Here is a 115,343-nt window from a genome sequence, read left to right on the forward strand (position 1 = left end):
GTGAGCGAAGGGGAGAGCGGCTCGGGAACCGGGGAGACCGCGGGCGCCCCCGCCCCCTCCAGCACCCGCACCCGTTCCGCCGACGGGCGCCGGGAAGGGGAGGCCGGGGAGGCCGGTGACGTGGGAGGTCGGGGTGTGGGGGGAGTGACGTACGGGGCAGGGGTGGGTGTCAGTGGATGATGCCGGTGCGCAGGGCCACCGCGACCATGCCGGCGCGGTCGCCCGTGCCGAGCTTGCGCGCGATGCGGGCCAGGTGGCTCTTCACGGTGAGGGCGGACAGGCCCATGGAGACGCCGATCGCCTTGTTCGACTGGCCCTCCGCGACGAGGCGCAGGACCTCGACCTCGCGGCCGGACAGCTCTCGGTAGCCACCCGGGTGGCTCGGGGCACCCGGGGGGCGGCGGTGCATACGGGCGGCGGCGGAACCGATGGGGGCGGCGCCCGGTCGGGTGGGGAGCCCGATGTTGGTGCGGGTGCCGGTGACGACGTAGCCCTTGACCCCACCGGCCAGGGCGTTGCGGACGGCGCCGATGTCGTCGGCGGCGGACAGGGCCAGCCCGTTGGGCCAGCCGGCGGCGCGGGTCTCGGACAGCAGGGTCAGTCCGGATCCGTCGGGCAGGTGGACGTCGGCGACACAGATGTCGCGGGGGTTGCCGATGCGGGGACGAGCCTCCGCGATGGACGAGGCTTCGATGACATCGCGTACACCGAGGGCCCACAGATGGCGGGTGACGGTGGAACGCACGCGTGGATCGGCCACGACCACCATGGCGGTCGGCTTGTTCGGGCGGTAGGCGACCAGGCTTGCGGGCTGCTCGAGGAGAACGGACACCAGGCCTCCTGGGTGGGGGACGGGGCCGGCTGGTGGGGAGATAGCCGGGACGAACCGTGCTTTCAAGGTCACAGTCGTCTTCGGCAGTAAACCCGTCCGCCTTTAGAGAATGATCACGATCTAGTGAGTGCCAATCCGTGCAATTCGGACACGTGGTCGATCATCCGAAGAGCGAATCGGTTCGGGGTGGTGCCATTCGAGTGCGGAAAGTGGCCGTATCGACAAAGAGATGGGCGGAGAAGTGATCACAAAGCAGCGCCCCGTCGTGTCGGCGGGGCGCTGATCGGATCGTGTGTTCGGTGGGCGGTGCCCGGGGCGTCAGCGGGACTGCGGTCCCCGGCGCTGCGGCAGGGTCACCACCGAGGCGTCGCCCGGTCCAGCCGGGGGCAGCCCGCCGACCTGGGCCAGCAGATCGCACCACGCGGCCAGGTGCGCGGCGGTGTCCGGCACCCCGCCCAGGCCCTCGCGCGGCGTCCAGGAAGCGCGGATCTCGATCTGCGAGGCGGCCGGTCGCTCGGCGAGGCCGCCGAAGTAGTGCGAACTCGCGCGGGTCACGGTGCCGCTCGGCTCGCCGTAGGTGAGTCCGCGGGCCTGGAGCGCGCCGGTCAGCCACGACCAGCACACCTCCGGCAGCAGCGGATCGGCCGCCATCTCGGCCTCCAGCTCCGCGCGCACCAGGGTCACCAGGCGGAACGTGCCGTGCCAGGCGTCGTGCCCGGCCGGGTCGTGCAGCAGCACGAGCCGGCCGTCCGCCAGCTCCTGTTCGCCGTCGGCCACCACCGCCTCCAGCGCGTGCGCGAACGGCGCGAGCCGCTGGGGCGCGGGAGTCGGCTCCACCTCCACCTGCGGCCGCAGCCGCGCGCCGCGCAGCGCGTCGACCGCGCTCCGGAACGCCTGCGGTACCGCGCTGCCCCCCGGGTCCTCCATCCGATCGGTGTCCTTCGCGTCGTCCTGTGCGCCGCCGCCGTCCGACGGTCGTCCCTGAGCCGCAGCCATGCGGGGAAGAGTAAGGGGAACGAGACCTTTCCGCAGGGCAAGACACCCATACAGGTCCTGGGACACTTCCCTCGTCCGGGCCGTGCGAGACTTGCGGGGTGAGTGCCAACGCGATCCCCGCCGGCGGGCAGCCCGCAGCGACGTACGACAGTGCCTTCCTCAGGGCGTGCCGGCGTGAGGCCGTTCCGCACACCCCCGTCTGGTTCATGCGGCAGGCGGGGCGCTCCCTGCCGGAGTACCGCAAGGTCCGCGAGGGCATTCCCATGCTCGACTCCTGCATGCGGCCCGATCTGGTCACCGAGATCACCCTCCAGCCGGTGCGCCGGCACGACGTGGACGCGGCGATCTTCTTCAGCGACATCGTCGTCCCGCTCAAGGCCATCGGCGTCGACCTCGACATCAAGCCCGGCGTCGGCCCGGTCGTCGCCGAGCCCGTGCGCACCCGCGCCGACCTCGCCCGGCTGCGCGACCTCACCCCCGACGACGTGCCCTACGTCACCGAGGCCATCGGCATGCTCACCGCCGAGCTGGGCCGCACCCCGCTGATCGGCTTCGCGGGCGCCCCCTTCACCCTCGCGAGCTACCTGGTCGAGGGCGGCCCCTCGCGCACGTACGAGAACGCCAAGGCGATGATGTACGGCGACCCCGAGCTGTGGGCCGACCTGCTCGACCGCCTCGCGGAGATCACCTCCGCCTTCCTCGAGGTCCAGATCGAGGCCGGCGCCTCGGCGGTCCAGCTCTTCGACTCCTGGGCGGGCGCGCTCGCCCCCGCCGACTACCGCGCCTCGGTGCTGCCCGCCTCCGCGAAGGTCTTCGAGGCCGTCGCGGGCTACGGCGTCCCGCGCATCCATTTCGGCGTCGGCACCGGTGAGCTGCTCAAGCTCATGGGCGAGGCGGGCGCCGACGTGGTCGGCGTGGACTGGCGCGTCCCGCTGGACGAGGCCGTGCGCCGCGTCGGCCCCGGCAAGGCGCTCCAGGGCAACCTCGACCCGACCGTCCTGTTCGCCGGGCGCAAGGTCGTCGAGACCAAGGCGCAGGAGGTGCTCGACGCCGCCGCCGGTCTGGAGGGCCACGTCTTCAACCTCGGCCACGGCGTCATGCCCAGCACCGACCCCGACGCGCTGACCCACCTCGTGGACTACGTCCACACCCACAGCGCCCGCTGACGAAACCGCCGCGCTCACCACACCTGACGGGGCCGCGCCCGCCTGCCGAACAGCAGCGGGCCCGGCTCCGGCGGCGGCGGGGTGCCCGCCTTGAGCGGCCACGCCAGCAGCATCCCGGCCACGAAGCCCACGACGTGCGCCATGTAGGCAACCGTGCCGCCCCCGGAGACGCCGTGCCCGGAGGAGTAGACGGCCTGGAGCCCGAACCAGAAACCCAGGACCAGCCACGCGGGCAGCCGCAGCGGCAGGAAGACCAGGAACGGCACCAGCACCCACACCCTGGCCTTCGGATACAGCACCAGATACGCGCCCAGCACCCCCGCGATGGCCCCCGAGGCGCCGATCAGCGGGTCCGTGGAGGAGGCGTTGAACAGCGCGAAGCCGTACGCGGCCGCGTAGCCGCACACCACGTAGAAGAGCAGATAGCGCACGTGGCCCATGCGGTCCTCGACGTTGTTGCCGAAGATCAGCAGGAACAGCATGTTCCCCAGCAGATGCAGCCAGCCGCCGTGCAGGAACATCGACGTGAGGACCGACAGGGCCGGGGACTTGTCGTAGGCGGGCGGTCCCACCACGCACCCCGGGCCGTTCGGGCCCACGCCCGTCGCGCCCGTCGGCACCAGCCGCGGGAACTGATGGTGGATCAGCTCCCGGGGCACGGCCGCGTAGTGGTCCATGAAGGCGTGGAGATGGCACAACTGCGCCAGATGCGATTCCCTGGCCACGGCACCGGCGGCGCCGGGCGTCAGCAGGAAGACGAGGACGTTGGCGGCGATGAGGGCGTACGTCACCACGGGGGTGCGGCGCACCGGATTGACGTCATGGACGGGTATGACCACACAGGACTACTGCCCGCGATGGCGCCCCCGAACCGGTGACGCCCGCCGCGTCCCCCGCGGAATCACCTCCGCCCTTCGCGCACCCGCGCCACCGCCTTGCGCGCCGCCACCAGCACCGGGTCCCAGACCGGGGAGAACGGCGGGGCGTAGCCGAGGTCGAGGGCCGTCATCTGTTCCACCGTCATGGCGGCGGTGAGGGCCACCGCAGCGATGTCGACGCGTTTGCCCGCGCCCTCGCCGCCGATGATCTGGACGCCGAGCAGTCTGCCCGTGTCGCGTTCGGCGAGCATCTTGACCGTCATGGGGGCGGCGCCCGGGTAGTAACCCGCCCGGCTGGTCGACTCGACGACGACCGACGTGTACTGCAGGCCGGCCCGGTCGGCGTCCTTCTCGCGCAGGCCGGTGCGGGCGATCTCCAGGGCGCAGACCTTGCTGACCGCCGTGCCGACGACACCCGGGAAGGTGGCGTAACCGCCGCCCACGTTCGAGCCGATGACCTGACCGTGCTTGTTGGCGTGGGTGCCGAGCGGGACGTGCTGCTCCTGGCCCGAGACCAGGTTCAGCACCTCGACGCAGTCGCCGCCCGCCCAGATGTCCTCGTGGCCGCGCACCCGCATCGCCAGGTCGGTGAGCAGCCCGCCGTGCGCGCCGAGGGGGAGTCCGGCCGCGCGCGCGAGCGTCGTCTCGGGGCGGACGCCGATGCCGAGGACGACGACGTCGGCCGGGTACTCCGCCTCCGAAGTGACCACCGCGCGCACCCGGTTGGTCTCGTCGGTGCGCACCTCGGTGACCTCGGCGCCGCTCACCATGGTGATACCGAGCCCCGTCATCGCCTTGCGCACCAGACGCCCCATGTCCGGGTCGAGCGTGGACATCGGCTCCTCGCCCCGGTCCACCACGGTCACCTCGAAGCCCCGCAGGATCAGCGCCTCGGCCATCTCCACGCCGATGTAACCCGCCCCGACGACCACGGCACGGCGCCCCCGCGCACGGCTCAGCGAGTCGATCAGCGCCTGCCCGTCGTCCAGGGTCTGCACCCCGTGCACCCCGTCGGCGTCGATCCCGGGCAGGTCCGGGCGGACCGGGCGGGCACCGGTGGCGACGACGAGTTCGTCGTACGAGGTCCAGTACGTCTCGCCCGAGTCCAGGTCGTGCGCGCGGACCCGACGCCCTGGCACGTCGATCTCCGTGACCTCGGTGCGCAGCCTGAGGTCGATGTCGCGGGCGCGGTGCTCCTCGGCGGTGCGGGCGATCAGCTTGTCCCGCTCGGTGACCGTGCCGCCCACCCAGTACGGGATGCCGCACGCCGAGTAGGAGGTGAAGTGGCCGCGCTCGAAGGCCACGATCTGAAGTTCCTGGGGCGGTCGCAGCCTCCGTGCCTGGGACGCGGCCGCCATCCCCGCCGCGTCACCGCCGATCACGACCAGCCGCTTCGCCCCGCCCCGCTCGTCACGCTCGCTCATGCGGACACGCTACGGGGCGGGGCGGGCGCACGCTCCGTCAGCTCCCCGAGTGCGGTTCACCGGACTCGGAGACGGGGCGGGACGTGGGCAGGGAACCCGCGGGCAGCGGCGCGGTTCCCGCCTGCCGGGCGCGCAGCCGGGGCCGGACGAGCCGCAGCCACAGGAACGCCAGGACCGCGGCGAGCGCGGCGAAGGGCAGCACGGCGCCCACGACGACGGTGACCCAGCGCAGGGTCGCGAGGAAGGCGCTCCAGCCGCCGGAGAGGGCGTCGAGGAAACCGGGGCCGTCGTCCTTCGCGACGGCCTTGTGCGCGGGCGTCGCGGACAGCGACAGGGTGATGGTCGCGAGGCTCGTCCGGTCCTTCAGGGACGCCTGCCGGGCGAGCAGCGACTCCAGGTCGGACTCGCGGCTGCTCAGCTCGCCCTCCAGCGCGACCACGTCGCTCAGCTTCTCCGCCCGGTCCATCAGCTCCCGCACCCGGGCCACGCTCGCCCGCTGCGACTTGATCCGGCTCTCCACGTCCACCACCTGGTCGGTGACGTCCTCGGCCTTCGCGTCGCGCTCCAGCAGCTTGCCGGTGCCCTGGAGCGTGGTCATCACCTCGTCGTACTTCGCGGTCGGCACCCGCAGCACGACCCGGGTGCGCTCGTGCCCGCGCGCGTCCCGGGTGGTGGTCTCGTTCCCGACGAACCCACCCGCGTCCTCGGTCGTCGTCCGGGCCTCGTCCAGCGCCTTCGGCACGTCCTCGACCTGGACGGTCAGGGAAGCGGTCCTGATGATCGCGCTCGCCGTGATCCGCGGCACGCGCCGGTCCCCGGCCTTGGCGTCGGACGCGTCTGCGCCCGAGCCCGCCGCGCCGCTCTGCCGGGCCGGCCCGTCCGCCAGGGACTTCCCGCCCGCGTCGGATCCCCCTCCCGCCGCACTGCACCCGGCCAGCGCCAGCGAGGCGACGAGCAGAGCCCCCGCCAGACCCCGGGCGGACGAGAACGAACGTGATGCACGCATGGGCTACCCCCGATGTGTACGACAACCGACGCTCCTTGGACGCCGGACCCCGCCCGAACGTTGGACGATCCACATCCCGATGCGGTCACGGTCCGGACACACGGCGGGCACCGGCGCCGCCCCGACCGGGCACACGCCGGTTCGCCGCCCGGGCGCGCGAGGCCCACCGGGCCTGCGAGGTGGTCGTCCTCCAAGGTCCGGTGGACGCCGCGGTGGGGAAGGGTGGCCCGGGACCGGCGCGGCGGTCGGTTTTGAGAGAGTGGGGGCATGAGCGGAACGGGTGAGGGCCAGGTCGTGGTCATCGGTGCCGGGATCGCCGGGCTGGCGGCCGCGTACCGGCTGGTGCGGCGCGGGGCCCGGGTGACGGTGCTGGAGGCGGGCGAGCGGGTGGGCGGCAAGCTGCTGCCCGGGGAGATCGCGGGGGTCCGCATGGACCTCTGTGCCGAGTCGATGCTGGCCCGGCGGCCCGAGGCCGTCGCACTCGCCCGTGAGGTCGGGCTCGGGGAACGGCTCGTCACACCGGCCACCGCGGGCGCGTCCCTGTGGACGCGGAACACCCTGCGCCCGATGCCCAAGGGACACGTCATGGGCGTCCCCGGGACCGCCGGCGTCCTCGCCGGAATCCTCTCCGAGGAGGGGCTCGCGCGCATCGGGCGGGACGCCGAACTGCCGCGCACCGAGGTAGGGGACGACGTGGCCGTGGGGGAGTACGTGGCCGCGCGGCTCGGCCGTGAGGTCGTCGACCGGATGATCGAGCCGCTGCTCGGCGGGGTGTACGCGGGCAACGCGTACCGGCTGTCCCTGCGGTCGGCCGTCCCGCAGCTCTACCAGGCCGCTCGCACCCACGACTCCCTCACCGCCGCAGTCCGCGCGCTCCAGGCGAAAGCCGCCGAGGCACCGCAGTCCGGGCCCGTGTTCGTCGGCATCGAGGGTGGCGTCGGCACGCTCCCGCTCGCCGTGGCCGACGCCGTACGGGCGGCCGGCGGCGAGATCCTGACCGGCACCCCGGCGCGCGGACTGCGCCGGGACGGTACCCGCTGGCGGGTGACCGCCGGGGACCGGGTGCTGCACGCGGACGCCGTTGTCGTCGCCGTACCCGCCGCACCCGCCGCCGCGCTGCTGCGCGCCGAGGCGCCGGGCGCCGCCGCCGAGCTGGCCGCCGTCGAGTACGCCTCCATGGCGCTGATCAGCCTCGCCTACCGGCGCGCGGACGCCGCCCTCCCCGAGGGCAGCGGCTTCCTGGTGCCGCCCGTCGACGGGCACACCGTCAAGGCCGCGACGTTCGCCTCCCAGAAGTGGGGCTGGATCGGGGAGCAGGACCCCGAGCTGGCCGTGGTGCGCGCCTCGGTCGGCCGCCACCGCGAGACCGAGATCCTCGGCCGCGACGACGCCGAGCTGATCGACATCGCCCGGCACGACCTGCGTGCCGCCACCGGAGTGGACGCCACGCCGGTGGCCAGTCACGTCACCCGCTGGACCGACGGGCTGCCCCAGTACCCCGTCGGCCACCACGCGCGCGTGGCCCGCATCCGCGAGCACGTCGCCAAGCTGCCCGGACTCGCCGTGTGCGGCGCGCAGTACGACGGCGTCGGCATCCCGGCCTGTGTCGCGAGCGCCCACGCGGCCGTCGACCAGCTCGGCGGCGACATCACCGGTGTGCGCGAGCTGACCGCCAACCCGGTGCAGAGCCTGCACGGCGGAGCGGGAGAATAGGGACCATGAGTGACGACGCCCCCACCACCGAGCCCGGCCGTATCCCGAACAAGGGCAAGCTGGCCAAGGACCTCAACGAGGTCATCCGTTACACCCTGTGGTCCGTCTTCAAGCTGAAGGACGTCCTGCCCGAGGACCGCGCGGGCTGGGCCGACGAGGTCCAGGAGCTGTTCGACCAGCTCGCCGCCAAGGACGTGACCGTCCGCGGCACCTACGACGTCTCCGGCCTGCGCGCCGACGCCGACCTGATGATCTGGTGGCACTCCGAGACCGCCGACCAGCTCCAGGAGGCGTACAACCTCTTCCGCCGCACCAGGCTGGGCCGCGCGCTGGAGCCGGTGTGGTCGAACATGGCGCTGCACCGCCCGGCCGAGTTCAACCGCTCGCACATCCCGGCGTTCCTCGCCGACGAGACGCCCCGCAACTACGTGAGCGTCTACCCCTTCGTGCGCTCCTACGACTGGTACCTGCTGCCCGACGAGGACCGCCGCCGTATGCTCGCCGACCACGGCAAGATGGCCCGCGGCTTCCCGGACGTGCGCGCCAACACGGTCGCCTCCTTCTCGCTCGGCGACTACGAGTGGATGCTCGCCTTCGAGGCCGACGAGCTGTACCGCATCGTCGACCTCATGCGTCACCTGCGCGGCTCCGAGGCCCGCAGGCACGTCCGCGAGGAGGTGCCCTTCTACACCGGGCGCCGCAAGTCGGTCGCGGACCTGGTGGCGGGGCTCGCCTAGCCGTTGCCCCGGAGGGCGTCCGGGGTGCTGCCGCGTCGCGCCGGTTCGGCGGGGCGCGGCTCCGGGCGCGGGGCGCACGCGGCGCGCCCGCCCGGCAGGCGGCCCTCCAGGAGGTACGCGTCCACATGGGTGTCGACGCAACCGTTGGGCCCGAGCCCGACACCGTGCGTGCCCGCGCCCCGCTCGGTCACCAGCGTGGAACCGGCCAGCCGCCGCGCCATCTCCCACGCCCCCGGGTACGGCGCGGCCGCGTCCCGCTCGGCGGCGAGGATCAGCACCGGCGGCGTCGCACCCGGCGCCGTCCGTACGCCCAGAGGGCGCTGACGGGGTGTCGGCCAGTAGGCGCACGGCAGGTTCGCCCAGACGTTGTCCCAGGTCTCGAGGGGGGGGCGACGCGGGCGAGGCGGGTGTTGTCCCGGTCCCAGACCGCGAAGTCCGTCGGGCAGGGGCGTCGTTGCACTCGACGGCCGAGTAGACCGCGCTGCCGTTCTCGGCCTCCTTCGCCGTCTCCGGGCTCGGCGCGGCGATCCCGATCAGCGGTTTCGCGTCGCCCTTGAGACAGGCGGAGAGCGCCTCGGCCCGGCTCGGCCAGTAGTCGTCGTAGTACGCCTTCACACCCGCGCGGTCACTCCCGCCAGGGCTGGTCGCGGTGGTTGAACGCGGCGCGCAGCTCCGGCTCGGCCAGGGCGCGGACACCGCGCGTGGCGAGGGAGGTGAGGAAGCCCGACTCGCCGCCGTCCCGGTCCCCGCCGAAGCCGTCGTCGTCGCGCTCGTCGTCCTCCCGGTCCCGGCGTGCCGTCAGCGTGTCGAGATGCCGCTGTCCGACCGGGGAGGCCCAGCGGGTGTACGGATGCAGCTCGAAGCGGGCGATGACCAGGAAGCCGAGCGTCAGCAGCAGGGGCAGCAGGAACCACAGGCAGGCCATCAGGAACGGCAGTTCGGTGTCGGACGGCAGCAGCAGCGCGGTCGCGGCGAGGACGGGCACCGCCAGCGTGGCGGCGCGGACCAGGCGGATCGCGGAGGCCACGTCGGTCCCCGACCCGGCGGGCACCGCGAGCCCCGCGTGCTCCAGCCGGTCGCCCAGGTGCCGTATGGCCTCGCTGCGGGCGGCGGCGGTCCGTACGGGCGCTATCCGGGACTGTCCCTCGGGGCCGATGGCGGCTATGACGAATCGTTCCATCTCGTCGTGACCACGCGGGTTCACCACCGTGACCCAGCCGGTGTGCGCGAGCAGCAGCCTGCGCTGCCGGGACATGCGCACCATGGCGAGATCCGCGACGCGCGCGGGGCCGCCGGAGAGGTACGCGGCCTCGTACAGCGTCAGGTCGTGGCGGACGTCCGCCTTGGCGGCGGCGCGCTCGGCGGTCCCCGCGCGTCCGGCGGCCAGGCACAGCCTGGTGCACGCGAAACCGGCGAAACCCCAGGCCAGGAGCAGAAGAAGGACCCAGAACATGGAGTGTTTCTATGCCAGTACGCAGGGTAAACGCCATGGCTGGTTCACCATCTGGGACAGAGTGTTAGCGGTATGTGACGTTCCGTTTTTCCCGCAGGTCAGCGGCCGGGAGTCAGCGCCTCCCGAGCGCGCCGCAGCAGCCGGGCGGCTCCGCCCCGGGGCACCGGACCGACACGGTCCAGCCACCAGGCGCGCAACCGTCGCCGGGCGCGGACGTCCGCCGGGCGACCGGTCTTGAGCAGTTGCCCGGCGAAGTCCAGCGCGTCCTGCCGGTAGCCGCCGCGCATCGGCCGGGAGCGCGCGTAGCCGAGGAACGCCTCCCGGTACCCCTCCCCGAGAATCTCCGGCAGCTCCGGCGCGACCTTCGCCACGACCGAGGCCCGCTTCGCGGCGAGCGCCCGCGCCTGCACGCCCATCCGCACCCGGTCGAACCCCTCGGGCACCGGCGTCCCCGCCACCAGCGCGGACAGCACGGCGGTCTGGGCGACGCCGACGCGCTGCCGGGTCCCGGGGTGGGCGAGCACGGTGACGGTGCGGCGGGGCTCGCCGCCGATGGCGGGCGCGGTCCGGCGCCGGGGAGTCCGTGCCGCCGCGTCCACGGTCGCCCTGATCCGGGTCAACTCCCGCTCCAGTTCGGCTGGTTCGGGGAAGTTGTCGTCCCGTTCCAGCAGCACGCCGGGTGGCGCGACGCGGGAGGCGAGGTCGGCGAGGATGTCCAGCACCGGTTCCGGGACGGGGTGCGCGTGGCTGTCGTGCCAGACGCCGTCACGCTCGTAGCCGCCCGCGACATGGACGTACGCGATGGCCTCCACGGGAAGCTCCGCCAGCGCGCGCGCCGGATCCTCGCCCCGGTTGACGTGGTTGGTGTGCAGGTTGGCCACGTCGACGAGCAGCCGTACCCCGGTCCGCTCGGCCAGCTCGTACAGGAACTGCCCCTCGGTCAGCTCCTCGCCGGGCCAGGAGAACAGCGCGGCGATGTTCTCCACGGCCAGCGGGACCGGGAGCGCGTCCTGGGCGACGCGGACGTTCTCGCACAGCACGTCGAGGGCGTCCCGGGTGCGCGGCACCGGCAGCAGATGCCCGGCCTCCAGCGGCGGAGAGGCGGTGAGCGGGCCGCCCGCGCGCACGAACGCGATGTGCTCGGTGACCAGGGGCGCCCCCAGCGCCTCCACCCGCTCCGCGAGCGCGGCCAGCCTGCCCGCCTCGGGTCGCTCCGCCCCGCCCAGCCCGAGCGAGACCCCGTGCGGAACCACGGTCACCCCCCGCTCCCGCAACCGCGTCAGCGGCTCCGGCAGATGCCCGGGACACACGTTCTCCGCCACGACCTCCACCCAGTCGACCCCCGGCATCGCGTCCACGGCCGCCGCGATCTCCGGCCGCCACCCGATCCCCGCACCCAGTCGCCGCATGACCCCGTCCCCCGTCCGTTTTCCAGTGACGGGGGTATGGCCCCGGCGGATGGCGCCGAATCCAGGTCGCGGCGGCTTCAGAGGAACATTTGAGGTTGCGTGGTCCCGGTCAGCGCAGCGCCGGATGGTCCGCGATCACCGTCGCCGAGCCGGGGGCGATCTCCGTGAAGCCCGCGTCGCGGACCAGCGGGAGGTCGAGGCGGGTCAGTTCGTGCCAGTGGGCGGGTTCGGCGGTGCGGACCGCGAGAGGGAAACCGGCGGCGCGCCAGGCGGCGCGGGCCGGGTCCGGCAGGGCCCACCAGGCGAGTTGGGCGCCGTGGCCGGCCTGCGCCATCGCCTTGCCCGCGGACATCTTGAGGTCCGGGTTGAGCCAGAGCACCGGCAGCGCGGGGTCGGGCGCGGCGGGCGGCTCGGGGTCGTCCAGTTCGGTGCCGGAGACCTGGAGCCTGGCGAGGTCCTTGGGCCAGCCGTCGAGCGGGACGGGCGGGAAGACCCGCACCTCGGCGGAGGTGCCGGTCACCGTGATCCCGTCGAGGGTCCCGGCGCGCCGCCACTCGGCACCGCGCGCCCGCCGGACGACCTTGCGGATGCGGGCGTCCTCCCAGTTCCGTACGGTCTCCGCCCACTCCCCGTCGCCGGCCGACCGCTCGTCGCCGAGCAGCGTCAGCACGGCGCGCGCGGCGGTCTCCAGGGCGTCGGTGCGGGCGGGCGGGGCGTCGCGCTCGATGCGGACGACGAGGGGCAGGACGAACTGGGGCGCCTCGTCGCGGGCGTTGCGCTCGTCCTGGAACGGGCTGGTCTGACTGGTCGCGGGGACCGCGGGATCTTCACTCACGGGAGTCAACCCTACGAGTCGCCGTCCGGCGCCGGGCGGGACGGTCCGCCACGGCCCGGCACCGGACGGCGGCTCGGGACCACCCCGGTGCGACGGTCAGCGGTGGCCCGCCGTCGCGCCGATCATCTGGGACACCTTCACGAAGGTGTACCCCTGCCTGCGTAGCTCCGGCACCACCGCGCGCACGACCCGCTCGGTCGTCGGGGCCGCGCTGCGGGTGCAGTGCATGACGACCACCGAACCGGGCTTCACGCCGTCGAGCACCTGTCGTACGACCGCGTCGGCGTCGGTGGCGAACGCGTCCCCGCTCACCACGTCCCACTGCACCGCGGTGACCCCGGTGGTGTTGAGCGTGCGCAGCGCCTGGTCGTTGTAACAGCCGCCCGGGAAGCGGAAGTACGGCACCGGCTTCGGCACGCCCGCCTTGCGCAGCGAGGCGTACGTCCGGGCGACCTCCGTGCGGATCCGGTCCGGCGCGATGGTCGGCAGGCCGTAGCAGCTCGACGTGAACGCGTAGTGGCTGTAGGAGTGGTTGGCCACCTCGAAGTTCGGGTCCTGGCCGAGGGAGCGGGCCTCGTCGGGATAGGTGTCGGCCCACTTGCCGGTCATGAACACCGTCGCCGGGACCTTCAGCGAGCGCAGGGCAGAGATGAGTCCGGGGTTGTCGAAGCGCTCCCCGGCGGCCGCGCGCGGTCCCTCGTCGGCGGTCATGTCGGCGTCGAAGGTCAGCGCGACGGTCTTGCCCTTGTCACGCGGCCCGTGCGCGAACACCGGCGCCAGACCCCCCGGCCCGGGGGCCATGACCGGGGGGCGCGTGCCGGAGGGCGAGGGGGACGGAGTGGAGGAATGAGCCTGGGCGTGGGCCGGCCTGGCGGTCCCGGAGGAACCCGCGCCACCACAGGCGGCGAGGGTCGCACCGAGGACGCAGACGGCGGTGATACGGCGTGCGTGTGCAATCACCGTAAGAAAGTAGGACTGTACGGAGAGCGGCTCGCCCAATCTCCCGCCGACGCGGCGAGATGGTCACCCGCCCGGCGGGTGTGGGACCGCTCCACGGCCGCTTGACAGGTACGGAGCGGTGCGGCGCGCCGCTCGGGCGGGTTCAGGCACGCTCCGGCGGGTTCAGGCACGCTCCGGCGGAGCCGTCGCCGGGTCGGGTGCCGCGCCGAGGCCGAGCAGAGGGTCGGGGAGGGGGACCGCCTCGGTGGTTTCCGCGACTTCGAGAGGCTCGGCGGGGGCGGGCTGCCGCTTCACCGCCGGCCGGTCGCCGTTCTCCGAGGGGGTGCCCGGCTCCCGGTTGCCGCGTTCCAGGAAGTGGAGCAGTTCCACCGGGATGGGCAGGACCAGGGTGGAGTTCTTCTCGGCGGAGACGGCCATCACCGTCTGGAGGAGGCGGAGCTGGAGGGCGGCCGGGGTGTCGGCCATCTGCTGGGCCGCCTCGGCGAGCTTCCTGGACGCCTGGAGTTCGGCGTCGGCGTTGATGATGCGGGCCCGGCGCTCCCGGTCCGCCTCGGCCTGGCGGGCCATCGACCGCTTCATGGTGTCGGGCAGCGACACGTCCTTGATCTCCACCCGGTCGATCTGGACGCCCCAGCCCACGGCAGGGCTGTCGATCATCAGCTCCAGGCCCTCGTTGAGCTTCTCGCGGTTGGAGAGCAGATCGTCCAGGTCGCTCTTGCCGATGATCGACCGCAGCGAGGTCTGCGCCATCTGCGAGACCGCGAACCGGTAGTCCTCGACCTTGACCAGCGCGCTCGAAGCGTCCACGACCCGGAAGTACACGACCGCGTCCACCCGTACGGTCACGTTGTCCCGAGTGATGCCCTCCTGGGCCGGGATGGGCAGCGTGACGATCTGCATGTTGACCTTGTGCAGGCGGTCGACGAACGGGATCACCAGTGTCAGGCCCGGAGTCCGGGGCTCGCCCGTGAGCCGCCCGAGGCGGAACAGGACACCCCGCTCGTACTGCTTGATCACGCGTGCGGCCGCGGCCAGGTACACCAGAGAGGCGCCACCGGCCACCGCGACGGCACCCACCAGCTCGGCAAGCATGGTGTCCCCCTTCCCCGGGGGTTACCCGAGAGTCGGATCTGTCCGCTGCTGCCACGATATGCCCGGGTCGGCGCCGGAGGCCACGGTCTCGGCGACCGAAGGGGACGGGGAAGGGCCGGGGCGCGTCCGGCACGCCCCGGCCCCCGGCACCGGTCGGTGGCGGCTCAGCTCGTCGTCGGCGTACCCGCCCGCTCGTCCGGCCGTGGCGGCGACGTCATCCGCACCGGCTCCGTACCGTCCGCGCTGTGCCGCTCCGCCCAGCTCTCCAGGGCGCTGCGGCAGGCGTGGTCCAGGTGGAGCAGGCCCGACAGGTCCAGCCGGACCGGGCGGTCCTGGGGCAGCGCCTCCAGACTGTCCAGTATTTTCGGCAGCCGCAGGAAGGTCGCGTTGCCCGACAGATACGCGTCCACCGGACCCGCGCCCTTGTCCACGACCGTCAACCGGATGTGCGAGGACTCCCAGGCCGCCTTGGCGACCGCCAGCGCGAGCCCGACGAGCACGCCCTCGAACATGCCCACCGCCACGATCGACACCGCCGTGACGGCGAGGACCAGCGCCTCGCCCCGGTGCTCGCGCCACAGCGTGACGAGCTGCCGCAGCGGCACCAGCTTGGCGCCGGAGTAGATCAGGACACCCGCGAGCGCCGGTATCGGGATGTACTCGAGGGCGCCCGGCAGCAGCGCGGCGAACAGCAGCAGCCAGACGCCGTGCGCGACCCTGGACAGCTTCGTGCGGGCGCCCGCCTGGACGTTGGCCGCGCTGCGCACGATCACCGCGGTCATGGGCAGCGCGCCGAGCACCCCGCACACCGCGTTGCCCGTGCCCTGGGCGATCAGCTCCTTGTCGTAGGAGGTGCGCGGCCCGTCGTGCAGCCGGTCCACGGCCGCCGCGCTGAACAGCGACTCGGCGGACGCTATCAGCGTGAACGCCACGATCGTGCCGATCACCGCCGGATGCCACAGCTCGCCGAAGGCGCTCAGCGGCGGCGGCTGGACGGCGTCCACCAGTCCGCTCACCCGCACGGTCGCCACCGGCAGGTCCAGCACCGGCACGGCGAGCATCGCGAGTCCGACGGCCGCGAGCGGGCCGGGCAGCGCCCGCACCCGGGCGGGCAGGTGCTTCCAGAACACCAGGACCGCGATCGTGCCCGCGCACAGCCCGAGCGAGGCGAGCGCCTCGCCGTCGCCCAGCGCGGAGCCGAGCCCCGTCGGCAGCCCCGCCATCTTGGCGACACCGGAGTCGGGCGCCTTGGCCGCCATCGCCGGATACAGCTGTCCGGCCACGAGCACCAGACCGATTCCGGCCAGCATCCCCTCGACGACCGAGAGCGATATCGCCCGGAAGTACCGGCCGAGCCGCAGCGCGCCCATGAGCACCTGGAGCAGCCCGGTGACCAGTACGAGCACGCCCAGCAGGGGCAGCCCGTGCTCCTGGACCGCCTCGAAGACGAGCACGGTGAGCCCGGCGGCGGGCCCGGACACCTGGAGGCTGCTGCCGCGCATCATCCCGGTGACCAGGCCGCCCACGATGCCGGTGACCAGTCCCAGCTCCGCCGGGACGCCGGAGGCGACGGCCACGCCCACGCACAGGGGGACCGCGACCAGGAAGACGACCAGGGACGCGGTGAGGTCCTGCCGCAGGTGCGGCCTGCGGGCTATGAGACCGGCGGGACCGCGCCGGCCCGCGGGCGCGCTCACAGGGCCTCGAAGGTGTCGGTGCGCGGTCGGTGCGAGCGGACGGCGCCGGTGTGCACCTCGTAGTACCAGCCGTGCAGGCGGAGCCGGCCCTGTGCGACGCCCCTCTCCACGCACGGGTACGAGCGCAGCCGGAGCAGTTGGGTGAGCACATGGCTCTGGACGCCCTCGGCGACCTCGGGGTCCTCGGCCGCGCCGGACGGGCGCGGGGTCGCGTGCGCCAGCCAGTCGCGCACGGCGGGTACGGCGTCCAGGTCGTCGCCGCGCACCAGCGCGCCGACGGCGCCACAGTGCGAGTGCCCGCAGACGACGATGTCGCGGACGCCCAGCACCTCCACGGCGTACTCGATGGTGGCGGCCTCGCTGGTGGGCCGCTCGGAGGCGTACGGAGGGACGATGTTGCCCGCGGTGCGCAGCTCGAAGAGCTGACCGGGGCCGGCGCCCGTGATCAGGGCCGGGACGACCCGGGAGTCGGAGCAGGTGATGAACAGGACTTCGGGCGCCTGGCCTTCGGCGAGCCTGGCGAACTCCTCAGGGCGCTGACCGAAGGTGCGGGCGTTGTCGATGAGGGGCTGCATGGGTGTGGACTCCTCCTGGCGCGCCTGGGGGCGCGTCGGTCTTGCACGACGTTCGTGGGGGGAGCGAGTGCGCCCTCAGCAGCGGAAGACCTGAAGCACTGCCGGTGAGCGGACTCCGGAGGATCTCGGGACACGGGGGTGCGGGGAACCGGCCACGGGCGGCGCCTCGACGGCCGTGCGCCGGATTATGAGGGGGCGCTCGGGACCGTCCCCGCAGGCCGCGCCGCGCCGCTTGTCGCGGGTGTGCGCGGTGGCGTGGGGCATCCGGGAGCGGCCGGGTTCACGGAGGATCTCCGTGTCGGCCGCCGTCGTCGCCTCGAGGGCGAGCGCGATGCCGGGAGCGTCGTTGGCCTGGGTCTCACCGAGCGTATGCGCGGATGCGAAGGTTCCCGTGGGTGCGAAGAGTTGGAGGGCGAGCAGCGCGGCGGCGAGCAGAGCGAGGACGGAACGAGCCGTCGTACACCGGGACATGCACACCCCCCTGCGGAAACTCGCGTCTCTCGCACGCACCAAGCGCTGGTCAATGGATGGTCAAGAAACACGTTAACCCGGCAACGGGCTTTGCAGGGTTAACGGCGGGTTACGCGCGCAAAAGAGCGTGAAAAGAGCGGGTCGGGTGGCCAAAACCGGCCCCTGACCCGCTCTTTTGCTGATCGTATGTCAGTCGGACGACACGTCGGTCCGATGAGATGTTCAGTCCGTGCGGTCGTCGACCAGACTCTTCGCGTCGCGGGCCAGCGCGGTGAGGCGGGAGATCGCGCGGAAGTACTTCTTGCGGTAACCGCCCTTCAGCATCTCCTCGCTGAACAGCCGGTCGAAGGGCAGCCCCGAGGCCAGCACCGGGACCTCGCGGTCGTAGAGCCGGTCGGCCAGGACGACGAGCCGCAGCGCGGTCGACTGGTCGGGGACCGGTCGCACGTCCGTCAGACACACCGCGCGCAGGTCGTCGGTCAGCGCGCCGTAGCGGCTCGGGTGCACCTTGGCCAGGTGGTCGAGGAGCTGCGGGAAGGCGTCGAGCGAGGCGCCCGCGGTGCGGTGCGCCGCGCGGGTGACCTGCTCGTCGGTGAAGGGCGCCGGGGCCTCGGGCAGGCCCCGGTGGCGGTAGTCCTCGCCGTCGATGCGCAGGGCGCGGAAGTGGGCGGACAGGCCCTGGATCTCGCGCAGGAAGTCGGCCGCCGCGAAGCGGCCCTCGCCGAGCTTGCCCGGCAGCGTGTTGGAAGTGGCGGCCAGCGCCACGCCCGACTCGACCAGCTTGCCGAGCAGGCTGGAGACCAGCACGGTGTCGCCCGGGTCGTCCAGCTCGAACTCGTCGATGCACAGCAGGGCGTGGCCGGACAGCGTCCGCACCGTCTGCTGGAAGCCGAGGGCGCCGACCAGGTTGGTCAGCTCCACGAAGGTGCCGAACGCCTTGCGGGAGGGCTCGGCGGGGGTGGCGTGCCAGAGGGAGGCGAGCAGGTGGGTCTTGCCGACGCCGTAGCCGCCGTCGAGGTACACCCCGCGCGGTCCCGAGGGGGTCTTGGCCGCCTTGCCGCGGCCGAAGCCGAGGAAGCCGCGCCTGGCGGTGGAGGCGTGCACACCGCCGAGCCCGCTCGCGAAGGTCTCCAGCACATGGACGGCGTCCGTCTGGCTGGGCTGGTTCGGGTCCGGGATGTACGTGGCGAAGCGCACCGAGTCGAAGCGGGGTGGCGGCACCATCTCCGCGACCAGACGGTCGGCGGGGACATGCGGCTCACGCGCGCACAGGGACAGCGGGGCCGCGTCGGTCAGCGGACCGGAACCGGAGGCGGTGGTGGAGGACGACACGATTACCCATGCTAAACGTCATGTCAGACTGCACGAATGCGACGCCTGTTCCCTGTGACCCACGAAACAGCAGCCCAGGCCCCTGACGGGGGCGGAGCGGTGCCTGCCGGTTCCGGTGGCGAGTGGCCGCTCGCGGAGCTGGCCGCCGCGTACGCCTACCCGGCGCCGGACCCCGCCTCGCCCCGCCCCTGGCTGCGGGCCAACATGGTCTCCACGCTCGACGGCGCCGCCCAGCACGACGGGCACTCCCAGCCCATCTCCTGCCCGGCCGACATGCGGATCTTCGGCACGCTGCGGGCGCTCGCGGACGTGGTCCTGGTGGGCGCGGAGACGGTACGGCAGGAGGGGTACCGCCCCGCCCGCGCGCGGGCCGAGTTCGCGGCGGCGCGGGAGGCGGCGGGGCAGGGGCCCGCGCCGGCGATCGCGATCGTGACGGCCGGGCTCGACCTGGACTTCTCGCTGCCGCTGTTCACCTCGCCGCTGGTGCCGACGGTGCTGCTCACCGGTGCCGACGCGCCCGCCGATCGGGTACGGGACGCCGAACGGGCGGGGGCGCGGGTGGTCGTCGCCGGTGAGGGCAGGCACGTCGAACCCGGCCGCGCGGTGCATGCGCTTGCCGGGCTCGGTTACACCCGGCAGCTCACCGAGGGCGGGCCGCGGCTGCTCGGGCAGCTCGTGGCGGCGGACGTGCTGGACGAGATGTGCCTGACGCTCGCGCCGATGCTCGCGGCGGGGGACGCGCAGCGCATCGCGGGGGGTCCCCCGGTCGCGGTCCCGTACCGGTTCGCGCTGGCGTCCCTGCTGGAGGAGGACGGATTTCTGTTCGGGCGTTACCGCCGGGCCTGAAAACGGGGCGCCGAAACAGCGGAATCTTCCGTTCCGTTTAGCTTCCGGCGGGCACACTTAGTCCGGCACTACCCGTGCGAGCACGGGGCAGGATGGTTTCCGCAGGTCTTTTTGGGCCCACGGTGGACAGAGGGTCGGCAGATCCTCGAAGGAGAAGAAGAGGCGCCTGGTGTTCACAAGCGTTCTGATGATCGAGAAGGCACTGACGTCGGCCGACGTCGAGTTCGTCACCACCCTGCACGGGGACGAGCCGGTCTTCTTCCATGTGCTGCTCCAGCCGCGCGGCGATCAGGCGGACCGCTTGCTGCGGGCCATCGACGACATCGCGCTCGGCGAGATCGACGAGGCCGTCCACGAGCGCGAGACGCCCGAGGGCGCGGACGCGCGGAACGTGGGGGAGCAGGCGCTCGACGTCTCCGTACGGGCCCTGCGCGCCGCCGGCAGCCGGGCCGAGGGCCGCCTGGTCGAGGACCACCCCCTCGACGCCCTCAAGGCCCTGGTCCAGGAGGTCCACGCCGACGAGGTCATCGTCCTCACCGACCCGCACTACGTCGAGGAGTTCTTCCACCGCGACTGGGCGTCCCGGGCCCGGCACAAGGTGGGGGTGCCGGTGCTGAAGCTGTTCTCGCACAGCAAGGCGTAAGCGCTCCGCCGGATTCGGCGAGGTTCGTGGCGCGGTCCTCGCGGCGGGAGCGGTGGCGGGACGGCGCGTGGTGTGTTCACGGCCGTCGCCCCCGCGGAGCGGTCACGGCGCCGAGGCGTCACCGCGGTACCCCGGCCGGGACCACTGCCGAGCCGCGCCGCGTGAAGCGCATAGGCTAGGGGCGTTCCGGCTCATCGTCCTCTGGGAGAACATCGCATGGCACCCGGCCTTCCTACCGCCATGGACCGACCGCACTTCATCGGCATCGGCGGCGCCGGGATGTCGGGGATCGCGAAGATTCTGGCGCAGCGCGGGGCGAAGGTGGCGGGAAGTGACGCCAAGGAGTCCGCGACGGCGGAGGCGCTGCGCACGCTGGGCGCCACCGTGCACATCGGGCACGACGCCGCGCACCTCGCCGACGACGCCAGCTGTGTCGTCGTGTCGTCCGCGATCCGGCAGGACAACCCCGAGCTGGTGCGCGCCGCCGAGCTGGGCATTCCCGTCGTCCACCGCTCCGACGCGCTCGCCGCGCTGATGGGCGGCCTGCGGCCGATCGCCGTCGCCGGTACGCACGGCAAGACCACCACCACCTCGATGCTCGCCGTCTCCCTGACCGAGCTGGGTGCGCGCCCCTCGTACGCCATCGGCGGCGACCTGGACGCCCCCGGCTCCAACGCCCTGCACGGCGAGGGCGAGATCTTCGTGGCCGAGGCGGACGAATCGGACCGCAGCTTCCACAAGTACGCCCCCGAGGTCGCCATCGTCCTCAACGTCGAGCTGGACCACCACGCCAACTACGCCTCGATGGACGAGATCTACGAGTCCTTCGAGACCTTCGCCGGAAAGATCGTCCCCGGCGGCACCCTGGTGATCTCCGCCGACCACGAGGGCGCCCGCGAGCTGACCCGCCGCCTGGCGGGATCGGTGCGGACGGTGACGTACGGCGAGGCCGAGGACGCCGACGTACGGGTCCTGAAGATCGTGCCCGAGGGGCTGAAGAGCCAGGTCACCGCGGTCCTGGACGGGCGTGAGCTGACCTTCGCCGTCTCCGTCCCCGGCCGCCACTACGCGCTCAACGCCGTCGCCGCGCTCGCCGCCGGCGTCGCCCTCGGCCTGCCCGCCGACGAGCTGGCCCCCGCCCTCGCCGCGTACACCGGCGTCAAGCGGCGCCTGCAGCTCAAGGGCGAGGAGGCGGGCGTCCAGGTGATCGACTCCTACGCCCACCACCCCACCGAGATGACCGCCGACCTGGAGGCCATGCGTGCCGCCGCCGGTGACTCGCGCCGCATCCTCGTCGTCTTCCAGCCGCACCTGTTCTCCCGCACCCAGGAGCTGGGCGAGGAGATGGGCCAGGCCCTCGCGCTGGCCGACGCCTCCGTGGTGCTCGACATCTACCCGGCTCGCGAGGACCCGATCCCCGGCGTCACCAGCGAGCTGATCATCGAGGCCGCGCGCGCCGCGGGCGCCGACGTCACCGCCGTGCACGACAAGGCGGAGATCCCCGACGTCGTCGCGGGAATGGCGGAGCCGGGAGATCTCGTTCTCACCATGGGCGCGGGTGACGTCACCGACCTGGGCCCGCTGATCCTGGACCGCCTGTCGCAGAAGTAAAGGGGCTGAGTCTCATGTCGTACGACGTCGAGAAGCCGGACGAGCAGTGGCGGACGGAGCTGAGCCCGGCGGAGTACGCCGTACTGCGCCAGGCCGGCACCGAACCGGCCTTCACCGGTGAGTACACGGACACCAGGACCGAGGGCGTCTACTCCTGCCGTGCGTGCGGTGCGGAGCTGTTCACCTCCGGCACCAAGTTCGCCTCGCACTGCGGCTGGCCGTCCTTCTACGACCCGAAGGACACCGACGCGGTCGAGCTGATCGAGGACCGCTCCCACGGCATGGTCCGCACCGAGGTCCGCTGCTCGCGCTGCGGCTCCCACCTCGGTCACGTCTTCGAGGGCGAGGGCTACCCGACCCCCACGGACCAGCGGTACTGCATCAACAGCATCTCGCTGCGCCTGGAGCCCACCGAGTCCTAGAGCGACCGTCTGACACCGGCCCCCCTCCGATCGCACGGACGGGGGCCGGTGGCGCGTCGCGCTTCGCCGCCCGCCACGCGCACACCCGCGTACCCGGCCGAAAATGGCAGGAATGGCCTGATGATCTCCGGGTAGGGGAAGCCCGTTCATGCACCAGGTGCCGGAAACATCCGCCGTCTACACTCGGCCGGCACGGTCTGAAGGCTCCTGCCAACCGAAGGGCGCGCGGCGTTTTGATACGGATAGATTCAGTCAGCAAGCGGTATCCGGACGGCACGGTCGCCGTCGACCGGCTCTCGCTCGACATTCCGGACCGTGCGATCACCGTGCTCGTCGGCCCCTCCGGATGCGGCAAGACCACGACCCTGCGGATGATCAACCGGATGGTGGAGCCCAGTGAGGGGCGCATCCTCCTCGACGGGGAGGACATCAGAGACCGACCCGTCAACTCGCTGCGGCGGTCGATGGGTTACGTCATCCAGAACGCGGGCCTCTTCCAGCACCGCACCATCATCGACAACATCGCGACCGTTCCCCGCCTGTTGGGGACGGGCAAACGCGTGGCCCGGGAGCAGGCCGCCGAGTTGATGGAACGCGTCGGGCTCGACAGCGCGCTCGCCCGGCGCTACCCCTACCAGCTCTCCGGCGGCCAGCAGCAGCGCGTCGGCGTGGCGCGGGCGCTCGCCGCCGATCCGCCGGTGCTGCTGATGGACGAGCCCTTCTCCGCCGTCGACCCGGTGGTACGCAAGGGACTCCAGGACGAACTGCTGCGCATCCAGGACGAGCTGGGCAAGACGATCGTCTTCGTGACCCACGACATCGACGAGGCCGTGAAGCTCGGCACGATGGTCGCCGTGCTGCGCACCGGTGGTCACCTCGCCCAGTTCGCGCCGCCCGCCGAGCTGTTGAGTGAGCCCGCCGACCCGTTCGTGGAGGACTTCCTCGGCGCCGACCGGGGTATTCGAAGACTCTCCTTCTTCGCCTCCGGGGAACTGGCGCTGGAGACCCGACCCGTCGTCCCGATCGACGCCGACGCCGAGCGGATCGCCACCGCCGCGAGCGCCCCCTACGTCCTCGTGACCGACGCCGACGGCGCCCCCCTCGGCTGGGCGGAGCCGGACCGGCTCGTCGCCGGAAGCATCGACAAGGACCGGCTTCTCTCCTACGGGCGGCCGTTCCGCCCCGGCACCGACTCGCTGCGCACCGCGCTCGACGGCGCCGTGCTCTCCCCGACCGGCTGGGCCGTCGCCGTGGACGGTGACGGGCGCGCCGTCGGCGTGGTCTCCCAGCAGACCGTCGGCGAGGCGATCCGCGCCGCGCACGACGAGCACCGCACGGACGCGAAGGCCGCGGGATGAACGGCTTCTTCGACCTCCCCAGCGACCTCCAGCACAGCTACGCCGGACTCATCGGGCTGCATCTGCGCGAGGCCCTGCTGCCGGTGCTCGCCGGACTGATCGCCTCGCTGCCCGTCGCCCAACTCTGTGTCCGCTTCCGCTGGTTGTACCCACCGGTGCTCGGCTTCACCACGATCCTGTACGCGATACCCTCCCTCGCCTTCTTCGTCGTCCTCATCGACTACACCGGCCAGAGCGAGACCACGGTGATGATCCCGCTCGCCGTCTACAGCCTCGTGGTGCTCGTCCCGGCCATCGTGGACGGCGTCCGCTCGGTGCCCCCGGAGACCCTGGCCGCCGCCGAGGCGATGGGGCTGGGGGCCGTACGGCGTTACTTCCAGGTGCAGTTACCCATCGCCGTACCCGCGATCCTGGCCGGTCTCCGGGTCGCCGCCGTCTCCAGCATCTCGCTGGTCAGCGTCGGCATGCTCATCGGCAACCAGGGCGCCCTCGGCAACATGCTCAACGACGCGAACATCTACCACCGGCCCGCCCTCGCCGTGAACTCCGTGATCACCACAGCGGTCGTGGCGACCCTCGTCGACGCGGCCCTCGTCGCGCTGCGCACGGTGCTGACCCCCTGGATGCCGACGAAGGACGCCGCCCGGTGAACGTACTCGACTTCGCCCGCGCCTTCTTCGAGGACAACGCCCACTGGCACGGCTACGACGGCATCCCCACCCGGCTGCTCGAACACGTCGGCTACTCGGTGGAGGCGCTCGTCCTCGCCGCCGTGATCGCGCTGCCCGTCGGCCTGATCACCGGCCACCGGGGACGCGGCGGCAACGCCATCGCCCTGGTCGCCACCGCCGCGCGGGCACTGCCCAGCTTCGGCCTGCTGGTGCTCATGTTCTTCTGGCTCGGCTTCGGCGTGCTGCCCGTGATGATCCCGCTGGTCATCCTCGCGATACCGCCCATCCTGGTCACCGCCTACGAGGCGATCCGCTCCGTCGACCCCTCCCCGGTGGACGCGGCGCGCGGCATGGGCCTGACCGAGACGCGCATCCTCTTCCAGGTGGAACTGCCCGTCGCGCTCCCGGTGATCCTCGGCGGACTGCGCACGGCGGCCGTCCAGATCGTCTCCACCGCCACCATCGCGGCCTACGTCAGCTTCGGCGGCCTGGGCCGCTACATCATCGACGGGCTCTACCAGAAGGACTACGAGAAGGTCGTCGGCGGCGCCACCCTGGTCGCCGGGATGGCGGTGGCCACCCTCGTCCTCTTCTGGGCCCTCTCCCGCCTGGTGGTCTCGCCCGGCGTGCGAAGGAGCAGCTGAACCATGCCGGGTGTCCAGCACCGAACCGCACAACTCCCCACTAATCGAAGCCAATTGGTGACCATGACGCACTTGACTGGCCAGGAGCACGCTGGCTTGGATCGACGGGTGACTACCGACAACCGCATCAGCGGGCCCACCCGGAGGAACCGAGCCGTGGCGGCGGCCGCGCTCGTGGCGGCGACGGCGCTGCTGGCGGGCTGTGGTTCCTCCGGCAAGAGTTCCGACGACAACCCGCTGACCGGCGGCGACAAGCCCTCCGCCGGCACCGTCGTGGTCGGCTCCAACAACTTCGCCGAGAGCATCCTGCTCGCCGACATCTACGGCGAGGCCCTCAAGGCCAAGGGCGTCAAGGTCTCCTACAAGCCCAACATCGGCAGCCGCGAGACGACGTACCGCGTCCTCAAGAGCGGTGACATCTCCGTCCTGCCCGAGTACAACGGCGCCCTGCTCGCCTACCTCGACCCCAAGGCCACCCCGAAGACGGCCGAGGAGACGACCAAGGCGATCGAGGCCAAGCTCGACCCCAAGCTGACCCTGCTCAAGCCGTCGGCGGCCGAGGACAAGGACTCGGTCACGGTCAACGCGGCCACCGCGAAGAAGCTCAAGCTCACCGACAAGTCCACCATCGCCGACCTCAAGGGCGCGGCGAAGGACCTCGTGATCGGCGCCTCCCCGGAGTTCCAGACCCGCCACCAGGGACTCGTCGGACTGAAGGACGTGTACGGCCTTCGGTTCAAGTCCTTCAAGGCGCTGGACGCGGGCGGCCCGCTCACCCAGGCCGCGCTGAAGAAGAACGACGTCCAGGTCGCGGACATCTTCAGCACCGACCCGATCATCGCCAAGGAGGAGTTCGTCGTCCTCCAGGACCCCGAGAACCTCTTCGGCTTCGAGAACGTCCAGCCGCTCGTCCGCAAGGGCGCGCTGACCAAGGAGGGGGCCGCCGCGCTCGACGCGGTCTCCGCCAAGCTGGACACCGACACGCTGCTCGACCTGGACACCCAGGTGCAGAACCAGCACAAGGACCCGCTGGACGTGGCGCGCGCCTGGCTGAAGTCCGCGGGGCTGAGCTGACGGCACCTTGAGCTGACGGCGGCAGCCCGACCCGACCCGGAACGCCCGGCGCGCCCACCGCCGCCGGGCGTTCCGCCTGTCCCGGCCGTCCCGCCTGTCCCGCCCGGCACGGACGGGCCGCTCCGGCGACCTACACTGGCTCCCCGGAAACCGACGGACACGGCGAGATGCGGCGCGAGACGCCCAGGAGGACGAGCACAGTGGCGACACCGCCCGGCACCGGCCGGCAGGACCCCTCCCCGGAGGTGTTCGCGGAGGCGGCGGCCGCCTTCGGGCTGCTCGCCTCACCGGCCAGGCTGCACATCGTGTGGGCGCTGGCCCAGGGCGAGAGCGACGTCACCGGGCTCGCCGAACGTGTCGGCGGCGCGCTGCCCGCCGTCAGCCAGCACCTGACCAAACTCAAGCTCGCCGGACTCGTCCGCTCCCGCCGCGAGGGCCGGCGCCAGGTGTACTTCGTGGACACCCGCGAGCAGGCCGCCCTCGTGGACGTCGTCCACCGCCTCGTCGGCCTGACCGCCCGGCAGCAGGACGGGCCCGCCGCGCCCGTACGCCGACTGCACGGCCTGTGAACCCGTGCCGGACACAGCACTCGGGCTGCTGCGGCGCCTGGAGACCGGACCGCGCGGACTGACCGACACCGAGGCGGCCGCACGGCTCGTCGCTCTCGGCGAGAACGCCCCCGCCCGCCCCGCCGCACCCTCCTGGCCGCGCCGCTCGGCCCAGGCCCTGCGCGACCCCTTCACCGCCCTGCTGCTGACCCTCGGTCTGGTCTCGGCCTGTGTCGCCTCCTGGCGCACCGCCTCCGTCATCCTCGCCCTCGTCGCCGTGAGCTGCGCGCTCCGCGTCACCGGCGAGCGCCGCGCCGACCGAGCCCTGGCCGCGCTGCGCGGGCTCGTCACGGGCACGGCCACCGTGCTGAGACGCACCGACGGGGCGACCGAGCCGCGCGCCCGCGAGGTGCCGGTCGCCGACCTGGTGCCCGGCGACGTCGTACGGCTCGGCCCCGGCGACCTGGTGCCCGCCGACGTACGGCTGCTGCGCGCGCGGGGGCTGAGCGTGCGCGAGGACGTGCTGACCGGCGAGTCCGCGCCCGTGCCCAAGCACGCCGCGGACCTGCCCGAGCCGGGCGCCGAGGCCCATCTGTGCTTCCAGGGCTGCGCGGTGGTCGCGGGCAGCGCCACCGCCGTCGTGGTGGAGACCGGCCCGCGCACCCGGTTCGCCGCCGCCGGACAGGCACCGGTGCGGCGCGAGCCGAGCGCCTTCGACCGATCCGTGCACGGCATCTCCTGGGTGCTGGTCCGCTTCGTGCTGCTGACCCCGCCCCTCGTCCTCATGGCCGCCGCCGCGCTGCACGGCCGGGGCGTGGCCACGCTGCCGTTCGCCGTCGCGGTCGCCGTCGGGCTCACCCCCGAGATGCTCCCGGTGATCGTCACCACCTGCCTGGCCCGGGCCGCCACCCTGCTCGCCCGCACCCACGAGGTGGTCGTACGACGCCTGCCCGCGCTGCACGACCTCGGCGCCGTCGACGTGCTGTGCGTGGACAAGACCGGCACCCTCACCCAGGACCGCCCCGTCGTCGCCGCCGCGCTCGGCCCCGACGGCGGCACCGACCCGGAGGTGCTGCGCTGGGCCGCCGTCGGCGCCTGGTGGACCCTCCAACTGGCCGAACCGCCCGCCCCCGACGCCCTGGACGAGGCGCTGCTGAGCGCCGCCGGGCCCGTCGGCGAGGAGTACGACGGGGTCGCCGCGCTGCCCTTCGACCCGGCCCACCGGATGGCCACGGCGGTCGTCACGGGCGGCCTCGGACGCCATGTGCTGGTGACCCGGGGCGCGGTGGAGGACGTACTCGACCGCTGCGCGCTGCCGGAGGAGGAACACCGGCGGCTGCTCGCGCTGGCCGCGCGGCAGGCGGAGGCAGGGCTGCGGGTGCTGGCCGTCGCGACCGCCGAACGCCCGGCCGTCGTACGGTCCTGTCGCGCGGCCGACGTGCGCGGGCTCACCTTCCGGGGGCTGGTCGGCTTCCGCGACGAGCCGGCGCCCGGTGCCGCCGAGGCCCTGCGCGAACTCACCGCGCTCGGCGTCACCGTGCACGTCCTCACCGGCGACCACCCGGCCACCGCCGCCCGCGTCTGTCGCGACCTGGGGCTCGACGTGGGGGACGTGGGGACGGCGTCCGGTGCCGTGGCCGCGGGCGGGGCCGGGGGCGTACGCGTCGTCGCCCGCTGCACCCCCGAGGACAAGGCGCGCGTCGTCAGCGGGCTGCGCGAAGCCGGGCACACCGTCGGCTTCCTCGGCGACGGTGTCAACGACGTGCCCGCGCTGCACGCCGCCGACGTGGGCATCGCCCCGCGCGGTGCGGTGGCCGTGGCACGGGAGAGCGCCGACGTGGTGCTCGGCCGCAAGGACCTCACCGCGATCGGACACGCCGTCGTCGCGGGGCGGCACAGCAGCGCCAACATCGCCTCCTATCTGCGCGTCACGCTCTCCTCCAACCTCGGCAACGTCCTCGCCATGCTCGGCGCCGGGCTCCTGCTGCCCTTCCTGCCCATGCTTCCGGCGCAGGTGCTCGCGCAGAACCTGTGCTTCGACGCGGCCCAGCTCGCCTTCGCCCACGACCGCCCGGACCGCGCGGCGCTGCGCCGGCCGACCAGGCTGCGGCCGCCCGCCTTCCTGCGTTTCATCACCGGATTCGGGCTGCTCAACACGGTCGCGGACCTCGCCACCTTCACCGTGCTCGCGCTCGCCCCGCACGGGAGCGCCGCGCTGGACGACCGGATGCTGTTCCACTCGGCCTGGTTCACCGAGAACCTGCTCACCCAGGCGCTGGTGATGGTCCTGCTGCGCACCGGACGCCGGGTGGCCGGGCGCCGCCGGCCCGGCCCGGTCGGCTGGTCGGCCGCCGCCCTGGCCGCCGCCGGGCTGCTGATCCCGCTCTCCCCGCTGGGCACCTCCCTGCGCATAACCGGTCTGCCGGCCGTGCACTACGCGCTGCTCGCCGCCGTCCTCGGGGTGTACGCCCTCGCGCTGACCGTGGCCCGCGCGCGGTACGACCGGCGCGGGTCAGGGTCAGGGTCGTCTCAGCCGTAGGTCAGGTTGTCGCACGGGTTCTCGTCCGCCGAGCGGGCGCCGTCGGCCACCGTGCTCGGCACCTTGGCGGGGGCGGCGGAGGCCGAGGCGGCGGTGGCGTACGACTGGCCGAGGACCACGTTGATCCGGGCCGCGCCGATCTGTTCGAGCGTGGCGCCCGGGAACGCCTTGGCGACGGTCCGCGCCTGGCTCTCCAGGCCGGGGCCGTACTGCACGACCGTCGTCGCGTGGTCCTGCGAGGTCGCCGTGGCCGTGCCGGTGACGGTGAAGCCGTCGGCGGTCAGCATCTGGGCGCCCTTGGCGCCGAGTCCGGTCACCGTGGTGCCGTTGTAGACGGCCACGCTGATGCCGGCGCCGGAGACCGGCTCGGCCGAGGCGGTGGGGGAGGCGGCCGCCTTGGCGCCCTTGCTCTTCCCGCCCTTCTTGCCGCTGGCGTCCTTGCCGTCGATCGTGCGGTCGTCCTTCAGCGCGGCCCACAGTTCGCTCGCGTCCGGCTCCACCACCGCGACCCGTGAACCGGAGTACCGCCAGGGGATGGTGATGAACTTGGTGTTGTGCAGGTCGATGTCCTTCATCGACATGGCGAAGGAGAGCAGTTTGTCGGCGGAGCCGAGGCCGGGGTCCACGGTGAGCGACTTGGTGGCCGCCGTCGCCAGCGGCAGCAGCCGGGTCGGGGTGAAGCCCTTGCTCTTGACCTCCTTCAGCAGGCTCGCGATGAACGCCTGCTGCCGCTTGATGCGGCCGATGTCCGAGCCGTCGCCGATGCCGTGCCGCAGCCGTACGTAGTCCAGGGCCTGCTTGCCCGCCACCTTCTGCTCCCCCTTGGGGAAGAGCAGCGTGCCCCGCGTGGTGCGGTTGGGGTTCAGGTCTTTCTGGTACACGTCGTTCGGCAGACACACCTTGACGCCGCCGACGACCTGGGTGAGCGAGGCGAAGCCCTTGAAGTCCACGACCACCGTGTGGTCCACGCGCAGCCCGGTGAGCTGCTCGACGGTGTTCTGGGTGCAGGCCGGGTTGCCCTTGTCGGTCTCGCCGACGGAGAAGGCCGCGTTGAACATGGTGTTCTGCCGGGTCTGCGTCCAGGTGCCGTTCGGCAGCCTGCACGGCGGGATGGTGACCAGGGTGTCGCGCGGTATCGACACCGCGAGTGCGTGCTTGTGGTCGGCGTATATGTGGAGCAGCAGAGTGGTGTCGGAGCGCCCTATGGCGGTCTTGTCGCCGCCGCCCAGGGCCGCGTTGCCGTCGGTGCGCGCGTCCGATCCGATGACGAGCACGTTCTCACCCTTGGACGAGCCCGCGGCGGGCCGGTTGTCGGAGAGACCGCCGGAGTCGAAGGTGCGGATGTCGCCGTCGAGCTTGAGATACAGCCAGCCCGCCCCGGCGGTGACCAGCACGGCCAGCGACAGGAACACCACGAGGACCGTGCGCAGCCTGCGGCCGCGCTTGCGGCGCTGGTCGCGGGCCGTGGCGCGCGGGGACTCCGCCCCGTCACCCGGGCCGCCGCGACCGCCGCGGTCGTCGCGGTCGGCACCGCGTCGTCGCGACGGTGCCGTGCCCCGGCTGCTGGTGATACTCATCGGCGCCCTCTTGTGTCTCACCCTGGGTTGTACAGTTGCGCAATGTAGCAATCATTGCTGAGCGGGTCGGCGGCGCGGGCGCCCCGGCCGTCAGGAACCACGTGAGAAAAGCACGTGAACACCCGTGAAAGAGGGAGGGCGGTCATGCTCCGCAACGGACTCGAACCCTGGCACCTGCTGGTCGTCGCGATCGTATTCATAGTGCTGTTCGGCTCCCGTAAGCTGCCGGACACCGCCCGCGCGCTCGGCAAGTCGATGCGCATCCTCAAGAGTGAGGCGAAGGCGATGAAGTCGGAGAGCGCCGTGCCCGGCGTCGACGCCGCTACTGCTGGTCCGGCCGGTACGGCCGCCGAGGCGAGCGCGACGGAGGCGCCGACCGTCCGGTGAACGTGCCGCGCCCCGGGCCGGGTTCCCGTTTCACCTGATCGAAGGACGGGCCGCCCACGGCGTTCCACCGGTCGTACGACATCCGGCGCCGGAAACCGAGTCGGCTTCCGGCGCCGGCGCGCGGCCTCGGCCCGGCGGGTTCAGGCCGCCTTCTCCACGCCCTCGCTCAGGTCGTTGGTCAGGGCGCGGGACCGCTTGCGGCGCTGCCGCCGGGAGACGCGCGGCTCCTGGTCGGGGAGCCAGCCGAAGGCTAGGCAGGCGCCGGTCGCGCCGAGGAGCAGCCCGATGAAGAAGCCGCCCAGGTTGGACGTGAGCCAGGTCCCCAGCGCGCACAGGATGCCGGTCAGCGAGTAGAAGAGCCGCTGTGCGGGGTTGAACAGGATCAGCAGCCCGAGCAGCACCATCAGGGCGGGCAGCAGATAGCCGGCCACGCCCTGCATCCCGATGTGCATGACGACCTTCAGCGAGGCCTTCTCGGTGAGCAGGATCTCCACTCCGCCCAGGGCGAGCAGCAGCCCGCCCCAGAACGGCCTGCGGCCCCGCCAGTCGTGGAAGGCCGCTCGCGTGGACCGGTCGGGACGCCCCGGCATCAGCAGCCCGAGTCGCTGAAGCGCAGGTTGAGCCCGGGCAGCTTGAACACGCCCGCCGTGGTGGCGTAGTTGGTCTGCCGCAGGTTGGCGATGTGCACGGTGTCGGCCTGCTGGCTGAACACGCCGATCGGACCCTTGGCGTTGGCCTTGGTGAGCGTGCTCGCGTCGTTGCCGATCTCGATGTTGTCGAACGAAGCGTCGCCCGACAGCTTGGTCGAGTCCGTGGTGAGGTCCGTCGCGGACACCCGGGTCTTGCCGCTGCCCGCCGTGATGAGCAGGTTGGTGCCGCCGAGGTCGACGCTCTGGCACAGCTTGGTGAGCTTGGCGCTCTTGATCGCGGACGTGACGACCAGCACCTGGCCGCCGGTGTCGCCCGCGTTGGGGCTGCCGTCCGCCATGTTGTCCAGGCCGCCGAACTGCTCGAAACCGGTGCCGTCCAGCTCGGTGGCCGTGACGGTGAACGGCATTCCGGAGATCGCGAACTGCACACCCAGCGCTCCCTGGGCGGTGAAGACCGCGAGACCGGCGGCGACCAGCGTCGCGGGCACCGCCAGCACGGCGGCCCGGCGCAGCCGGACCCGTCCGCGTCTCCCGCTCCCGGCGGGGGCCGGGTCCGGGGAGGACGCGGGAGAACCGCCGTCCGGGTTCTCGGGGGTGTGGTCGGCGGACGCGAAGTCCGGGGACGAGGCCATGTCTGCTCCCATGGGCACGGATCAATGCGGGGTGGGCTTCAGGTGGCGCGGTGTCCTGGCGCGGACAGCGGCTGCCGCGCACGCCGTCCCCGTACTCCCGGCGGGTGCGAGGGCTGTTGTGTTACGCGGCGGTAGCCTGCCAGGAAGTTACCGCCGGTTACTTTGAAGGGTCAAGGGAGTTGTGAAAAACGGGTGTGGAAACCGCGCACACCGCCCGGAACTTGCTGGACGCGCGGTTGCGGACGGCGAGCCCGACCCTCGTTGATTCTCTCAATTGCCTTGCGGTGTATTGACGTTGACGAACCATCAGGTCTACAACTCTCCCTGGTTTCCCCCTGGGTCCGTGGCGCCGGACCCGCCGCGCGGCGTCGTCCGCGTTCCCGGCACCAGTCCGCTCCGGCAGCCGCCCCGCGACCCCTCCGGTCGCCGTTCCACGGCCGGCCCCGCCCGCGGCATCGCACCCCGGCACCGTCAGCGCCCCACTCCTCACTCCCCCCACGCCGAAGAGAGGCACTCGTATGCGCACCCGCACGCTCCTCGCCCTCGCCACAGCCGCCACCGCGCTCGCCCTCACCGCGGCCGCCCCCGCCTCGGCCGACGGCACCGCCGTCCTGACCACGGGCGGTCCCGGCGGCACCGCCGTCCCGGTCGGCGACACCCTCAGCGCGCCGCTGGCCTCCGGCACCTCCGCCACGCTCTACTCCAGCGCCACCGGCACCAGCGGAGTCGTCTGCACCTCGTCCCGGTTCACCGCGAGCGTCACCGGCAACCCGGACGCGCCCGGCACGGCCACCGAGTCGGTCACCGGGCACAGCTTCGACAGCTCGAGCTGTTCCAGCAACGTCACCGGCGTGCTCGGCGTCAGCGGCATCACCGTCGACAACCTGCCGTACACCGCGTCGGTCGCCTCGGACGGCACCCTCACCGTGCTGCCCGCCGCCGGGTCCACCATCCAGACCACGGTCAAGCTGCGCACTCTGCTGGGCAGCATCACCTGCGTCTACCAGGCGCCGAGCCTGAACGGCAAGGCCGACAACGCCGACAGCAGCATCGCCTTCACCAACCAGCACTTCACCAAGGTGTCCGGCTCGTCGCTGTGCTTCGCGAACGGCTACTTCACGGCCAAGTACGCGCCGGTCAGCGACAACGGGGCGGCGGTCTCCGTCAACTGACGCCGCTCACGGGAACGTTCAGCGTCGTCGCAGACGGGGCAGGAACGCCACCGCCGCGGTGATCAGCAGCACCCCCGCCGCGCCGGCCGCGAGCAACGGAGCCGAGGGGCCCGCCTCCGCGCGGGTCGCCTCGGCCACCGGCGTGCCGTCGTCCGAGGTGACCGGCGCGTACGAGGCGTCCTTGCGCGGCTCGTCGGCCACGCTCGCCGACGGGCTGGGGGAGGCCGAGGGCTTGTGGTGCGCGCGGGAAGGAGAGGCGGACGGCTTCTTGGCGGGCTCCTTCTTCTCCGCCTTCGCGCCCGCGCCGGAACCGCCGCCGGACGCCGAGCCCGTGCTCGCCCCCGAGCCGGACGCCGACCCCGACCCCGATCCGGAGAAGACGACGTCGGAGCACGAGTAATAGGTGTCCGGCGTGCTGCTGGTCTGCCAGATCGTGTACAGCATCTGACGGCCCGTCCGGCCGCTCGGCAGGGTCGCCCGGATGTGATAGGCGCCGTTCGTCAGCGGCGGGTCCTTGACCTCGGCGAACGGGGTGGCGGGCAGATCGGACCACTTCAGCGGCTTCGACGGGTCGTAACCGGGCTTGGACAGATACAGCTTGAAGGTGCCGGCGTGCGCGATGGGGGAGGTGTACGTCATCGTCATCCGCGCGCCCGACGTCAGCCGGGTGGCCGGGAAGTCCGCGCGGGCGATGTCCAGACCCCGGTAGGCGGCGAGGTTCCCGCTGCACAGCTTGCCGTCCGGAATCACCTGCCGGTCGCGGCCGTTGACGTTCGGGACCCGCAGGTTGTCCCACGCGGTGAAGGGCGCGCCGCCGTTCGCCGCGATCGCCGCCCGGCAGGCGGCCGTACCCGCGCTGCCGCCGTCGGGGGAGCAGGCGTACACCCGGCTGACCGGGGCGGTGGGGGCGCCGTGCGCCAGGGCGGGGGCCGCCGCCCAGGGCAGGAGCAGCAGCGGGGCCGTCGCGGCGGCCGCCGTGACGCTCAGGCGGGCGATGGTCCGGGTCGACCGGGTCATCCGGGACGCCTCCTCGGCAGGCGCGGGAACAGGGCTCTCCCCACCAGTACGCGGGAGGGGCGCGTGCCGTTCAGACCGACCGCGCGGGCTGTTTTCCACGCGCGTAGCGTCACCGTGCTCATGTGCCGGGTGGGTATGCGCACATGGCTCGATCCGGACCGGACGGCACAAGCGGAGCTCCTCAACTCCCTTGTCGGCATGGGAAAACACCGCGCAGCGCGCCGTTGAGCGGAAGCGGGGACCGTCTCCGCGGAAGTGGCCGAAATCCATTCTGTCTTACTGGACTCCCGTTCCCCTGCGGTGAGTTATCGTATGCGCGGGGTTAAAACAAACCGCGTGTCCCGTTCGTTCATGAGAGGGGTCGGTCGATGGCGAGGCAACTGCGCGCTGAACAGACCCGGGCGACGATCATCGCGGCCGCCGCCGATCTCTTCGACCGGCAGGGCTACGAATCCACCAGTCTGAGTGACATCGTGGGGCACGCCGGTGTCACCAAGGGCGCGTTGTACTTCCACTTCGCTGCCAAGGAGGACCTCGCCCACGCGATCCTGGAGCTCCAGGCCGCCGCCGTGCGCCAGGTGGTGGCCGACGCCGAGAGCCGGGGCCGCTCCTCCCTGGAGTGCCTGATGCGCACCACCTTCGGCATCGCCCGGCTCGCCGTGGACGACCCGGTGCCGCGCGCCGGGCTCCGGCTCGTGACCGCCGATGTGTCCGTACGGCCGCCGCTGCGTCATCCGTTCACCGAGTGGCTGGAGTTCGCGTCCCGGAAGTTCGCCGGTGCCGTCAAGGACGCGGACCTGCACCCCGACGTGGACGCCGGCACCGTCGCGCACTCCCTCGTCTGTTTCTTCGTCGGCACCCGGGTCGCCGGGCGGTCCATCGAGCCGGTCGCGCGGCTGCCACGCCGGGTCGCCGAGATGTGGTTCCTGATGCTCCGCGGCCTGGTCCCGGTGCACCGCCGCCCCCGCTATCTCGCCCTCGCCACGCAACTGGAGCGGGAGATCAGGGCCGCCTGACCGGCGGGGTACGGTGACGGCATGTCCGACGCCCCCACCGCCCCCGTGATCACCGGCGACGAGCCCGGCTCCTTCCCGCACAGCGTGCTGGCCGACCGGCACCCCGCGATCATCCGTCAGGTGCGGGACGCCTCTCCCTACGGCCCCGCGCAGCACCGGGCGCTGGACGACCTGCTCCGCGCGTGCGCCGACGGCGTCATCCAGGACCTGCCCGAGGGCACCGACCCCGACGACCGCGCCCGCTGGCACGCCTGGGGTCTCGCCCGGTACGTGGGGAAGTCCTGGTACGAGGTGCCGTGGCTGTGGGCCGAGAGCTACTTCTACCGCGCGCTCCTCGACGCCGTCGGCTACTTCGCCCCCGGCCCCTGGCAGGGCGTCGACCCCTTCCGTCCCGTCAAGTACGCCGAACTCGGCGCCCCCGAGACGCGGGAGGAACTGGCCGCGCTCGACGCGCTCCAGGAGAAGACGGCCGAGGAGCGGGGCCGCGCCCTGCTGCACGGCTCCCTCTGGGGCAACCGCGCCGACCTCAGCTTCCAGCTGTCCGCCGAGGGCGCGGAGTCGCGCGACGCCACGCCGGGCCTGGTCGCCGACGACAGCGACGCCCTCTGGTCGCTGCTCCCGCCCGACGACACCGGCACCCTCTGCCTCGTCGCCGACAACGCGGGCCGTGAACTCGTCCCCGACCTGCTGCTGGCCGCCCACCTCCTCGACGAGCACCGGATCGCCCGCGCCGTCCTCCACGTCAAGCCGTGGCCCTACTACGTCTCCGACGCCACGACCGCCGACCTGGTCGACGCGCTGACCCGGCTGCGGTCCGCGTCCGGCGCCGCCGCCGCGTACGGCGACCTCCTCTGGGCGGCCATGGCCGACGGCCGCCTCTCCGTACGCACCCATCCCTTCCTCGCCTCCCCGCTGCCGTACACCGAGCTGCCGGACGACCTGCGCGCCGAGTTCGCCGCCGCCCGGCTGACCCTCTTCAAGGGCGACCTCAACTACCGCCGCCTGGTGGGCGACCGGTGGTGGCCACCCACCACGCCCTTCCGTGACGTGACCGCCTACTTCCCCGGCCCCGTCGCCACCCTGCGCACCCTCAAGTCCGACGTGATCACCGGCCTGTCGGCCGCCACCGAGGCCGATCTGAACGCCGCGGAGGGCCGGTCCTGGCGCACCGGTGGCACCCACGCGCTGATCCAGGTCAACCCCGGGGAATGACGTGGGGGCGCGTGGTCGTCTCCCCCAACGGCGGGATGTGTTACGGAAGTTCCCGATCGCGGGGATGGTTCACGCGATGGTGTGATCGTCCGCTGTGCGGCGGATGACCCGTTCGGCCGACGGGCAGGACCCGCTCATGACGCAGCCGTTCGAACTCCCGCCCTTCTACATGCCGTATCCCGCGCGGCTCAACCCCCACGTCGACGAGGCGCGCGCCCACTCGACCGCGTGGGCGCGCGAGATGGGGATGCTGGAGGGCTCCGGGATCTGGGACCAGGACGACCTGGAGGCGCACGACTACGGCCTGCTGTGCGCCTACACCCACCCCGACTGCGACGGGCCCGCGCTGTCCCTGATCACCGACTGGTACGTGTGGGTGTTCTTCTTCGACGACCACTTCCTCGACATGTTCAAGCGCACCCCGGACCGCGCGGCCGGCAAGGCCCACCTGGACCGGCTCCCCCTGTTCATGCCGCTCGACCTCGAAACCCCCGTCCCGGAGCCGGAGAACCCGGTCGAGGCGGGCCTCGCGGACCTCTGGGCGCGCACGGTTCCGGCGATGTCCGCGGACTGGCGCCGCCGCTTCGCCGTGGCCACCGAGCACCTGCTCAACGAGTCGATGTGGGAGCTGTCCAACATCAACGAGGGCCGGATCGCCAACCCGGTCGAATACATCGAGATGCGCCGCAAGGTGGGCGGCGCCCCCTGGTCGGCCGGACTCGTGGAGTACGCGACGGCCGAGGTGCCCGCCTCGGTCGCCGGGACCCGGCCGCTGAGGGTGCTCATGGAGACCTTCTCCGACGCCGTCCATCTGCGCAACGACCTCTTCTCCTACCAGCGCGAGGTCGAGGACGAGGGGGAGAACAGCAACGGCGTCCTGGTCGTGGAGACGTTCTTCGGCTGCACCACCCAGCAGGCCGCCGACACCGTCAACGACGTCCTGACCTCACGCCTGCACCAGTTCGAGCACACCGCGCTCACCGAAGTCCCCGCCGTCGCCCTGGAGAACGGGCTCCGTCCGGACGAGGTGGCCGCCGTCGCCGCGTACACCAAGGGGCTCCAGGACTGGCAGAGCGGCGGCCACGAGTGGCATCTGCGCTCCAGCCGCTACATGAACAAGGGGGCGCGCACGACCTCCCCCTGGGCGATGCCGAGCGGCCCGGGCGCCTCCGCGGCCGACGTGACCGCCCTGCTGGCATCGGCGGCGACCGAGCGGCTGCGGCGGCACACCCATGTGCCGTTCCAGAAGGTCGGACCGTCGCTGCTGCCCGAGTTCCACATGCCGTTCCCGCTGGAGCTGAGCCCACACGTCGACGCCTCGCGCCGCAACCTGGTCGGCTGGTGCACCCGGATGGGCATCCTCGGCGAGGGAGTCTGGGACGAGGACAAGCTCGCCGCCTACGACCTCGCGCTCTGCTCCGCCGGACTGGACCCCGACGCCACCCCCGAGGGCCTCGACCTCAGCGCCCAGTGGCTCGCCTGGGGGACCTACGGCGACGACTACTACCCCCTCGTCTTCGGCCACCGCCGTGACCTCGCCGCCGCCCGCCTCACCACCGCCCGGCTCTCGCGGTGCATGTCCCTGGAGGGGCCGCCGGCGATCGTCCCGGCCAACGCGATGGAGCGCGCGCTGATCGACCTGTGGGAGCGCACCACGGCTCCGATGACCGCCGAGCAGCGGGTCACCTTCAAGGCCGCGGTGGACGTGATGACCGAGAGCTGGGTGTGGGAGCTGTCCAACCAGCTCCAGAACCGCGTCCCGGACCCGGTCGACTATCTGGAGATGCGCCGCGCCACCTTCGGCTCCGACCTCACCCTCAGCATGTGCCGGGCCGGCCGGGGTCCCGCCATCCCGCCCGAGGTCTACGCCAGCGGACCGGTGCGCTCGCTGGAGAACGCGGCCATGGACTACGCCTGCCTGCTCAACGACGTGTTCTCGTACCAGAAGGAGATCGAGTACGAGGGCGAGATCCACAACGCGATCCTCGTCGTGCAGAACTTCTTCGGCGTCGACTACCCGGCCGCGCTCGCCGTCGTCCACGACCTGATGACCCAGCGCATGGAACAGTTCGAGCACGTGGTCGCGCATGAACTCCCCGTGCTCTACGAGGACTTCCGGTTGTCCGAGGAGGCGCGCGCGGAGATGGCGCTCTATGTGCTCGACCTCCAGAACTGGCTGGCGGGCATCCTCAACTGGCATCGCTCGGTGGACCGTTACAAGGCCGAGTGGCTGAGCGGCAGGGCCCACCGATTCGTCCCCGGGCAGGCTCCGGCGCGGCTCCAGCTGATCGGCTGACGGCGGCTCCCGCCCCCGCGGACGGACCGGTGACCGGGTCCCGCCGGCTCCCATGGGCGGGGCGGGTCAGGCGGGTTGGGCGGCCCGCGTGGCGTGCTCGACCGCGGCCCCGCCCAGCGCCCGGATCATCGGGTGCGGGCGGGAGCCGTCGCCGTACAGCTCCGGCTGGAACAGGGAGGCCAGGAAGAAGGGGTGGTCCGGGAGTTCGGCGACCCGGACCTGCCCGTCGGTGTCGTGCCCGGAGAACCGCAGGCCGTGGGCGCGCAGCGTGTCGAGGTGACGGGAGGGTCCGTAGGAGCAGAAGTACCGCTCGACCGTGCGCGGCGCGCCGATCACCGACTCTGCCAGGGAGCCCGGTTCCAGGACGACCGTCGCCTCGTGCCCCACCAGGGAGCAGGCCAGCGGCTCGATCAGGAGATCCTCGGCGCCGGGGTCGTTCTCGGCGTGCGCGACACCGGTCAGCCCGCAGGCGTTGCGCGCGAACTCCAGCAGGGTGTGCTGGAAGCCGCCGCACGTGCCGAGGAACGGGATGCGCTCCTTCCGCGCGGTGCGGACGGCGGCGAGCACCCCCGCCTCGCTGCGGTAGGGGCTGCCCGGCAGCACCCACACCGCGTCGAAGCCCCGTACCGCGCCCTCGGTCGCGGCGTCCTCCGAGGGAATCCAGTAGGCGTCCAGGACCAGCCCGTCCCGCTCGGCGAGGGCGTCGAGGAGGCGCGGGATCCGGGTGTGGGAGACGACGTTGGGGGAGCGGTCGCCGACGAGGGCGACGGTGGCGGTGCGAACCGCGGTTTCGGTCATGACAGCCATCCTGGGCGGCTGTCGTGGTTCACGTCCAACGATGATTCACGCACGATCGATAAGCGGTGCTGATGGGCGTGGGAAGCTATGGATCATGGACCCGCATCTGCTGCGCACCTATGTCACGGTGGCGCGACTCGCCTCCTTCTCCGCCGCCGCACGGGAGCTGGGGTACACGCAGTCGGCGGTCTCCCAGCACATCGCCGCCCTGGAGCAGGACCTCGGCGCCCCGCTGCTCACCCGTCGCCCCGTCGTCCCCACCCCGGCGGGCCACCGTCTGCTGGAGCACGCCGCCCCGCTGCTGCTCCGCCTCGACGCCGCCCGCGCCGACGTGATCCGCCTGGCCGCGGCCCCGCCGAGCGGACTGACCCTCGCGACCACACCGACCGCGCTCGGTCCCCGCGTGCTCGCCGCGCTCCCGGTGTCCGGGGTGAGCGTCCAGGTGCTCGGCCGGGACGAGATCCCCGCCGCCGTCGCCACCGGACACGCCGACCTCGGCCTGGTCGACGGTCCGGCGGCACCCAGCGACCCCCTGCAGTTGCCCGACGTGGCGCCGCTGACCTCGCACGCCGTCGCCGAGGAACCCCTCGCCGTCCTGCTGCCCTGCGCCCACCCCCTCGCCGGGCGCCCCGGACTGCGCCTGGCCGACCTCGCCGACGCCCGCTGGATCGACGCCCCCGACACCGCCGTACCCCTCGCCCGGCTGCGCGCCGTGAACGGCGGCGGCGCCTTCCGGACCGCGCTGGCGTTCGCGGGCACCGATGTGCGGACGCTCACCGCGCTGGTCGCGGCCGGTCACGGACTGGCGCTGCTGCCCCGGTTCGCGGTCGCCGCCGTACCCGGCGCCGTCGCCGTACCGCTCGCCGCGCCCCGCCTGGTCCACCGCACCGAACTGCTGCACGCGGCCGGGCTCGCGGGTGCTGCCGGGGACCTGGTCGGGCGGCTCGCGGGCGAGCGGTGAGAGCCCTCGCCGGTTCCCGGCGCGGAGTCACCCGTTCGTGGCACGTCGGAGGCGTCCGGCGTGGGTAGGCCACCAGCGGAGGCGAACGAATCATGGAACAGAGTGTGTTGCGAGCCGGGCCGATGCCCGGACGGTGGCGCGGCGAGAGCGTGCGACCGGAGCCCGTCGAGCAGGCGCCCGCCGGCCGTCCGCACGGTGCGCGGCGGCGGGGGCGGCGGCTGAGGAGCGTGGTGTTCTCGCTGGCCGTCGGCAGTGTGCTGGTGCTGTCCGGGATCGGCCTCGGCGCGGTCGGCACCAGCGCGCTCGGCCTGGGCGTCCACGGTGGGAAGCCGCGGCACGCTGGTCCACCGGCCGCAGCCCCAGCCCCCACCGCCCCCGCGGCGTCCGGGACCGCCGACACCCGGTCCGGCGCCACGCTCGGTCTGGAGGCCGTGGACGACGGGCGGCGTACGGGCGCGCTCGTCACCGCCGTCCACGTACCCGGCCCCGGCTACACGGCGGGACTGGTCCGCGGCGACGCCCTGGTGCGCTTCGGCGCCGCCCCGATCGCCACGGCCGCCGACCTGGCCCGCGCGGTCGCCCGAGCGCGGCCGGGCGCGGAGGTCACGGTGACCGTGCGCCACCGGAACGGGGTGGAACAGCGGCTGACGGCGGTGCCGGGAGTGGTGACCTGACCGCCCCCGCCGGAAAGTCGCTGGTCGGCGGTGCCGTCGGCCGCCATGATGACCCCGTGCCGCCCCTCCGCCCCGCGCGCCACCGCCGCGCCGTGCCCCGACCGGGTCGCGCGCGTCCGTGCGGGCGGGCAGGATGCTGCCCGGCACCGCTTCGCACCCGCACCCCGACAGCGCCCGGAGGCACCGGATGACCGGTAGTACGCCCGCGCCCTTCACCGCCGACGACTACCGGGCCCGCATGGCCCGCGCGACCCGGGAGGCGGCCGACGCCGGACTCGCCGGGCTGCTGGTGGCGCCCGGACCCGACATGGTGTGGCTGACCGGGTACACCCCGCCCGCCGTGACCGAGCGGCTCACCCTGCTGGTGCTCGTGCCCGGCGGCGAACCGGTGCTCGTCGTGCCCACGCTGGAGGCCCCCGACGCGGAGGCGGCCGCCGGATCGACCGCCCTCGGACTGCGCCCCTGGACCGACGGCGTCGACCCCTACGCCGTGACCGCCGCCCTCCTCGACGGCCGGGGCCGCTTCGGCGTCAGCGACAACACCTGGGCCATGCATCTGCTCGGCTTCCAGCGCGCTCTGCCGCACAGCTCCTACGCCGCCCTCACCGACGCGCTGCCCATGCTGCGCGCGGTCAAGGACGCGGCCGAGGTGGAGCTGGTCGCGGCGGCCGGGGCGGCGGCGGACGCGGCGTTCGAGGAGATCCGCAAGGTGCCCTTCGCCGACCGCCGCGAGTCGGACGTGGCCCAGGACCTCGCGGACCTGCTGCGCCGCTTCGGGCACTCCCAGGTGGATTTCACCATCGTCGGCTCGGGCCCCAACGGCGCCAACCCGCACCACGAGGTCGGCGACCGTTTCATCCGACACGGCGACATGGTCGTCCTCGACTTCGGCGGCCTCAAGGACGGCTACGGCTCCGACACCACGCGCACGGTCCACGTCGGGGAGCCCACCGACGAGGAGCAGCGCGTCCACGACCTCGTGCGCGCCGCGCAGGAAGCCGGTGTCCAGGCCGTACGGCCCGGCGTCGCCTGCCAGGAGGTGGACCGCGCCGCCCGCGCGGTGATCACCGAGGGCGGGTACGGCGAGTACTTCATCCACCGCACCGGGCACGGCATCGGCGTCACCACGCACGAGCCGCCGTATCTGATCGAGGGCGAGGACCAGCCCCTGGTGCCCGGCATGTGCTTCTCCGTGGAGCCCGGCGTCTACCTGCCCGGCCGCTTCGGGGTGCGCATCGAGGACATCGTCACCGTGACCGAGGACGGCGGCCGTCGCCTCAACAACACCACGCGCGAGATGGTCATAGTGGACTGAGGGACCGAGGAGACAGCCCAGCGACCGCATACCGGAACGGCCGGCCACGACCATGACCCAGGCACCCGCACCCACCGTCGACACCGTGCGCGCACTCGTCCGCTCCCTTCTCAAGGAACGCGCGCTGATCAGGGAGGACGGGACGCCCGACGACAGCTCCGCCGGCCTCGAGGTCCGGCCGGTCGCGGGCGGTGACGGCTACACCTGGTGGGTCGGCGCCCGGCATGTGCTGCGGCTCGCCCCCGACCGGGAATCCGCCGCCCGGCTGCGCCGCGAACCGCGCCTGCGCGACCTGGTGCGGTCCCGGGTGCCGGTCGCCGTCCCGGCCGGACTCGCACACGGCGACTGGGTGCCCGGCCTCGCCTGTGTGCTCGACGCCCGGCTGTCCGGTGGCAGCGGCGACGAGCACGAGGTGTCCGCGCTCGGCGAGGCCGACCTCGCCGGACTGCTCTCCGGACTGCGCGAGGTGGCCCCGCGCCAGGCCGAGACGCTCGGGGTGCCGCGTACGCCGCCGCGCTCCCTGGAGGCCCTGCGCCGCATCGCCGCGCACACGGCCGTACGGCTCGCCGCCGCCGACGAGTTCGACCACGCCCGTTTCCAGCCCTTCCCGCCGACGGCCGCCGTCCGGCTCGCCGCGCAGCACGGCACCGCCGTGCTCACCCACCACGGGCTCACCGGCGCGCGGGTGCTCGTCGGCACCGAGGGCCGGGTCCGCGCCGTCCTCGGCTGGGGCGGCGCGGCCGTGGGCGACCCGGCCGAGGACATCGCCGGGCTCGCCGCCGCCGTCGGCGCCCCGGCCGCCGTCCGCGCCGCGACCCTCGCCGGGTACGGGCCCCGCCCCTGTCTGCGCGGCCTGTGGCTGGCCCGCTGCGACACCCTCGTCCAGCTCGCCGCCCGCCTCGACGGCCGTACCGCCGAGGACCCCGCCCTGCTGCGCGCCCGGCTGCGGCGGGCCTGGGAGCCGATCCTGCTGGAGCGGGTCACCGAGTTCGAGTGAGCGCGGCAGGTCGCGGGTCCTCGGTGGGACCGGTTCGTTCAGACCCGTGTCAGCACCACGCAGGACTCGCCCGGCACCCGCAGCCGCCCGTCCTCTCCCGGCGCCTCCACCTCGTCCCACGCGGCGAGGACCTCCATGCGCCCGCTGCCGAGCGGGACGGACACCGGCTCCTTGCCCAGGTTCACCGCCACCCGTACGTCCCCGCGCCGGAACGCCAGCCAGCGGGCGTCCTCGTCGTAGGCCACGTTGGTGCCCGCGAGACCGGGACTCGTGAGGTCGGGGTACTCGTGGCGGATCGCGATCAGCCGCCGGTACCAGTCGAGGACGCGGGCGTGTGCCGGCTGCTCCGGCTCCGACCAGTCCAGGCAGGACCGTTCCCTGGTCGCCGGGTCCTGCGGGTCGGGCACCTCGTCCTCGGACCAGCCGTGCGCCGCGAACTCCCGCCGCCTGCCCCGCCGTACGGCCTCGGCCAGCTCGGGATCGGTGTGGTCGGTGAAGTACTGCCAGGGCGTGGCCGCCGCCCACTCCTCGCCCATGAACAGCATCGGCGTGAACGGCGCGGTGAGCGTCAGCGTCGCCGCGCAGGCCACCAGACCGGGGGAGAGCTGGGCCGAAAGCCGGTCGCCCTGCGCGCGGTTGCCGATCTGGTCGTGGGTCTGGGCGTAGCCGAGCAGCCGGTGTCCGCCGAGGCGGGCGCGGTCCAGCGGGCGGCCGTGCCGACGGCCCCGGAAGGTGGAGTACGTGCCGTCGTGGAAGTAACCACCGGTCAGCGTCTTGGCGAGCGCGGCGAACGGCGCGGCCGCGAAGTCCTCGTAGTAGCCCTGGGACTCACCGGTCAGCGCGGTGTGCAGGGCGTGATGGAAGTCGTCGTTCCACTGGGCGTGCAGACCGAGGCCGTTCGCGGCGCGCGGGGTGATGTACCGGGGGTCGTTCAGGTCGGACTCGGCGATCAGGAACAGCGGCCGGCCCACCTCGGCGGCCAGCGCGTCCACCGACTCCGACAGCTCCTCCAGGAAGTGCCGGGCGCGGGTGTCGTGCAGCGCGTGCACGGCGTCCAGCCGCAGCCCGTCGAGGCGGTAGTCCCGCAGCCATGCCAGCGCGCTGTCCCGGAAGTACGCGCGCACCTCGTCCGAGCCCGGCGCGTCCAGGTTCACCGCCGCGCCCCACGGCGTCTGATGGGTGTCGGTGAAGTACGGCCCGAACGCGGGGAGATGGTTGCCCGACGGGCCCAAGTGGTTGTGCACGACGTCCAGGACGACACCGAGACCCAGCTCGTGCGCCAGGTCCACGAACCGCTTCAGCGACTCGGGGCCGCCGTACGGCTCGTGCACCGCCCAGGGCGCCACGCCGTCGTAACCCCAGCCATGGACACCGGGGAACGAGGACAAGGGCATCAACTCCACGTGCGTGACGCCGAGTTCTGCGAGATGGGGGAGGCGGTCCGCCGCCGCGTCGAGGGTGCCCTCGGGGGTGTAGGTGCCGACGTGCAGCTCGTAGAGCACCGCGCCCGGCAGCCCGCGTCCCGTCCAGGGGGTCCGCCACCGGTAGCGGTCGTGGTCCACGACCGCGCCGAGCCCGTCCGGGCCGTCCGGCAGGCGGCGCGCGCGGGGATCGGGCAGCTCCGGTCCGTCGTCCAGCGCGAAGCCGTACCGGGTGCCGTCCGCCGCGTCCGCCTCCCCCCTCCACCATCCCGCGCGCCCCGGATCGCGCGCCAGCGTCTGCCGAGCCTCTCCGCACCGGAGCGTGACCCGTTCTGCCTGTGGTGCCCACACCTCGAACTGCACGGACGGTTCCCCTTCGTCTGCTCCTCGTGAGGTAGTCCGTCCATCGTGCCGCGAAAGCGATCAATCCGCCGTCGGATCAGGGCTTTCCGGGCGGGTGTCGCGAAAGTGCGCACGAGCCCGCCCGCGCGCGCCGGGCACGGAGCTCCCGATCTGGACACCACGGGCCGCCTGACCGACAATCAGCAGCGTGACGTCGTCCTTCGAGTTCCCTGTCCGCGCCGCGCGGATCTCCGACGCGGAGCGCGACAAGGTGCTGCGGGTCCTGCGCGAGGGCGCCGCCCTGGGCCGGATGTCACACGACACCTTCCTGCAGCGCATGGAGCTGGTCCTCGCCGCGCGCAGCCACGCCGAACTCGCCGCCGTCACCGCCGACCTGCCGGGCGGAAACGGCTTCGCCCGCGCCCTGTTCGGCACCGTGGAGGCCGTCTCCGGCTTCACCGTACGGCTCCGCAGGGCCTGGCAGGCCGAGCGGCTGCCCAAGCTCCTGCTGCCCCACCCCGGGCACGGCCACCCCCTGCGCATCGGCCGCGACCCGGCCAACGGGCTCCGCCTCAACCACGACACCGTCTCCCGCGTCCACGCCGAACTCCGCCACCAGGGCGGCCTGTGGGTCCTGCGCGACCTCGGCTCCACCAACGGCACCACGGTCAACGGCCAGCGGGTGCTCGGCGCGACGGTGGTGCGCGACGGTGACCAGGTCGGCTTCGGGAAGGTCATGTACCGCCTCTCGGCGAGCTGAGGGCGCGCGGACCGGCGTTCTCGAGCCGGGCACCTCCTTACCGAACCGGTGTTCCCCTCCGGGTGCCCGCGTCTCCCGTTCGGGTGATCCCCGCTGCGGAACCCGCCCGGCCGTGCCGATGCACCGGGCATGACCCCTCTCACCCGTGCGACAGCGGCGGCCGGTGCCCTGACGGCCGCCCTCGGCCTCCTCGCGGCCTCCCCGGTCTCCGCCACCCCCCGCCCCGCCCTGCCCGGCGACTGGCTCCACCTCACCGTCAGCCAGGGCGAGACCCTGGCGCCCGGCTCCCGCCACGCCCTCCTGCTGTGCGACCCGCCCCGGGGCATCGCCCACGCGGCGCAGGCCTGTGCCCAGCTCGCCGCCGCAGGAGGCGACGTCGGCCGCATCCCGCCGAAGGACGTCTTCTGCACGATGCTCTACGCCCCGGTGACCGCCCACGCCTCCGGCTTCTGGCACGGCCACCGGGTCGAGTACACCCACACCTTCTCCAACGGGTGCGTCATGTCCGCGCAGACGGGTGAGGTGTTCGCGCTGGACGCGTGACCCGCCGGCCACGGGACCTCCTCAAGGACCTTCCGCGTCTCCGTCCTCGGCCCGCTCCAGCAGCGCCACCGGCAGCGGGCCGAGGAGGTCCGCCACCGGTACGCAGCCCTTGAACTCCCGGTCCGGCGTGAGGACGTCCCGCCAGCGGCCCGGGGGCAGGGAGAGGGTCGTCTGCCGCCAGCCGCCGGACTCGGCCAGGCGGAGGGACAGCCGGGTCACCACCGTGATCACCTCGCCGGAGCGGGAGAAGGCCAGGCAGTGGCCGGCGGCCGGGCCCTCGGCGGTCAGCGGGGCGTACGTGCCCGTGCCGCCGAAGGCGTCCGGGCGGCGGCCGCGCAGCCGCAGGGCCGCCGTCGTCAGGGCGCCCTTCTCGCCTGGGAGCTCCGCGGGGAAGGCGGCCGGGCGGCGGTTGTCCGGGTCGACCAGGGCCCGGTACTCCGCCTCCGTGCCCTGGTAGACGTCCGGGACGCCCGGCATCGTCAGATGGACCAGCGCGGTGGCGAGGACGTTGGCGCGGATGTGGGGGTCCAGGGCCTTGCGCAGGGCCGCGACGCGTTCGCCGGGCGGCCCGCAGGGGCCCGCCGAGACGAAGGCGGTGACCGCCTCCTCGTAGGGCGCCTCGCGTTCCGTCCAGCTCGTGTACAGCCCCGCCTCGCGCACGTGCTTCAGGAGGTACTCGCGGACGCGTTCCTCCTCCGCCGGGCCCAGGCCGAACACCGTCTGCCAGGCGGACCAGGCGAGTTGACCGTCGGGGGCCTGGTCGCCGGAGCGGGCCAGGTCCGCGAGGAGGGCGGCCCAGCGGCCCGGGCACTCGCTCAGCACCGCGAGCGCTGCCCGTACGTCGGCGCTGCGCTTGGTGTCGTGCGTGGTGACGACCGTGCCGGTGTCCGGCCAGTCGGAGGCCAGGCGCGCACAGTACGCGTGGAACTCCGCCGGGGAGACACCCGGCCGGCCCGGATCGCCGCCGACCTCGTTCACCGACAGCAGCGGCACATAGCGGTAGAAGGCCGTGTCCTCCACGGACTTGGCGCGCAGCGCCGACGCGGTCTGGGCGAACCGGGTGCGGAACTTGGTGAGTTCGGGGACCGAGCCGTCGTCCTCGCCGGTCAGCAGCGCCCGTACGACGTCCACCGCCTCGGCCTCCTCGGCCACGGCGAAGGCGCGCCGGGCCTCGGCGGCCGCCTCCCTCGTGATCACGGCGGTGGCGTCCTCGGAGGCGTACGGGCGGTAGACACGCAGCCGGACGAGGAGTTCCTCCAGGGCCGTGCGCAGGGCCCAGGGGGCGCGGTCGCGCAGGGCGAGGTCGGGGGAGGCGGCGCAGAGGCGGACGGCGGCGCGGGTGAGACGGTCGGTCTCGGCGGCCAGCTCGTGGGTGAGCACCTTGTAGGCGGCCCGGCGCACGGTGGCGTCCCAGTCGCCGCCCCGGTCGGCCTGCGGGATCGCGAACGCACGGTAGTGGTCGAGGAGTTCACCGGCTCCGGCGGGATCGGTGAAGAGGCCGTCGACGTGGCGGAGGGCGTCGTAGCCGGTGGTGCCCGCGACGGGCCAGGAGGAGGGCAGCCGTTCGCCGTCGGCGAGGATCTTCTCGACCACGGTCCAGCGCCCGCCGGTCGCCTCGTGCAGCCGCGCCAGATAGGCGTCCGGGTCCGCGAGGCCGTCCGGGTGGTCCACGCGCAGCCCGTCGATCACGCCCTCGTCGAGCAGCCGCAGGATCGTGCCGTGGGTCGCGTCGAACACCTCGGGGTCCTCCACGCGGACCCCGATCAGCTCCGAGATGCTGAAGAACCGGCGGTAGTTCAGCTCGGTGCGGGCCAGCCGCCACCACACCGGGCGGTACCACTGCGCGTCGAGCAGCTCCGGCAGCGGAAGGTGCTCGGTGCCCGCGCGGAGCGGGAAGACGTGGTCGTGGTAGCGCAGCACGTCGCCGTCGGCGACCAGATGCTGCCGCTCGCCGCCGACCGGGCCGCCCAGCACGGGCAGCAGCAGGCGGTTGCCGCGCACCTCCCAGTCGATGTCGAACCAGCGGGCGTACGGCGACTCGGGGCCCTCGCGCAGCACCTCCCACAGGGCGCGGTTGTGCCGGGGGGCCATCGCCATGTGGTTGGGCACGATGTCCACCACCAGGCCGAGCCCGTGCTCCCGCGCGGTGTGCGCGAGCGAGCGGAGCCCGGCCTCGCCGCCCAGCTCCTCGCGCACGCGCCCGGGGTCCACCACGTCGTATCCGTGGGCGGACCCCGGCACGGCCTCCAGGACCGGGGAGAGATGCAGATGGGAGACGCCGAGTTCCGCCACATGGGGGACGGCCGCCTCGGCTGCGGCGAACGGGAACGAGGGCTGGAGCTGGAGTCGGTAGGTGGCCGTGGGCACGCCCGGCCGGGGTCGCGCGGCAGCAGTCATGCAGTGCTACGTACCCCGTGTGCCCGGTTTCGTGTCACCGGTCCCCGTACGGACCAGCGGCGACCCGCGCGGACCGGCCATGCGCCCGCGCGGACCGCCCTGGTCCCCTCAGGCGGGCCGTTGCAGCACGGTCATGCTCCGGTCCGGCAGGGTGATCCGCTCGCCGCCCGCCACCTTCGGACCCGTGTTCGGCGGCACCCCCTCCGGCCGGGCGGTGTCGACCACCACCTGCCACTGCCGGCCGTGGTCGGCGGGGACCAGGAAGTCCAGCGGCTCGGGGGAGGCGTTGAACATCAGCAGGAACGAGTCGTCCGAGATCCGCTCCCCCCGCGGCCCCGGCTCGGAGATCGCGTTGCCGTTGAGGAACACGGTCAGCGCGGACGCGGGCGCCGAGTCCCAGTCCCGCTGGGTCATCTCCTCGCCCTCGGGGGTGAACCAGGCGACGTCCGACAGCTCGTCGTGGGTGCCCTCCACCGGGCGGCCGTGGAAGAAGCGGCGCCGCCGGAACACTGGGTGGTCGCGCCGCAGCCACACCATCGCCCGCGCGAATTCCAGGAGTTGGCCGCCGTCGTCGGACCAGTCCACCCAGGACAGCTCGTTGTCCTGGCAGTAGGCGTTGTTGTTGCCGCGCTGGGTGCGGGCGAACTCGTCGCCGTGGCTGATCATGGGCACGCCCTGGGACAGCATCAGTGTCGCGAGGAAGTTCCGCATCTGCCGGGCGCGCAGTTCGCGCACCTGAGGGTCGTCGGTGTCGCCCTCCGCCCCGCAGTTCCAGGACCGGTTGTGGCTCTCGCCGTCCCGGTTGTCCTCGCCGTTGGCCGCGTTGTGCTTCTCGTTGTACGACACCAGGTCGTGCAGGGTGAAACCGTCGTGACAGGTGACGAAGTTGACCGACGCCAGCGGGCGGCGGCCGTCGTCCTGGTAGAGGTCGGAGGAACCGGTGAGCCGGGAGCCGAACTCCGCGAGCGCGCGCGGCTCACCCCGCCACAAGTCCCTTACTGTGTCGCGGTACTTGCCGTTCCACTCCGTCCACAGCGGCGGGAAGTTGCCCACCTGGTAGCCGCCCTCGCCCACGTCCCAGGGCTCGGCGATCAGTTTCACCTGGGAGACCACCGGGTCCTGCTGCACCAGGTCGAAGAACGACGACAGCCGGTCCACCTCGTGGAACTGCCGGGCCAGGGTCGCCGCGAGGTCGAAGCGGAAGCCGTCGACGTGCATCTCGGTCACCCAGTACCGCAGCGAGTCCATGATGAGCTGGAGCACGTGCGGGGAGCGCATCAGCAGGGAGTTGCCGGTGCCCGTGGTGTCCATGTAGTAGCGCGGGTCCTCGGTCAGCCGGTAGTACGAGGGGTTGTCGATGCCCTTGAACGACAGGGTCGGTCCCAGGTGGTTGCCCTCGGCGGTGTGGTTGTAGACCACGTCGAGGATCACCTCGATGCCCGCCTCGTGCAGCGCCCGCACCGCCGACTTGAACTCCAGGACCTGCTGGCCCCGGTCGCCCCAGGAGGCGTAGGCGTTGTGCGGGGCGAAGAAGCCGATGGTGTTGTAACCCCAGTAGTTGGTCAGGCCCATGTCGGCCAGGCGGTGGTCGTTGACGAACTGGTGGACCGGCATCAGCTCCAGGGCCGTCACCCCGAGCCTGGTCAGATGCTCGATGATCGCCGGGTGGGCGAGGGCCGCGTAGGTGCCGCGCAGTTCCTCCGGCAGACCGGGGTGCCGCATGGTCAGGCCCTTGACGTGGGCCTCGTAGATCACCGTGTGGTGGTAGTCGGTGCGCGGCGGACGGTCGTCGCCCCAGTCGAAGTACGGGTTGATCACCACCGAGGCCATGGTGTGCGGCGCCGAGTCGAGGTCGTTGCGCTGGTCGGGGGCGTCGAAGTGATAGCCGTACACCTCCTCGCCCCACCGGACCGCCCCGCTGACCGCCTTGGCGTACGGGTCGAGCAGCAGCTTGGCCGAGTTGCAGCGCAGCCCGCGCTCGGGCTCGTAGGGACCGTGGACACGGAAGCCGTAGCGCTGGCCCGGCATGATGCCGGGGACGTACGCGTGCCGCACGAACGCGTCGCTCTCCCGCAGTTCCACCGCCGTCTCGGAGCCGTCGTCGTGCAGCAGACACAGCTCTACTCGGTCCGCGGCCTCCGTGAAGACCGCGAAGTTGGTTCCGGCGCCGTCATAGGTGGCACCGAGTGGATACGCCTCTCCAGGCCAGACCTGCATGGACACGACTCTTTCAGGTGGGCGGCCCCGCTGGGGGCGCGTCGGCGGCGAGTCTCCCCGAAAGTGAGGAACCCTCAGAGGACTACCCCGTCTGGCGCTCCCATGGCGCCTCGGTTGCGAGCCGGTCGGATATCGGCCGGGAAACGGTCCGGGGTCAACACGGGTTTCCGTCGTGTCGCCCCCGGCGCGAGGACGCTCCGGCAGCGCCCGCACCTGCGCGGACGCGCCCGCCGCGGCGCGTTCACCGCTATGAATCCGCTCACTCCCGCCACCCGCGCCGCGCGGAACGGCCACTGCCCGACCGGAAGTTGGGAAACCGACCTGTCCATCCGGCTGCACCGCCCACCGCTCCCGGAGTACCCTTCCTTGATCGTTGGGACGGGGAAGGTCCGGGGGACGGAAGGCGGTGCAGGGTGGGGTCGGGAGGGCTGGAGCTGCCCCCTGGTGGCGAGGGTCACGAGGGGAGCTCCACGGACGTCCCGCCCGGCGCGGTGTCCCTGGCACGGCCGATGGACGCGGGGTCGATCGGACCGGAACTGGACTGGGACGCGAGCGCCTGGCTGGAGGTGCGTACCCGCGCCCAGCGGGCCGGCCGGGCCTACATCTGGCTGAACCTCGTCGAACAGCGGCTGCGCGCCGTCGTGGCCGCCGTGCTGCGCCCGGTCTACGAGCCCGTCCACGGCGACGACTGGGTGGTGGCCGCCGCCGGACCCGCCGGACAGGAATGGGTGCAGCGGGCCGTCGCGGTGCGTGAAGTCAGCCGCCGCAAGGGCTACTTGCTCGACCCGGCCGACGACAACGTGCTCAGTTTCCTGACGTTGCCCCAGTTGCGCGAGCTGATGGTGCAGCACTGGCCCTGCTTCGAGCCGTACTTCGACGAACGCCGCGACCTCGAACTCGCCCTGGACGAGCTGGAGGTGACGCGCAACGTCGTCTCCCGCAACCGCGCCCTGTCCGAGGCGGTCCTCGGTCAGGCGGAGCGCGCCTCGGCCCGGCTCCTCGAACTGCTCGGCGCGGGCGGCGACGTGCCCTCGGCGGGCCGCCTCCGGGTGGACGCGGTCGAGGACCTGGTCGGCGACCGGTACGCGGACGTGGTGGCCGTCCACCCCGACCGGGTGCGGCTGATGCGGCAGTTCCCGGCCGAGGACCTCTTCGGCGGGGCCCGCCGCCTGGACGCCATCGGCATCGGGCTCAACCTGCTCGTGCAGAACTTCTCCGGACGCCGCCTGGTCCGGCTCGCGGAGACCGGCTGCCGGGTACGGCTGCTCTTCCTCAACCCGGCCTCCAGCGCGGTCAAGCGTCGTGAGCGGGAACTCGGCATGAAGCGCGGCGAGTTGAGCCGCTCGGTCGAGATGAACATCCTGCACATGCGCCGGGTCCGCTCCCGGCTGCGCGACCCCGGCGCCTTCGAGATCCAGGTGTACGACGAGACACCGCGCTTCACCGCCTACCTGGTGGACGGCGACGGCGCGGACGGGGTCGCCGTGGTGCAGTCCTACCTGCGCGGGGCGCGCGGCATGGAGTCGCCGGTGCTGGTGCTGCGGGGTGGCAGCCGGGTGGTCCGCCCGGACCAGGTGGGCGAAGCCGGTCTCTTTCCCACCTATCGCGAGGAATTCGACCTGGCTTGGGCAGATTCGCGCCCGGTGTCCTGAATCGTCCCCTCGTGGGGCGGGGGCCCACCCCGGGCTGTCAGTGCCGCGTGCCATGGTGGAGGCCACTGGGGGAACGCACCACCACGAAAAGGGGGACCACCCATGACCTGGCACCGGCAGACGCTGACCGCTTTCGACCTGGAGACGACCGGAACCGACCCGCAGGAGGCACGCATCGTCACGGCCTCCGTCCTGGAGGTCGGCGCGGGCGAACTCCTCGGCCACCGGGAATGGCTCGCGGACCCGGGCGTGGAGATCCCGGCGGACGCGGTCGCCGTGCACGGCGTCACCAACGAGCGCGCGACCGCCGAGGGGCGTCCGGCCGACGAGGTCGCCGACGCCGTCGCGTCCGCCCTCGTCTCCTCCTGGCAGTCCGGTGCCCCGGTCGTCGCCTACAACGCCGCCTTCGACCTCACCCTGCTCTCGGCCGAACTGCGCCGCCACGGTCTGCCGTCGCTGTCCGAGCGGCTCGGGGGCGAGCCCCTGGGCCCGGTGGTCGACCCGTACACGATCGACCGCTGGGTGGACCGCTACCGCCGCGGCAAGCGCAACCTGGAGGCGGTCTGCGCCGAGTACGGCATAGTCCTCACCGCCGCCCACGACGCCTCGGCCGATGCCCTCGCCGCCGCCCGGCTCGCCGTGGCGATAGCCGAGCGGCACCCGAAGATCGCCGCGCTCGGCCCGGCCGAGCTGCACCGGCGCCAGATCGAGTGGTACGCGGCCTGGGCGGCCGACTTCCAGAGATTCCTGCGCCGCAAGGGCGACCCGGAGGCCGTGGTGGACGGGACCTGGCCGGTGCGGGAACTGGCGGCGGAGCGGGTCTGAGACGCCTGCTGGAGCCCCGGGCTCAGAAGGGGTACCAGCGCACCGACTCGTCCCCGTCCCGCAGCGACGCCACCCGGCGCTCGAACTCCGCCAGCGCCTTGGGGTTGGCGGGCGCGTGCTGGGCCACCCAGGCGCAGCTCGCGGTCTCACGGGCTCCGCGCAGCACCGAGCAGCCCTCCCACGCGCGCACGTCCCAGCCGTACGCCTCCGTGAAGGCGTCGTACTTCCCGGCGGGCAGGCCGTAGCGGTCGCGGGAGAGGGCCATCACCACGAGGTCGTGCTCGCGCAGGTCGGCGGAGAAGGTCTCCAGGTCGACCAGGACCGGTCCGTCGGGGCCGATGTGCACATTGCGCGGCAGGGCGTCGCCGTGGATCGGCCCGGGCGTCAGACGCGGCGTCAGCGCGGCCGCCGCCGGGGCGAAGCCGTCGCGCCGCGCCCGCAGATACTCCGCGTCCGCCGGGTCGATCGCGTCGCCCGCGAGCCGCAGCCAGCGCTCCACCCCGCCCAGCAGCTCGCGGGGCGGCAGCGCGATGGGCGGCGCGGGCAGCGCGTGCACGATCCGCAGCAGCCGCGCCAGATCCTCGGGCTCGGCCGGGCGTACGGCGTCGGGCAGCCGGTGCCACACGGTCACCGGGTGGCCTTCCACGAGCAGCGGCTCGGGCTCGGCCGCGCGCACCGCCGGCACGCGCTCCCCGGCCAGCCAGCCCGCGACGGCCAGCTCGCGCCTGGCGCGCTCCAGCAGGCTCTCGTCCCGGCCGACCTTGACCACGAGGTCGCCGGACGCGAAGACGGCGTTCTCGCCGAGGGCGAGGAGCCGCGCGTCCCGCGCCGGGCCGGGCAGCACCTTCGCCGCGGCCAGTACGTCCCGCGCCCGCGCCTCGTCCATCGTCCGCCTCCGTGTCCCGTTCCCACGTCCGTGCCGGGTGCCCTGCGCCCCGGTCTCCGGTCAGTCTCGCATTCGCACAGGTCGGGCCGTGTGCGCGGTCCCTTGACGCGATGGCGGCCCTTCGCAACCATGAACACGCCAATCCTGGGGGCAAAGGGGCTGACGGGGGCTGATGCCATGACGACGGTGGCCGAGGCGGCCGCACGGCCGGGCACGCGCCCCGCGCCCGCCCGCGACCACGGCGCCTGGTTCCTGGTGCTGCCCGCCCTGATCCCGATCCTCGTGCTCAGCGTCGGCCCGTTGCTCTACGGCATCCTGCTCGCCTTCACCGACGCGCAGTCCGGCCGCACCGCCGCCACCCGCTGGACCGGCGTCCTCAACTTCCAGGACCTGCTGCACGACACCCTGTTCTGGGAGTCCTTCCGCATCGGTCTGCTGTGGGCCGTCGGGGTCACCGTCCCCCAGTTCCTGCTGGCACTCGGCCTCGCCCTGCTCCTCGACCAGGACCTGCGGCTGCGCCGCCTCGCCCGCGCCCTCGCGATCGTCCCCTGGGCCATGCCCGAGGTCGTCGTCGGCGTCATGTGGCGCCTGGTCTACAACCCGGACGCGGGCGTCCTCAACGAGACGCTGCGCGACCTCGGTCTCGGCGCCGGCCGGGACTGGCTCGGCACCCTCACCACCGCGCTGCCCGCCGTCGTCGTCGTCGGCGTCTGGGCCGGGATGCCCCGCACCACCGTCGCCCTGCTCGCCGGACTGCAGAACGTGCCCCGCGAACTGCGCGAGGCGGCCGCGGTGGACGGCGCGGGCGCCTGGCGCCGCTTCCGCGCGGTCACCTGGCCCGCGCTCAGACCCGTCGCCCTCGCCGTCACGTCCCTCAACCTGATCTGGAACTTCAACGCCTTCGCCCTGGTCTACGTCCTCACCGGCGGCGGACCGGGCGGCCGCACCCGGCTGCCCATGCTGTTCGCCTACGAAGAGGCGTTCCGCTATGGCCAGTTCGGCTACGCGGCGGCGATGGGATGCGTGATGGTCGCGGTGATCTCGGTCCTGCTCGCGGTGTTCCTCGCCGGACGGCTGCGCGGGGGCGAGGACCGGTGAGGACCCGCCCCGCCGCGCGCGCCGCCCAGTACGCGGCCCTGCTCGCCTATCTGGTCTTCCTGGCCTTCCCACTGCTCTGGCTGCTCTCCACCGCCTTCAAGCCGCCGCGCGAACTGGCCTCTCTGCACCCCACCTGGATCCCGCGCCATCCCACCCTGGCCAACTTCCGCCGCGCCCTGGACGAACAGCCACTGGCGCACGCGGCGTCGACCTCCCTGCTGGTGGCGCTCGCGACCGCCGTCGCCGCCGTACTGATCGCCACCCCGATGGCGTACGTGATCGCCCGGCGCCCCGGGCTGCTCTCCCGCGCGGCCACCGGATGGGTGGTGGTCAGCCAGGCGTTCCCCTTCGTGCTGCTGATCATCCCGCTGTTCCTGGTGCTCAGGAAGGTGCGGCTGATCGACTCGGCGCCCGGGCTCGTGCTGGTCTACGTGGTGTGGTCGCTGCCGTTCGCGCTGTGGCTGCTGGTCGGGCAGATGCGTTCCGTGCCGGTCGAGCTGGAGGAGGCGGCGGCGGTGGACGGCGCCGGGCGGGTGCGGACGCTGGTGTCGGTGACGGCGCCGCTGCTCGCGCCGGGCATCGTGGCGACGGCGCTCTTCGCGTTCGTCACCGCCTGGAACGAGTTCTTCTTCGCGCTCGTCCTGCTCAAGAGCCCCGGCAAACAGACCCTGCCGGTCGTGCTCACCCACTTCATCGGCGCCGAGGGCGTCGCGGACCTCGGGCCGCTCGCCGCCGCGTCCTTCCTCGCCACCCTGCCCTCCCTGGTCTTCTTCGCGCTGGTCCAGAAGCGGCTCTCGGGCGGTCTGCTCGCCGGGGCGGTGAAGAGCTGATGCCGACGCGTACCAGGATCGCCGCGGCCGCCGTCGTGCTCCTCCTGCTGCTCGCGGGCTGCTCCTCCGGCCGGTCCGGCGGCGACGGCGGGATCGTGCTGCGCTTCCAGTCCCTCGCCTGGCAGCCCGAGTCCGTGGCCGCCACGAAGGAACTGGTCCGGGAGTGGAACGCGCGTCACACCCGCGTGAAGGTCGAGTACGTCCAGGGCAGTTGGGACTCGGTCCACGACCAGTTGCTCACCTCCTTCGAGGGCGGCGAGGCCCCCGACGTCATCCACGACGCCTCCGACGACCTGGCCGACTTCGCCCACGGCGGCTACCTCGCGGACCTCACCGGACTGCTGTCCTCCCGCCTCAAGTCCGACATCCCGGGGAGCAGTTGGGACACGGCACGCTTCGGGGACGGTCTCTACGGCGTGCCCTTCCTCCAGGAGCCGAGGGTGCTCATCGCCGACGCGAAGCGGCTGCGTGCGGCAAAGGTGCGCGTGCCGACTCCGGAACACCCGTGGACCTGGGCGGAGTTCAGGGCGGTCACCAAGAAGCTCAGCGGGTCCGGCACCTACGGCGTGGCCTGGCCCCTCAAGGAGCCCGTCTCCGCGACGCTCAACCTCTCCCTCTCCGCGGGAGGGCGCCTCTTCCACCGGGGCGCGGACGGGAAGGTGAGCGTGCGGTTCGGGGCCGGTGACGCCGTCGTGCCGCGCACCGTCCACGACCAGGTCGCCGTCGACCACAGCGCCCCCGCCTCGACCCTGGGCAGCGGCGGCTCCGACACCCTTCCCGGCCTCTTCGGCGGCAAGTACGCCATGGTCCCGCTCGGCTTCTCCTACCGCCAGCAGGTCGCACTCCAGGCCCCCAAGGGCTTCGACTGGGAGGTGCTGCCCGCGCCCGCCGGGGCCGACGGGCTCACCCAGGGCGTCAGCCCGCAGACCCTCTCCATCGCCGCCGACTGCCCGCACAAGAAGGAGGCGGCCGCCTTCCTCGACTTCCTGCTGCGCCCGCGCAACATGGTCCGCCTCGCCCTCGGCGACTGGATGCTGCCCACCGGCACCCAGGCCCTGAAGGACCCCGCCCTGCACACCCGGAAGAACGGCTGGGCCACCGGCACCGCCCTCGCCGCCCACCTCAGGCCCGCCCCGGCGCAGTCGGTGCGCGGCTACCCGGAGTGGAAGGACAAGGTGGCCACCCCGGCCTACCAGGAGTACTACTCCGGTTCGATAAGCCTCTTCGAACTGCGTCGCCGGCTGGAACGGGACGGCAACCTCGTTCTCGCCCGCTACCAGCGCTGACGCGGTGTCCGATCCGCCCTTCGTAGATCCACTTTGCGGGGACGAAAACTTGTTGAACAAGTCACAGCCGCGTGTAGGAGTTGATCCGGGCCCGCTCGATCCGCGAGAGTTCCGACGTACCGGTCCTGCCGGTCCACGGCCGTCGTGCCCACCCCCACGGGGCACGACGGCCCTTTACGGTGGGCGGATGACGACGACCTACGCGGCGCTGCTGCGCGGCATCAACGTCGGGGGCGCCAAGAAGGTCCCGATGGCCGACCTGCGCACTCTCCTGACCGGCCTCGGCCACGACGGCGTACGGACCCATCTCCAGAGCGGCCAGGCGGTGTTCAGCACCGAGAGCCGTGACGAGGCAACGCTGGCAGCCGAGTTGAGCAAGGCCATCCACGAACACTTCGGCTTCTGGGTCGAGGTGATCGTGCGCGACCACGCCTACCTGAGCGCCGTGGCCGACGCCTGTCCCTTCCCGGCGGACCAACTCGCCCCCAAGCAGCTCCATCTCACCTACTTCTCCGAGCCGGTCACCGCCGACCGCTTCTCGGGGATCGACCGAGCCGCTCACCTCCCCGAGGACTTCCGCCTCGGCGACCGCTGCCTGTACCTCTACGCCCCGGACGGCCTCGGCCGCAGCAAGCTTGCCGAGGTGCTGGCCCGGCCGCGCGTCACCAAGGGGCTGATCGCCACCTCCCGGAACTGGAACACCGTGCGCAAGCTGGTGGAGCTGACGGCGCAGTGAGCGGGCCGCGTCGGAGCGAGCACGTCAGAGACCGAGATGTCAACCCCACGCCTGCGGAATGAACTTGGCCGATAGTCGACGTCCCGGCGTCACGGTACGAGAGTGAAAGGTGGGAACGGCCACCGAAAGCCGCTGGACACATGGCGCACGGTGACGGGGGGATCGGTTTCCGGCCTGCTCCTCCCCTGTTTCCGGCCCCCGATCCCGTGGCCGGAACCCGCACGGGCACCCGCCGTCCCGATACCGTCGGCCTACGGTCCCGGATCAGGAGTGAGGACAGGTCTTGAGCACGTACGACCAGCACGGCAACGCGCCCGGCGGGTACGCATACGAGGCGGCGGCCCGGGGATGGCTCGAACTGGAGACCCTGATCGAGTTGGCCGAAGGACTCACCGCCGCGCTGCACGCGGAGTATCCGGCGCTCGTCGGCTACGGCGAGTCGATCCAGGCCGAGCTGGCGCTCTCGGCCGAGGACGGGCTGCCGCCCAACCGCGGCCGGATCCGCTCCGCCCTGGAGGCGGTCAGCATCGGCGCCGGAGCGGGCACCGGCAGCCTCACCTACACCCAGCGGCTCATCAACGGGCTCAAGCTCTGACCGCCGGGGCGCCCGCTCAGACCCCCACCGGCGCCGGGAGCGAGGCGGCCGCCCAGGCGTAACGCTCCAGCAGCACGCGCGCCACCTCCGGCGCCGGGCCCAGCACGTCGGCCAGCACGTCCGCCTCGGCCGCACCCCGCGCGATGCGGTCGGGGAGGAAGCCGGGGGCCAGCACGTACGGCGCGACCGCGACCCGCTCGCAGCCGAGCGCGCGCAGCTCCCGGACCGCGTCCTCGGTGCGCGGCAGAGCGGCGGAGGCGTACGCCGGCCGCACGGCCCCCCAGCCGGTGCGCCGCCACTCCCGCGCCATGCCGTCGATCACCGCGAGCGCCTCCGGGTCCGAGGACCCGGCCGAGGCCAGTACCACCCCGGTCGCCGCCCGGTCGGCGCGCCGGACACCCGCCTCGTACAGACGGCGCTCCAGCGCCCCGATCAGCAGCGGCGACGGGCCGAGCACCTCGGCCTGGCGGATCCGCAGACCCGGCGGTGCCTCCCGCAGGACGGCCGGGATGTCCGCCTTCGCGTGGAAGGCGCGGGTCAGCAGCAGGGGCTGGGCCACCACGTCCCGCACCCCGCGCGCGGCCAGCGACTCCAGCACCTCGCTCGCGGAAGGGGCGTCGAAGTCCAGGAAGCCCGTCTCCACGTGCAGACCGGGCCGCAGCGCACGGACTCGCGCGACCAGCGCGCGGACGGTCGCGGCGTGCCGCGGATCGCGGCTGCCGTGGGCGACGACGAGGAGAACGGGCGTGTGGAACATGGGACTTCAGCTCTTCACCAGCAGGCCGCGGCTGCGCAGCACCCACCGCTCCAGCGGACTGAAGAGCAGCAGGTCGATCGCGATACCGACGAACAGGATCAGCAGGATGGCCTCGAACACCATGGCCATGTCGAGGGCGTTGCGACCGTTCTCCAGCAACTGGCCGAGACCGACGCCCAGATCGGGGAAGGACGCGATGATCTCCGCCGCCATGAGCGAGCGCCACGCGAACGCCCAGCCCTGCTTCATCCCGGCGACGTAGCCGGGCAGGGCGGCGGGCAGCAGGACGTGCCGGACACCGCGCAGTCCCGAGGCGCCCATGGTGCGGCCCGCCCGCAGGAACAGCGGGGGCACCTGGTCCACCCCGGACACCAGGCCGTTGGCGATGGAGGGGACCGCGCCGAGCAGGATCACGGCGTACATCATCGAGTTGTTCAGGCCCAGCCACATCACGGCGGGCGGCACCCAGGCCACCGAGGGCAGCGACTGGAGCCCGGACAGGATCGGGCCGATGGCCGCCCGGACGAAGCCCACCCGCGCCACCAGCAGCCCCAGCGGGGTGCCGATGACCAGGGCGAGGAGGAAGCCGAGCAGACCGCGCGAGACGCTGGTCCAGATGTAGCCGAGGAGCTTGCCCTCCAGCCAGTCGTGCTGGACGACGTGCCACACCGCCGACGGCGGAGGCAGCTTGGTCGGGTCGTCGACGACCTTGAAGGTCACCAGCGCCTGCCACACCACCAGGACCAGCAGCACCGCGGTGAGGGGCGGCAGCACCTTGGCGGTCAGGGTCCGGCGCAGCGGCGGCCGGCCGGGGGACGCCGTCTCCAGCGCGTCCAGACCCGCCTCCACTCCGCCGTCGGCGGTGGACGTGGGCTCGGGGGTGGTCGTCGTGGTCTCAGTGCCTGCCATGGCGGCTGATCTCCCCCCGCAGTACTTCGGTGATCTCCAGGGACAGCTCCGCCACGGGGGCGTCCTCGATGCGGCGCGGCTGCGGGATGTCCACCGTCCACTCGCGGGCCACCCGGCCGGGGCGTGAGGACAGCAGCACCACGCGCTGCGCGAGCCGTACCGCCTCGCGCACGTTGTGCGTCACGAACAGCACCGACAGGCCGGTCTCCGCCCAGATGCGGGTCAGCTCGTCGTGCAGCACGTCCCGCGTGATGGCGTCGAGCGCGGCGAACGGCTCGTCCATCAGCAGCAGACCGCTCTCCTGCGCCAGCGCACGGGCGAGCGCCACCCGCTGGCGCATACCGCCGGACAGCTCGTGCACGCGCTTGCCGTACGCGCCGTTCAGCCGCACCAGACCGAGCAGCTCCTCGGCGCGGGTACGCCGGTCGGACTTCGCGACGCCCCGCAGTTTCAGGGCGAGTTCGATGTTCTTGCCCGCCGTGAGCCAGGGGAAGAGCGCGTGCTCCTGGAACATCAGGGCGGGGCGGCCGTCCGTCGCGATGGACCCGGTGGTGGGCCGGTCCAGGCCCGCCACCAGGTTCAGCAGCGTGGACTTGCCGCAGCCCGAGGCTCCCAGGAGGGTGACGAACTCGCCCGGCGCGACGTCGAGGCTGATGTCGTCGAGGACGGGCTGCTGCCCGCCGGGGCCGTCGAAGGACTTCGATACGTGCTCGAGGCGGGCGGCGTACTCGGTCGCCGGTCCGGCCTTGGCGAGCGTGGTGGCCATGGTCGTCACCTCCTGGGAATCGTCGGGTTCCGGGTCAGCTCGTGCCGAGACCGGCGGCGTCGACCTTGGGCTCGCCCTCGGCGCCCAGGACCTTGTTGAGGATCGTCAGGTCGTAGATCCCCTTGAGGGCGGGCTTCTCCAGCAGACCCGCCTTGACCGCGTGGTCGGCCTCGGTGTTCAGGGTGGCCGCCAGCGGGTCGTCGGTGACCTGGATCGACTTCCAGGCCGGGTCGAGCACGTCGGCGGGCAGCGCCTTGCCGGAGTCGGCCTCCAACTGCTTGTTCGCCGCCGCCTTCGCCTCGTCCGGGTGGGCGTTGATCCACTTGTTGGTGCGCACCGAGGCCCGCAGGACCGCCTCGACGGCCTTCGGGTGGGCCTTGAGGAACTTCTGCGACACGATGATGTTGGTGATCACGAACTTCTTGTCCGGCCACAGGTCGGACTCGTCGAGCAGCACCTTGCCGCCCTCCGCGACCAGCTTCGACGCGGTCGGCTCCGGCACCCAGGCGCCGTCGATCGAGCCGTTCTTGAAGGCGTCCGGGGTCACCTTGTTGTCGCTGCGGACCACGGTGACGTCGCCCTTGCCGCTCTGCGCGTCGACCTTCCAGCCCTGCTCCGCCGCCCAGTTGAGGAACGCCACGTCCTGGGTGTTGCCCAACTGCGGGGTGGCGATCTTCTTGCCCTTGACGTCCTTGAGGGACTTGACCTTCTTCGGGTTCACGACCAGCTTGACCCCGCCGGACGCCGAACCGCCGACGATCTTCAGGGACTTGCCGCCGGACTTGGTCCAGCCGTTGATCGCGGGGGACGGGCCGATCCAGCCGATGTCGATGGAGCCCGAGTTGAGCGCCTCGATCTCGGAGGGGCCCGCGTTGAAGGTGGCGTACTGGGCCTTGGTGGCGCCCAGTTCCTTCTGGAAGGTACCCCGGTCCCGGCCCACCAGGGCGGTCGCGTGGGTGAGGTTGCCGAAGTAGCCGATCTTCACGGTGTCGAGACCGTCGATCTTCTTCGCCCCGGCGGCGACCTTCTGGGCGGAGTCGTCCTTGGCGGCCTCGGAGCCGTAACCGCAGGCGGCGAGGGCCACCAGGGGAAGGACGGCGAGCACGGGGAGGACCCGGCGGGGGAGCGGTACGCGAGTGGCAGGCACGGGAGGCTGTTCCTCTCGTCGGCCCGGCGGTCACGGAACTGTCAGTCCGTGGCCGGGAGTTCGGCATGGGGTTTTCGTCTGTGCCGGGACGGGTCCGGGTGGGGGGTCAGGGCGCGCGAGCGGTGCGCGTACGTCAGCGCGCACATCGCGCGACCCCGCCCTGCCCGCTGCCGAGGGCGCCGCTGCCGACGCGGCCGCCCTCCTTCGCGAACGTCGAGTAGAAATCGGGAGAGTTCATGTCAGAAGTCCCATCCCTCGTCCTCGGCCGCGTCCTTGACGGGCTCCGGGGACGCGAACGACTCGCCGACCATGCCGGCGGTCAGCGTGGTGCCGTCGCTCGGGTCGATCAGGATGAAGGAGCCCGTACGGCGCGAGTCGGCGTAGGAGTCCACCGGCAGCGGCTCGGCCGTGCGGACCGTGACCCGGCCGATGTCGTTGGCCACCAGCCGCTCCGGGTGCGGGTGCAGCGAGAGGTCGGCCAGGGTGAGCCGGGACGGGATGTCCTTCACGATCGCCTTGACCGTACGGGTGCCGTGCTTGAGCAGCACCCGGTGCCCGACGGTCAGCGGCTGGTCCGCGACATGGCACACCGTCGCCTCCACGTCCCGCGTGACCTCGGGCGCGTCCTTCACCGGGACGATCAGATCGCCGCGCGAGACGTCGATGTCGTCCTCCAGGAGCACGGTCACCGACTGCGTCGTCCACGCCACGTCCACCGGCACCCCGAGCAGATCGATCCCCGCGATCCGGGTCGTGCGCCCGGACGGCAGCACCGCGACCTCGTCGCCCACCCGGAAGGTGCCCGCTGCGATCTGGCCCGCGTAGCCCCGGTAGTCGGGGTGCTCGGCGGTCTGCGGGCGGATCACGTACTGCACCGGGAGACGGGCGTGGCAGTGCGCCAGGTCGTGGCTGACCGGCACCGTCTCCAGGTGCTCCAGGACGGTCGGGCCGCCGTACCAGTCCATGCGGGCGGACGGCTCCACCACGTTGTCCCCGGCCAGCGCCGAGATCGGGATCGCGGTCACCTCGGGCACGCCCAGCTCGGTCGCGTACGCCGTGAACTCCTCGGCGATCTTGGCGAAGACCGGCTCCGCGTAGTCCACCAGGTCCATCTTGTTCACGGCCAGCACCACGTGCGGCACCCGCAGCAGCGCGGCGATGGCGGCGTGCCGGCGGGTCTGCTCGACCACGCCGTTGCGCGCGTCGACCAGGATCACCGTCAGCTCGGCGGTGGACGCGCCGGTCACCATGTTGCGGGTGTACTCCACATGGCCCGGCGTGTCGGCCAGGATGAACCGGCGGCGCGGGGTCGCGAAGTAGCGGTACGCCACGTCGATGGTGATGCCCTGCTCCCGCTCGGCGCGCAGCCCGTCGGTGAGCAGCGCCAGGTCGGGCGCCTCCTGGCCACGGCTCACCGACACCCGCTGCACGGCCTCCAGCTGGTCGGCGAGGACGGACTTGGAGTCGTGCAGCAGCCGTCCGACGAGCGTGGACTTGCCGTCGTCGACGGAGCCGGCGGTGGCGAACCGCAGCAGGGTGGTGGCCGAGAGCGCCTCGGTCGTGATCGTGCTCATGGCTAGAAGTACCCCTCCCGCTTGCGGTCTTCCATCGCGGCCTCGGAGAGCCGGTCGTCGGCGCGGGTCGCGCCGCGCTCGGTCAGCCGGGAGGCGGCGATCTCCGCGATCACCGCGTCCAGCGTGGCCGCGTCGGACTCGACCGCGCCCGTGCAGGACATGTCCCCGACCGTCCGGTAGCGGATCAGGCGCCGCTCCACGGACTCGTCGTCCCTCGGGCCGCCCCAGTCGCCCGCCGTCAGCCACATGCCGTCGCGCCGGAACACCTCGCGCTCGTGCGCGAAGTAGATCTCCGGCAGCACGATCTCCTCGCGTGCGATGTACTGCCACACGTCCAGCTCGGTCCAGTTGGACAGCGGGAAGACCCGGACGTGTTCGCCCGGCGCGTGCCGGCCGTTGTACAGGTTCCACAGCTCCGGGCGCTGGCGGCGCGGGTTCCACTGCGAGAACTCGTCCCGCAGCGAGAACACCCGCTCCTTGGCCCGGGCCTTCTCCTCGTCCCGGCGGCCGCCGCCGAAGACCGCGTCGAACTTCGCGCTGCGGATCTTCTCGGTCAGCGGCAGCGTCTGGAGCGGGTTGCGGGTGCCGTCCGGGCGCTCCTTGAGCACACCCCGGTCGATGTAGTCCTGGACGGAGGCCACATGGAGCCGCAGCCCATGTGCGGCAACCACACGGTCCCGGTACTCCAGCACCTCGGGGAAGTTGTGTCCGGTGTCCACATGGAGCAACGCGAAGGGCACCGCTGCCGGGGCGAACGCCTTCAGCGCGAGATGGAGCATGACGATGGAGTCCTTGCCCCCGGAGAACAGGATCACCGGGTTCTCGAACTCGCCCGCCACCTCGCGGAAGATGTGCACCGCCTCGGACTCCAGCGCGTCCAGGTGCGAGAGGGCGTACGGGCTGTCCGTGCCCTCGTCGCCGCCCGTGACCTTGGCGACGGTCGTCATGCCAGTCCCCTCTCGCCGAGCAGCGCGCGCACCGCGGCCGCGGACTCCGGCACGCTCTGCTCCTGGGTCTCGATCCGCAGGTCCGGCGCCTCGGGCGCCTCGTACGGGTCGTCCACACCGGTCAGCCCGGTCAGCTCCCCGGCGGCCTGCCGGGCGTACAGCCCCTTCACGTCCCGCTCGCCGCACACCTCGACCGGGGTCGCCACATGCACCTCCAGATAGGGCGTGCCGTTCTCGGCGTGCCGCTTGCGCACCGCCTCGCGGCTGTCCGCGTAGGGCGCGATCACCGGCACCAGCACCAGCACGCCGTTGCGGGCGAGCAGTTCGGCGACGAAGCCGATGCGCTGGACGTTGGTGTGCCGGTCCTCGCGGCTGAAGCCGAGCCCGGCGGAGACGAACTCGCGGATCTCGTCGCCGTCGAGCACCTCCACCCGGTGTCCCCCGGCGCGCAGCGCCCCGGCCAGTTCGGTGGCGATGGTGGTCTTGCCCGCGCTCGGCAGACCGGTGAGCCAGACGGTGGCTCCGCTCGTCACGTGTCGCTCCTGAGTCGGTTCGGTCGTCATCCGTGCAGTCCGCACTCGGTCTTGGCCCGCCCGGCCCAGCGTCCGGCGCGCGCGTCCTCGCCCTCGAGGACCCGGCGGGTGCAGGGGGCGCAGCCGACGGAGGCGTAGCCGTCCATCAGCAACGGGTTGGTCAGGACGCCGTGTTCGGTGACGTAGGCGTCCACGTCGTCCTGGGTCCAGCGGGCGATGGGGGAGACCTTGACCTTGCCGCGCCGGGCGTCCCAGCCGACGACGGGGGTGTTCGCCCGGGTCGGGGACTCGTCCCGGCGCAGTCCGGTCGCCCACGCCTGATAGTCCGTCAATCCCGCTTCCAGCGGCTGGACCTTGCGCAGCGCGCAGCACAGGTCGGGGTCGCGGTCGTGCAGCTTCGGGCCGTGCTCGGCGTCCTGTTCGGCCACCGTCCGGGCGGGGGTGAGCGTGATGACGTTGACGTCCATCACGGCCGCCACCGCGTCCCGGGTGCCGATGGTCTCCGGGAAGTGGTAGCCGGTGTCCAGGAACACCACGTCCACGCCCGGCCGCACCCGCGAGGCGAGGTGGGCGACCACCGCGTCCTCCATGGAGGAGGTGACGCAGAACCGCTCGCCGAAGGTGTCCACCGCCCAGCGGAGGATCTCCGGCGCGGACGCCTCCTCCAGCTCACGTCCGGCCTGCTCGGCCAGTCGCTGCAACTCGTCGTTCGTACGCCCTGCTCGCGTGGCCGTCATATCTGCCCGTCCCCTCCGTCGTCGGATCGCCGCAGTCCCCGGGCGAGCAGCCCGAGGAACTTGAGCTGGAAGGCCCGGTTGCAGGCCCCGCATTCCCAGGCTCCGTGTCCCTCCTCGCTGGGGCGCAGGTCCTCGTCACCGCAGTAGGGGCAGTAGAACGGCGCGGCACGCTCGCTCACGACAGCGCCTCCTCGGAGGCCCGGGCGGCCCAGACGGCGAACCGCTCGCCGTCCGCGCGTTCGGCCTGGTAGCGCTTGAGCACCCGCTCCACGTAGTCCGGCAGTTCCTCCGACGTGACCTTCAGACCGCGGACCTTGCGGCCGAAGCCCGCCTCCAGGCCGAGCGCCCCGCCCAGGTGCACCTGGAAGCCCTCCACCTGGTTGCCGTCGTCGTCCAGGACCAACTGGCCCTTGAGACCGATGTCCGCGACCTGGATACGGGCGCAGGCGTTCGGGCAGCCGTTGATGTTGATGGTGATCGGCTCGTCGAACTCCGGGAGACGGCGCTCCAGTTCGTCGATGAGCGCGCTGCCGCGCGCCTTGGTCTCCACGATGGCGAGCTTGCAGAACTCGATGCCGGTGCAGGCCATCGTGCCCCGCCGGAACGGCGAGGGACCGACCTTCAGGTCCAGCGCCTCGAGCGCCGCCACCAGCGACTCGACCCGGTCGGCTTCGACGTCGAGCACGATCATCTTCTGCTCGACGGTGGTCCGCACCCGGCCCGAGCCGTGCTCCTCCGCGATACCGGCGATCTTGGCGAGCGTCGCGCCGTCGACCCGGCCGACCCGCGGCGCGAAGCCGACGTAGAACAGGCCGTCCCGCTGCCGGTGCACACCCACGTGGTCCCGCCAGCGCGCCACCGGCTGCTCGGGCGCGGGGCCGTCCAGCAGCGGCCGCTTCAGGTACTCGTCCTCGAGGACCTGACGGAACCTCTCCGCGCCCCAGTCCGCGACCAGGAACTTCAGCCGGGCGCGGTTGCGCAGCCTGCGGTAGCCGTAGTCACGGAAGATCGAGATGACGCCCTCGAAGACGTCGGGCACCTCGTCCAGCGGCACCCAGGCGCCGAGGCGCACACCGATCTTGGGGTTGGTCGACAGTCCGCCGCCCACCCACAGGTCGAAGCCGGGCCCGTGCTCGGGGTGGACGACGCCCACGAACGCGATGTCGTTGATCTCGTGCGCCACGTCCAGCAGCGGCGAGCCCGAGATCGCGGACTTGAACTTGCGCGGGAGGTTGGAGAAGTCCGGGTTGCCGATGATCCGGCGGTGGATCTCGTCGACCGCCGGGGTACCGTCGATGATCTCGTCCTCGGCGATGCCCGCGACCGGCGAGCCGAGGATCACGCGGGGCACGTCGCCGCACGCCTCGGTCGTGGACAGGCCGACCCCTTCGAGCCGGTTCCAGATCTCGGGCACGTCCTCGATGCGGATCCAGTGCAACTGGATGTTCTGCCGGTCGGTGATGTCGGCCGTGCCGCGCGCGAACTCCTCGGAGACCTCGCCGATCACGCGGAGCTGCTCGGTGGTGAGACGGCCGCCGTCGATCCGCACCCGGAGCATGAAGTACTTGTCGTCCAGCTCCTCAGGCTCCAGCACCGCCGTCTTGCCGCCGTCGATGCCCGGCTTGCGCTGGGTGTACAGGCCCCACCAGCGCATCCGGCCGCGCAGATCGTTCGGGTCGATGGAGTCGAAGCCGCGCTTGGAGTAGATCGTCTCAATGCGTGTCCGCACATTGAGACCGTCGTCGTCCTTCTTGAGCTGTTCGTTGCCGTTGAGCGGGGTGTGGTGTCCCATCGCCCACTGGCCCTCGCCGCGGTGACGGCCGGCCTTGCGGCGGGGCGCGGAGGCGGCGGGAGGCTGGGGGGTGGCGGCCATGGTTCTGGAGTCCTTCGACAGCATCGGACAGGGGCCGGCGCGCAGCGCCGTCGATGAGGGGTGGTTGTCGGGCGACGGGCGGGAGGCTCTGGCCTGCGCACGTGCGCGCGCACGGGGGAAATTCACGTGCGCGGCGATGCGCGAGAAGCGAAAAGAGAATCGGCAGGGCTGGTGTGTCAGCTCGCCGGACAGATGGCGCTGGACATGCGGCCGAGATCGACATGCCGTCGACTCACCAGGGCGATTCCCGTTCCAGACATGACGGCAGCGTTGCACGCGGATCTCCGGGCAGTCCACCGTTGTCCGGATTGTGGACGCATCCATTCTGCATGGCGAGACGGACGGGGAGCCTCCGCCGGGCCCGTCCCGCCGTGCGGCTCATTCCGTGAACGCGCCGGGCCACGGTCCGGGCGTCGCCGCCGTCTGCTCCAGCGCGACCTCGGTGTCGAACAGGGCGAAACCGCGTCGCTGGTAGTTGGCCAGCGCGAACTCGCCGTCCTTGCTGCACGTGTGCACCCACACCCGCTTGGTCGGCGGGAGTCCCGGCCACCGCTCGGCCAGGTCCCAGGCGCGAGCCGTGCCGTACGACAGCAGATGGCCGCCGATGCGGCGCCCCCGGAAAGCGGGCAGCAGCCCGAAGTAGGCGATCTCCACTACGCCGTCGCCCATCGCGTCCAGCTCCACATATCCGGCCGGAGTGCCGTGGTCGTACGCCACCCATGTCTCCACCCCGGGCTGCTCCAGATACTCGCGCCAGCGGGCGTGGCTCCAGCCGAGCCGGTCGATCCAGTGGATGTCACCGCCCACCGAGGCGTACAGGAAACGGCTGAACTCCGGCGAGGGCACCTCGGCGCGCACGATCCGCAGGGCGTCGCCCTCGGGAGTGGCGGCGGGGAGGAGATCGCCGGGGGAGTTCTGCTCCAGGGACCAGGTGGTGACAGGGACGCTGTTCATGACGGCCAGAGAATCATCGGCCGCGCCGGACTGTCGATCCCTTGCGTCACACTCGCCCCGGGAGGCTCGCCCCGGAGTCAGTCCAGCGACTTCTCCAGCCGCGCAAGCGGCACCGCGAACAGCATCCGGTCCGAGAGCGACCACACCTCACCGGTCTCCTGCCAGTACGACAGCGAGCCCGCCGAATCGGTCCAGCAGTGGCGGGAGGCGTCCGAGCCGCAGTGGGCCGCCGCCGCACCCCGGGTGTCCTGACGCCACAGTCCGCCCCGGCCGTCCGGCTTCGGCTGCGTCTCCACGTACCAGGACGACACATCCGTGCCGGGACGGTGGTAGGAGAGCACACCCCGAACGGCACGCGCCCGGGTCCGGAGCACCTCGACCGCGTCGGCGCGGCCGGTGGCGTCGGTGGCGAGGAGACCGCCCCGCGCGGGCGCGTTGCTGAACGCGTACCGCCACAGCCGGGTGCGGCGCTCGCCGGACGCCGAGGTCCGCTCGCCGGCCACCAGGCTGTCGGGCGAGGTGCCCCGGTCCAGTGAGAGCGGGCCGGGACAGGGCGGCCCGGAGGCGCCGCAGGGTCCGTCGTGGAAGCGGTACGAGCCGATGGCGGGCATCACGTACCGGTAGCCGCCCGCCGACCAGCCGTGCGGCACCCGGCCGATCGCGGGCTCGTCCACGGTGGTGCGCTGGATGCGGTCGAGGTCGTAGACATAGAGCGCCTCGGCACCCGTGCGGCCCGCGCTGACCAGCAGTTTGTTGTCGTACCAGACCATCCCCGAGATCCGGGAGTCCAGCCCGCGGTAGTCACGGCCGCCGTTCTCGGGCACCACCAGGAGGACCCAGCGGTAGACGGGCCGGGCCGGGTCGTCGAAGTCCACGAAGGCGACCCGGGCGAGGCCGCGCTCGGCGCCGGGCCCCCGGGTCGTGCTGTGGCTCCAGCCGGTCAGGACCACCCGGTGCGTGCCCCAGACGCCATCCTCGTCAGCGTCCCCGGAGGTGGTCACCGAGGCGGGACGCCAGGCGGTGTCGCCGGTGTCGGCGCGATCCCAGCAGTAGGAGCGGGTGGCGGCCGGGGTGAGGGGCAGGGTCGCTCGCTCCTCGGCGTCGCAGGCGGCGCCCACGCGCATCGTGCGGTCCGCTCCGCGCAGCACGGCGTCCACACCCACCGGGCGGCCCATGGAACCGGCGAGCCGGTCGAGCGTGGGCGCGGGCACCAGGTGTTCCTGGAGGCGCGGCGAGGCGGTGTCCGCCCGCCCGGTGAGCGGTTTGAGCGCGCCCGGATCGCCGGTGACCGTGGCCTGCGAGGCGCTGATCAGCGTGGCCGCGGCGGTGAGGGCGAGGCCGGTCCCGGTCAGGACCGCGCGCAGGGCCATGCCTCGTCTGCGCCTGCGGTGTCTGCCGCGATGCTTCATGTCTCCTCCCGAGGCGGTCCAACTGCGCCCTGCGATCGTTGCGTTGATCGCGAGGCCGTTGGGCGGACCCGTCAGGGATGCTACGGCAGCGAGCGCCGCTCCGGGGGGAGGACCCCGCAAATCCGGGGAAGGCGCCCGCGTTCGGGGGGCGTTCACCCTACTCTGTTCGGGTCGGCTGTTCGCACTCCGCCCCGGCGGACGCCCCCACGGGACCGCGCAGCCCCGCCAGCGCGGGCGCGGTGGAGTGGGGCAGCAGGTCGGCCGGCTCCTCGGGGAGCAGCACCTCCACGTCCGCGTCCTCCCGGAACCGGTAGGGCCGGTCCAGCAACAGCGCGCCCAGATAACGCCGTACGCGCGACATCTCCGCCCGCACCGTCACCGTCCGGGACGCGTCGCCGAACAGGTCCTCCGCGAGACCGGCCGCACGGCGCCCCGCGCGGTGCTCGGCGAGCAGCAACAGCAACTCGGCGTGCCGGGCGCTCAGTTCCCGCGACCAGGGAGCGGCGCCCCCGGACACCGTCAGCGTGCGGCGGTCGGGACGCGACAGGTCGAGCGTCAGCCGCACCCCGGCCGCCGTCTCGTCCGCCGCCCGCACCAACCAGCCACCGGCCAGCGGCTCCACGGCGCACGAACCCAGCGCGGCGAGCCGGCGGCGGCCCGGCGAGAGGGAGTTGGGCAGCGCGAGCCGGCGGACGTAGGGCATCCCGGTCACCGCCGCGGTCCAGCCGTCGCGGTCCACGACGAGGGCCCGCCCCTCCAGCCGGGCCAGCACCGGCGCCCCGACCGTGCGCAGCCGCTCCAGCGAGGTCAGATGCAGGTCGCGCAGCCGGGCCTCGGCGAGCTTGGCCACCGAGTTCACCCAGGCGAGGGTCGCCGGGTGCATGGTCTCCAGCGGGCCGCTCACGTCCACCACGCCGAGGAGCCGGCCGTCCCGGGGGTCGGTGATCGGCGCGCCCGAACAGGTCCAGGAGACGTGCGAGCGGACGAAGTGCTCGGCGCCGAAGACCTGCACCGGCCGCCGTACGACCGCCGGGGTGCCCACGCCGTTGGTGCCGACCGCGCCCTCGCGCCAGTCGGCCCCCACCTCGAAGCCCAGCGCGTCGGCCTTGCGCAGCACCGCCGGGGCGCCCTCGCGCCACAGCACGCGGCCCTCGGCGTCGGCGACGACCATGATGTGCCGCACCACGTCCGCGACCGACAGCAGACCCTCGCGCAGCACGGGCAGCACGTGCCGCAGCGGAGAGTCGCGCCGTCTGCGCCCCACTTCCTCGGCGGACAGCAGCCGCGAGCCCCGGCCGTGTTCGGGGTCGACGCCGCCGCGCAGCATCCGTGCCCAGGACTGCTCGATCACCGGCCGGGGCGCGATCCGCGCCCGCTTTCCGGCGAGTCTCGCCTCGCGCACCTCGTTCAGCACCAGCGCCGCCTGTGCCGCGTCCACGGCGGCCAGGCGCGCCATGTTCATGGGCGGGTCCACCACTTGCGCCTCCCGGAAGATAGGCGTCCAACACATGTGTCGAGCCAACCCGGCGGCGGCTTCCGGGCCAGTGGTTCCCCATACTGCCGTCGAGTGGGGGTCGAACACACCGCTCCGCGCACTCTCGGCAACAAGTTGCAACCTCCTGCAACCCTGGTGAACGGCACGAGGGGCGCCGACACTTGAGCCCTGCGCCGCCCCCGGGCGGTGCGTTCGCCCTCCAAGGGGCCCGAGGTGCGGGGGTGGTGCCGTGTCGGCGCAGCACCACCCCCGCGGCCCGGCGGACCTCCGCCGCCCGAGATCCCCGGCGCCGCCCGGCACGCACGGACCGCCCGGCCGGCCGTACCCGCCCCGGCACATGCGCGCTCATCGGCCTCGCGGCACAGGCGTTTCGCCCCGCGAGGTGAGGGCCGCGCGCCGCGGCGGATACCGTTAGGACGTGCAGTCAGCAAGTGAAACCCCCGAGCGGCTCCGGGGCCGCCTCCACCGGGCCAGAGCCCTTTACCGGAACGTCTCCAAGCGGAGGACCGCCTGGCTGCTGCTGACGGACACCGTCAATTCCTGCATGGAGTACCGCATCCTGGGCCTCGCCGCCGAGGCCGCCTTCTTCACCCTGCTGTCCGTCCCGCCCCTGCTGCTCAGCCTCATCGGTCTCCTCGGCTACGTCGACGACTGGACCGGCGCCGACACCATCCACAGCCTGGAGACCAACCTCCTGGAGGCGTCGCGCACCGTCCTGTCGAACAAGGGCGTCACGGAGATCGCCGAGCCGATCCTGAACGACGTGATGAAGGGCGGCAGACCCGACGTCATCTCCATCGGCTTCCTGTTCGCCCTGTGGTCGGGCTCCCGCGCGGTGAACGTCTTCATCGACACCATCACCGTGATGTACGGCCTCGACGGCGTCCGGGGCATCGTCAAGACCCGCATCATGGCGTTCCTGCTGTTCATCGTGGCCCTGCTGATCGGTTCGGTGGCGCTGCCGCTGATGGTGGCGGGCCCCGACGCGGTGGTGGGGGTGCTGCCCTGGTCGGCGACGGTCGTCCAAGTCCTCTACTGGCCCGTCGTCATCGTCCTGTCCATCGTCTTCCTGACCACGCTCTACCACGTCTCCGTCCCGGTGCGCTCGCCGTGGATCGAGGACGTGCCAGGGGCTCTGGTCGCGCTCGCCATGTGGGTGCTCGGCAGCCTCCTGCTGCGGGTGTACCTCACCCACACCATCGAGGGCGCCACCATCTACGGCTCCCTGGCGGCCGCCGTCGCCGTGCTGCTGTGGATCGGTGTGTCCGCCTTCGCCGTGCTCGTGGGCGCGGCGGTGAACGCCGCCATCGACCGGGTCTGGCCCGCGGCCGCCACGGCCGCCGCCCGCGAGGCGAACGAACGCCAGCGGGAGGTCCAGATCGCGGAGTACGTGGCCCGGGCCGCCGCGGCCCGCGAGAGCGACCCGGACGACCCCGACATGCCCTCCGAGTTCCCCGAACGCTGGTCCCGCTTCCTGCCGCCCGAGGACATCACCGGACGGCTGCGCGCCCACGCCAGGAACACCCACCACACGCCCAAGGGCGGGACGGACCGGGGGCGTCCCGAGCGGTGACATGGGGGCGCGGACCAGCTGGCCCGCGCCCGCCGTGGCGGCCCGCCGTCCCGGCGGACCGCCGTCCGTTCGCAGTGCCTTCCACGGGTCCGTGCGAGGGAATACACCCGCCCTGCGCGGCGCTCTGGCATGTGGTGCTCTCCTATGTGGTGCCGTGTGTGATCGCCACACGCTCTGTGTGTGATCGGCACATGTGCGCGGCGAAGGGCTGGTGGGCGATGACCGCAGACCGCACGGACCCAGTGGTCCGCACGCTGCACGGGGCCGTACGCGGCCGCTACGAACAGCACATCGCGGTGTTCCGGGGCATTCCGTACGCCGCACCCCCCTTCGGCCCCCGCCGCTTCCGGCCGCCCGAGCGGCTCGAGTCCTGGGGCGGGGTCCGCGACGCCGGGGACTACGGTCCGACCGCGCCGCAGGTGCCGTACTCCGAGGCGTTCTCCGGCTACCTCTCCGACCCGGTCGTCCCCGGCGACGAGTGCCTCAACCTCAACGTCTGGACCCCCGAGCCCGGCCCCGGCGCCCGGCTCCCCGTCCTGGTCTGGCTGCACGGCGGCGCGCTGACCAGGGGCTCCTCGGGCGTACCGGTCTACGACGGCGGCGCCTTCGCCCGTGACGGGGTCGTCCTCGTCTCGGTCAACTACCGGCTCGGCGTGGAGGGCTACGGCCTGTTCCCGGACGTACCCGCCAACCCCGGCCTGCGCGACCAGCTCGCCGCGCTGGCCTGGGTGCACGAGAACGTCGCGGCCTTCGGCGGCGACCCGGACAACGTCACCCTGGCCGGCCAGTCGGCCGGTGCCATCAGCGCGGGCGTCCTGCTCGCCGTCCCCGGGGCGCGGGGGCTGGTCCGGCGGGCCGTGCTGCAGAGCGGCGCACCGGAGGTCTCCGAGCGCGACAAGGTGCGGCGGATGGTGCGCCGTATGGCCGCCCGGCTGAAGGTACCGGCCACCGCGGCCGCCTTCGCCGCCGTCGACCGTGACCTGCTGCTGCGCGCCCAGGCCGAGGTGGGGCGGCTGAGCAGCCCCGTCCTCGGCGGTCCCGCCTTCGGCATCGTCCCGGACGGCGACCTCGTGCCCGCCGATCCGCTCCAGGCGCTGGTCGACGGCACGGCGGCACCGGGCGTCGACCTGCTCATGGGCTGGACCCGGGACGAGTACCGGCTGTGGCTGGTCCCGGGCGGGCTCGTGGAACGCGTCGACCGGCTCGGCGCCGTCGCGCTGGCCGGGGCCATGGCCCGCTGCCGGGTCGGCCACGAGGTGCCGCGCGGCTACCGCGCCCTGCGCCCGGGAGCGGGCGCCGCGGAGATCGTCGGCCAGATGGTCACCGACCACATGCTGCGCGTGCCCATCCACCGGATCGCCGACGCCCGGCCCGGCACCTCGCACCTCTACGAGTTCGCCTGGCCCTCCCGGCGTCCAGGGCTCGGCGCCTGCCACGCCCTGGAGCTGGGCTTCGTCTTCGACACCGGCGAGGTCCCCGAGTCCGTCAAGCTGGCCGGGCACGGCGCGCCGCAGCACCTCGCCGACACCATGCACGCCGCCTGGGTCCGCTTCGCCGCCACCGGCGACCCCGGCTGGCCCGCGTGGGACGCCACCCACCCCGTGCGCGTATTCGACGACGGCGACGGCCCCGACCTCGCCCTCGGCCCCCGCGACGCCGAGATCGCCCTGTGGGCCACCGCCCCGCCCCTGCAGGACCCCACCCCCGCGACCTCCATCGTCCGCATCCCCCGCACCGACCTCTCCTCGGCGGTACGCCGCCTGCGCCGGTCGTCGGCCACGCGGAGACACTGAGGGCTTCGGGGCACGGCTCCTCCGCCTGGGCGTCGCAGCCGTCACCGTGCGACGCCGAGGCGCCGGTGGAGACAGGCGCGCTGCCGCGGCCGCCGTCCGGCCTGGACGCACACCTGTCGCCGCTCCGACCGCCGGACACGGACCGTCGGACCGGCCGGCTCCGCCGCCGGGCCCGGACTCCCGCGTGCGGGCAAGGGCCCGCTGCGCCCGCGATCACCGTCGGGGCCGTGCGCGCCCGGCCACCGGCCCGCCCGGCGAGGCCCGTCCCGCGAGGCACGCCCCCCAGAGCCCGCCGGCCCAGCCGCCGCCGCTCAGCGCCACCGCGCCAGGCGCCCCGCCACCGCCCCGATCGTCTCCGGTCCCACCCGGCAGCACCCCCCGATCAGCCGGGCGCCCGCCGCGCGCCACGCCTCCACCAGGCCGGTGCCGAAGGTCGCGCTGCCGTCCCACGTGCGGGCGTCCGCGTCCCAGGACTCGCCGCTGTTGGGGTAGACGACGACCGGCTTGCCCGTCACACGCCGGGCTGTGCGGACGGCGGGCAGCGCGTCCTCGGGGGCGCAGCAGTTGACGCCGACCGCGATCACCTCGTCCACGTCGGCGGCGAGCCGGAACGCCTCCTCCAGCGGCTGCCCCGCCCGCGTGTGCCGCCCGGAGACGGTGTACGACAGCCACACCGGCACCCCGAGCCCGCGTACCGCGCGCAGCAACGACTCCGCCTCCACGGTGTCCGGCACCGTCTCCAGGGCCAGCACGTCGGGTCCCGCCTCCGCCAGCACCTCCAGGCGCGGCCGGTGGAAGCGCTCCAGCTCCGCCGCGCTCAGCCCGTACCGCCCCCGGTACTCCGAGCCGTCCGCGAGCATCGCCCCGTACGGTCCCGCGGACGCCGCCACCCAGAGCGGTCGTGTCACGTCCGCCGCACGGGCCGCCTCGCGCGCCAGCTCCACGCTCGACGCCATCAGCCGCGCAGCCGCGGCCCGCCCGATCCCGCGCCTGCCGAAGCCCTCGAAGGTGGCCTGGTAGCTCGCGGTGATCGCCACGTCCGCGCCCGCCGCGAAGTAGGCGAGGTGTGCCTCGGTCACGGCCTCGGGCCGCTCGGCCAGCAGGCGGGCCGACCACAGCTCGTCCGAGAGGTCGTGCCCGGCGGACGCCAACTGGTTGGAGAGACCGCCGTCCAGCACGAGCGGCCCGGCGGTCAGGGCCTCGGCCAGGGAGGGGGTGCCGCGCGTACCGGGATCGCTGCTCATGCCCCCGAAGCTAGTCCCCCGAGCAGCACCTCGGTCAGCCGGTCCGCGAACTCCACCGGATGCTCCAGCGTGCCGAGATGCCCGCCCGGGAACTCCAGCGACCGGCTGCCGAACCGGGAGGCCAGGAACTCGGCGGACCGACGTGGCAGTTCACCCCGCGAGTCCGCCCCGACGGCGAGCGTCAGCCGTTCCGGCTCGTCCGGCGCGGCGGGCACGTACGCGGTGAACGGCCGCAGCACATGCGCGAGGAAGACCCCCGTCGGACCCTCGGGGCGCGGCCGGCCGTCCCCGTCCAGTGCCGCGATCAGCTCGCGCCGCCGCTCCTCCCCGTCCGGCAGCACCAGCGCGCACGGCGGTTCGTGCGCGACCACGTGCGCCAGCCGGCCGGGGTGCCGGGCGAGCAGGTCCAGGGCCGCGATGCCGCCCGAGCTGGTGCCGAACACGCAGGCCCGCTCGCCCGGCGGCAGCACCTCCGCCAGTACCCGCCGCGCCCCGCCGCTCCAGTCCTGCGGCCGCTGGTGGGCCACCGGCAGCCCCAGCCGCCCGTGGGCGAGGCCCAGCGGGTCGTATGTCACCACGGTGAACCGGCGGGCCAGCCGCTCGGTCAGCGGGCCCAGCCCCATGGGATGTCCGGCGCCGCCCGGCATCAGCAGCAGCACGGGACCGCCGCCGCTCACGTCGTGGTACGGCCCCTCACGCATCGTCCGTCTCCCGCGGCCAGTGGGTCAGCGCCCGGTGCAGGGCCTGCACTCCCTTGTCCCAGGAGGCCGTGACGTCGCGGTCCGCGCCGAAGCCGCCCGCCGACTCCAGGACGCAGTAGCCGTGGAAGGTGCTGCGCAGCAGGCGGACGGCGTCGGTGAGGTCGGGTTCGGTGAGGCCGTAGGCGCGGAGCATCCCGTAGGTGATCTCGGCGGTCCGGCGCAGGGCGGGGGAGCCGGCGATCAGGGACTGGTCGACGCGGATCTGGGTGGCGGCGTAGCGGCCGGGGTGTTCGAGCGCGTAGGAGCGGTAGGCGCCCGCGAACGCGGTCAGCGCGTCGCGGCCCGCGCGCCCGGCCACCGCCGCCGCGATGCGGTCGATCAGTTCGCCGCCCGCGTGGAGCGCGAGCCGGGTGCGCAGGTCGTGCAGGTTGCGGACGTGCGAGTAGAGGCTCGCGTCCTTCACGCCGAAGCGCCGCGCGAGCGCGGACAGCGTGACGTTCTCGAAGCCGGACTCGTCCGCGAGTTCGGCGGCGGCCGCGACCAGCCGGTCCACGGTGATGCCCGCGCGGGCCATCGACCCACCTCCCTAGGATTCCTCGGCTGAATCCTAGGGTATCTAGGAAGTCGTCACGGCAACTCCAGCGCCTCCCGCACGAACTCGTTGGTGAACTTGCCCGTCGGGTCCAACTCCCGCGCCAGCGCGCGGAAGTCGGCCAGGCGCGGATACCGTTCGCGCAGCACCTCAGGGGGCGTGGCGAACACCTTGCCCCAGTGCGGGCGCGGCGCGAACGGGTCCAGTGCCGCCTCCACCGCGCGCACGGCGGGCAGGACGGCCGGCAGGTCGTCCACCCAGGTGAAGTGCAGGGCCGCCGAGTCACGGCCGTAGGCCGGGCTCAGCCACTGCGTGTCGGCGGCGATCGTCCGGACCTCGCAGGTCAGCAGCGGCCCGCGGACCTCCGCGCGGACGTCCTCCAGCGCGCGCAGCGCGTCCGTGGCGGCGGTCCTCGGCAGCAGGTACTCCGACTGGTACTCGGCGCCGCTGCTCGGTGTGAACTCGGCCCGGAAGTGCGGCAGTCGCTCGTGCCACGGTCCGGCCACCCCGAACTGACCGGTGCAGTTGACGGCGGGCATCCCCGGCACCGGATGCTCGGCCTCGGTGGCGGGCGCCGCCCACGGGAAGTCCACCGGCGCCTGATCGGTGCGCCGCTTCACCCACACCGTGCGGAAGCCCGGCGCCCGCCAGTCGGTGAACAGGCTGACGCTGTACGCCGCTCCGGCCACCGCCTCGAAGTCCAGCCCGTCAAGCGTCAGTTCGGTGAAGACGTGCTGCTCCACCTCGTACGCCGGTTCCAGGTCCAGGGTGAGCGCGGTGACCACCCCGAGCGCGCCCAGGGAGGTCACCGCGCCGTCGAACCCGGCGTCACCACGCGTGAGTTCCACGGTCGTGCCGTCCGCCGTCAGCAGCTCCACCGTCCGCACCGCCGACGCGAGCGGGGCGTTGCCGATGCCCGAGCCGTGCGTGCCGGTCGCCACCGAGCCCGCCACCGAAATGTGCGGCAGCGAGGCCATGTTGGCCAGCGCCAGCCCCCGCGCGTGGACCGCGCGGGCGAGTTCGGCGTAGCGGACGCCGCCCGAGACCCGGACCGTACGGGCCTCGGTGTCCACGTCGACGACCGGTGGCAGAGCGGCCAGCGAGACGAGGACGCCCTCGCCGCCGGGGTCGGCGACCGTGTTGAACGAGTGGCCGCTGCCCAGCACCCGTATCCGCGCGGCGGCGGCCACCAGGGCCCGCAGCGCGGCCACGGACTCGGGGCGGTGGAACTCCTTGGCCGTGTAGGTGATGTTGCGGGCCCAGTTGGTGACCGCCCGCCGCCCGGCCGTGCGCGCCTGCTCCGTCATCGTCGTCGTCCTCCCCGAGAGTGCTCTTCGGCCCGACCCTCTCACCCCGCGGCCCTCCGGGGAAGATCGCTCAGGGGCGGCGCACCGCACGTCAGAGGCGCCGTACCGGCGCGGACACCACGCGCCGAGGTGCCCCCGGGACGCCTCCACCGGGAACGGGGGCATACGGTGAGGGGTGAACGCCTGAGCCGGGAGGAGAAACGGATGGGCAGCCGTACCGCGCTGGTCGAGGATCTGATGGAGCGGTTCCCGCATGTGCCGCGGGAAGCCGTCTTCAAGGAGGACCTGCTCCGGGGCGGAGTCGCCTTCGACGCCTCGGCCCTCAGCGACAACGAGGACGGCGAGGTCAAGCCGAAGTCGTACTTCATCTTCTCCTTCGACCACGGCACCCTCCCCGAGCTGGGCGAGGCCGCGCTGCGCAGGCCCCCGGAGGAGATCATCCTCACCGGCGGCCCCTACGACCTGCGCCGTACGGTCGTCTCCGTACGGGTGAACCCCGCCTCCCCCTACCGGGTCGCCGCCGACGAGGAGGGGCAGCTCGGCCTCTACCTGGACGGCAAGCGCATCTCCGACGTGGGTGTGCCCCCGATGCCGGAGTACTACCGGCACACCCTCTCCAACGGGAAGTCCGTCATGGAGGTCGCCCCCACCATCCAGTGGGGTTACCTGATCTACCTGACCGTCTTCCGGGTCTGCCAGTACTTCGGCGCCAAGGAGGAGTGCCAGTACTGCGACATCAACCACAACTGGCGTCAGCACAAGGCGGCCGGGCGGCCGTACACCGGCGTCAAGGACGTGGAGGAGGTCCTGGAGGCGCTGGAGATCATCGACCGGTACGACACCCAGAAGGCGTCCACCGCCTACACCCTGACCGGCGGCGCCATCACCAAGACGGTCTCCGGCCGCGACGAGGCCGACTTCTACGGCCACTACGCCAAGGCCATCGAGGAGCGCTTCCCCGGCCGCTGGATCGGCAAGGTCGTCGCCCAGGCGCTGCCCAAGGCGGACGTGCAGCGCTTCAAGGACTACGGCGTGCAGATCTACCACCCCAACTTCGAGGTGTGGGACGAGTACCTGTTCAAGATGTACTGCCCCGGCAAGGAGCGGTACGTCGGCCGCGACGAGTGGCACAAGCGCATCCTGGACTCCGCCGACGTGTTCGGCGCGCGCAACGTGATCCCCAACTTCGTGGCGGGCGTGGAGATGGCCGAGCCCTTCGGCTTCAAGACGGTCGACGAGGCCATCGCCTCCACCACCGAGGGCCTGCGCTTCTTCATGTCGCACGGCATCACGCCCCGCTTCACCACCTGGTGCCCCGAACCCACCACCCCGCTCGGCAAGGCCAACCCGCAGGGCGCGCCGCTGGAGTACCACATCCGGCTCCTCGAGGCGTACCGCAACACCATGGACGACTTCGGTCTCTCCTCCCCGCCCGGCTACGGCCCGCCCGGCCCCGGCAACGCGGTCTTCTCCGTCAGCTCCTTCATGGACAGCCTCCCGGCCCAGACGCCGGTGGAGGTCTGACGGCCGGACCGGACCGACAGCGAGGGGCGCCCGTGTTGAACACGCGGGCGCCCCTGTCCGTATCCCCGGGAGGAGTGGCGGCGCGCGGTCACACCGGGCAACCGGAGGCTCACCGGATTCGCACGGTCCGCTTGTCAGCCGCCGTAGTGGCGTGAAAAGCTCCTGCCGCCGCGGGGTATCGCCAACTCCATCGCCTCTGTGGTGAGTTGACCTCGTTCGTGGACGCGGGAGTTCGATTGTCCGACCTGCCGACCCCTCAGGACGCCGACGAGACCGCGCTGTTCTCCGAATGCTGGGACGCGGTCCTGTCGTACGCGGACCTGTGCACCGCCGGCTCCATGACGGCACGCCGACTGGCCGACGAAGCCTTCACCCTGGGTGTGCGCCGACTGCGCGCCGAGGGAACCGCCGTACGCGGCCCGGGCCGTCGCCCCGCCCGGCTGCCCGTCGTCCCCGAACTCCTCACCGCGGTACGCGAGACGGCCGCCGTGTGGGAGGGCGAGGGGCAGGGTCAGGGACTGGACCCCGACCTGCGGCTGTGGCTCAACTCCGACGCCGCCGCGCGGTATGCGGGACCGCCCCTCGCCCGGCCCGTCGCGCTGCGCGGCCTGCGGGACATGCCCGAGGCGGACGCCTCGCTGCTCTGGCTCGCCGAGGTCGAGGCGCTCCCGCTGAGCGTGCTCGCCCGGCGCCTCGGCCTCGACCCGCAGACCGTGGGCACCGAACTCGAACAGGTACGCGTGCTGTTCCGCGAGCGCTGCCACCGCGCCCACCGGGACACCCCGCTGGACGCCGAGTGCCGCAGCTACGCCCGGCTGCTCGACGCGGTCACCCGCTCGCCGGGCGCCGAGGAGCCCGAGGACCTCTCCCGCCACCTCGCCACCTGCGTGCCGTGCGCCGAGGCCGCCGCCTGTCTGCGTCTGACGGGCGGAGCCCTGCCCGCGGCCCTGGCCGGAGGCGTCGTCGGCTGGGGCGGGCTCGCCTATCTGGAGCGCCGCCGCCGGGCAGCCGAGGTCCGCCTCGGCGCGGGCGGACCGGGGCGCACCGGACCCGGCGACCCCGACCGGGACGCGTCCCGCGGCCGCGTGGTGCGCGGCGGGCTGCTCGCCGCCGCCGGGCTGATCTCCGTCGTCGCGCTCGGCGCCTCGCTGATGCCGTTCGGCGGCTCGGACGGCGACGAGGGCGCCCCCGCCCACGACGACCAGCGCCCGGTCGCCGCCCCCAGCGCCGCCCGCCCCGGCCACGCCCCCTCCCGCTCGGCCGCCCCCGCCACCACCCGCACGGTCCCGGTCTCCCCGAGCCCGAGCACCCCGAAGACCCGCACCCGGCACGCCACCCCGAGCCCGAGGCACCGGAGCACCGCCTCGGCCTCCGCGGCCGCGCCCGCCCCCACCGCCACGTCCTCGCACGCGCCCACCTGCCAGGTCGCCTACCATCTGGACGACCAGTGGAGCGACGGCTTCCAGGCGACCCTCACCGTCACCACCGACGACGCCCTCGCCGACTGGCGGCTCGCCTGGACCTTCGACGACGGGCAGCGCATCGGCCAGACCTGGGACGCCACCTCGCACCAGTCCGGCTCCCAGGTCACCGCCTCCGCCAAGAGCTACAACAAGTCCGTGGCGGCACACGGGTCCTTCGCGTTCGGTTTCGTCGGCACGCACGACGGGGCGAACGACGACCCACGCGCCTTCACTCTCAACGGAGAGCGCTGCGCCGTGGAATGACGAGACGTCAGGTCGCGCGCGCCGCTGCCTCCATCCGTGCCGCGAAGTCCCGCACGCTCCAGCCGGGCCGGGTGCTGCCCGGCCGCAGGGCCGCCGTGATCAGGCCGATCAGCGGGCGGGGCACCTCGTGCGCGGCGAGGTCCGCGCCCACCTCGTCGGCGGCGCGGTGGTACGGCGGGTCCTCGCCGGTGAGCAGCCAGTGGGCCACCCCGGCGAGCGAGTACAGATCGCACGCCCGGGCCTTGAGTTCGTCGCCGTCGCGGATCTCGGGCGCCACGTACGGCGAGGGGAAGCGCGTGAAGAGCCGGGAGACCGCCGCGGTGGACACCTGCGGCACCCGCATCCACTCGAGCATCGACACCTTGTAGTACGGCTCGTTCGGCGGCGCCCCGGGCGGGGGTGGGCACCGGTAGGCGGAGTCGGGGGAGAGGTCCCGCAATACGACGCCGCCCGCGTGGAGTTCGGACACGGCCGCCGCGAGCCCGGTGACGACCTCGGCCGCCTGGGCTGCGGGCAGGGGCGCGGGCAGGTGCCGTACCGGGTCGTCGTGCTCCCAGACGTAGGCGATGAGCAGGTGCGGTTCGACCTCGGGGGTGTCGCGGGGCAGCTCCACGGGGCGGAACACGCGGCGGGCCAGTTCGGGCCGGGCAGCGAGCTTGCGGGCCACGCTGCTGACCCGCAGGCTCAGCTCGTTGCGCAGTTGCCTCGCCTCGGCGGTCGGCAGGGTGGTCATGTTCTCGCCGATGACCTTGAGGTAGTGCGGCAGCCCGCCCGCCTCGGCGCGGTACGCCTGCCAGTTGTCGCCGAGGGCGTGCGGTGCCTCCAGGCGGAAACCCGCGAGCACCGGAGGCAGGGCGATCTCGCCGACCAACCGCCGCAGACACTCCTCGAACCGAGGCGGACGCTTGCCGTCGGGCGCGATCTCCCGTACCCGGCGCAGGAGTTCGGCAGGCTCCTGGGAGACGAGGGTTCTCGCCGCCGGGGAACCGGGGTTGGTGAGGGAGGGCACCCGGGGAACGGCCAGCAGACAGGCGGTACTGCCGGGCCAGTCGATCTGCCGCTTCAGGGCCGGGGCGAGTTCCCGCAGCAGGGGCAGCGGCGAGTGGCTGGTGTAGGCGCGCGTCACACCGGGGCCGGGCGGCCAGGTGTCCGCCGACGGGTCCAGGCCCTCGGGCAAGCGCCAGTTCTTGCACTCGACCGCGATCAGCACGTCACCGCGCAGGACCACGCAGTCCACGTCGGTCGCCCGCCCGCGCCGGTCCGCCCGCGCCGCGACGATCACCGCGTCGTCCGGGTCGAGCCCCTGCGCGAGCGTGTGGGCGACCTTGCGCTCCTGCTCGGTCTGGTACGGGCCGAGTTGGTACAGCCGTGCCCCACGCGCCCGAGCGGGAGCGGGATTCGGCCGCCGGGGTGCCGTCGGCTGCTCCGGACGCGCCGGCGTGGGTGCCGAAGTGCCCGAACGGGCGGCCGGGTTGCCGTCCAGGAGCGTCAGCAGTGCGGCGGCGCGGGGTCGTTCCCCCTGGCCGCGCAGGGCGTTGCCCAGCGCGCGGCGCCATACGGCGGGCACGTCCGCCGGGAGCCGGTCGAGGTCGGCGGCGGGATGGTCTCCGGCCCCCGGACCGAGCAGCAGCCCCACGGTGACGGTGGCCCACGACCACACGTCCGCCGCCTGGGGCACCGCCCGGGTCGAACCGTCGCGGATCTCGGGCGCGATGTGCACGTCCCGTACCGCCGAGCGCAGCAGGTCCGTGCCGCCGCGCCGGCTGTCGATGCGGGCGTAGACGGCGCCGATCAGGGTGACGGTGCGGCCGTCCTCGTTCGGGAAGACGAGTTCGGGCCGGATCGCCTGGTGCACGATGCGCAGGGAGTGCCGGTCGGCGATGGTCCGCAGCAGGGCCAGGGAGTGGTCCAGCGCCTCGGCCGTGGTGAGTCCGGCGCGCAGCCGGGCGCCGAGGTCGGGACCGGGCGGCAGCGGCAGGGGTACGACGAGACGTGAGCCGTTCTCCACCGTGAACGGCGCGAGCACCGGGCCGAGGGCCGCGCGGTGGGCGACGGCGAGGTCGCGGTCCGCCCGGTTGCGGGCCTCCGCGTCGTTCGGCCCGATGACCAGGGCCACCCGGTGCCGCTGCTCCGCCTGGTCGACGTGGACCCCCTCGTGCACCACCCAGGTGTCCTGGTAGGTGAGCACGCGTCCCTGGCGGTAGCCGTTCTCGGGCCAGGAGTCGGGGCGGCGCGCCTGGAGACGGCGGCGCAGCTCCTCCGGCCGTACCGGTGGCCGCCGCCCCGCCGGAAGCGCGGTCAGCCATGCGTCCAGGCCGCTCAGCGGGACCAGCGGGTGCTTGGCCTCCCGCTCCACCCCGCTGACGTCGACCTCGTCGTAGTGGACGACGACACCCTGGGTGGCGATCCGTCGGCCCAGTCCGGAGTGGAGGACGGACGACTTGTGCCGGATGCGGGCGATCGGGTTGGGCACGACGGTGCGCACGGCGCCGTGCTCGTGGTGCCAGTGGTACGCCGCGTGGTGGCCCAGCACCCTGCCCTCCTCGGCGGGCAGCAACTGCACGACGACGGCGACGGTCGGCAGCAGCACGATGGCGTCGAGCTCCGTGCCGTAGGAGTACGACGATCCCTGACCCACGGGGGAGTGGTGCGGCAGCACGATCCGGCCGGGGGTGCCGGACAGGGCCGCGGCGAGCCGCGCGGGCCAGCCGGAGCCCGCCGGTCCCGGCGTCGGCGCCGGGCCGGGTCTCGGCACGGGACGGGGACCGGGGGCGGGACTGGAGGCGGGCGCGGTCATGGGCGGGGGAGCTCCCTCAGGGCGGCGGACAGTTCCTCGGCGTTCTGGAAACGGCGGGCGGGGCGGGACAGCAGCGCCTTGTGCAGGACGCTCTTGAGCTGCAGGGACGTCTCGTCCTCGATGTCGTCGAAGTGGACGTCGAGGAGCTGCGGGTCGCTCTCCCCGGGCGCCAGATCGGCGAGCGGCCTGCGCCGGGGATGGACCAGGTGGAACAGGGCCGCGGCCAGGGAGTAGGCGTCGTCCTCGGGGCGTACCCCGCGGCTGTCGCAGTCGTCGTCGCCGTAGCCCCGTTCCTCGGGGGCGTAGCGGGCGTCGAAGGCGTGGTCGCGCAGGATCGGGCTGCATGCTCCCGAGAGGTTGCCGCCGCCCCAGTCCAGGACCGTCACCCGGCTGTCCGGCGCCAGGACGAGGTTCTCGGGCTTGATGTCGCCGTGAGTCAGGTCGCTCTCCCGGTAGACGCGCGTGACGACGTCGGCCGCCTCGACGATCCAGTCCACCGCGTCCCGCCAGTGGTAGGGCTTGCGGGGTTCGTCCCGCACGACGTCGGCCAGGGTGCGGCCCTCGGTCCATTCGAAGACGAACCAGCGGTCGTCGATCACGGACCGCTCGGGCAGCAGGAGGGGCACCCCGCTGACCGCGCTGCGTTTGAGGGCGTCGAACCGGGAGGTCAGCGCGGCGAGGCAGTCGTCGTCGCCGTCGGGATTGAGGAGTTTCGCGACGGCCTTGCGGCCGTTGAGCCTGACCGCCCGGACCATGGGGTGTTCGTCCAGCTTCTGCACGCCCAGCCCTTCGCCCACCTCGAATCCCGCGCCGCGCAGCGCCGCCGCCGGATCGTCGCCGGCCAGGGCGTCGGCGGGGACCGTCGGCGTCTCGGCGGCCGGGGCCACCACGGGGACGGGGTGGGCGGCCTCGCGGGCCTGCTCCTTGAGCCGCTGCTTGACGTGCCGCTGCTTCAGCCAGGTGTGGATCAGCCGGTTCGACCAGATGTAGTCGTCGTGGCCGTACTTCCGGATGAGCCCCAGCTCCTTGATCCGGTCGAGTCCGCGGTCGACCTCCGGCTCGGTCGCCATGTCGACCGCGTCGCCGTCGATGGTGAGCAGGTCGTCCTCGTCGGGGGCGGTCTCGTTCTCCAGCAGATAGGCGATCGCGTCGGCCACCCCGGGCTCCCGCTCCATGTCCGAGAACGGCTTGACGACCTCGGGGCGTTCCATGAGCGCCTGCGCGGCCGACTCGACGTCGTCCGGGGTGATGATGGACGCCTTGCGGCGGGCCAGCAGCTTCGCCAACTCCTCGCCCATGCAGTGCACGTGGTACGGGTAGCCGCCGGTGTAGTCCACGACCCTTTCCACCACGTCCTGTTGGCGGATGACCTCCTCGTTGAAGCCCAACTGGAAGATCTCCCGCGCCTGTTCCGGCTCCATGAAGCCGACCGGGAACTCGCGGATCTCGTCGGTGAGGTTGCTGCCGTGCGGCACGAGCCGCGCCTTCAGGCTCTCGAAGCTGCACGAGCCCAGGGTCAGCAGCAACAGCGGGGTGTCCGGGTCGCTCGCCATCGCCCGCAACTGGTCGCCGAGATGGGCGATCGGCAGCCCCGACTCGCCGACCCGGTCCAGCAGGGTCTGGAACTCGTCGATCATCAGCAGCAGCCGCCAGCCCTCCAGGCCGGTGAGCCGCATACCGGTCAGCCACTCGCTGAACTCGTCGCCCTCACTGGGGAGTTCGTCTTCCCAGGTCACTCCGGCGGGCCACGCCTTGCGGACGCCCTTGCGGATCTGGTGGGCCAGCCACGTCCACAGGGACATCCGGTGCAGATGGCTCCACATCTCGCCGTTGACCTCCACGGCGAGCACCCCGGGCAGCGGCCACTCGGCCGGGTTCCCGGGCAGCGGGTTGCCCGAGAGCGAGCGGGCCAGGGTGGTCTTGCCGACCTGCCGGGGCCCGTGCAGGAAGCGGACCGGGGCCGCCAGCCGGTCGCGGTAATGGTGGCCCAGCAGGGTGAGTTCGGCCTTGCGGGGCACCCGGATGCGGGGATCGGCGGGGCTGCCCGCGGCGAAGGCGTGGGCAGCCAGCTCCTCGCGCCAGGGCCTGCGCTCCACCGGGAAGGGCCACTTGAGGGTCTCCGAGGCGTCCGGCCGGTAGATCCAGCAGTCCAGCTCCACCCGGTCGGCGCCGTACAGCTCGTCGTCCACGCGGAAGACGACCTGCTGCCGCCGCCCCCGGTCCAGTTGCACCTCCACGTACGGCGAGCCGTTGTAGCCGATCTGGACGCGCCCCTCGCCCTCCTGCGGCTCCACCGTGAGGCGGACGTGCAGCGGGCCGTCGTCGTGGCACCACAGCTCCGACTCGATCACCTGGAGGGCGCCCTCGACCCGCGGCGGCAGCAGGCGGCGCCCCGACTCCTCCCAGAGCCGGTAGGTGACCATGCTCACCTGCTTCGCGGCATCCCGCAGCGCCCGGTCGCCGACCCTGCTGCTCAGCTCCCTGGCCTGCCGGCGCAGCACCATCAGATGGGCGCGGCCGTCCTCGGTGTCGATGTCCTGGGCGAGCTGGAGGTACCAGACGTTCACCAGCTCGTCGACGACCACCTCGTCCTCGCTGCCCGCCGCCAGGGAACGCACCGACTCCACGACCCGCTCCAGCCGGTACGACGCCTCCGGGCGCCCGCCGACGACATCGGCCGCCCGGAAGGAGACGAGGTCCGCGTCCAGGTCGAGGAGGAGGCTCTCCTGCGCCACCTCGTCACCGCGCAGGATCTCCAGCTCGCGCGTCCGCATGTGGAGTCCGAGTTCCTGTTTGGTGGCCAGGGCCTCCCGGTGCCGGTCGGGGTCGCCGCTGGAGCGGGCCGCCTGGATCCAGTCCTCGACGGCGTGCGCCAGCCGGGGACGGCCCGGGGTCGTCGCCAGCTCGCGGACGACCTCGCCGTACTCCTGCGCCGCCTCCGCGCTCTCCCCGTCCTGCCAGAGCATCCGGGCCCACAGCCAGCGGGTGTCGGGGGAGACGCCGCGACGCTGCTCCAGCAGCGCACGCATCACCTGGAGCCTGCGGTGCGAGGGCTCCTCCCGGGCCAGTTCCACCGAGCGGGCGTCCGCGAGCCTCTTGAGCTGGCCCGCGCCGAGCAGACCCCGGACCAGCAGGAGATGATCGGGGCGGCGGTCGGCCAGGGACACCGTCACGATCTCGTTGACGTGCGGCATCGGCGCGAGCAGTGAGCGGTACGCCTCCTCCACGAGCGCGTCGTCCCCGGCGTCCTGACCGAGCAGCAGGGCCACGGCGGCGAACATCCGGGCCAGGCCCGTGGGGCGGTCGACGGCGACGGACAGCAGGGTGCGGGCGGCGGCGTGCGGGTCGCCGAGGCGGTGCAGTTCGAGCCCGGCCTGCGCCAGCGGCAGCTCCGTCCGGCCGAGGCCGAGATCCTCCGCACGCATCCGGGCGATCTCCTCCACCGCCGCGCGAGGGCCGCCGAGCGCGTGGGCCAGCGCGGCGCGGGGCCGGATGAAGGAACTGCTGAACGCGAAGCCGTCGACCAGCGTGCGGGCGAGCGCCGGTTCTTCGGTGTGCACCAGGGCCAGCACCAGGTCGGAGGCGATGACCTCGTTGCGCGGGTGGGCGTCGTAGGCCGTCCGCCAGGCATCGGCGGCCTCGGCCCAGCGCTCCTCCTGAGCCGCGGCGAGACCCGCGGTGAAGGCGGTGGCCGCCGCCGGGCTCACCCGCTTCAGCATGTCCGGGCCGAGCGGGCGGGGCGCGGGGCGTACGAACCGCTCGGCCTCCCCGGCCAGCCCCTCGATGAGGCGGCCGCACCCGGCGCGCATCAGCAGTGTCTGCTGGGCGAAGCCGGCGGAGCCCGGCTCGTGACCGCGCAGGGCGCCCGCCAGGGAGGTGCTCTGGACGCGGTTCTCCCACTCCTCCGGCTTGGCCCTGAGCGGGAGCGGGGGCGCCGGTTCGTGCGAGTGGACGGGCAGTACTTCTCGGGCGGGACGGGGTGCCGGGACCGGAGCCGCGCCGTCCGGTGCCCAGTCGGTGCGCGGCTGCGCGAGGCCGTCCTCGTCGGACTGCTCCGGCGTCGCCGGTCCGGGCAGGGAGAACGCGTTGTTCGGGGTCAGCAGCCTGCGCGGTGACGGCCTGCCCACCCTGCGGAAGATCTCGTCCACGCCGGTCCTGGCCTCGGCGCTGAGCGCCGTCCAACTGCTGATCCGCGCCTCGATCTCCAGCGTGTCCGCCGCCTGCTCCAGCAGCCCCAACTGGGCGTACGCGGCGGCGATGTTCCAGGCCGCCGCCGAGCCCGTCCAGAACCGGTCCGCGTACCGCCGGAACAGCCCCAGCGCCTCCTCGGCGCGCCCCGCCGTGACCAGGGCGCCCAGGGTGTGCGGATAGGCCAGCACATGCCCGGCCTCCAGTGCCGCGCACCACGCGTCGGCGGCGGCTCCCGGGCCCCGCTCCTGCTCCAGGTCCTGTGCCTCGTGCAGCGGTGCGGACCCCTCCGCGGGGCGCGGCGGCAGCACCAGGTGGGAGTGGTGGGGCGGGAGTCGTACGGTCCGGTCCACATCGGCGGACAGCGGCTGCGGGGGCAACGGCGGGGACGTGGCGGCCATGACCTTGTCGGCCTCGTCCGACTCCCCGTGACTGCGCAGGAGCACGACCATCCGGTGCCAGATCCTCGGCCGCTGGGCGGGGCGGCACTGGTCGGCGAACTCGGTCAGCAGGCGGATGGCCTCCTGGTGTTCACCGGAGTCGTCCAGCGCCGAGGCGAGGCGTTCCACCAGCTTGGTGTCGCCGCCGCCCACCACCTGCTCCACGAGCCCGGCCGGGGCCTGCCGGTCCGGCTGCTCGGCGACCCGGTCGATCAGCAGGTCCAGCAGGGTCAACCGGGCCCAGGGCGCGGTGCGTTCGAGCTGACGGGCGACCGCGAGAACCGGGGAGGGCCCGCGCTCGTCCAGCAGTTGCCGCGCCGGGTCCAGAAGAGCGGCCTTGTCCTGACGGCCACTCAACGCCTGCTGCACGATGTGCTGTTCGGGCGCCTGAACGGTACGGGGACCGCCGGACACCTGCGGCCCGGCCGTCGTCGGCGGTACGCCGATCCGCCGGTCCAGTTGCTCGATCCATTCGGCCGGGCCGCCCAGCGACACGACCTGGCGCCGCATGTCCTGGGCGACCGTCGGCCGCCCGGCGGCGACCGCCACCAGCCCGGCCTCGTAGCACAGCCGCCAGTCGTCCTCGCCGAACGCGCGCCGCCGGGAGACGAGTGTGAGGGCGTCGTCCAGGCGGCGGCCCTCGCGCCAGATCTTCATCAGCAGCAGCCGCCCCGGAGTGCGCGGCGCGGCCTCCACCAGCGACCGCAGCAGCCACTCCGCGTCACGGCGGCGCCCGATCGTGTAGAGCCGTTTGGCCAGCGACTCGAAGTGCTGCACGGTGGCGTTGCCGATCCGGGTGGGCGGGTTCGGCGCGACGACGGTGCTGTACGGCGACGGCGGCACCGGCCGGCCCGCGGCCGCCAGACGCTCGGCGAGGAGCGGCCACACCCCCGACGGCGGCTGGTCCCCGCTGTCCAGCGCCAGCTCCAGCGTGCGGGCAGCGCCCTCGGCGTCCCCCGTCAACTCCTGCGCGCACGCCCGGTTCCACAGCAGCCAGCCCGAGGCGTCGGCGGGCAGCAGGCTGTCCGCCCAGTCGGCGGCGAGCCCGGCGTCCCCGGCCCGGCACGCCCAGCCGACCGCGCACGCGGCGGCCGCCCGCGCGGCGTCGCCCTGTGCCTCCGCCGCCCAGTCGGCGAAGCCCTGCGCCACCTCCAGCGGATTCTCCACCCGGGTCAGCGCCGCCAGCAGCCCGGACGGCAGGCTGTCCGCGTCCAGCGCCAGCAGATCCTCGTGCAGCAGCACGGGCGGAAGATTCCCCTCGTCCCCGTCCTCGGCGGCGGGCGGCCGGTGCGAGGGGGCGTCCTGCGCCGGCGGGTACGGCTGCGTCCTCGGATACGGCTGGGTCTGCGCGGGCAACTGCGGTACGCCGACCACGGGCCGCGCCAACGCGATCCGCCGCTCCAGCTGGAGCAGATCCTGCGTCGGCGCCCCGGCCGCCGCGAGGGAGTCCCGCAACTCGCCCGCCCGGCCGAGATTCCCGCTCTCGGCGGCCACCAGGGCGAGATCGAAACCGAGCTTCGAGTCGGCGGCGCCGCGCTCGGTCATCCGGGCCACGAACCGCTCGGCGTCGGCCAGCCGGTGCTCCTCCCGGTAGATCTTCATCAGCAGGGAACGGCCGGGGGCCAGCGCGGACACCTCGGTCAGCGCCTCCAGCAGCAGCTCGGCATCGGCCGTACGCCCGCCGAGGCGCAGCCGCTTGGCCGTGGCCTCGAACCGCTGCATCACAAACGTGTCGGTACGGCCGTCGGGCACCGGCCCGTGCCGCAGCGGCTGCCGGAACGGACAGGGCCGCCCCGCCACCCGGAACAGCTCCCGCACCGGCGGCACGACGAGCTGCGGCGGGCTGTCACCCAGCCGCGCGACGGCCTCGAAGGCGGTGACGGCACCGTCCAGATCACCGAGCGCGGCCCGGGCGCAGCCCTCGTTCCAGTACCGGGTCGCCGAGCGGCTGGCACGCTGCGCGAGCCGCGCGTGCTGCTCCAGCGCCCGCTCCGGGTCGCCGCCGAACACCGACCAGCCGATGGCACACACGGCGGCGGCCCGCTGGGCGGGTCCCGAGCCCCGCGCCGCCATCTCCTCGAAGACGGCGGCCGCCGTCCCCGCGTCCGGCACCGCCCGCAGCGCGCGGGGCAGCAGCGGATGCCAGGGCTCCTCCAGCAGCTCAGCGAGCAGCAGGATGGGCGGTACGGCCACGGGCTCGCCGCTCGGTACGACGGCGGCGCCGCGCGCACCGGGGCGGCTCTCCTCGGCGGGGGACATCCCCTGCGCCAAGTCCTCAGCCGCTACGAGGAGTTGCTCGGCTGCCTCCTCGTCCTCGGTACGCTCGACGACGTCCACCATGCCCGCGAGACGGGTCAGCGCGGGGTCCTCGGCGCCGGTATCCTCCGGGTCCTCGCCGGTGCGGCTCTCCGCGATCCTCTCGCGCAGGGCGCGGGTCCGCTCCAGACGTCTGCCCCGCGCGACCAGCGGCTGCGCCAGCTCCAGCAGGGAGTCGACCTGACGGGTCCAGCCGCCCGCGACCTCGGCGCGGACCTCGTCGAGGAACTCGACCAGCTCGGGGCTCTCCGAGACGTGCCGGGCGACCCCGTCGAGCCTGCTGCGCACCGACGCCAGATACGACTGCGCCTGCGCCACCACGCCGCCCTTGCGGCCCGTCTCGCCGAGCGCCAGCGCGGGACGCAGCGCGTCCTGCGCCTCCAGCAGGGACAGCCGCTCCTCCAGCCGCTCCAGCACGGGAGCCGGACTGAACGCCTCCGCCTCCGGACCGGTCAGATCGAGCAGGACCAGCGGCAGCAGGGCGGCGGCGGCCGGGGACAGCCGGGCCGCGTCGTCCTCCGACACCTGCAACGGCACCCGCGGCGGCGCGTCCCGCACGATGCCGTCGAGGGCCTGCACCTCCCGCATCCGGTCGGCGATCCGCGCCGCCGTCTCCACCGTCTGCTGATAGCGGACGCCGCTCATCGAGAGCGGCTTGAGCAGCGCGCCGTTGACCGACTTGACCGCGTCCGCCGGGGACTTGGCCAGCAGCAGGCACGTGTCGGGGCCGTCCTCGGTGAACGTCTGCAGCGGGCGCAGGAACAGGTCCTTGCCCATCACATGGTTCGCGGCGGCCGCCGCCCGCGTCTCCGTCTCCAGTCTGCGCCGCGCCTCGCGCAGCAGCCCCTCCTGCGCCGCGTGCAGCGCGGGGCGGCCACCGGCGGACGCGAGCGCCTGGAGCGAGGACTTCAGCGCGGGCGGCAGGGTCTCGTCGCCGTGGAAGACCCCGGTGGCGAACCGGCCCGTCCACGCGAAGTGCCAGAAGTCCAGCAGCGCGCCCACGCCTTCGGGGTCGTCCCCGGCGAACGCCCGTGCCAGCACCTCCACCTGGCGTACGGCCACCGACTTGTCCGGGGCGATGGCGTGCGCGTGGAACAGCGCCTCACGCGCGACCACGACCGCCACGGGCGCGGCCGCCGTCGCGATGTCCCGCTCCGGCGGGCTGTCCGTCCCCAGCGAACCGGCATAGCACTCCACGCCCGTTGCCCAGTCGACAGCCTCGCCCACCCGGCACCCCCCGCACCAGTCATGAGTCATCCGACGGTTCGTCAAACGCCTTTGCGAAAAGGCGGAAACGGCACGCACCTCACCCGGAGCATCCCAGGCTATCAGCAGGTACCGCCCTTATCTCCCGGTGTGACGGGGGGCGTTGCACGGGGGCGCGGGGCGGGGCCGCGAGGTCCCCGACCGGCAAGCGCGAGCGGTGCGGCCGGCGACCCCGGGATTAATTCGGTGGTGTCGCACGCCGGCTGCTCCTAGGCTGACGTCGCATCCCGCGGTGGCCCTCGGCCGCCGCCGTCGACCGTGTTCGAGGAATGAGAGGTGAGCCCGATGACCGTCTTCGTGACGAGCGCTGCCCGCGCTCAGCAGACCGTTCGTGCCACCTCCGTGGTCTCCGGCTGAACCCTCCCTGATCCAGGGTCACCTCCGCGCACAGGCGCGCTGTCGGCCGGGGCCGCCCCCTGAAGGGTTTCCCTTGAACTTCCTCGACGGTTCCTCCGTTTCCTCCTCTTCCTCCTCGCGCGCGCTCGACCCCTACGGCTGGGACGCCGGCTGGGAGGCAGAGTTCGCGCCGTACGCCGAGCGCGGTCTGCTGCCCGGGCGGGTCGTGCGGGTCGACCGGGGGCAGTGCGACGTCGTCACCCCCGTCGGCACCGTTCGGGCCGACACCGCGTTCGTCACGCCCAACGACCCGATGCGGATCGTGTGCACCGGCGACTGGGCGGCCGTGGAACCCGGCGGTACGCCCCGGTACGTACGGGCGCTGCTGCCTCGCCGTACCGCCTTCGTCCGCTCCACCTCCTCCAAGCGGTCCGACGGGCAGATCCTGGCCGCCAACGTGGACCACGCGGTCATCGCCCTCTCGCTCGCCGTCGAACTCGACCTCGGCCGCGTCGAGCGCTTCCTCGCCCTCGCCTGGGAGTCCGGGGCGCAGCCCGTGGTCGTCCTCACCAAGGCCGACCTCGTGCCGGACCCGGTGACGCTCGCGCACCTCGTCCAGGACGTCGAGACGACCGCGCCCGGCGTGCCCGTGCTCACGGTCAGCGCGCTGTACGACGAAGGTCTCGACGTGCTGCGCGCCCTCGTCGGCACCGGCACCGCCGTCCTCCTCGGCCAGTCCGGCGCGGGCAAGTCCACGCTGGCCAACGCCCTCGTAGGCGAGGAGGTCATGGACGTACGGGCGGCGCGTGACGTGGACGGCAAGGGCCGCCACACCACGACCACCCGCAACCTCCTGCCGACGCCCGGCGGCGGTGTCCTCATCGACACGCCGGGGCTGCGCGGCGTCGGTCTCTTCGACGCGGGCAGAGGGGTCGGCCAGGTCTTCTCCGACGTCGAGGAACTGGCCCGCCGCTGCCGCTTCCCCGACTGCGCCCACGACAGCGAACCCGACTGCGCGGTGCGCTCCGCCGTGGACAGCGGCGCGCTGCCGCACCGCAGGCTCGACAGCTACCGCAAGCTGGTGCGCGAGAACCAGCGGATCGTCGCCAAGACCGACGCCCGGCTCCGCGCGGAGATCAAGCGGGACTGGAAGCGCAAGGGCGCGGAGGGGCGGGCGGCCGCCCAGGCCAAGCGGGGACGGTGGTCGTAGCCGGGACGCCCTCGGGGGCACTGGCGGACGCGCTCTCGGGCAGAGGTCCCCGAAAGCCGGCTTCAGGGCCCCAGCCCCCTGTCCGATTCCCGCTGGCCCCACTCCCCTCCCCGTCCCACACTGGACGCGTGATGGACGAGGACAGCAGGTACGAGGCGGTGCGGGGCCGGGACGGACGGTTCGACGGGGTGTTCTTCTTCGCCGTGCGGACCACCGGGATCTACTGCCGCCCGAGCTGCCCCGCCGTGACCCCGAAACGGGAGAACGTGCGGTACTTCGCCACAGCCGCCGCCGCACAGGGCTCCGGGTTCCGGGCCTGCCGGCGCTGCCGTCCCGACGCCGTACCCGGGTCGGCCGAGTGGGACGTACGGGCGGACGTGGCGGGGCGGGCCATGCGGCTGATCGCCGACGGGGTCGTGGACCGCGAGGGCGTCACCGGCCTCGCCGCCCGGCTCGGCTACAGCACCCGGCAGGTGCAGCGGCAGCTCACCGCCGAACTCGGCGCCGGACCCGTGGCCCTCGCCCGCGCCCAGCGGGCGCACACCGCGCGGGTCCTGCTCCAGACCACCTCCCTGCCGGTCACCGAGATCGCCTTCGCCGCCGGTTTCAGCAGCGTGCGCCAGTTCAACGACACGGTCCGGGAGGTCTACGACCGCACTCCGACCGAGGTGCGGGACGCGGCCCCCGCCCGCCGCGCCGCACCCGGCACCGGCATCCCGCTGCGCCTCGCCCACCGGGGCCCGTACCAGTACGGTCCCGTCTTCGACCAGCTCGCCCGGGAGGCCGTACCCGGCGTCGAGGAGGTCGCGGGCCCACCCGGCGACCGGGTCTACCGGGGCACCCTGCGGCTGCCCTACGGCACCGGCGTCGCCGCCGTGCGCGAGCGCGGCCGCAGGCACGCGGCGGGCGGCGGCACGCACCCCGGCGGCTGGCTCGACGCGCGCGTGCATCTCACCGATCCCCGCGACCTGACCACCGCCGTGCACCGGCTGCGCCGCCTCTTCGACCTCGACGCCGACCCGTACGCCGTCGACGAACGCCTCGCCGCCGACCCCCGCCTCGCCCCCCTGGTCGCCGCCCGCCCCGGTCTGCGCGCCCCCGGCACGGTCGACCCGCTGGAGGCCGCCGCCCGCGCCCTCGCCGGGCCGCCGGAGGCCGTGGGCCGCCTGGTGAGCCGCCACGGCAAGACACTGGACGCCCCCAGCGGCGCCCTGACCCGCCTGTTCCCCGACCCCGCCGCCCTCGCGGACCTCCCCGGCCCCCTCGGTGCCCTCGCCGCCGCGCTGACCGACGGCACCCTCCGCCTCGACCCCGGCGCCGACCGCGCCCACGCCGAGCGGACCCTGCTCGCCCTCCCCGGCCTGACCCCGGCCGCCCTCACCACCCTGCGCGCCCGAGCCCTCGGCGACCCCGACGTGGCCCCGCCCGGCACCGGGGCTCCGGCGGCGTGGCGGCCGTGGCGGACGTACGCGGTCCAGCATCTGAGGGTGGCCGGCGAGCTCTGAGTACGGGCGCTCTCATCTCCGCCTGGCGGAACGGGGGTTGAGCCGAGCGGGTGGGCCGCTGGTGCCGTTGCCGTGGGTGCGCGCCGTGCGTGTGGGACGGTCGGCCGTGACGGACGGGTACGGCGGCGAAGGGCGGGCGCGGGTGGGCAAGATCGTGCGGGGGCTCGCGGCGGTGTTCCTCGCCCTGGTGCCGGGTACGGCCACGGCCGCCGTGCCTCCCGTCCGCGCGGGGCAGTCCTGGACCGGGAGCTGGGAGGCCGCGCCCTCCGGGACGACCTCGGGGCTGCCCGGGGCCGCCGTGCGGAACGTCGTCCACCTCAGCGTCGGCGGCAGCGCGCTGCGGGTCAGGATCGGCAATCGGTTCGGGGTCGCGCCGCTGCGGATCGGGGCGGTGACCGTCGCGCTGCGGCGGGGGAGCGGAGCGGGGGCGGTGCCGGGGAGTATGCGGACCGTGACCTTCGCGGGCGGCCGTACCGCCGTGGTGCCGACCGGCGAGGACCTGCTCAGCGACCCGGTGCGGCTGACCGCGCGCGCCGCCGCCGACCTGCTGGTCACCGTCTTCGTCCCCGAGGACTGCGGACCGGCGACCGAGCATCGCACCGCCCTCCAGACCGGCTACGTCGCCCGGGCGGGCGCGGGCCATGCCGCCGACGTGGGCGAGGCGGCGTACACGGCGACCGCCGTCAGCCGGTGGTACTACGTCACCGGCGTCGACGTACGCGGCAGCGCCCCCGGGAGCGTCGTCGCCCTGGGGGACTCCCTCACGGACGGCGCCGGGTCCACCCCCGACGCCAACCACCGGTGGCCCGACCTGCTCGCCGACCGCATGCGCCGTCACCGGCTCGGCGTCCTCAACGCGGGCATCGGCGGCAACCGACTCCTGCGCGACGGCACCGGGCCGAGCGCCCTCGCCCGACTCGGCACGGACGCGCTCGACCGCGCCGGGGTGCGGTTCCTCGTCCTCTTCGAGGGCGTCAACGACCTCAACGGCACCCCCGCGGCAGCCGATCCCGCCGCCTACGCGGAGGCCTACCGGACGATCGTCGCCCGCGCCCACGCCCGGGGCGTCAAGGTCGTCGGGGTGACCCTGACGCCGTATCGGGGGCATCCCGCGTATGCGGCGGCGCGGGAGGGGGTACGGCAGCGGGTGAACGCGTTCATCCGGGACGGGGGTGTCTTCGACGCGGTGGCGGACGCGGATGCCGCCCTGCGTGACCCGGCCGACCAGCGGCGGCTGCTGCCTCGGTACGACCCGGGGGACCATCTGCACTTCGACGACGACGGCATGGCGGCGGTGGCCGCGGTGGTCGGCGAGGCGCTGGGACGGTGGAGGTGAGCCGCGGCCCGCTTGCCGACCGTCAGCCCCAGAGCACCGCCCCCAGCCACGCCCCCGCGATCAGCAGGCAGGCGAAGAACTCCGCGAGCACGCTGGAGCCGCCGGACCGCATCGCCGTGCGAAGCGCGGCCATCGCCTCGCCGTGACGGCCCAGCCGGAGCCGCTCGCTGAGATAGATACCGCCCATGAAGCCGGGCACAGCGCCCAGCACGGGAAGCAGGACGAAGCCGAGTACACCGCCGACGCCCGCGTACACCGCCATACGAGGGGTCGCCCCGCTCTCGCGCAGCCGGCGCGGCGGCAGCACCCAGCGCACCACCTGAGAGAGCAGCAGTACGACCGTCGCGCCGACGAGCACGGCCCACGCGACCGCACCCGGACCGGTCAGCGCCCACCACAGCACCCCGGCCCACACCAGCCACGACCCCGGCACACCGGGCACCAGCACACCGCACAGACCCAGCGCGACGACCAGCCCGACCAGCAGGAGTTCCCACGCTCCCATCTGCCCAGGGTGCCGGAGACGGGGGAGGAGCGCAGGTCACGGCGGACCGGCGGAGCCTTCACCGATCCGAGGTAGATTTTCGTACTATCGTCCACACGTTCACTCGATAGGACGTTCGAGATGCGTGGGAGCGCCGGATTTCTCCGATGCCCCGTTTTCGTACCGCCCCTGCGGTGAGAATCAAGGGCATGAGCCAGCAGGGGGGAAGGCCCGCCCGTCGTGACGACGACTGGTGGGGGCAGCTTTACGACGAATCGGCCGACGACACCGGCCCCACAGCCGCGCCCGATTCCCTGGACGACCGGTTCGCCTCGGCGAGGAACACGGTGTCGGCTCCGTCGGAGGACGCGGGTCCGGGGGCCGGCGAGGGGTCGGTGCGGGTGCCGTTGCCGGGGCAGCGGGGCGATGGGGACGCGGCGCTCGGCTCGGCCGGACGGGAGGAGGGCGGCGGGGTCGTGGAGGCCGGCCCGGGTTCTGACGGCGACTCGGTGGGCGGCTCCGGTCACGACGCGGGTGCGGACCCGGGTCTCGGACCCGACGTCGCCTCCAAGGCCACGCTCGGCTTCGACCCCATCCCCGGTCAGCGCACCGATCCCGAACTCGGTCCGGACGCCGAGCCCGACCCCCGTCAGGGTCGCGACGCGGCTGCCGAGCCCGGCCTCGGCCTGGACCCCGACGATCCGGAGGCCGGACCCACCACCGACCCCGCCCCTCCCGAGCCCAGGACCGGCCCGCGCCCCGCCTTCCCGCCGATGCCCGGCTGGCCCGCGCCGGCGTCCGCCCCACCCGGAACGGCTCCTCCGGAACCTCCCGCGAAGTCCGGCCACGCACCCCGGCCCCAGCCCCCGGAAGCCGACCCCGGCACCATCCGCCCCGGGACCCAGGGACACCGCCCGGACCCGGAGCCCGGCCGGTCTCCCGAGCCGGTAACCGCGGAGACCCCCCAGGCACCCCCCTCCGAGCCGTCCCCCACCAGCTCGGGGACGGTCCATCTGGGCGTCCCCGCCTCCACCCCGGAGCCCGACCCCTCGGACGACCCTCCGCGACGACCCGCCCCCACCGTCACCTACGTGGGCACCCGGCCCCCCACCTACGACCCCGAACCCGTGGCCCTCCCCGCCGCCGACCCCGACGCCCTCGCCGACCTGGTCTCCGACACCGTGCTGGACGGCGCCCGGTACGGGACGTGCACGCTGCGGGCGGCCTCCCTGCGGGGGGACTCGGCGAGGTACCGGGGCGAGCCGCGCAGGGACGCGATGCTCACCGCCCGGTTCGGGAGCGGGGAGCACGCGCTCGTGCTCGTGGCCATGGCGACCGGTGCGCGCGCCGCGCCGAAGGCGCACCGGGCGGCGGCCGAAGCGTGCCGGTGGATCGCGGGGGCGGTCGGGCGCAGCCATGAGCGGCTGGCCGAGGACGTACGGGCGGGACGGAAGGGGGCGCTCAAGTCGGGGCTGCACCGGCTGACCGACCGCGGCATCGGGATGCTGCGCGCGAGCGCGGCGGAGCAGGAGCTGGACCCGGAGCTGTACACCGCGAGCCTGCGCTGTCTGCTGTTGTCCGCGGACCCCGACTGCCGCAACCGCGTGTTCTTCGGCACGGGGGACGGCGGACTGTTCCGGCTGCGGCGCGGGGAGTGGCAGGACGTCGAGCCGAGCCCGCCGGCCGCCGGTACCGAGGCCGACACGCACACCGGCGACCCCTTCGGCGCGCTGCCCGCCGCGACCCTTGAGGGCGACCGGATCACCCTGGATCTCGGTCTGCCCGCCCCGCCGAGCTCCTTCGCCCCGGCGCCCGCCGCCGACCCCCGGCCCGCCTTCCGGTTCCGGGCATCCGTAGCCCGACCGGGTGATGTGCTGCTGATGTGCACCGGCGGTCTCGCGGAACCCCTGCGTGGGGAGCCCGCGCTGGGCGCGTTCCTCGCCCGCCGCTGGTCCCGCGCCGCCGCGCCCGGTCTCGCCGCGTTCCTGGCGGACACCCAGACGCGGGTGAAGGGATACGCCGACGACCGTACGGCGGCGGCCGTGTGGGAGGCGTGACGGCGGACCCTGTGACTTCATGGAACCGGAAGAGGCGTATTCCGGAACCGCGAAGGGGCAGCCGACCGCCATGGCCAGACAGAACGTCGCCGAGCAGTTCGTGGACATCCTCGCCCGCGCCGGGGTGCGCCGTATGTACGGCGTCGTCGGCGACAGCCTCAACCCCGTCGTGGACGCCATCCGCCGGCACCCCGGCATCGACTGGGTCCATGTGCGCCACGAGGAGACCGCGGCGTTCGCGGCCGGGGCCGAGGCGCAGATCACCGGCAAGCTGACCGCCTGCGCGGGCTCCTGCGGACCGGGCAACCTGCACCTCATCAACGGCCTCTACGACGCGCACCGCTCCATGGCCCCGGTCCTCGCCCTCGCCTCCCACATCCCCTCCAGCGAGATCGGCCTGAGCTACTTCCAGGAGACGCATCCCGAGCGGCTGTTCCAGGAGTGCAGCCACTACAGCGAGATGATCTCCAACCCCCGGCAGATGCCCCGGCTGCTCCAGACCGCGATCCAGCACGCGATCGGGCAGAGCGGGGTCAGCGTCGTCACGCTCCCCGGCGACGTGGCCGACGAGCCCGCCCCGGACAAGTCCTTCGAGAGCGCCCTGGTCACCTCCCGCCCCGCGATCCGCCCCGGCGACGCCGAGATCGAGCAACTGGTGCGGATGATCGACCAGGCCGAGAAGGTCACCCTCTTCTGCGGCAGCGGCACGGCCGGCGCCCACGCCGAGGTGATGGACTTCGCCGGGCGCGTCAAGTCCCCGGTGGGACACGCCCTGCGCGGCAAGGAGTGGATCCAGTACGACAACCCCTACGACGTCGGCATGAGCGGTCTGCTCGGCTACGGCGCCGCCTACGAGGCCACCCACGAGTGCGACCTCCTGATCCTGCTCGGCACCGACTTCCCGTACAACGCCTTCCTGCCCGACGACGTGAAGATCGTGCAGATCGACGTGCGCCCCGAGGTCATCGGCCGCCGCTCCCGCCTCGACCTCGCCGTGTGGGGCGACGTCCGCGAGACGCTGCACGCCCTGACGCCCCGGGTGAAGGAGAAGACCAACCGCCGTTTCCTCGACCGGATGCTGAAGAAGCACGCCGACGCGCTGGAGGGCGTGGTCAAGGCGTACACCCGCAAGGTCGACAAGCACGTCCCGATCCACCCCGAGTACGTGGCCGCAGTGCTCGACGAACTCGCGGACGAGGACGCGGTGTTCACCGTCGACACCGGCATGAACAACGTGTGGGCCGCCCGGTACATCTCGCCCAACGGGCGCCGCAGGATCATTGGTTCGTTCTCGCACGGCTCGATGGCGAACGCCCTGCCCATGGCCATCGGCGCCCAGTGCGCCGACCGCGACCGCCAGGTGATCTCCATGTCCGGCGACGGCGGATTCACCATGCTGATGGGCGACTTCCTGACCCTGGTGCAACTGGACCTGCCGGTGAAGGTCGTGCTGTTCAACAACTCCTCCCTCGGCATGGTCGAGTTGGAGATGCTGGTCGCGGGCCTGCCCTCGTACGGCACCACGGACGTGAACCCCGACTTCGCCGAAGTCGCCCGCGCCTGCGGGGTGTACGGCGTGCGCGTGGAGAAGCCCAAGCACCTGGCCGGGGCGCTGAAGGACGCCTTCCGGCACAAGGGGCCGGCCCTGGTCGACGTCGTCACCGACCCCAACGCGCTGTCCATCCCGCCGAAGATCAGTGCCGAGATGGTCACCGGCTTCGCGCTGTCCGCCTCGAAGATCGTGCTGGACGGCGGTGTCGGCCGGATGGTCCAGATGGCCCGTTCCAATCTGCGGAACGTGCCCAGACTCTGATCCGTCGTCACCGAGCGTAGATTTCCGGCCACTTTCACAACACGCTCACGGAGTGTGGACCTCCGGTGCCGGACAGTCGCGCACGCGGCCACCGGGGCGCCCGGGGCGCCGTACGGCCTCTAGGGCGCCAACGGCCCCGGCGGACCGCCGTCGGCCGCACCGGCGGCGCCCCGCTCGCACATGGCCGAACAGGCGGCGGTCGGCGCCCGCCCATGACTGCGCCCGGGGCCGCTGGGCAAGCATCCCGGGGTATGCGTTCGAGGCTCGACCAGGAGGGGGAGGTCAGGCACGTGCGGGCGGGGGGCATGACCAGACGGGCACGAGGAGGCGGACCCGGGAACACCGGGGCGCCACCTGCGGACACGGGGGAAGGGACGGACCACCATACGGACGAGGGGCGACGGCTCAGCCGCAGGCTGGCCCGCGCCGACCTCGCGGCGGTGCGCGAGGCGCGCCACGACCTGCGACGGCTGCTGCGCAGCTGGGGACGGCCCGGCGGCGCGGAGACGGCCGAACTGCTCACCAGCGAACTGGTCACCAACGCACTGGTCCACACCGACGACGACGCGGTGCTGACCGCCGTGGTCTCCCCGCGCGGACTGCGCGTGGAGGTACGGGACTTCATGACCCGCAGGCCCCTGCTCCGCGCGGCCGACCCGAACGACGACACCCACGGCCGGGGGCTCGTCCTGGTGCGCTCCCTCGCGGACGCCTGGGGCGTACGGCCGCACCGGGTGGGCAAGTCGGTGTGGTTCGAACTCGCCGCCGAGGCAGGACGGTAGACCAAGCCGGTACACGGAAACGGGACAGGGCGCCCTCCGCGCGGGTGGCGCCCCGTCCCGTACCGCAGTGCGGCCGGCTCAGCCGAACTGCTGCTCCAGATCCTTCAGTTTGCGCTCCAGCGAGTCCAGGCGGGGGATGGCCATGGTGTCGTCCTCGGCGGTGAGGTCGACGGTGACCGGTTCAGTCGCCTTCCTTACGGGCTGGAGGGACGGCCGCGAGCGTCCGGGCAGTGTGTCCGGTGCCGATATGGCAGGCTCCGCGGACGTCGCCGCCGCGTCACGGTCCATCTGCACCTCGACCTGCCGGGCCGGAGTGCGCCCGACGACTCCGCTCGCGCCCCGGCTCAGCGCCTTCAACTGGGCGCGCTCCACGCGCTTCTGGTCACGGCGGCGCTGACGGGTCTCCTCCTTCTGCCGCTTGTCGTCACGGGCCTCCTCGACCGCCTCGTCCAGACTGCGGACGCCCTCCAGGAGCATCAGCGACCAGGCGCGGAAGGTCTCACGGGGTGCCCGTACCCAGCGCACGATACGAATCTGCGGCAACGGGCGGGGCACCAGGCCCTGTTCGCGCAGCGCCGCCCGCCGGGTCTGCTTCAGAGCCCGGTCGAAGAGCACGGCCGCCGAGAGCGACATGCCCGAGAAGAACTGCGGTGCGCCGTCGTGGCCCACGCCCCGGGGCGCGTGCACCCAGTTGAACCAGGCCGCCGCCGCGGCGAACATCCACACCAGGATGCGCGACCCCAGCGCGGCGTCGCCGTGACTGGCCTCGCGCACGGCGAGCACGGAGCAGAACATGGCCGCGCCGTCGAGGCCGAACGGCACCAAGTACTGCCAGCCGTCGGTCAGTCCGAGGTTCTGCTCGCCGAAGCCGACCAGTCCGTGGAAGGACAGGGCGGCCGCGACCGCCGCACAGCAGAAGAGCAGGACGTAGGAGGCCGTGCCGTACACGGCCTCCTTGCGCCTGCGGCGCTCCTCGCTGCGCTCCCACGAGTCGTCCGCGTTCGCGTTGTCCCCTGAGGCACGCCTGCCGCGCGCGAGCACCGCCACCGCCACCAGCATCCCGAGGAGCAGTACGGCGCCCGGCAGCAGCCAGTTCAGCGATATGTCGGTCAGTCGCATCAGCGGTCCCTCGCATTGGGATGGGGTGTAACGCCCGCCATAGTGGCCCATACCCGGCGTGACTCCGGGGATTTCGGGGCAAGAGACCGCCAAGGAAGTGCCCTGGGGTGACCGGAGTGCCAAATTGTTCGAACTGCCGCTTGAGGGAAGGGAGTTGAGTTCGAATAAAGACTCCTCGTACGGACGGTTCCGTGACGGGGTTCCGGTGGTAGGCGAAGACGCTCAGGCGGCCGCGGTGGTGGCGGTCAGCCGGGCGACCCGCTCGCTGTCGCAGGTGCGCGGGCAGGTGTCGCAGGTCTCCGCCGGGCGCAGCGTGTAGAACATGCAGCAGCTCACCCGGTCCCGGGTGGTCACCGGCGCCCCGCCGGGCGCGGTCAGCTCGCGGAACGCGGCCGAACCGGCGTACGGCTTCGTGGCGCCCGGCAGCAGCCGCTCCAGCTCGCGCATCGCGCGCGACTCCTCGCTCTCGCCGAGGAGCCCGGCGACGTACCAGAGTCCCTCCACGATCTCGTCGGTCGCCATGCCCCACAGCGCGCGCCCGCGGCGGCGCATCCGGGGTCCGAAGGCGCCGAGCACCGGCTCCAGATGCTCCGCGACGGCTGCGCGCACCTCGGCCCGCAGGGCCTCCTCGTCGGCCACGACGACCGCGCCGGGCTCGCCCGCCGCCGGGTCGTCCGGCAGGCAGGCGAAGGTACCCGGGCGCAGGGTCAGGTGGGAGGTGGTGCGGTGGTAGGCGACGTGCGCGGCGGGCAGGCGGGGCACGCGGCGGTGCAGGAACCACGGCAGGGTGATCATCAGGCAGAGCGGCCAGGCGTAGCGGTGCAGCCCGAAACCGGCGATGACGTCCGGGCGCCCCCGCTGCCCGTAGTCCCGCAGCACCTGCTCGTCGTCCCAGGCGAGGAAGGAGTCGAGCTGCTCGCCGCCCGCGGCGAGTCCGTCGCCGGTCACCCACCCCTCCCCGTCGGGCAGCGGCTCCGCCGGGCCGTTCAGCAGCGTCACGGTGAGGTACGGGTAGACCTCGGCGAGACGGGCGTACGCGGCGGTGAGCGGCGAGGCCGCAGCGGGCATGGCGGGACCACCGATCTCGAGTCACGGGCGCTGACGTACAGGTAAGGCTAACCTTACCCGTCCGTCGGGGAATTTGAACTGCCGCCCCGGGCGCCTAAGGTTCTTGACGGACATATGACAGACCGCCGTCGATGTCCCCCCGGTCCCAGGACCTCACCAGGACCTCAGGACCCGACCGCCGACAGCCGGAGGAGGACCCCGTGAAGCAGGGACTGCACGACCTCGCCGGAGCGGGACTGCCATGGGGTGCGGCGCGGCCCACGACACCCCGGGTCCCGCCCCAGACGGGTCCGCACCAGCCCGGACCGTCCGACTCCGGCGCGCCGGCCCGCGAACGCGCCCTGGGCGCGGCGACCGCGCGCGGCGAGCACACGCACGGCGAGACGCCGATCCGCGTGCCGCGCGCCGCCGTCCAACGGTCCTCGGTGCGCGGACAGATCCTCGACGCGTTGCGCACCGCGCTGGTCACCGGCGAACTGGAGCCGGGCGAGGTCTACTCCGCGCCGGTCCTCGGCGAACGCTTCGGCGTCTCCGCCACCCCCGTCCGGGAGGCGATGCAGCGACTCGCCCTGGAGGGCGCGGTCGAGGTCGTCCCCAACCGGGGCTTCCGCGTCGTCCGCCGGGGCGCCCGCGAACTCGCCGAACTGGCCGAGATCCGGACCCTGTTGGAGGTGCCGGTCCTGCTACGGCTCGCGCGCACCGTCCCGCCCGCCCGCTGGGCGGAACTCCGCCCGCTCGCCGAGGACACGGTCCGCGCGGCCGGCTCCGGCTGCCCCGCCGTCTACGCCGAGTCCGACCGCGCCTTCCACCGCGCGCTCCTCTCCCTCGCGGGCAACGAGCAGTTGGTCGGCATCGCCGAAGACCTCCACCGCCGCTCCCAGTGGCCCCTGGTGGGCCCCCAGTCCCGCCGAGGCCGCACGGCGCTGCTCGCGGACGCGACCGAACACCTCGCGCTCCTGGACGCGTTGGTCTCCGGCGAGGCGGAGGAAGCGGGGCGGCTGGTGGGGGAGCACTTCGGCGCGGGGCGCTGAGGGGGGCCGGCCGGGGACCACTTCGGCAGCCGGAGCCTCCAGGTGATGCCGCGGCGCCCACACGACCCCACGGCTACGCCGTTGCCGCTCCCGGCGCCGGGGGGTTCAACTGTCCGGCCAGCCAGGTCGGTACGCCGCCCAGGAGGCGGAACAGGCGGCGGGCTTCCTCGCGGAGGCGGGAGGCTTCCGGTTCGGTCTCGGTGTCGGCCAGGGAGACGAGTGCGGGGGCGGTGCCCACCAGGTAGCCCAACTCCTCGCGGATGCGGAGGGATTCGGCGAAGCCATGCCGCGCCTCGGCCAACTCGCCCTCGCGCAGGGCGAGTCCGGCGAGGTGGCGCCAGGTGAAGGACAGCAGCAGCGGGGCGGAGTGGGCGGTCGCGCCCGCGTGGGCCCGGCGGTAGGCGGCGCGGGCCGCCTGGGGGGAACTGCTCAGGTTCTCCGCGAGCAGTCCGCGCCGGAAGTCCAGCAGGGCCCGTCCGGGCGATCCCGGTGCGATCAGTGCCGCCGCCCGGCCGAGGGCGGCGCGTGCCTCGTCGGCGCGGTCCCGTACGCCGTGCAGCGTGGACGCGTAGGCGAGCTGGCCGCGCTCGCAGGCGGCCGCGCCCCGCTCGTCGTCGGTGTGCGCGCGTGCCTCGGCGGTGCGCAGGGCGTCCTCGGCCGCCTCCCAGCCCCGTTCGGTGTACAGGCAGCGCTCCACGAGCAGGGCGGCCCGTTGCAGGGCCGTGCCGGGGGTGTCCGCCGGCAGCAGCGCCGCCGCGTCCGCCCAGCAGGCCCGGGAGCGCAGCCGCCACACCGCGGTCTGGAGGGGATCGTCACCGGGGGTCGTTCCGTAACCAGACATGGCGGTGTACGCCACGTTGCCTCCTCCAGCACGCCGTCGAGCCGATGAGTGGTGGCGGCATTCCAGCACCGATCTCCGCGTGAGGCCAAGAGGATGGGTGAATGTTTTCACAAAGTTCCGGGCGCACGGGTGCGCCGGGGGCGCTCGGTCAGGCGTCCGAGGCGCGGTACCGGTACGGGGAAGCCGGGTTCGCCCGTCTCCGGCGGCGGAGGCGGCCCTCGGAGAGGCGCGCTGGTGAGGGCACGGAAACGCCCGCGTCCTGCGCCGGCGGTCCCGGGTCCACGGCGCCGGGACAGCGGGCGGCGGTCGGGGAGCGGTGTCGGGACGCAGGCGCGGCGCCGGGGCTTGGTCGGCCGGAGGCGTCCCGCGCGCGTTGCGCGGGTGTCCTGTGGCGCCCGAGGGTGGACCTGGCGTAGCCGGAGGCGCCCCGGGCGGGGGGTGTGGTCTGGCGCGGCCGGTGGTGCTCCGCGCGCCCGCACAGTGCGTTCACGCGCCCGCACAGTGCGTTCAGTGGTGCGGCCGAGGCGCCCGGACCGGCTGCGGCCGTCCCCCCAGCCGCACCCCCGGAGGGTTCGCGTCAGCTCATGCGCAGTGCCAGGAAGAAGTCCAGCTTGTCCTCCAGACGGGAGAGGTCGCGGCCGGTGAGTTGTTCGATGCGGCCGACTCGGTACCGGAGGGTGTTGACGTGGAGGTGGAGGCGGGCGGCGCAGCGGGTCCAGGAGCCGTCGGACTCCAGGAAGGCTTCCAGGGTGGGGATCAGTTCGGCTCGGTGGCGGCGGTCGTACTCCTTCAACGGGTCCAGGAGGCGGGCCGTGAAGGCGCGGCGCACGTCGTCGGGGACGAAGGGGAGCAGGAGGACGTGGGAGGCGAGTTCCTGGTGGCCGGCGGCGCAGACGCGGCCGGGGCGGGCCGCCGCGACGCCGCGGGCGTGCCGGGCCTCCTCCAGGGCGCCGCGGAGCCCTTCGGCCGAGTGCACGGCGGCGCTGACGCCGAGGGTGAGGCGGCCGTCGCCGTCGAGGCCCGCCGAGAGGGACTCCCGTACCGAACGCAGCAGGGCGTCCGCGAGCAGCCCGGTCTCGGAGCCGTCCTGCTCGGTGGAGACGGCGGGCAGCGGCACCAGCGCCACGGCCTCGTCGCCGGTGTGCGCGACCGCCACCCGGTCGGCGGCGTCCGGACCGGTGGCCAGCGGGTCGGCGAGGACCTCCTCCAGGAGCGACTGGGCGACCGGACCGCCCGCGACCGCGCCGTCCTCCCACTCGACACGGGCCACGACCACCTGCCAGTGCGGGGCCGTCCCGAGGCCGGGCAGCAGCACCGGCGCGGTGACCCGGAGCCGGGCGGCTATCTCGGCGGGCGCGGCGCCGGACTGCACCAGTTCGAGGACCTCCTGCGCGAGCCGGCGGCGCACCGTGCGGGACGCCTCGCGCCGGTCCCGCTCGACGGCGATGAGCTGGGTGACGCCCCGCAGCAGGTCGAGGCGCTCCTCGGGCCAGTCCGCCGCGTCCGCCGCCACGGCCAGCAGCCAGTCGGTGAGCACCGTCTCGCGCACGTCCGGCGCGGACCCCGGGGCGCGTCCGGAGGAGCGGACGGGGAAGAGGGAGTACGTCGTGCCGTCGACCACGACCCGGTGCGGTCCGGGCCGCCCCGCGCGGGTGGCCGCCAGATGCTCGGCGGCGAGCCGTACGAAGGTCTCCGGGGCGGGCGCCGGGCCCGCCGACTTGGGAGCCGCGATCGGGCGGCCGGTCGGCGAGAGCACCCAGGCGCGCAGGTCGAGGTCGCTGCCGAGCAGGTCGAGGACCACGTCGGGACCGCCGCCCGCCGGGCCCGAGGTCATCATCCGCCGGTGCCGGTCGACCACGGCGGCCAGGTCACCGGCCCGCTCACCGGACACCTGCCGTACGACGTGCTCGGTGATCGTCGCGAACGCCACCGACTCGTCCACCGCGAACAGCGGCAGCCGGTGCCGCGCGCAGGCCAGCACCAGGTCCTCGGGTATGTCGCGCAGCTCGGCCTCGCCCGCCGCCAGGGCCGCCACCTGGGCCTGCACCAGCAGCCTGACGAACGCCTCCGAGTCCTCGGCGTCCCGGCGCCAGGCCAGTCCCGTCAGGACCAGCTCGCCGCCGGAGAGGTAGCGGCTCGGGTCGCGCAGGTCGGTCGTCATGACCCCGCGCACCGTGCGGTCCAGCTCGTCCTCGCCGCCGAGCAGCCGCAGGCCCAGCGCGTCGGTGTCCAGCAGTGCGCGCAGCCGCATCTCGTCGCCGCCATTCCTTGTCTCGAAACACATGGTCCGTGCCGCCGGACCGTCCCCGTCTCTCCCGGGGGAGACGTCTCCCACAGAGGGGGAAACGTTTCCGGGGGGAAACGGAGAGATTGCCGATGACCTCCGTTCATACGAATCTACAAGATGCCTGCCCTGGCCAGCCAACTCCTTCATGGTTTCCGTGACTGACCCGGGCCCCGCCGCCGGCGGTGTACTGAGAGCACGCCGTGTCAAAAACACTCGAATGAATCGGCTTTGCCGACGAAGAGACGAGGAAGAGAACCGGTCATGGACTTCCTTCGCCCCGCAAGCTGGGAGGAGGCGCTCGCCGCCAAGGCCGAGCACCCCAGCGCCGTGCCGATCGCGGGCGGCACCGACGTGATGGTGGAGATCAACTTCGACCATCGCCGACCGGAGCACCTCCTCGACCTCAACCGCGTCGGAGATCTGTACGAGTGGGAGACCGGCCGGGACACCGTACGGCTGGGCGCGAGCGTCCCCTACGCGGCGATCATGCGCGACCTGCGCGCCGAGCTGCCCGGACTCGCGCTCGCCTCGCACACCGTCGCCTCCCCGCAGATCCGCAACCGGGGCGGAGTCGGCGGCAACCTCGGCACCGCCTCCCCGGCCGGGGACGCCCACCCCGCCCTGCTCGCCGCCGGGGCCGAGGTCGAAGCCGAGTCGGCCGCCCGGGGCACCCGCATGATCCCCATCGACGCCTTCTACACCGGCGTCAAGCGCAACGCCCTCCAGCCCGACGAACTGATCCGCGCGGTGCACATCAAGAAGGCCGAAGGTCCCCAGCAGTACGCCAAGGTCGGCACCCGCAACGCCATGGTCATCGCCGTCTGCGCCTTCGGCCTCGCCCTGCACCCCGAGACCCGTACCGTGCGCACCGGCATCGGCTCCGCCGCCCCCACACCCGTACGGGCCACCGCCGCCGAGGAGTTCGTGAACGCGGCGCTGGAGGAAGGCCGGCACTGGGACACCGGCAAGCCGCTTCCCCCCTCTCTCCTCCAGCGGTTCGCGGACCTGTGCGCGGGCGCCTGCAACCCGATCGACGATGTTCGGGGCACCGCCCGGTACCGCCGCCACGCGGTCGGCGTCCTCGCCCGCCGCACGCTCACCTGGACCTGGGAGTCCTACCGCGGCGGCCGCCGCGCCACCGAAGAGGGAGCCGCCTGATGCGCGTCAGCTTCACCGTCAACGGACGCCCCCAGCAGGCCGACGACGTCTGGGAGGGCGAGTCCCTGCTCTACGTCCTGCGCGAGCGGCTCGGCCTGCCCGGCTCCAAGAACGCCTGCGAACAGGGCGAGTGCGGCTCCTGCACGGTCCGCCTCGACGGCGTCCCGGTCTGCTCCTGCCTGGTCGCGGCGGGCCAGGCCGAGGGACGCGAGGTGGTCACCGTCGAGGGACTCGCGGACCACGCCCGGCAGCGCGCGGACGGCACCTCCGGCACGGGTACGTCAGCGGGTACGCCCCTGGAGGAGGCCCGGCACTGGCAGCCCGGCACCGGCGGCGAACTCGCGCCGATCCAGCAGGCGTTCATCGACTCGGGCGCCGTGCAGTGCGGCTTCTGCACCCCCGGACTCCTCGTCGCCGCCGACGAGCTGCTGGAGCAGAACCCCGAACCGTCCGACGCCGACATCCGCGAGGCCCTCTCGGGCAACCTGTGCCGCTGCACCGGCTACGAGAAGATCATGGACGCGGTCCGCCTCGCCGCCGCCCGCCAGACCGAGGGGGCGTAGATGACACCGCGCGAACTGCCCACCACCACACGCCCGTCGGGCGCCCCCACGAAGATCACCCAGGGCGCGGGCGCCCGGGGCGGCATCGGCGAGTCCACGCTCCGCCCGGACGGAACCCTCAAGGTCACCGGCGAGTTCGCCTACTCCTCCGACCTCTGGCACGAGGACATGCTCTGGGGCCAGATCCTGCGCTCCACCGTCGCCCACGCCGAGATCGTCTCCATCGACACCGCCGAGGCCCTGGCCCTGCCCGGCGTCCACGCCGTCCTCACCTACGACGACCTGCCCGCCGGGCCGCGCCACTACGGCCTGGAGATCCAGGACACCCCCGTCCTCGCCCACGGCAAGGTCCGCCACCACGGCGAGCCCGTCGCCGTCGTCGCCGCCGACCACCCCGAGACCGCCCGCCGCGCCGCCGCCAAGATTCGCGTGGAATACCGGGAGTTGCCCGTCGTCACCGACTACGCCTCGGCAACGGCCCCCGACGCGCCCCTCGTTCACGAGCACCGCGACGACCACCACCATTCCTACGTCCCGCACCCCAACATCGTCCACCGCCAGCCGATCGTGCGCGGGAACGCCCGACTCGCGGCGGAGCGCGCCGACGTGACCGTCACCGGCGAATACACCTTCGGGATGCAGGACCAGGCGTTCCTCGGCCCCGAGTCCGGGCTCGCCGTCCCCGAGGAGGACGGCGGCGTCCACCTCTACATCGCCACCCAGTGGCTCCACTCCGACCTGCGCCAGATCGCCCCCGTCCTCGGCCTGCCCGAGGACAAGGTGCGGATGACCCTGGCGGGCGTCGGCGGCGCGTTCGGCGGGCGCGAGGACCTGTCGATGCAGATCCACGCCTGCCTTCTCGCCCTGCGCACCGGACGCCCGGTGAAGATCGTCTACAACCGGTTCGAGTCCTTCTTCGGCCACGTCCACCGCCACCCCGCCAAACTGACCTACGAGCACGGGGCGACCCGCGACGGCAGGCTCACCCACGTCAAGGCGCGCATCGTCCTCGACGGCGGCGCCTACGCCTCCTCCTCCCCGGCCGTCGTCGGCAACGCCGCCTCCCTCGGCGTCGGGCCGTACCAGGTGGCCGACGTGGACGTGGAGGCCCTCGCCCTCTACACCAACAACCCGCCCTGCGGCGCCATGCGCGGCTTCGGCGCGGTCCAGGCGTGCTTCGCCTACGAGGCGCAGATGGACAAGCTGGCCAAGGCGCTCGGCATGGACCCCGTGGAACTGCGCCGGCGCAACGCCATGGAGCAGGGCAGCGTGATGCCGACCGGGCAGATCGTCGACTCGCCGGCACCGGTCGCCGAACTCCTGCGCCGCGTCAAGGCGTTGCCCCTGCCGCCCGAGCGTCAGTGGGAGTCCAGCGAGGGCGCCGACGTACGCCAGTTGCCCGGCGGTCTGTCCAACACCACGCACGGCGAAGGCGTCGTACGCGGGGTCGGCTACGCGGTCGGCATCAAGAACGTCGGTTTCTCCGAGGGGTTCGACGACTACTCCACCGCCAAGGTCCGCATGGAGGTCGCCGGGGGCGTGCCCGTCGCCACCGTGCACACCGCGATGGCGGAGGTCGGCCAGGGCGGCGTCACCGTGCACGCGCAGATCGCCCGCACCGAGCTGGGCGTGGGCCAGGTGACCATCAAACCCGCGGACACCCGCGTGGGCAGCGCCGGTTCGACCTCCGCCTCCCGCCAGACGTACGTCACCGGAGGCGCCGTACGGCACGCCTGCGGGCTGGTGCGCGAGAAGGTCCTCGCCATCGGCCGCCGCAAGTACGGCAGTCACCACCCCGCCTGGGCCACCGCCGAACTCCTCCTGGAGGACGGCAAGGTGGTCACCGACGGCGGTGAGGTGCTGGCCGCACTGGCCGACGTGCTGGAGGGCGAGAGCGTCGAGGTCGAGGCGGAGTGGCGGCACCGGCCCACCCAGCCCTTCGACCGGAACACCGGCCAGGGCGACGGACACGTCCAGTACTCCTTCGCCGCGCACCGCGCCGTCGTCGAGGTCGACACCGAACTCGGCCTGGTCAAGGTGATCGAGCTGGCCTGCGCCCAGGACGTCGGCAAGGCGCTCAACCCGCTCTCGGTCACCGGCCAGATCCAGGGCGGCACCGTCCAGGGCCTCGGCATCGCCGTGATGGAGGAGATCCAGGTCGACCCGGTCACCGCGAAGGTCCGCAACCCCTCCTTCACCGACTACCTCATCCCGACCATCCTCGACACCCCCAGCATCCCCGTCGACGTCCTCGAACTCGCCGACAGCAACGCCCCCTACGGGCTGCGCGGAGTGGGGGAGGCGCCGACCCTGTCGTCGACTCCCGCCGTGCTGGCCGCGATCCGTGACGCGACCGGGCTCGACCTCACCCGTGTCCCGGTACGGCCCGAGCATCTGACGGGGACGGCATGAGACCGGCGCGCGGTCAGGAGGCCGACTGATGCTGGACATCGCCGAGGAACTGGACCGGTGGATCACCGAGGGCCGCGACTTCGCCGTGGCCACCGTGGTGGGCGTCGGCGGGAGCGCCCCCCGGCCGCCGGGCGCCGCCCTCGCGGTGGACGGCGAGGGCAGCGTCGTCGGCTCGGTCTCCGGCGGCTGCGTCGAGGGCGAGGTGTACGAACTGTGCCGCCAGGCCCTCGCGGACGGCGAGACCGTGCTCGGACACTTCGGGTACGACGACGCGGACGCCTTCGCCGCCGGACTGACCTGCGGCGGCACCCTCGACATCCTGGTGACCCCGGTCCGCGCCGACAGCCCCGGCAGGACCGTGTTCGCCGCCGCGCTGGCCGCCGCCGCCCGGGGACGTGCGGCGGGGCTCGCCCGCATCGTCTCGGGGCCGGACCGACTGCTGGGCCGCGCCCTGTGCGTACGCCCCGACGGCGCCCCGCTCGGGGGTTTCGGCGCCCACCCCGAACTGGACCGCACCGTGGCCGCCGAGGCCGCCGCCTTCCTGGACGCGGGCCGCACCGGCACCGTGGAGACCGGCGAGCGGGGTGCGCGCTGCGGAGCCCCGGTGACCGTCCTGGTGGAGACCTCGGTGCCGCCGCCCCGGATGATCGTCTTCGGCGCCGTCGACTTCGCGGCCGCGCTGGTCCGGGTCGGCGCCTTCCTCGGCTACCACGTCACCGTGTGCGACGCCCGTCCCGTCTTCACCACCCGGGCCCGCTTCCCCGAGGCCGACGAGATCGTGGTCGACTGGCCGCACCGCTATCTGGAGCGCACCGCGACCGACTCCCGCACCGTGCTCTGCGTCCTCACGCACGACCCCAGGTTCGACGTGCCCCTGCTGCGCCGCGCCCTGCGCCTGCCGGTCGCCTACGTCGGCGCCATGGGTTCCCGGCGGACGCACCTGGACCGCCTGGAGCTGCTGCGCGAGGCCGGGGTCACCGCACGGGAACTGGCCCGCCTGCACTCCCCGATCGGCCTCGACCTCGGCGCCCGCACCCCCGAGGAGACCGCCCTGTCCATCGGCGCCGAGATCGTCGCCGGACGGCGCGGCGGCACCGGCGTACCGCTCACCGGGGCGCACACCCCGATCCACCACGACGTGCCGGACCGAGCCGCCCCGCGCACGGGGTCGCCGGTCTGAGCCGCCGTGCCGCGGCTACTCGTCGCCGTCCCCCGCGCACATCAGCGTCTCCGCCTCGCGTTCGGCCGGGGAGAGCTTCTCGTCGGTCCCGCACTTGAGCAGCGAGAAGGACGACCCCGTCGTCCAGGTGGTCAGGGTGCCCCTCGCGTCCCTCTCCGAGCCGCTGCCGCTGTCGTCGCCGCAGCCGTGGGCGACGAAGGACGCCTCGACGACGCCGACGGACACGGCGGCCACCATCACGCCGGACGATCTCCCGGATTCGACGGTCCGGTTCCGCTGCCCGGGGCGCAGGGTGAAGACGGTGTCCGCCCTGGCGAGGTCGAGTCCCGTCCTCTCCTCCAGCGAGGTCACGGCGGCGTGTGCGTCCA

Annotated in this window: 95 protein-coding genes and 1 pseudogene (1 of these 96 running past the window's edge); 46 read left to right on the plus strand and 50 right to left on the minus strand. The window is 73.3% G+C overall.

Annotated features, from left to right (window positions below):
• Positions 1-169 precede the first annotated feature (169 nt).
• Entirely contained in the window at positions 170-832 is a 663-nt protein-coding gene (locus ACWEEU_RS04410) for a response regulator transcription factor (RefSeq protein ID WP_123973178.1), read from the minus strand.
• Positions 833-1,150: 318 nt separating this feature from the next.
• Complete coding sequence (locus ACWEEU_RS04415; protein WP_385750640.1) at positions 1,151-1,828, minus strand: DUF3000 domain-containing protein; 678 nt, start codon at positions 1,826-1,828, stop codon at positions 1,151-1,153.
• Positions 1,829-1,926: 98 nt separating this feature from the next.
• On the opposite strand from ACWEEU_RS04415, the gene hemE reads away from it, so the two are divergent.
• Positions 1,927-2,994 (plus strand): uroporphyrinogen decarboxylase, encoded by a 1,068-nt coding sequence (hemE, locus tag ACWEEU_RS04420; protein ID WP_451728345.1) that lies wholly within the window; start codon positions 1,927-1,929, stop codon positions 2,992-2,994.
• Between the two features lie 14 nt (positions 2,995-3,008).
• Here the strand turns inward: hemE and ACWEEU_RS04425 are convergent, their stop codons facing one another.
• The 3 genes from ACWEEU_RS04425 to ACWEEU_RS04435 form a co-directional block, all read right to left on the minus strand.
• Positions 3,009-3,833 (minus strand): rhomboid family intramembrane serine protease, encoded by an 825-nt coding sequence (locus ACWEEU_RS04425; protein ID WP_451728348.1) that lies wholly within the window; start codon positions 3,831-3,833, stop codon positions 3,009-3,011.
• Between the two features lie 62 nt (positions 3,834-3,895).
• Positions 3,896-5,296, minus strand: coding sequence for an FAD-dependent oxidoreductase (locus ACWEEU_RS04430; RefSeq protein ID WP_451728351.1), 1,401 nt, complete (start codon positions 5,294-5,296; stop codon positions 3,896-3,898).
• A gap of 37 nt (positions 5,297-5,333) precedes the next feature.
• Positions 5,334-6,302, minus strand: coding sequence for a DUF4349 domain-containing protein (locus ACWEEU_RS04435; RefSeq protein WP_451728354.1), 969 nt, complete (start codon positions 6,300-6,302; stop codon positions 5,334-5,336).
• Between the two features lie 267 nt (positions 6,303-6,569).
• Between ACWEEU_RS04435 and hemG the strand changes: the two genes are divergently transcribed.
• Together hemG and hemQ are read left to right on the plus strand one after the other, a co-directional pair.
• The gene (gene hemG, locus ACWEEU_RS04440; protein WP_451728357.1) at positions 6,570-8,015 is read left to right on the plus strand and encodes a protoporphyrinogen oxidase; all 1,446 of its coding nucleotides are present in this window, start codon (positions 6,570-6,572) and stop codon (positions 8,013-8,015) included.
• A 5-nt stretch (positions 8,016-8,020) separates the two neighbouring features.
• Entirely contained in the window at positions 8,021-8,752 is a 732-nt protein-coding gene (gene hemQ / locus ACWEEU_RS04445) for a hydrogen peroxide-dependent heme synthase (protein WP_385750627.1), read from the plus strand.
• On the opposite strand, the pseudogene ACWEEU_RS04450 reads toward hemQ, so the two are convergent.
• The 10 genes and pseudogenes from ACWEEU_RS04450 to zapE form a co-directional block, all read right to left on the minus strand.
• A pseudogene (locus tag ACWEEU_RS04450) lies at positions 8,749-9,361 on the minus strand (alpha/beta hydrolase); the annotation flags it as partial. The gene hemQ and the pseudogene ACWEEU_RS04450 sit on opposite strands and share 4 nt — an antisense overlap.
• A gap of 16 nt (positions 9,362-9,377) precedes the next feature.
• Positions 9,378-10,205 (minus strand): TIGR04222 domain-containing membrane protein, encoded by an 828-nt coding sequence (locus tag ACWEEU_RS04455; protein ID WP_385750624.1) that lies wholly within the window; start codon positions 10,203-10,205, stop codon positions 9,378-9,380.
• 98 nt (positions 10,206-10,303) lie between these two features.
• Positions 10,304-11,614, minus strand: coding sequence for a DUF692 domain-containing protein (locus tag ACWEEU_RS04460; RefSeq protein ID WP_385750622.1), 1,311 nt, complete (start codon positions 11,612-11,614; stop codon positions 10,304-10,306).
• Between the two features lie 109 nt (positions 11,615-11,723).
• Positions 11,724-12,449 carry a peptidyl-tRNA hydrolase gene (locus ACWEEU_RS04465; RefSeq protein ID WP_385750619.1) on the minus strand — a complete coding sequence of 242 codons (726 nt, stop codon included), beginning with the start codon at positions 12,447-12,449 and terminating at the stop codon, positions 11,724-11,726.
• 96 nt (positions 12,450-12,545) lie between these two features.
• Complete coding sequence (locus tag ACWEEU_RS04470; RefSeq protein ID WP_451728362.1) at positions 12,546-13,409, minus strand: polysaccharide deacetylase family protein; 864 nt, start codon at positions 13,407-13,409, stop codon at positions 12,546-12,548.
• Between the two features lie 162 nt (positions 13,410-13,571).
• Entirely contained in the window at positions 13,572-14,501 is a 930-nt protein-coding gene (locus ACWEEU_RS04475) for a slipin family protein (protein ID WP_385740593.1), read from the minus strand.
• Between the two features lie 164 nt (positions 14,502-14,665).
• Entirely contained in the window at positions 14,666-16,198 is a 1,533-nt protein-coding gene (locus ACWEEU_RS04480) for a SulP family inorganic anion transporter (protein WP_385740590.1), read from the minus strand.
• Complete coding sequence (locus ACWEEU_RS04485; RefSeq protein ID WP_385740587.1) at positions 16,195-16,773, minus strand: carbonic anhydrase; 579 nt, start codon at positions 16,771-16,773, stop codon at positions 16,195-16,197. Before ACWEEU_RS04485 ends, ACWEEU_RS04480 begins: the two co-directional genes overlap by 4 nt.
• Positions 16,774-16,848: 75 nt before the next feature.
• On the minus strand, positions 16,849-17,244 hold the full coding sequence (locus tag ACWEEU_RS04490; RefSeq protein WP_451728367.1) for a hypothetical protein: 396 nt from the start codon (positions 17,242-17,244) through the stop codon (positions 16,849-16,851).
• A 222-nt stretch (positions 17,245-17,466) separates the two neighbouring features.
• Complete coding sequence (zapE, locus tag ACWEEU_RS04495) at positions 17,467-18,576, minus strand: cell division protein ZapE (RefSeq protein WP_385740581.1); 1,110 nt, start codon at positions 18,574-18,576, stop codon at positions 17,467-17,469.
• A 36-nt stretch (positions 18,577-18,612) separates the two neighbouring features.
• On the opposite strand from zapE, the gene ACWEEU_RS04500 reads away from it, so the two are divergent.
• The 10 genes from ACWEEU_RS04500 (at position 18,613) to ACWEEU_RS04545 (ending at position 28,932) form a co-directional block, all read left to right on the plus strand.
• Positions 18,613-19,422 (plus strand): pyrimidine reductase family protein, encoded by an 810-nt coding sequence (locus ACWEEU_RS04500; protein WP_385740578.1) that lies wholly within the window; start codon positions 18,613-18,615, stop codon positions 19,420-19,422.
• Positions 19,423-19,591: 169 nt separating this feature from the next.
• Positions 19,592-20,065, plus strand: coding sequence for an indole-3-glycerol phosphate synthase (locus ACWEEU_RS04505; protein ID WP_385740575.1), 474 nt, complete (start codon positions 19,592-19,594; stop codon positions 20,063-20,065).
• Positions 20,066-20,281: 216 nt separating this feature from the next.
• The gene (murC, locus tag ACWEEU_RS04510) at positions 20,282-21,676 is read left to right on the plus strand and encodes a UDP-N-acetylmuramate--L-alanine ligase (protein ID WP_385740572.1); all 1,395 of its coding nucleotides are present in this window, start codon (positions 20,282-20,284) and stop codon (positions 21,674-21,676) included.
• A gap of 14 nt (positions 21,677-21,690) precedes the next feature.
• The gene (gene msrB, locus ACWEEU_RS04515) at positions 21,691-22,098 is read left to right on the plus strand and encodes a peptide-methionine (R)-S-oxide reductase MsrB (protein ID WP_385740569.1); all 408 of its coding nucleotides are present in this window, start codon (positions 21,691-21,693) and stop codon (positions 22,096-22,098) included.
• Between the two features lie 233 nt (positions 22,099-22,331).
• Positions 22,332-23,456: an ABC transporter ATP-binding protein gene (locus tag ACWEEU_RS04520; RefSeq protein ID WP_451728374.1), complete on the plus strand. Its 1,125-nt coding sequence runs from the start codon at positions 22,332-22,334 to the stop codon at positions 23,454-23,456.
• Positions 23,453-24,106 carry an ABC transporter permease gene (locus tag ACWEEU_RS04525; protein ID WP_385740563.1) on the plus strand — a complete coding sequence of 218 codons (654 nt, stop codon included), beginning with the start codon at positions 23,453-23,455 and terminating at the stop codon, positions 24,104-24,106. Before ACWEEU_RS04520 ends, ACWEEU_RS04525 begins: the two co-directional genes overlap by 4 nt.
• The gene (locus ACWEEU_RS04530; RefSeq protein WP_451728377.1) at positions 24,103-24,771 is read left to right on the plus strand and encodes an ABC transporter permease; all 669 of its coding nucleotides are present in this window, start codon (positions 24,103-24,105) and stop codon (positions 24,769-24,771) included. The genes ACWEEU_RS04525 and ACWEEU_RS04530 overlap by 4 nt, the downstream gene beginning before the upstream one ends.
• 156 nt (positions 24,772-24,927) lie before the next feature.
• Positions 24,928-25,845, plus strand: coding sequence for an ABC transporter substrate-binding protein (locus tag ACWEEU_RS04535; RefSeq protein ID WP_451729047.1), 918 nt, complete (start codon positions 24,928-24,930; stop codon positions 25,843-25,845).
• Between the two features lie 200 nt (positions 25,846-26,045).
• Complete coding sequence (locus tag ACWEEU_RS04540; RefSeq protein WP_385740557.1) at positions 26,046-26,414, plus strand: ArsR/SmtB family transcription factor; 369 nt, start codon at positions 26,046-26,048, stop codon at positions 26,412-26,414.
• Positions 26,415-26,418: 4 nt separating this feature from the next.
• Positions 26,419-28,932 carry a cation-translocating P-type ATPase gene (locus ACWEEU_RS04545; RefSeq protein ID WP_451728382.1) on the plus strand — a complete coding sequence of 838 codons (2,514 nt, stop codon included), beginning with the start codon at positions 26,419-26,421 and terminating at the stop codon, positions 28,930-28,932.
• Here ACWEEU_RS04545 and ACWEEU_RS04550 read toward each other — a convergent pair.
• Complete coding sequence (locus ACWEEU_RS04550) at positions 28,923-30,509, minus strand: LCP family protein (RefSeq protein WP_385740551.1); 1,587 nt, start codon at positions 30,507-30,509, stop codon at positions 28,923-28,925. The two genes, ACWEEU_RS04545 and ACWEEU_RS04550, sit on opposite strands and share 10 nt — an antisense overlap.
• Before the next feature lie 144 nt (positions 30,510-30,653).
• Between ACWEEU_RS04550 and tatA the strand changes: the two genes are divergently transcribed.
• Entirely contained in the window at positions 30,654-30,896 is a 243-nt protein-coding gene (gene tatA / locus ACWEEU_RS04555; RefSeq protein WP_385740548.1) for a Sec-independent protein translocase subunit TatA, read from the plus strand.
• Positions 30,897-31,036: 140 nt separating this feature from the next.
• Here the strand turns inward: tatA and ACWEEU_RS04560 are convergent, their stop codons facing one another.
• Both ACWEEU_RS04560 and ACWEEU_RS04565 read right to left on the minus strand, forming a co-directional pair.
• The gene (locus ACWEEU_RS04560; RefSeq protein ID WP_451728386.1) at positions 31,037-31,486 is read right to left on the minus strand and encodes a DUF6114 domain-containing protein; all 450 of its coding nucleotides are present in this window, start codon (positions 31,484-31,486) and stop codon (positions 31,037-31,039) included.
• Positions 31,486-32,178 carry a DUF6230 family protein gene (locus tag ACWEEU_RS04565; protein WP_199584810.1) on the minus strand — a complete coding sequence of 231 codons (693 nt, stop codon included), beginning with the start codon at positions 32,176-32,178 and terminating at the stop codon, positions 31,486-31,488. The genes ACWEEU_RS04560 and ACWEEU_RS04565 overlap by 1 nt, the downstream gene beginning before the upstream one ends.
• A gap of 518 nt (positions 32,179-32,696) precedes the next feature.
• Here ACWEEU_RS04565 and ACWEEU_RS04570 point away from each other — a divergent pair.
• Positions 32,697-33,350 carry a Tat pathway signal sequence domain protein gene (locus ACWEEU_RS04570; protein ID WP_385740541.1) on the plus strand — a complete coding sequence of 218 codons (654 nt, stop codon included), beginning with the start codon at positions 32,697-32,699 and terminating at the stop codon, positions 33,348-33,350.
• 18 nt (positions 33,351-33,368) lie between these two features.
• Here ACWEEU_RS04570 and ACWEEU_RS04575 read toward each other — a convergent pair whose 3' ends face one another.
• Positions 33,369-34,367, minus strand: a complete 999-nt coding sequence (locus ACWEEU_RS04575; RefSeq protein WP_451728390.1) for a lytic polysaccharide monooxygenase — start codon at positions 34,365-34,367, stop codon at positions 33,369-33,371.
• 368 nt (positions 34,368-34,735) lie between these two features.
• On the opposite strand from ACWEEU_RS04575, the gene ACWEEU_RS04580 reads away from it, so the two are divergent.
• The 3 genes from ACWEEU_RS04580 (at position 34,736) to cyc2 (ending at position 38,891) form a co-directional block, all read left to right on the plus strand.
• Positions 34,736-35,383 carry a ScbR family autoregulator-binding transcription factor gene (locus ACWEEU_RS04580; RefSeq protein WP_385740535.1) on the plus strand — a complete coding sequence of 216 codons (648 nt, stop codon included), beginning with the start codon at positions 34,736-34,738 and terminating at the stop codon, positions 35,381-35,383.
• Between the two features lie 21 nt (positions 35,384-35,404).
• Positions 35,405-36,595, plus strand: a complete 1,191-nt coding sequence (locus tag ACWEEU_RS04585) for a damage-control phosphatase ARMT1 family protein (RefSeq protein ID WP_451728394.1) — start codon at positions 35,405-35,407, stop codon at positions 36,593-36,595.
• A gap of 136 nt (positions 36,596-36,731) precedes the next feature.
• A complete protein-coding gene (cyc2, locus tag ACWEEU_RS04590; protein ID WP_451728397.1) occupies positions 36,732-38,891 on the plus strand; it encodes a germacradienol/geosmin synthase Cyc2 in 2,160 nt (719 codons plus the stop codon).
• Positions 38,892-38,957: 66 nt separating this feature from the next.
• Here cyc2 and ACWEEU_RS04595 read toward each other — a convergent pair whose 3' ends face one another.
• Positions 38,958-39,689, minus strand: a complete 732-nt coding sequence (locus ACWEEU_RS04595; RefSeq protein WP_451728400.1) for a CTP synthase C-terminal region-related (seleno)protein — start codon at positions 39,687-39,689, stop codon at positions 38,958-38,960.
• A gap of 94 nt (positions 39,690-39,783) precedes the next feature.
• Here ACWEEU_RS04595 and ACWEEU_RS04600 point away from each other — a divergent pair, with 94 nt between their 5' ends.
• The 4 genes from ACWEEU_RS04600 (at position 39,784) to ACWEEU_RS04615 (ending at position 43,636) form a co-directional block, all read left to right on the plus strand.
• On the plus strand, positions 39,784-40,650 hold the full coding sequence (locus ACWEEU_RS04600; RefSeq protein ID WP_401546257.1) for a LysR family transcriptional regulator: 867 nt from the start codon (positions 39,784-39,786) through the stop codon (positions 40,648-40,650).
• A 92-nt stretch (positions 40,651-40,742) separates the two neighbouring features.
• Positions 40,743-41,324 carry a PDZ domain-containing protein gene (locus tag ACWEEU_RS04605; RefSeq protein ID WP_451728404.1) on the plus strand — a complete coding sequence of 194 codons (582 nt, stop codon included), beginning with the start codon at positions 40,743-40,745 and terminating at the stop codon, positions 41,322-41,324.
• A gap of 187 nt (positions 41,325-41,511) precedes the next feature.
• Positions 41,512-42,639 (plus strand): aminopeptidase P family protein, encoded by a 1,128-nt coding sequence (locus ACWEEU_RS04610; protein ID WP_385740521.1) that lies wholly within the window; start codon positions 41,512-41,514, stop codon positions 42,637-42,639.
• A gap of 52 nt (positions 42,640-42,691) precedes the next feature.
• Entirely contained in the window at positions 42,692-43,636 is a 945-nt protein-coding gene (locus tag ACWEEU_RS04615) for an aminoglycoside phosphotransferase family protein (RefSeq protein ID WP_451728408.1), read from the plus strand.
• Positions 43,637-43,674: 38 nt separating this feature from the next.
• On the opposite strand, the gene treZ is transcribed toward ACWEEU_RS04615, so the two are convergent.
• Positions 43,675-45,420, minus strand: coding sequence for a malto-oligosyltrehalose trehalohydrolase (gene treZ / locus ACWEEU_RS04620; RefSeq protein ID WP_451728411.1), 1,746 nt, complete (start codon positions 45,418-45,420; stop codon positions 43,675-43,677).
• A 187-nt stretch (positions 45,421-45,607) separates the two neighbouring features.
• Here treZ and ACWEEU_RS04625 point away from each other — a divergent pair, with 187 nt between their 5' ends.
• Both ACWEEU_RS04625 and ACWEEU_RS04630 read left to right on the plus strand, forming a co-directional pair.
• Positions 45,608-46,159 carry an FHA domain-containing protein gene (locus ACWEEU_RS04625; RefSeq protein WP_451728414.1) on the plus strand — a complete coding sequence of 184 codons (552 nt, stop codon included), beginning with the start codon at positions 45,608-45,610 and terminating at the stop codon, positions 46,157-46,159.
• 129 nt (positions 46,160-46,288) lie between these two features.
• Positions 46,289-46,702 carry an SSI family serine proteinase inhibitor gene (locus ACWEEU_RS04630; protein ID WP_451728417.1) on the plus strand — a complete coding sequence of 138 codons (414 nt, stop codon included), beginning with the start codon at positions 46,289-46,291 and terminating at the stop codon, positions 46,700-46,702.
• A 21-nt stretch (positions 46,703-46,723) separates the two neighbouring features.
• On the opposite strand, the gene treY is transcribed toward ACWEEU_RS04630, so the two are convergent.
• Together treY and glgX are read right to left on the minus strand one after the other, a co-directional pair.
• Positions 46,724-49,099: a malto-oligosyltrehalose synthase gene (gene treY / locus ACWEEU_RS04635; protein ID WP_451728420.1), complete on the minus strand. Its 2,376-nt coding sequence runs from the start codon at positions 49,097-49,099 to the stop codon at positions 46,724-46,726.
• A 108-nt stretch (positions 49,100-49,207) separates the two neighbouring features.
• Positions 49,208-51,316 (minus strand): glycogen debranching protein GlgX, encoded by a 2,109-nt coding sequence (gene glgX, locus ACWEEU_RS04640; protein ID WP_385740504.1) that lies wholly within the window; start codon positions 51,314-51,316, stop codon positions 49,208-49,210.
• Positions 51,317-51,729: 413 nt separating this feature from the next.
• On the opposite strand from glgX, the gene ACWEEU_RS04645 reads away from it, so the two are divergent.
• Both ACWEEU_RS04645 and ACWEEU_RS04650 read left to right on the plus strand, forming a co-directional pair.
• Positions 51,730-52,968, plus strand: coding sequence for an SAV2148 family HEPN domain-containing protein (locus tag ACWEEU_RS04645; protein ID WP_451728424.1), 1,239 nt, complete (start codon positions 51,730-51,732; stop codon positions 52,966-52,968).
• Positions 52,969-53,070: 102 nt separating this feature from the next.
• Positions 53,071-53,793 (plus strand): exonuclease domain-containing protein, encoded by a 723-nt coding sequence (locus ACWEEU_RS04650; RefSeq protein ID WP_451728427.1) that lies wholly within the window; start codon positions 53,071-53,073, stop codon positions 53,791-53,793.
• Between the two features lie 22 nt (positions 53,794-53,815).
• Here ACWEEU_RS04650 and ACWEEU_RS04655 read toward each other — a convergent pair whose 3' ends face one another.
• A complete protein-coding gene (locus ACWEEU_RS04655; RefSeq protein WP_451728430.1) occupies positions 53,816-54,679 on the minus strand; it encodes a phosphotransferase enzyme family protein in 864 nt (287 codons plus the stop codon).
• Positions 54,680-54,856: 177 nt separating this feature from the next.
• Here ACWEEU_RS04655 and ACWEEU_RS04660 point away from each other — a divergent pair, with 177 nt between their 5' ends.
• From ACWEEU_RS04660 to ACWEEU_RS04680, 5 genes are all read left to right on the plus strand, one after another.
• A complete protein-coding gene (locus ACWEEU_RS04660) occupies positions 54,857-55,777 on the plus strand; it encodes a carbohydrate ABC transporter permease (RefSeq protein WP_451728433.1) in 921 nt (306 codons plus the stop codon).
• Positions 55,774-56,607 (plus strand): carbohydrate ABC transporter permease, encoded by an 834-nt coding sequence (locus ACWEEU_RS04665; RefSeq protein ID WP_451728436.1) that lies wholly within the window; start codon positions 55,774-55,776, stop codon positions 56,605-56,607. Before ACWEEU_RS04660 ends, ACWEEU_RS04665 begins: the two co-directional genes overlap by 4 nt.
• The gene (locus ACWEEU_RS04670) at positions 56,607-57,893 is read left to right on the plus strand and encodes an ABC transporter substrate-binding protein (RefSeq protein WP_451728439.1); all 1,287 of its coding nucleotides are present in this window, start codon (positions 56,607-56,609) and stop codon (positions 57,891-57,893) included. Before ACWEEU_RS04665 ends, ACWEEU_RS04670 begins: the two co-directional genes overlap by 1 nt.
• A gap of 187 nt (positions 57,894-58,080) precedes the next feature.
• Entirely contained in the window at positions 58,081-58,629 is a 549-nt protein-coding gene (locus ACWEEU_RS04675) for a DUF1697 domain-containing protein (RefSeq protein WP_385740481.1), read from the plus strand.
• A 283-nt stretch (positions 58,630-58,912) separates the two neighbouring features.
• On the plus strand, positions 58,913-59,224 hold the full coding sequence (locus ACWEEU_RS04680; protein WP_385740478.1) for a hypothetical protein: 312 nt from the start codon (positions 58,913-58,915) through the stop codon (positions 59,222-59,224).
• A gap of 16 nt (positions 59,225-59,240) precedes the next feature.
• Here the strand turns inward: ACWEEU_RS04680 and ACWEEU_RS04685 are convergent, their stop codons facing one another.
• The 14 genes from ACWEEU_RS04685 to ACWEEU_RS04750 all read right to left on the minus strand — a co-directional run bounded on the left by ACWEEU_RS04685 (position 59,241) and on the right by ACWEEU_RS04750 (position 72,292).
• Entirely contained in the window at positions 59,241-59,981 is a 741-nt protein-coding gene (locus ACWEEU_RS04685; RefSeq protein ID WP_385740475.1) for a sirohydrochlorin chelatase, read from the minus strand.
• Between the two features lie 6 nt (positions 59,982-59,987).
• On the minus strand, positions 59,988-60,890 hold the full coding sequence (locus ACWEEU_RS04690; protein ID WP_385740472.1) for an ABC transporter permease: 903 nt from the start codon (positions 60,888-60,890) through the stop codon (positions 59,988-59,990).
• On the minus strand, positions 60,877-61,656 hold the full coding sequence (locus ACWEEU_RS04695; RefSeq protein WP_385740469.1) for an ABC transporter ATP-binding protein: 780 nt from the start codon (positions 61,654-61,656) through the stop codon (positions 60,877-60,879). The genes ACWEEU_RS04690 and ACWEEU_RS04695 overlap by 14 nt, the downstream gene beginning before the upstream one ends.
• A gap of 34 nt (positions 61,657-61,690) precedes the next feature.
• On the minus strand, positions 61,691-62,803 hold the full coding sequence (locus ACWEEU_RS04700) for an aliphatic sulfonate ABC transporter substrate-binding protein (protein WP_385740466.1): 1,113 nt from the start codon (positions 62,801-62,803) through the stop codon (positions 61,691-61,693).
• Positions 62,804-63,042: 239 nt separating this feature from the next.
• Complete coding sequence (locus ACWEEU_RS04705; RefSeq protein ID WP_451728445.1) at positions 63,043-64,377, minus strand: sulfate adenylyltransferase subunit 1; 1,335 nt, start codon at positions 64,375-64,377, stop codon at positions 63,043-63,045.
• Positions 64,378-64,379: 2 nt separating this feature from the next.
• A complete protein-coding gene (cysD, locus tag ACWEEU_RS04710) occupies positions 64,380-65,324 on the minus strand; it encodes a sulfate adenylyltransferase subunit CysD (RefSeq protein ID WP_385740460.1) in 945 nt (314 codons plus the stop codon).
• Positions 65,321-65,857, minus strand: a complete 537-nt coding sequence (gene cysC, locus ACWEEU_RS04715) for an adenylyl-sulfate kinase (RefSeq protein ID WP_385740457.1) — start codon at positions 65,855-65,857, stop codon at positions 65,321-65,323. The genes cysD and cysC overlap by 4 nt, the downstream gene beginning before the upstream one ends.
• Before the next feature lie 26 nt (positions 65,858-65,883).
• The gene (locus ACWEEU_RS04720; protein ID WP_385740454.1) at positions 65,884-66,594 is read right to left on the minus strand and encodes a phosphoadenylyl-sulfate reductase; all 711 of its coding nucleotides are present in this window, start codon (positions 66,592-66,594) and stop codon (positions 65,884-65,886) included.
• On the minus strand, positions 66,591-66,773 hold the full coding sequence (locus ACWEEU_RS04725) for a hypothetical protein (protein ID WP_385740451.1): 183 nt from the start codon (positions 66,771-66,773) through the stop codon (positions 66,591-66,593). Before ACWEEU_RS04725 ends, ACWEEU_RS04720 begins: the two co-directional genes overlap by 4 nt.
• A complete protein-coding gene (locus ACWEEU_RS04730) occupies positions 66,770-68,467 on the minus strand; it encodes a nitrite/sulfite reductase (protein ID WP_451728455.1) in 1,698 nt (565 codons plus the stop codon). Before ACWEEU_RS04730 ends, ACWEEU_RS04725 begins: the two co-directional genes overlap by 4 nt.
• 176 nt (positions 68,468-68,643) lie before the next feature.
• Positions 68,644-68,787 (minus strand): putative leader peptide, encoded by a 144-nt coding sequence (locus tag ACWEEU_RS04735; protein ID WP_451728458.1) that lies wholly within the window; start codon positions 68,785-68,787, stop codon positions 68,644-68,646.
• Between the two features lie 58 nt (positions 68,788-68,845).
• Complete coding sequence (locus tag ACWEEU_RS04740; protein ID WP_451728461.1) at positions 68,846-69,421, minus strand: GNAT family N-acetyltransferase; 576 nt, start codon at positions 69,419-69,421, stop codon at positions 68,846-68,848.
• Positions 69,422-69,498: 77 nt separating this feature from the next.
• The gene (locus tag ACWEEU_RS04745; RefSeq protein WP_451728464.1) at positions 69,499-70,830 is read right to left on the minus strand and encodes a hypothetical protein; all 1,332 of its coding nucleotides are present in this window, start codon (positions 70,828-70,830) and stop codon (positions 69,499-69,501) included.
• Positions 70,831-70,987: 157 nt separating this feature from the next.
• Entirely contained in the window at positions 70,988-72,292 is a 1,305-nt protein-coding gene (locus tag ACWEEU_RS04750) for a GAF domain-containing protein (protein WP_385740439.1), read from the minus strand.
• 451 nt (positions 72,293-72,743) lie between these two features.
• Between ACWEEU_RS04750 and ACWEEU_RS04755 the strand changes: the two genes are divergently transcribed.
• Entirely contained in the window at positions 72,744-73,898 is a 1,155-nt protein-coding gene (locus ACWEEU_RS04755) for a YihY/virulence factor BrkB family protein (protein ID WP_385740436.1), read from the plus strand.
• 218 nt (positions 73,899-74,116) lie between these two features.
• A complete protein-coding gene (locus ACWEEU_RS04760) occupies positions 74,117-75,691 on the plus strand; it encodes a carboxylesterase/lipase family protein (protein WP_451728468.1) in 1,575 nt (524 codons plus the stop codon).
• 311 nt (positions 75,692-76,002) lie between these two features.
• On the opposite strand, the gene mmuM is transcribed toward ACWEEU_RS04760, so the two are convergent.
• The 4 genes from mmuM to ACWEEU_RS04780 are packed head-to-tail and all read right to left on the minus strand — an operon-like array spanning position 76,003 to position 79,535.
• Positions 76,003-76,935, minus strand: coding sequence for a homocysteine S-methyltransferase (gene mmuM, locus ACWEEU_RS04765; protein WP_451728471.1), 933 nt, complete (start codon positions 76,933-76,935; stop codon positions 76,003-76,005).
• Positions 76,932-77,636: an alpha/beta fold hydrolase gene (locus ACWEEU_RS04770; RefSeq protein ID WP_451728474.1), complete on the minus strand. Its 705-nt coding sequence runs from the start codon at positions 77,634-77,636 to the stop codon at positions 76,932-76,934. The genes mmuM and ACWEEU_RS04770 overlap by 4 nt, the downstream gene beginning before the upstream one ends.
• The gene (locus tag ACWEEU_RS04775) at positions 77,629-78,210 is read right to left on the minus strand and encodes a TetR/AcrR family transcriptional regulator (protein ID WP_451728477.1); all 582 of its coding nucleotides are present in this window, start codon (positions 78,208-78,210) and stop codon (positions 77,629-77,631) included. The genes ACWEEU_RS04770 and ACWEEU_RS04775 overlap by 8 nt, the downstream gene beginning before the upstream one ends.
• A gap of 53 nt (positions 78,211-78,263) precedes the next feature.
• Positions 78,264-79,535 carry an FAD-binding protein gene (locus ACWEEU_RS04780; protein WP_451728480.1) on the minus strand — a complete coding sequence of 424 codons (1,272 nt, stop codon included), beginning with the start codon at positions 79,533-79,535 and terminating at the stop codon, positions 78,264-78,266.
• Positions 79,536-79,739: 204 nt separating this feature from the next.
• Here ACWEEU_RS04780 and ACWEEU_RS04785 point away from each other — a divergent pair, with 204 nt between their 5' ends.
• Positions 79,740-81,059, plus strand: a complete 1,320-nt coding sequence (locus ACWEEU_RS04785) for a radical SAM protein (RefSeq protein WP_385740418.1) — start codon at positions 79,740-79,742, stop codon at positions 81,057-81,059.
• Positions 81,060-81,295: 236 nt separating this feature from the next.
• A complete protein-coding gene (locus tag ACWEEU_RS04790) occupies positions 81,296-82,786 on the plus strand; it encodes a cellulose binding domain-containing protein (protein ID WP_451728484.1) in 1,491 nt (496 codons plus the stop codon).
• 7 nt (positions 82,787-82,793) lie between these two features.
• On the opposite strand, the gene ACWEEU_RS04795 is transcribed toward ACWEEU_RS04790, so the two are convergent.
• Together ACWEEU_RS04795 and ACWEEU_RS04800 are read right to left on the minus strand one after the other, a co-directional pair.
• A complete protein-coding gene (locus tag ACWEEU_RS04795) occupies positions 82,794-85,583 on the minus strand; it encodes a hypothetical protein (protein WP_451728487.1) in 2,790 nt (929 codons plus the stop codon).
• Positions 85,580-93,754: a hypothetical protein gene (locus ACWEEU_RS04800; RefSeq protein WP_451728490.1), complete on the minus strand. Its 8,175-nt coding sequence runs from the start codon at positions 93,752-93,754 to the stop codon at positions 85,580-85,582. Before ACWEEU_RS04800 ends, ACWEEU_RS04795 begins: the two co-directional genes overlap by 4 nt.
• Before the next feature lie 469 nt (positions 93,755-94,223).
• Here ACWEEU_RS04800 and rsgA point away from each other — a divergent pair, with 469 nt between their 5' ends.
• The 3 genes from rsgA to ACWEEU_RS04815 all read left to right on the plus strand — a co-directional run bounded on the left by rsgA (position 94,224) and on the right by ACWEEU_RS04815 (position 98,180).
• Complete coding sequence (rsgA, locus tag ACWEEU_RS04805; RefSeq protein ID WP_451728493.1) at positions 94,224-95,339, plus strand: ribosome small subunit-dependent GTPase A; 1,116 nt, start codon at positions 94,224-94,226, stop codon at positions 95,337-95,339.
• 131 nt (positions 95,340-95,470) lie between these two features.
• Entirely contained in the window at positions 95,471-96,844 is a 1,374-nt protein-coding gene (locus ACWEEU_RS04810; RefSeq protein ID WP_451729050.1) for a bifunctional transcriptional activator/DNA repair enzyme AdaA, read from the plus strand.
• A gap of 142 nt (positions 96,845-96,986) precedes the next feature.
• On the plus strand, positions 96,987-98,180 hold the full coding sequence (locus tag ACWEEU_RS04815) for a GDSL-type esterase/lipase family protein (RefSeq protein WP_385740599.1): 1,194 nt from the start codon (positions 96,987-96,989) through the stop codon (positions 98,178-98,180).
• Positions 98,181-98,202: 22 nt separating this feature from the next.
• Here ACWEEU_RS04815 and ACWEEU_RS04820 read toward each other — a convergent pair whose 3' ends face one another.
• Positions 98,203-98,685 carry a DUF456 domain-containing protein gene (locus tag ACWEEU_RS04820; protein WP_385740403.1) on the minus strand — a complete coding sequence of 161 codons (483 nt, stop codon included), beginning with the start codon at positions 98,683-98,685 and terminating at the stop codon, positions 98,203-98,205.
• Between the two features lie 188 nt (positions 98,686-98,873).
• Here ACWEEU_RS04820 and ACWEEU_RS04825 point away from each other — a divergent pair, with 188 nt between their 5' ends.
• From ACWEEU_RS04825 to ACWEEU_RS04835, 3 genes are all read left to right on the plus strand, one after another.
• Positions 98,874-100,721, plus strand: a complete 1,848-nt coding sequence (locus tag ACWEEU_RS04825) for a protein phosphatase 2C domain-containing protein (protein ID WP_451728497.1) — start codon at positions 98,874-98,876, stop codon at positions 100,719-100,721.
• Between the two features lie 70 nt (positions 100,722-100,791).
• Positions 100,792-102,534, plus strand: coding sequence for a pyruvate dehydrogenase (locus ACWEEU_RS04830; protein ID WP_385740397.1), 1,743 nt, complete (start codon positions 100,792-100,794; stop codon positions 102,532-102,534).
• Between the two features lie 305 nt (positions 102,535-102,839).
• Positions 102,840-103,316, plus strand: coding sequence for an ATP-binding protein (locus ACWEEU_RS04835; RefSeq protein ID WP_451728501.1), 477 nt, complete (start codon positions 102,840-102,842; stop codon positions 103,314-103,316).
• A gap of 78 nt (positions 103,317-103,394) precedes the next feature.
• Here the strand turns inward: ACWEEU_RS04835 and ACWEEU_RS04840 are convergent, their stop codons facing one another.
• The gene (locus ACWEEU_RS04840) at positions 103,395-104,435 is read right to left on the minus strand and encodes a DUF2637 domain-containing protein (protein ID WP_385740391.1); all 1,041 of its coding nucleotides are present in this window, start codon (positions 104,433-104,435) and stop codon (positions 103,395-103,397) included.
• 222 nt (positions 104,436-104,657) lie between these two features.
• Positions 104,658-105,503 carry a (2Fe-2S)-binding protein gene (locus ACWEEU_RS04845; RefSeq protein WP_451728504.1) on the minus strand — a complete coding sequence of 282 codons (846 nt, stop codon included), beginning with the start codon at positions 105,501-105,503 and terminating at the stop codon, positions 104,658-104,660.
• 200 nt (positions 105,504-105,703) lie between these two features.
• Between ACWEEU_RS04845 and ACWEEU_RS04850 the strand changes: the two genes are divergently transcribed.
• The gene (locus ACWEEU_RS04850; protein WP_451728507.1) at positions 105,704-106,534 is read left to right on the plus strand and encodes a GntR family transcriptional regulator; all 831 of its coding nucleotides are present in this window, start codon (positions 105,704-105,706) and stop codon (positions 106,532-106,534) included.
• 73 nt (positions 106,535-106,607) lie between these two features.
• Here the strand turns inward: ACWEEU_RS04850 and ACWEEU_RS04855 are convergent, their stop codons facing one another.
• The gene (locus ACWEEU_RS04855; protein WP_385740382.1) at positions 106,608-107,390 is read right to left on the minus strand and encodes a hypothetical protein; all 783 of its coding nucleotides are present in this window, start codon (positions 107,388-107,390) and stop codon (positions 106,608-106,610) included.
• Positions 107,391-107,952: 562 nt separating this feature from the next.
• Positions 107,953-109,626 carry a PucR family transcriptional regulator gene (locus tag ACWEEU_RS04860; RefSeq protein WP_451728511.1) on the minus strand — a complete coding sequence of 558 codons (1,674 nt, stop codon included), beginning with the start codon at positions 109,624-109,626 and terminating at the stop codon, positions 107,953-107,955.
• Between the two features lie 297 nt (positions 109,627-109,923).
• Here ACWEEU_RS04860 and ACWEEU_RS04865 point away from each other — a divergent pair, with 297 nt between their 5' ends.
• Genes ACWEEU_RS04865 through ACWEEU_RS04880 form a run of 4 tightly spaced genes read left to right on the plus strand, consistent with a single transcriptional unit; the run spans position 109,924 to position 114,975 of the window.
• Positions 109,924-110,820: an FAD binding domain-containing protein gene (locus ACWEEU_RS04865; protein WP_451728514.1), complete on the plus strand. Its 897-nt coding sequence runs from the start codon at positions 109,924-109,926 to the stop codon at positions 110,818-110,820.
• Complete coding sequence (locus tag ACWEEU_RS04870; protein WP_451728517.1) at positions 110,820-111,383, plus strand: (2Fe-2S)-binding protein; 564 nt, start codon at positions 110,820-110,822, stop codon at positions 111,381-111,383. Before ACWEEU_RS04865 ends, ACWEEU_RS04870 begins: the two co-directional genes overlap by 1 nt.
• A complete protein-coding gene (gene pucD, locus ACWEEU_RS04875; RefSeq protein ID WP_451728520.1) occupies positions 111,384-113,795 on the plus strand; it encodes a xanthine dehydrogenase subunit D in 2,412 nt (803 codons plus the stop codon).
• Positions 113,796-113,823: 28 nt separating this feature from the next.
• Positions 113,824-114,975 (plus strand): XdhC family protein, encoded by a 1,152-nt coding sequence (locus tag ACWEEU_RS04880; protein ID WP_451728522.1) that lies wholly within the window; start codon positions 113,824-113,826, stop codon positions 114,973-114,975.
• Between the two features lie 15 nt (positions 114,976-114,990).
• On the opposite strand, the gene ACWEEU_RS04885 is transcribed toward ACWEEU_RS04880, so the two are convergent.
• Positions 114,991-115,343, minus strand: partial view of a hypothetical protein gene (locus tag ACWEEU_RS04885; protein WP_451728525.1) — the 3' portion only. It continues 325 nt past the right edge of the window; 353 of the gene's 678 nt are visible here — the last part of the coding sequence; its start codon lies off the right edge, out of view; its stop codon occupies positions 114,991-114,993.

The sequence above is a fragment of the Streptomyces sp. NPDC005004 genome, from assembly GCF_053600675.1.

Coding starts and splice junctions, on each gene's coding strand:
- ACWEEU_RS04830 (WP_385740397.1), top strand. CDS start 100,792: ATGGCCAGACAGAACGTCGCCGAGCAGTTCGTGGACATCCTCGCCCGC.
- ACWEEU_RS04485 (WP_385740587.1), bottom strand. CDS start 16,773: ATGCAGCCCCTCATCGACAACGCCCGCACCTTCGGTCAGCGCCCTGAG.
- ACWEEU_RS04435 (WP_451728354.1), bottom strand. CDS start 6,302: ATGCGTGCATCACGTTCGTTCTCGTCCGCCCGGGGTCTGGCGGGGGCT.
- ACWEEU_RS04705 (WP_451728445.1), bottom strand. CDS start 64,377: ATGAGCACGATCACGACCGAGGCGCTCTCGGCCACCACCCTGCTGCGG.
- ACWEEU_RS04825 (WP_451728497.1), top strand. CDS start 98,874: ATGAGCCAGCAGGGGGGAAGGCCCGCCCGTCGTGACGACGACTGGTGG.
- ACWEEU_RS04500 (WP_385740578.1), top strand. CDS start 18,613: ATGCGACGCCTGTTCCCTGTGACCCACGAAACAGCAGCCCAGGCCCCT.
- ACWEEU_RS04785 (WP_385740418.1), top strand. CDS start 79,740: ATGGGCAGCCGTACCGCGCTGGTCGAGGATCTGATGGAGCGGTTCCCG.
- msrB (WP_385740569.1), top strand. CDS start 21,691: ATGTCGTACGACGTCGAGAAGCCGGACGAGCAGTGGCGGACGGAGCTG.
- ACWEEU_RS04810 (WP_451729050.1), top strand. CDS start 95,471: ATGGACGAGGACAGCAGGTACGAGGCGGTGCGGGGCCGGGACGGACGG.
- mmuM (WP_451728471.1), bottom strand. CDS start 76,935: ATGAGCAGCGATCCCGGTACGCGCGGCACCCCCTCCCTGGCCGAGGCC.
- ACWEEU_RS04580 (WP_385740535.1), top strand. CDS start 34,736: ATGGCGAGGCAACTGCGCGCTGAACAGACCCGGGCGACGATCATCGCG.
- ACWEEU_RS04475 (WP_385740593.1), bottom strand. CDS start 14,501: ATGCTTGCCGAGCTGGTGGGTGCCGTCGCGGTGGCCGGTGGCGCCTCT.
- ACWEEU_RS04565 (WP_199584810.1), bottom strand. CDS start 32,178: ATGGCCTCGTCCCCGGACTTCGCGTCCGCCGACCACACCCCCGAGAAC.
- ACWEEU_RS04460 (WP_385750622.1), bottom strand. CDS start 11,614: ATGCGGCGACTGGGTGCGGGGATCGGGTGGCGGCCGGAGATCGCGGCG.
- ACWEEU_RS04780 (WP_451728480.1), bottom strand. CDS start 79,535: ATGACGGAGCAGGCGCGCACGGCCGGGCGGCGGGCGGTCACCAACTGG.
- ACWEEU_RS04685 (WP_385740475.1), bottom strand. CDS start 59,981: ATGTTCCACACGCCCGTTCTCCTCGTCGTCGCCCACGGCAGCCGCGAT.
- ACWEEU_RS04795 (WP_451728487.1), bottom strand. CDS start 85,583: ATGACCGCGCCCGCCTCCAGTCCCGCCCCCGGTCCCCGTCCCGTGCCG.
- ACWEEU_RS04525 (WP_385740563.1), top strand. CDS start 23,453: ATGAACGGCTTCTTCGACCTCCCCAGCGACCTCCAGCACAGCTACGCC.
- ACWEEU_RS04695 (WP_385740469.1), bottom strand. CDS start 61,656: ATGGCCACCACGCTCGCCAAGGCCGGACCGGCGACCGAGTACGCCGCC.
- ACWEEU_RS04630 (WP_451728417.1), top strand. CDS start 46,289: ATGACCCCTCTCACCCGTGCGACAGCGGCGGCCGGTGCCCTGACGGCC.
- tatA (WP_385740548.1), top strand. CDS start 30,654: ATGCTCCGCAACGGACTCGAACCCTGGCACCTGCTGGTCGTCGCGATC.
- treY (WP_451728420.1), bottom strand. CDS start 49,099: ATGACTGCTGCCGCGCGACCCCGGCCGGGCGTGCCCACGGCCACCTAC.
- ACWEEU_RS04880 (WP_451728522.1), top strand. CDS start 113,824: ATGCTGGACATCGCCGAGGAACTGGACCGGTGGATCACCGAGGGCCGC.
- ACWEEU_RS04570 (WP_385740541.1), top strand. CDS start 32,697: ATGCGCACCCGCACGCTCCTCGCCCTCGCCACAGCCGCCACCGCGCTC.
- ACWEEU_RS04585 (WP_451728394.1), top strand. CDS start 35,405: ATGTCCGACGCCCCCACCGCCCCCGTGATCACCGGCGACGAGCCCGGC.
- ACWEEU_RS04835 (WP_451728501.1), top strand. CDS start 102,840: ATGACCAGACGGGCACGAGGAGGCGGACCCGGGAACACCGGGGCGCCA.
- ACWEEU_RS04740 (WP_451728461.1), bottom strand. CDS start 69,421: ATGAACAGCGTCCCTGTCACCACCTGGTCCCTGGAGCAGAACTCCCCC.
- cyc2 (WP_451728397.1), top strand. CDS start 36,732: ATGACGCAGCCGTTCGAACTCCCGCCCTTCTACATGCCGTATCCCGCG.
- ACWEEU_RS04870 (WP_451728517.1), top strand. CDS start 110,820: ATGCGCGTCAGCTTCACCGTCAACGGACGCCCCCAGCAGGCCGACGAC.
- glgX (WP_385740504.1), bottom strand. CDS start 51,316: ATGCAGGTCTGGCCTGGAGAGGCGTATCCACTCGGTGCCACCTATGAC.
- ACWEEU_RS04720 (WP_385740454.1), bottom strand. CDS start 66,594: ATGACGGCCACGCGAGCAGGGCGTACGAACGACGAGTTGCAGCGACTG.
- ACWEEU_RS04735 (WP_451728458.1), bottom strand. CDS start 68,787: ATGCGTCCACAATCCGGACAACGGTGGACTGCCCGGAGATCCGCGTGC.
- ACWEEU_RS04730 (WP_451728455.1), bottom strand. CDS start 68,467: ATGGCCGCCACCCCCCAGCCTCCCGCCGCCTCCGCGCCCCGCCGCAAG.
- ACWEEU_RS04615 (WP_451728408.1), top strand. CDS start 42,692: ATGACCCAGGCACCCGCACCCACCGTCGACACCGTGCGCGCACTCGTC.
- ACWEEU_RS04670 (WP_451728439.1), top strand. CDS start 56,607: ATGCCGACGCGTACCAGGATCGCCGCGGCCGCCGTCGTGCTCCTCCTG.
- ACWEEU_RS04595 (WP_451728400.1), bottom strand. CDS start 39,689: ATGACCGAAACCGCGGTTCGCACCGCCACCGTCGCCCTCGTCGGCGAC.
- ACWEEU_RS04660 (WP_451728433.1), top strand. CDS start 54,857: ATGACGACGGTGGCCGAGGCGGCCGCACGGCCGGGCACGCGCCCCGCG.
- ACWEEU_RS04770 (WP_451728474.1), bottom strand. CDS start 77,636: ATGCGTGAGGGGCCGTACCACGACGTGAGCGGCGGCGGTCCCGTGCTG.
- ACWEEU_RS04610 (WP_385740521.1), top strand. CDS start 41,512: ATGACCGGTAGTACGCCCGCGCCCTTCACCGCCGACGACTACCGGGCC.
- ACWEEU_RS04575 (WP_451728390.1), bottom strand. CDS start 34,367: ATGACCCGGTCGACCCGGACCATCGCCCGCCTGAGCGTCACGGCGGCC.
- ACWEEU_RS04845 (WP_451728504.1), bottom strand. CDS start 105,503: ATGCCCGCTGCGGCCTCGCCGCTCACCGCCGCGTACGCCCGTCTCGCC.
- ACWEEU_RS04690 (WP_385740472.1), bottom strand. CDS start 60,890: ATGGCAGGCACTGAGACCACGACGACCACCCCCGAGCCCACGTCCACC.
- hemQ (WP_385750627.1), top strand. CDS start 8,021: ATGAGTGACGACGCCCCCACCACCGAGCCCGGCCGTATCCCGAACAAG.
- ACWEEU_RS04655 (WP_451728430.1), bottom strand. CDS start 54,679: ATGGACGAGGCGCGGGCGCGGGACGTACTGGCCGCGGCGAAGGTGCTG.
- ACWEEU_RS04600 (WP_401546257.1), top strand. CDS start 39,784: ATGGACCCGCATCTGCTGCGCACCTATGTCACGGTGGCGCGACTCGCC.
- ACWEEU_RS04775 (WP_451728477.1), bottom strand. CDS start 78,210: ATGGCCCGCGCGGGCATCACCGTGGACCGGCTGGTCGCGGCCGCCGCC.
- ACWEEU_RS04820 (WP_385740403.1), bottom strand. CDS start 98,685: ATGGGAGCGTGGGAACTCCTGCTGGTCGGGCTGGTCGTCGCGCTGGGT.
- pucD (WP_451728520.1), top strand. CDS start 111,384: ATGACACCGCGCGAACTGCCCACCACCACACGCCCGTCGGGCGCCCCC.
- ACWEEU_RS04750 (WP_385740439.1), bottom strand. CDS start 72,292: ATGAACATGGCGCGCCTGGCCGCCGTGGACGCGGCACAGGCGGCGCTG.
- ACWEEU_RS04560 (WP_451728386.1), bottom strand. CDS start 31,486: ATGCCGGGGCGTCCCGACCGGTCCACGCGAGCGGCCTTCCACGACTGG.
- ACWEEU_RS04745 (WP_451728464.1), bottom strand. CDS start 70,830: ATGAAGCATCGCGGCAGACACCGCAGGCGCAGACGAGGCATGGCCCTG.
- ACWEEU_RS04840 (WP_385740391.1), bottom strand. CDS start 104,435: ATGCGACTGACCGACATATCGCTGAACTGGCTGCTGCCGGGCGCCGTA.
- ACWEEU_RS04605 (WP_451728404.1), top strand. CDS start 40,743: ATGGAACAGAGTGTGTTGCGAGCCGGGCCGATGCCCGGACGGTGGCGC.
- ACWEEU_RS04430 (WP_451728351.1), bottom strand. CDS start 5,296: ATGAGCGAGCGTGACGAGCGGGGCGGGGCGAAGCGGCTGGTCGTGATC.
- ACWEEU_RS04650 (WP_451728427.1), top strand. CDS start 53,071: ATGACCTGGCACCGGCAGACGCTGACCGCTTTCGACCTGGAGACGACC.
- murC (WP_385740572.1), top strand. CDS start 20,282: ATGGCACCCGGCCTTCCTACCGCCATGGACCGACCGCACTTCATCGGC.
- ACWEEU_RS04860 (WP_451728511.1), bottom strand. CDS start 109,626: ATGCGGCTGCGCGCACTGCTGGACACCGACGCGCTGGGCCTGCGGCTG.
- cysD (WP_385740460.1), bottom strand. CDS start 65,324: ATGACGACCGTCGCCAAGGTCACGGGCGGCGACGAGGGCACGGACAGC.
- ACWEEU_RS04490 (WP_451728367.1), bottom strand. CDS start 17,244: ATGTCCCGGTGTACGACGGCTCGTTCCGTCCTCGCTCTGCTCGCCGCC.
- ACWEEU_RS04865 (WP_451728514.1), top strand. CDS start 109,924: ATGGACTTCCTTCGCCCCGCAAGCTGGGAGGAGGCGCTCGCCGCCAAG.
- ACWEEU_RS04675 (WP_385740481.1), top strand. CDS start 58,081: ATGACGACGACCTACGCGGCGCTGCTGCGCGGCATCAACGTCGGGGGC.
- ACWEEU_RS04760 (WP_451728468.1), top strand. CDS start 74,117: ATGACCGCAGACCGCACGGACCCAGTGGTCCGCACGCTGCACGGGGCC.
- ACWEEU_RS04415 (WP_385750640.1), bottom strand. CDS start 1,828: ATGGCTGCGGCTCAGGGACGACCGTCGGACGGCGGCGGCGCACAGGAC.
- hemG (WP_451728357.1), top strand. CDS start 6,570: ATGAGCGGAACGGGTGAGGGCCAGGTCGTGGTCATCGGTGCCGGGATC.
- ACWEEU_RS04455 (WP_385750624.1), bottom strand. CDS start 10,205: ATGTTCTGGGTCCTTCTTCTGCTCCTGGCCTGGGGTTTCGCCGGTTTC.
- ACWEEU_RS04550 (WP_385740551.1), bottom strand. CDS start 30,509: ATGAGTATCACCAGCAGCCGGGGCACGGCACCGTCGCGACGACGCGGT.